The organism is Nostoc sp. (assembly GCF_036917635.1).
Classification (GTDB): domain Bacteria; phylum Cyanobacteriota; class Cyanobacteriia; order Cyanobacteriales; family Nostocaceae; genus Nostoc.
Genome location: NZ_JBALCW010000008.1, coordinates 57,672 through 173,014 on the forward strand (window position 1 = coordinate 57,672; position 115,343 = coordinate 173,014).

Sequence of the window (115,343 nt, forward strand, 5' to 3'; positions counted from 1 at the left end):
ACCTAGAGTAAATAGACTATTAACTATATATGTAATTTTAATTCTAATCTTGGTTTTTAAACTCTTCCTTTAGGTTGTTTTTAAATTCATCCTTAAGTTTAACTAAACCTATATAAATTAACTAAAATTTTGAAAGCAAATGCGTTAAATACAGATGATTTGTAGTGGCGCATATATGTGCGTTTATGCATTTAGCAGGTGCGTTAAATTGCGTTAACGCACCTAGTATTTAAGACAATTTAGCAACGCTAGACTTTTCTAGAGTCGCTACTAATTTCACTCCAAATTCTTCCTCAAATACTCCTTTTTTATAATCTAAGCTCCAAAGTTCTAAAGCACAATCATCATCAGGTTTAGATGGAAAAATCAGTAAATTCACCTGCTGAAATTGTGGATAATACTCACATTGGACTTGAGCGATCGCACCAATTTGTCGCCTATCTAATGCCACTGCCAATCTCAGAATTGCACTCAATTGACCGATCATTTGTCGCTGGTGTTTAGTCAGTAAACTCTGATAATTTTCATGTTTTTTCTTGGGCGGCGATTTGCGATGATAACGCGCTAAATTAGCAATGATTTCAATCTCGGTTTCTGTATAACCGAGTAATTCTCCATTGCAAATTAGATAGTAAGAGTGCTTGTGGTGAGACGAATGGCTGACATAATGACCGCAATTGTGTAATATTGCAGCTGCCCACAACAATTGTCGCTCATCAGATCCCCAGTGGTGTAAAGTACCTTGAGTTTGGTCAAATAAACTCTCGGCAAATTTTGCCACGCGATCGCTATATTCTAAATTGACGTGGTATTTATTAGCGAGTTTGAGTATATTGCGTTCCCGAACTGAACTTTGGTAGCGCAGCTTATCTTCAATTAAACCGTGGGTTAGCATCCAGTCTACAATTACGCCTTCCCGCAGTGAACGCTCACAAACTGTAACTGATTCACTACCCAAAAGCATCATTGCTTCCTGTAATATTACTGCACCAGCGAGTATAACTTCAGCCCGCTTCTCTGGCATACCGGGAATCGCAGCCCTTTCTGAATTATTCAGTTTCCGCAAGCGATTTACCAACTCTTGCAAGTCTTTAAGACTGTACTCGTAGCCATTGAGAATCGAAGGAATAACACCCGATTTTTCTCGTGCATGAATCATCGCCAGCGTTTCAATTGTGCCAGCAGTACCCACCAAACGCGGAGATTCCCCAAACTCTAGGTTTGCTAGTATCTCATCCACAGAACGTTCTAACATCCCGCGTGCATAAGCTTGCAGGTATTGAAATTCAGTGTTACTGATCGGATCGGTGGTAATTAACTCGCTAGTGAGTCGCACTGCACCAACTTTGGTACTGGTGAGAGTGCGCGCTTGGTGACTATCACCCAAAATTAACTCTGTGGAACCACCGCCAATATCAATAATGGTATGGGGCTGGTTGTTAAATTCCATCCCCGACAGCACGCCAAGGTAGATTCGTCGCGCTTCTTCTTGACCAGAAATCAAGTCAACGCTTAAACCCAACTCTGTTTTTACTCTCTGCAAAAAATCTTTACCATTGGGGGCTTCTCGCACAGCGCTAGTTGCTACAGCAATGATTGTTTCAGCATTGATAGTTTTGGCAACTTCTTGGAAGCGTCCTAAAGCAGCGATCGCCTTTTCAATTATCTCTGGTTTAAGTTCCCCAGTCTTAAGATTGCGATCGCCTAGTCTGACAGTTTCTTTTTCTCTAGCGATAATGCTAAAAGCTGGTAATGTGGGATCAATCTTGACTACTACCATGTGTAGAGAATTTGTTCCCAGGTCAATGGCAGCAATAATCCGATGTTGCTTAGGTGGTTGAGTTGGAACACTCTCCCAGCTAGAAGCTAAATTCAGCATCTAGTTTTCTCTCTTTATAAGAAATGATGGCAAACGGTGGTATGTCGGGCTAGCTGGCACTGATATTTGTTGCAACTTACTCAAACTGAGTAGTAAGTACTCAGCACTAGACCTATTGCAAAAGTCCCTAACACCCCACCCCCAACCCCTAAGAGCTTTTCGGGAGGGAAGACAAAGCTACGCTTTGTCTCTTTGGGGTTCTTGTTTTTGATTTAGGGACTTCCAAATAAAAAAATACTCAACTATTTCTTGTGGGGTGGGCATCTTGCCCGCCCATATACAAGGGCGGGCGAGACGCCCACCCCACAAGATTGGGTAATTTATTTGTTGGAAGTCCCTTATGCAAAAGGTCTACTGAGGAAATTAAAAAATACTCAGCACTCTTCATCTTTGGTCGAGGGTAACTCAGCTAAGTATATTCGTCTTACTGCTTCTAACCGCACTAACTATTTAAAGATATTTTAAAGTTGCCACTTGAGGTTATGCTTTTACAAATAACAAATAACGTTATTCTATAAATGTAAAGATGTGTAAATTAGAGAATAGGAACTAGAGAAAAGTTTTCTTAATACGCAATCCTAAATATACAATACCCTGTCCCCATCCCCATACCCCACTCCCCACTCCCCACTCTTATGTTAAGGACGCCAGAACGCCCCCAGCAACCAGTTTGGCTTGTAATTATCAAGCTTTTACGCTGGCATAAACCAGAAGGACGGTTAATTTTAATGATCCCTGCTCTTTGGGCTGTATTTTTGGCAGCTTCTGGGAAACCGCCTTTACCTCTGGTTGCTGTGATTATATTAGGTACTCTGGCTACGAGTGCCGCCGGATGTGTAGTCAATGATTTGTGGGATCGGGATATTGATCCAGAAGTAGAGAGAACACGCTCACGCCCCCTTGCATCTCGCGCTTTGTCTGTGAAAGTTGGGATTGTAGTTGCGATCGCCTCCCTAGCATGTGCAGCTATTTTGGCATTTTATCTTAACCCCCTGAGTTTCTGGTTATGCGTGGCAGCAGTGCCTGTAATTTTGCTTTATCCAGGTGCAAAGCGGGTGTTTCCTGTACCGCAACTGGTGCTTTCCATCGCTTGGGGTTTCGGCGTGTTGATTAGCTGGAGTGCAGTCACACAAAACATCTCCCAACCAACTTGGTTACTTTGGGGCGCGACTGTACTGTGGACATTGGGATTTGATACAGTTTACGCCATGAGCGACAAGGAAGACGATCGCCGCATTGGGATTAATTCTAGCGCTCTATTTTTTGGAAATTATGCCCCTGTAGCTATAGCAATTTTCTATGCTGGCACAATCTTGTTATTGGCTTGGTTAGGTATACTCATACATCTACACTTAGCCTTCTTCCTTAGCCTTGCAGTTGCTACTATCGGATGGATTTGGCAGTCTGTGCGATTAAGACAGCAAGACTTACCTAATCCTGTTTATGGTCAGATGTTCCGGCAAAACGTCTGGATTGGTTTTATTTTACTTGCTGGGATGATTGCTGGATCTTTTTAAATTGAAGTTTACTTTTAAGTCGAAGCGAATGCGCCTCTATAGATAAAACAAAAAATATTTATGGGTTTTTGTATGCGTACATTCTTTGATTGGTTTAGTCCCTTATTTCAATATCTACGTACTTGGACAGCAATAGGTCTGCTAATTTTGGTTTTTACCTGGTCATTTCCTGCACAAGCTGCTAGCCGCATTGATCCGCAGTTGGAACAGCAAGTATTACAAATTATCCGCGAACATCCTGAGGCAATTATCGAATCTGTTCAAGCATATCAGCAGCAACAACAACAGAAAGTCAAGCAAGCACAACAAACATTTTTACAGGATTTAAAGGCGAATCCTCAAACAGTGATTGGTGACTCTCCCACCACAGGTTCAACTCAATCAAAAACTCTGCTAATAGAATTTTCCGATTTTCAATGTCCCTATTGTGCTGAGGCGCATAAAACATTGAAACAATTGTTAGCAAAATATCCTGATAAACTAAGATTAGTTTACAAGAATTTACCGTTGTCTTCAATTCATGCTGAAGCATTGCCAGCTGCAACAGCAGCTTGGGCGGCATATCAGCAGCGCAAATTTTGGGAATATCATGATGCACTATTTACTAATCAAAAGCAACTAGGTCAGCCGTTATATTTAGATATTGCTAAAAAACTGAAGCTAGATTTGGGTAAATTTAAACGTGACCTGACTCTTGCTACTCCCGCAATTACAAAAGATATTCAACTAGCTGAAAAATTGGCTGTTTCTGGCACACCTTTTTTTGTAATTAATAGTCCAACTTTTTCAGGAGTGGTGCAGCTAGCAGATATCGAAAGTATATTGACTAAAGCTAAGTAAATTACTCTGTTTGAAAATAACCTCTCACTGTTTAAGTAGCTAGGCGTAAATATCGCGGTTTTCAGTTGAGTAGGTACAGAACCCCTCCCCGCTCTTTGAGAGCTTGCTCTGATATAGATATAGGACTCTGATTTGATTTGTGAAAACATACTGAGACTGAAAAGCTCATTTTATCAGGGTTTTATCTAAAATCTTGTTCAGAAATCAGATATGAGTCCCAATACTGCTCGGATAAGACTAAAAACCTTGTGTAGAGACGCGAAATTTCGCGTCTCTACAGGTCTAAAACACTATCGAAAAATCTTTAACCGAGCAGTATTGATATGAGTCCTATATAACTAATTTGATTAGGAAAAGCTATAAATTAAAGTTTGTAGTAAAGTTAAAGCAAAAAATCTTAGAAGATTTGCTTAGTTTAATATATTAAAAAACACCCTAGTAAAACAGAAAATACTTAAATAATTACAATATTAAAAATAGAAAAACCGTAAATTGACTAATTTACAAGCCAGAAACAGAATGAATAAGATAGTTGCAGGTAATTATTATATATGACTATCTAAATTAATTAGTAAGTCATAAGCTAGATAATCATCAAAAAGGGGATAGGAATTATCAATCGATATTGATGAATTCATCCCTAAAATTCGCATTCTGAATTTAACAGATTTTGAACAAAATGGGCAAACAAGAACAATAAGAGAAATTATTCGGTAAGTATTTGCCAGAGGTTACTTCTCTTATAAGGGAGAGCCAAAACATTAAATGTGCAATTAGTTGGTATACCAACTGGATAAACAAGCTGGTTATTTATCTATTATCTATCTTTAGGAGCATCAAAATGAAGTCAATTCTTGAGTTGATCGAAAAAAAGAATCAGGAATATGCACAGTTGCCGTTTTTTAAGTATATGGAAGACGAGACAATTGACCCACGGCAGAGGTTGGCATTTTCCCCTGTGATTGCTCCGCTTGCAATGGAGTTCAGTGAATTGTGCAAAAGAATTCTTAGAGATGAGCCAACGACTAATTACATTCAGGAGATGGTCAATGTGCATACGCACGAAGAACATTTCCACTGGCAATGGTTACTGGAAGATATGGAGAAGATGGGAATTGACTATCCTATGCGTTTCAGTGATGCAGTTCGATTTCTGTGGAGTGACCATACCAAGGTTTCCCGTTCCATGTTACCTCTGTTCGAGCGGTATGCTCGTGGAGCGCATCCAATTATCAGATTAGTTGCCATTGAAGTCTCTGAAGTGACAGCGAATGTCTTTTTCCGTTCAACTATGTCTGCGGCACTCCAACTACAAGAGATGACTAATACAGAGTTCCGTTATTATGGAATGCGGCATAACCATATAGAAAATACTCATACTCTTCATACTCCTGCTTCTATGCAAGTAATGAAAGAGATTGAAGTGCCAGAGGAGATTCATGAAAAAATACTGGAATTTATTGATGTGGCGTTCCAGTATTTTACAGACTTGATCAATGAGTTTCATGCGTATATTCTGACCCATTCTTATGAAGTACCCTTTGCTAGAGTTTATCAATCAGAGCAGTTGCTAAGTTCTGTGTAAGTAAGTGGGCGCAAATAATCATCACTGGCTGGTAGTTACGCTAAAGCGCAAGAGGGCGCAACTACGAGCCAAATACAGAGATTTTACTTTTCGTTACATAGTTTGATTTTATCTTACCTACCTACTTAAGAGGGTACCATTACTTATTTAACGGTAATTGCTACTGCATAAACAGCATTGCGTTCTTCCTGAATCGGTTGAATTGCTTTATTACAGTCAGTGGCTCGACTCATCAAGTTATATTTTCCTGGGGTTGGTGGAGTCCATTGAAATGTGAATCTTTGCCAAGCATATTGCAACCGTGCTTCAACTTCGGCAGATTGCCAAGTAATGCCGCCATCCGTACTGACATCAACTGACCAGATGCCACTGGATGCCCAAGCCCAGCCCCAAAGTGTTTGAGGTTGAAGATTTAGTACCTGATTTTGGTGAGGATGAACAATCACAGACTCTGGTGCAACTTCCCAAACGGGTTTTAAAGTTGCAGCATCCTCTCCAACTCGATCATTATAGAAGGTTGTTGTAAAAGTTCCTGGCGATCGCTTATCTGTGACATAAATATCCGACAGCCATTTCACCGAATTTGTGCCATAGTAACCTGGAACAACAAGCCGCAACGGGAAACCTCTCTCTATCGATAGGGGTTTCCCGTTTAGCTTATACGCCAGTAGCACATCCTTCTCTAATGCTTTTTCTATAGGAATATCTTTAATATAAGAATCACTAGAAACTCCCTCATAAACACCGTGGTCAGACCCGATAAACCAGACATAACGTGCAAGAGATTTAACTTGCAATTGATTAAGAATTGCTCTAAAAGAAACTCCTCCCCATATAACATTACTGATAGTTCTTGCCGGAACTTTAGGTTGGAGGGGATTACCGGAACATTGGTGAAAAACGGTTAACTCACGATACTCCAAACTTAGTAACTTCTCATATGACAACTCAATAGTTTGCTCTACTAATCCCGAAATTTTCAACCTCCATTGATTAATGTCAATATTTGGAATTCCCATGTGGCTGAGAACGAACAATTGGTTTTCAGGAGTAATAAAAGACTCAAGATCGTGAACACCTAGTGGAAATTTTGTAATCATTCCCACATAGCTCATGCTCTTGTTTTTTAAAATATTATCGAACTCATTCATTTAAGTAACCCGGCAAAAAGTAAGTTTTAATATTTTCATACCAATTCTCTATGAATATGCACATAATAAAAAAAATGTCAACTCCATCTATGCAGGCTCACATAAATTTGGTATCATAGTGAACATTACAATGTGACTATGGCTTAATTATTAGCTACTTTCAATCAGACTCCGATACATAATTCAACAAATTTTTTGCCAGAAATATTGGATAAATTGTGATCCAGCTGATGAATTAGGGAAAACTACACTCAGATTATTTATCTAGTCATAACTTTTATGGTAAACAATCGAGTGGAGATTCCTGGTTATCGAATTGGTGAAATGATTTATACTAGTACTCGCACCCTGGTTTACCGAGGTTGGCGAGAATCGGATCAAACCCCAATTGTGATTAAACTCCTTAAAAGTGTCTATCCCACCCCTATTGAATTGGCTGAATTCAGGAATCAGTACGCAATTACAAATATTTTAAATGTCTCCGGTGTGGTTCGGATATATAGCCTAGAGACTTTTCAAAATCGGCTTGCCCTGATTTTGGAGGACTTTGGGGGAATTTCTTTGAAGGAGTACACTGCTTTTAGAAGGAAAGCACTCAATCAAACAGATAATCAAGAAAATTCCTTATCTGTAGATCCTGATTTATTGACTGAGTTTTTAGAGATAGCGATCGCACTTGCCGATATCCTTGGGGATCTCTACCATCATCAAATCATCCACAAGGACATCAAGTCTGCTAATATCCTGATTAATCCCACTACAAAGCAAGTCAAACTCATCGACTTTAGCATTGCTTCGCTACTAACCAGAGAAACCCAACTTTCAACCAGCCCGAATGTCTTAGAAGGAACTCTTGCCTATCTCTCCCCCGAACAAACTGGGCGAATGAATCGAGGGATTGATTACCGCACTGACTTCTATTCCCTGGGAATCACCTTTTATGAACTATTGACGGGGCAATTGCCATTTCAATCTAATGATTTGATGGAATTAGTGCATTGCCATATAGCAAAACAACCAATGGCTGTTGATCATCTCAATCCTGCTATTCCTCACCAACTGTCAGAAATTATCAATAAATTGATGGCGAAGAATGCTGAAGATCGCTATCAGAGTGCATTAGGGCTAAAGCACGATCTAGAAACTTGTTTGTGTAAATTAAAAGAAAGTGGCAATATTCTAGAGTTCAAATTAGGTCAAAAAGATGTTTGCGATCGCTTTGTAATTCCTGAAAAACTTTATGGCCGTGAAGTAGAAGTCGCAAAACTGCTAGCAAGTTTTGAGCGAGTGCGCCAGGGAACTTCTGAATTGATGCTGATAGCAGGTTCCTCTGGCATTGGTAAAACGGCAATTGTCAACGAAGTTCACAAACCCATTACCCGTCAGAGGGGATATTTTATTAAGGGCAAATTTGAGCAATTTAATCGTAATATTCCTTTTTTAGCTTTAGTTCAAGCGTTTCGAGACTTAATGACCCAATTACTCACAGAAAGTGATGCTCAAATTGAACAGTGGAAGACCAAAATTTTAACCACATTGGGTGAGAATGGTCAAGTAATTATCGAGGTGATTCCAGAACTCGAACGCATTATTGGTAAACAGCCTTCTGTCCCGGAATTATCCGGCAGTGCTGTTCAAAGCCGCTTCAATCTCTTATTTCAGAAATTCATTCAAGTATTTACAACTCAAGAGCATCCCCTAGTAATTTTCCTTGATGACTTACAGTGGGCAGATTCCGCTTCTTTCAAACTGATGTATCTGTTGATGAGTGAAGCAAGCAACTCTTATTTATTAGTGATTGGAGCATATCGAGATAATGAGGTTTCATCTGTACATCCCCTAATGTTGACCATTGAGGAGATGCGCCAAGAGGCGATTGTAGTTAATAACATTGTTCTTTCTTTGCTTACTCAGACTCAACTCAATGAGATGATTGCGGATACACTTAAATATTCAGCAGAACAAGCACTGCCGATTACCAATCTGGTATATCAAAAAACCAAAGGAAATCCATTTTTTACTAACCAATTTCTCAAATCACTGCATGAAGATGGGCTGATAACGTTTACTACTAAAACAGGAAATTGGCAGTGTGATATTACGCAAATTAGGATGCTTTGTTTTACAGAAGATGTTGTGGAGTTTGTGACACTGCAACTCCAAAAGTTACCACCGCAGACTCAGAATATTCTGAAATTGGCTGCGTGTGTTGGGAATCAATTTGATTTAGAAACCCTGTCTGTGGTGTATGAAAAATCTCCAGCAGAGACTGCATTGGCTCTTTGGCCAGCCCTTAAGGATGAATTAATATTATCTAACGGGGAAGGGTATAAATTTTTTCAGCATGAGTCAGCCATCAAGACTAGTTCCTTATCCTGTCAAAACAATCTGCAAATCACAAATGGTACAGAATCAATAAATATCAGTTACAAATTTCTCCACGATCGCATCCAACAAGCTGCTTATTCATTAATTCCGGCAAATCAGAAATCAGCAACACACCTCAAAGTTGGTCAACGGCTGTTGAGAAATACCCCAGAAACTAAGCTAGAAGAAGTCATTTTTGAAATTGTCAACCAACTCAATATCGGGGTAGAACTAATCATAGACCAAGGCGATCGCGATCGCTTGGCACAACTCAACCTACTGGCAGGACGGAAAGCCAAGTCTTCTACAGCTTACTCAGTAGCAATTGAGTATTTGACCAGCGCGATTAGTTTATTGAGAGCCAACTGTTGGCAAAGCCAGTATGATTTAGCTTTGGCATTGCACGAATCAGCTGCTGATGCTGCTTACCTTGGCGGTACGTATGCACAGATGGAAAAATTGGCTCAAACAGTCATGCAGCAAGCGAAAACTCCACTGGATCAAGTTAGCATTTACGAAACCAAAATCCAGGCATATACAGCTCAAAATGATGTGCTGGGAGCAATTGCGATCGCTAGGCAAGGAATGAGTCAGTTCGGCTTGGTTTTCCCAGAAATACCCACCACCCAAGATATTCAGCAAGCCCTTACGGAAACTGCTGTCTTGATTGCCGGACATGATATTGCCCAATTGGTAGACTTACCCTTCATGACAGCAAAAGACAAGCTAGCAGTTACCCGAATAGCAGCTAACGTGGCTCCAGCTGTTTACATTGCCGAGCCAAATCTGTTTCCCCTAATCATCTTGTCCCAAATCAAAGCATCAATTCAGTATGGCAATGCTCCATTTTCTGCTTTTTGTTATGCCTGTTATGGCATTCTGTTAAACGGAATTCTTCAGGATATTGAAACAGCCGATCGAGTTGGCAACCTTGCTTTGGCACTAACAGATAAATTTAATATTAGCGACATCAAACCCACAGTATTTTATGTGGTCGGTGCTTTTATCACCTATTTAAAATCTCCTCTGCAAAAATCCTTACAATTGATGCTGGAAGGTTACAAGATTGCCTTGGAAACCGGGAACGTATACTACGTAGGTTTCAATACGAAAGACATCTGCCAGTATTCCTATTTCCAGGGTCGAGAGTTGAACTTGTTAGAGCAAGAAATGCGGGCTTATGGTCATGTTTTGGAAAATTTTAAGCAAGGCACAATCCTCAACTACTGTCGGATCTTCTGGCAAACAGTTTTGAATTTGCTTGGCAAAGCTGAAAACGTCTGTAATCTTACAGGTGAGGCAGTGAACGAAGCAGAATTTGTGACTCAATTTATTAATGCCAAAGAGTTTACCGGGCTGCACTATTTCTCGTTGCACAAGTTGATTCTCTGTTATCTATTTGAAAACCTTTCTCAAGCAGTAGAAACTGCTGCTCAAGCTAGAGAATATCTAATTGCAGGCACGGGTTATGCCACTGTGCCGATATTTTATTTCTATGATTCACTGACAGCTTTAGCGGAATATTCAAAAGCTACAGTTTTTGAACACAAAAAGCTGCTGGAACGAGTCACAGAAAATCAGAGCAAAATGCAGATTTGGGCGCACCATGCACCGATGAATTATTTGCACAAATTTGAATTAGTAGAAGCCGAACAATGTCGGGTTTTGAGAAAAATGGGGCAGGCTGTGGATCTCTACGATCGTGCAATTACTGGATCAAAACTAAATGGCTACATTCAGGAAGAAGCCCTAGCCAATGAACTGGCCGCTCGATTTTATCTAGAATGGAACAAGGATCTGCTCGCTCAAATGTATCTAGCAAATGCCTATTACTGTTACCTCAACTGGGGAGCAGTAGCTAAAGTCAAGCATTTGGAACACCAATATCCTCAATTGTTGGCTGCGATTCTTCAGCAACAGGAAACTAGTTCTTCAACTCTCAACGGAATTACGACAATTGGATTGACACACAGCAGTTCTAGTATGACTGAAGCTTTAGATTTAGCAACAGTCATCAAAGCCTCTCATGCACTGGCTGGAGAAATTGAATTAGAAAAGCTGTTGGCGACCTTAATGCAGGTTGTAATCGAAAATGCTGGGGCTGAAAAATCCGTACTCTTGCTGCTTCAAGAAGAGAATTGGGTGGTTGCGGCTCAGAAAAGCAGTAAAGCAACCACAGAAATGAGTATTGCAAATCAAAGTCTCCACCCAGACGAGCAATTGAGTAAAAACCTTGATGTAATCAACTTGCACTCTTTTCCTCTTTCGGCCAGTCAAGATATTCCAAAAGCGGTTGTCAACTATGTCTCTCGTACCTGCGAAACCCTTGTACTAGATGATGCTCGGACAAAAATCCATTTTGCCAATGATCCCTACATCATTCAATGGCAACCGAAAAGCTTGCTATGTACACCTATTCACAATCGTGGCAAGCTTATTGGCATCTTATACCTGGAAAACAATTTAATGACTGGAGCCTTTACCCAAAAACGTCTTGAGGTTTTGCATCTGCTCACTGCACAAGCTGCCATCTCGCTGCAAAATGCCATACTTTATAACAATCTAGCTTTGGCAAAATCCCAAGTTGAAGAGTATAGCCATAGCTTAGAGCATAAGGTACAGCAGAGAACTCAAGAGTTGAATCAGAAAAATCAACATCTGTCGGAAACTTTAGAAAAACTTCAGCAAACGCAAACCCAACTGATTCAAACTGAAAAAATGTCTTCACTCGGGCAAATGGTGGCAGGTGTTGCCCATGAAATTAACAACCCTATTAATTTTATCTATGGCAACCTCACCCATGCCAATGAGTATTTTCAACAGATGTTGCACATAGTTGAGCTATATCATCACTACTATCCTCAACCGTTTCCTGAGATAGAGGAAGAACTAGAACTAATAGATTTAGGCTTCCTCAAATCAGACTTACAAAAATTGCTGGAATCAATGAAAGTAGGAGCAGTTCGCATTCGTCAGATTGTCCTTTCTCTCCGTAATTTTGCCCGTTTGGATGAGGCTGAAATGAAACCTGTCAACCTTCACGAAGGAATTGACAGCGCTTTGCTAATTTTGCATCATCGTCTAGAAGAAAAACCATATCGTTCAATGATTAATGTGATTAAAGAATATGCAAAATTACCAGAAGTCAATTGCTACGCCAGTCAGATAAATCAAGTGTTTATGAATATTCTCAGCAATGCTATTGATGCTCTAGATTCGTCATTTACCAGAAATGAAGGAGCAATTACTAATGAAGGTCAACAAACAAAAATTCCCACAATTCAAATCTGCACTAAAATGGTTAATTCTAATACAGTAAGCATTGACATTTTAGATAATGGAATTGGGATGTCTGATGAGGTTAAACAGCGTTTATTTGACCCATTCTTTACAACAAAAGCTGTTGGTGCTGGAACGGGCTTAGGATTATCGATTAGCTATTCTATTATGGAAAAACATCAGGGACGACTAAGTGTAATATCGGAACTAGGGCAAGGGACAGAGTTTTCACTTTTACTTCCCTTAAATTAGTTTTTTATTACCCAATCATCTTTGTGCAAGTAATATCATGTCCGCATAAATAGTTATGCTAACCATAGTCATTAGACCCCACACGCCAGATGCTCCACTTGGGGAGACCCCAAGAGACCGCACTGACTCCCCTTAATCCCCTCCCCGCTTTTCGGGAGGGGAGACAAAGCATAGCTTTGGCTCTTTGGGGTTCTTTGGGTTTAAGAAGCAATCAAGCGGACATGATATAAGTCGGCGTAAATAATCATCACTGGCTCGTAGTTGCGCTTTAGCGCAAGATAGCGTAACTACGAGCCAAATACAGAGATTTTACTTTTCGTTACATAGTTTGGTTTTATCTTGCCTACCTACTTATCTAATTTGGGAAGCGACTCCAGAAAATTAGTACCACAAAATTTATTAGAGGAACTGTCCGTTAATGGCGGCTATAAAACGACACTTGCCATTATCCTAACCCCATTGATTAAAACGCTTATATAGGACTCGTATCAATACTGCGTAGGTTTTGCCTGAAAAATTACTCTGGAGTAGGTTGGGGAGCCACTCCTTATACTGAAATAGTTAAAATCTACTCGATTAATTGAGAATTAACATCTTTATCCAGATAATTTAGCGATATACAACGCGAATACGCTGGACGTTTGCTCACGCTTACAAGTAAAATACGGTAAGCGCATCGCTTTACCGGCTTTTACATGTAAAACCACAAAAAAACCAGTTAGAAGTTGAGTTTAGGAGAGCAACTGACCCATAAGCAGTTATCACAGCCTGTTTCAGCTAAATGCCAGTTGTCATGCTACCAAAAACTTCCAGACAGGTTTTAAGTTGTCCACCAATTCTCTCTGCCCTAACTTTTAGCTGGATAACCTTTGTGTCACTCATCCGTTGAGAAACACAATAACTTGGCATCACTAGCTCTGTCTATGACTGGGCTATAGTTTGGCACAATTGTTGCTTTCTAGTAGTGAAGCTTTAGCTGACTTTCAGTTATAGCTGCTCGTAGTTAAGTCAGTGAACAGTTATCAAGGCTTCGTTTGAAGATTTAAACCTTAACCTATGTTGCTCACTTAATAGAAGTGGGAGACTCAACAGGACTTTGATAACTAATAACTGATTGTTGAAACCCCTAAAGAGTATGGAATATTTATTACTACCGTTCTTAAGCTTTTTTGTTGGCATTATCGTTGGTTTAACGGGAATTGGTGGAGCCTCTCTCATCACCCCAATGTTAATTTTTGTCTTTCAGGTTCCGCCTTCCATCGCTGTGAGTTCTGATGTTGTGGCTGCTACATTAATGAAAATTGTTGGTAGCGTCAAGCATTGGGAACAGAAAACCCTTGACACAGAAGTTATCAAATGGCTGGCATTTGGGAGTGTTCCCGGCTCACTATTCGGGGTGGGGATTTTGCACCTGATTAAACCTACAGGTGAGTATAACTTAGATAAAATTTTGCTCCGTTTGCTTGGCGGAATGATTTTGCTAGTCACAGTATTAGCACTAGTGCAATTGCTGCTATTAACTTTTTTCCCCAAATTTAATTTACCCGAACTGCCAAAATTAGACCTAGAAACTAACGTTGGCCGCTTCATAACAATCAGTTTTGGAGCAATTTTAGGCTGTTTGGTTGGTTTGACTAGCGTCTCATCAGGTTCAATGTTTGCCCTAGTGCTGATTGGGTTTTTCCGGCTTGATGCACGAAAGTTAGTGGGTACAGATATTTCACACGCAGCAATTTTACTGCTGTTTACAGCCCTTGGTCATCTCAGCCTGGGAACAGTTGATTGGAGTCTGGTAGTACCTATATGGCTAGGTTCTGTTCCAGGGGTGTTAGTAGGTGCTAAAATCTGCCAGGTAGCTCCGCAACGTCCACTAAGATTTATTATTTATACTATCTTAATGATGGTGAGTTGGAAATTAGTTCATCAAGTATGAGCAATTTGAGATTTTAAATTCTAAATCCAACATTGATTAACTTCTCACCCAAGGTAGTAGAGTGAATGTACCTCGCTCATACATAATGAACAGGCCCAAGCCAATTAGCACAAAAGGTACGACAGCTTGACCGTAGCGACTTAAAATATTAGCAATGGTAGGTTGACGGCTTAAAAAATAAGCGATCGCACACCAAAGCCCAACCATGACAAAAAATATACTTAGAATCACTCCCAAGCTGGTAAGATCGTGACCAGCGAATAAAGGGATATATATACTAATATTGTCACCACCATTAGCGATCGTTACTGCCGCTACTTTATAGGTTTGGGGGTGTAAAATACTCAAAATAAAAGACAATACGGGGTTAGTAGGTGTAGATTGCCTAAAATCACTACTTACTGTCTGAACTGTTATAGTGTCTTCTTCTCTGTATACTAAGTGGTGAATACCAATTGCTATTGGTAGCAGTCCTAGCAATCCTATCCATTCTCGTTGTACAACCAATCCACCAAAAAATCCTGGTAAGCTAGCGATGATAATGGCTATAAAACCCAGATATTGACCAAATAATATATGCCGCCGTCGAAAATTAACATCTACCTGTGAAAAAAATATTAACAAAATAATGATGTCATCTATGTTAGTGGCTATGAAGGCAATTATCCCTTCACTGAAGACCGTCCCTAGCTTACTCATGCTGGATTTTTAAAACCTATGATTTATCACCATACCAAATTAACCTTTTGGTACAACTAAGCTTTAAAATAGACGAAGTAATTATTTAATAAATTTCAACGATTCACGAGATTTGTTGCAACAAATCAAATTTCGTGTTTGCCATTGCAGATAAACACAGATAATTTAGGGGTGTGTATCTGTTGCTGAATTTTTTTGCATTCTTCTGTTTGCAACGCTTCTCTATAAGAGGCTTTGCCAATGCAAACGTAAACGCGATAGCTTGTTGCAAGATAAAAGCATGTCTATGTTTATCTTAAAATATGAACGAGTTTTTTACTGCAATTAATACAGGGGCGATCGCATTCATTGCCACCAACATTGATGATATTGTTATTTTATTATTGTTTTTTTCTCAAATAAATGCTAGCTTTCGCCGCAAGCATATAGTTGCTGGTCAGTTTCTCGGTTTTACGGTTCTGTTAATTCTTAGTCTTCCTGGTTTATTTGGTGGGTTAGTTTTCTCAAAAAGCTGGATTGGATTACTTGGTTTAGTACCAATTTCCATCGGTATCAGTAGTTTAGTGAATCGGGAAGCAGATTCATCAAAAGAAGTTGTAGCTGCAATACAAGAAGCTGAAGCCTCAACAATTACTAGTTTTTTTTCTCCCCAAGCTTATAGTGTGGCAGCCGTTACAATTGCCAATGGTAGCGATAATATTAGTGTCTATGTGCCGTTATTTGCTAGCTCTAACTTCAAGACTTTTTTGGTAACTATCGGATTATTTTTTCTATTATTAGGAGTTTGGTGCTACGCTGCATACAAATTAACTAACAACAAAGTCATAGCTGATATATTAACCCGCTACGTTAATAATCTTGTGCCTTTTGTACTAATAGGATTAGGCGCTTTGATCGTACTAAAAAGTGAAGCTTTAAGTTTTATTAAGCTAGCTGCTAGTTGTTTCTGTTTGATGATTTTGGTGAAAAATAATGAAAGTGCCGAGGAAATTGGCGAAAATTCTCAGAGAGAACCAAGCCAATTTTAGATTTTCATTTAGATGAAAAATCCCAAATTTCAAATTGGGATGCAGAATCAAACTTTACTCAACCACTCATTTTCTTCTGGATCTTTGAATAGTGAGGTGCTGAGGTAGCGTTCGCCGAAACTAGGCTGGATCATGACGATTAGGCAACCGGCATTTTCTGGACGTTGTGCCACTTGAATAGCGGCGGATAAAGCAGCACCAGTAGAAATCCCTGATAGCAATCCTTCTTCTTTTGCTAGCCGACGACTATAAGCGATCGCCTCCTCATCTGCTACCTGAATCACTTCATCCACCAGTTCTGCACGGTAAATTGCTGGGACAAATCCCGCGCCGATACCCTGAATTTTGTGAGGCCCTGATTTACCGCCTGCTAATACTGGGCTGTTGCTTGGTTCAACTGCGATCGCTTGAAAACTTGGCTTCCGTTTTTTAATAACTTCTGAAACTCCGGTAATCGTCCCACCAGTACCCACTCCCGCTACGAGAATATCCACCTTTCCATCGGTATCATTCCAAATTTCTTCGGCTGTGGTTAGGGCGTGAACTTTCGGGTTAGCGGGGTTGCGGAACTGCTGCAACATATAAGCATTGGGCGTTTTAGCTACAATCTCCTCTGCATGAGCGATCGCTCCTCGCATCCCTTCTACCCCTGGCGTTAACTCTAGTTGAGCGCCATAAGCTTTGAGCATCAATCGTCTTTCGTGGCTCATTGTGTCAGGCATCGCTAGAATAAGATGGTAACCCTTGGCGGCTGCTACCATCGCCAGCGCAATTCCTGTATTTCCAGAAGTCGGCTCTACTAAAACGGTTTTTCCAGGGTGAATTAAGCCTGCTTTTTCTGCCGCTTCCACCATACTCGCACCAATCCTGTCTTTGACAGAAGATGCTGGATTCATGCTTTCTAGCTTCACCACAATCTGAGCAACCGCTCCTGAAGCTTGGGGAATCTTATTTAATTGAACTAAAGGAGTTCGGCCGATTAACTCTGTGATATCTTTGGCTATCCGCATCTGGGTACTCCGTCGTGTCTAAATATAATACATCGGACTTTGCTGGGCGCGAGTTTCTCTTTCCTGGCACAAGTCTTGGAGTGTATAACGACCCAAAACTTCAATTGAGGCAGCGTTAGCTTGCTCCCAAACTTCATAAACCAGAGTCTTTTCTAGAGTCAAAGAGTCAGAGGTATCTTTCTCTTTGCGCTCGCCTTCTACCAAAGTGACAATTTCAAGTATTGTAATCTGCCAAGGTTCACGAGCTAAAACGAAACCTCCTTTAGAGCCGCGTTGACTCTGCACCACACCAGCACGCCGGAGGTTGGTCAAAATTTGTTCCAGATAGCGTTCAGGTATGGGTTGCTTGGCAGTGATCTCGCTCATGGTTAGAGGAAGTTTTTTCCCGTGGTGGCTTGCCAGTTCTAATAGTGCCAGCAATGCATATTCCACTTTGGAAGAGAGATCCAAGAGAGCGTAGTTTTGGCTATTCAAGACTGTACTCAACATACTACGGTGAATTGGAGGACTTATCGCAGTTTAGGCGAAATTAATTTTTTTCAAGTGTGGAATGTGATAGCATCCCACTTAACTACCCGCAAAAACACTCTATCCTATCGGCTTACCGTAGATTATTATCCTACACAATTCCCATAAATAACCTGATCTTTTAGTGGGAATTATCCTGAGTTTCTGTTTTCAGAGCCTCACTTACCAACGAAAATCTTAACAGAGTATGCTACTAACTGATTTGCGAACCATTTTTGAGCGTGACCCAGCAGCCCGTAACTGGCTAGAAGTATTGTTCTGTTACCCTGGACTCCAAGCTTTAGTGTTTCATCGATTAGCCCACTGGCTGTATAAAATTGGAATACCCTTTATACCAAGGCTTATCTCTCATATTAGTAGGTTTTTAACCGGAATTGAAATTCATCCTGGAGCATTAATTGGCCAGGGAGTGTTTATAGACCACGGGATGGGAGTAGTGATTGGGGAGACTGCGATCGTAGGCGATCACGCCCTAATTTATCAAGGTGTCACCCTTGGCGGGACTGGGAAAGAAACCGGCAAACGCCATCCAACTTTAGGCTCTCATGTAGTTGTGGGAGCGGGTGCAAAGGTATTGGGAAATATTCAAATTGGCGATCGCGTCCGTATTGGAGCCGGTTCTGTGGTGCTACGAGATGTCCCCAGTAACACTACCGTAGTGGGGATTCCAGGGCGCGTGACTCGTCAGAACAACTCGGGGAGCAATCTTCTAGATCATGATAAAGTCCGCGACGTAGAAGCTGAAGTCATCCGCGCTTTATTTGAACGTGTCAAGGCTCTAGAGAAACAGTTTGAGGAATTGCAAAAATCAAGTTTGTCCCCAACAGACCTTGACGAGGAACCAACCGACAACCCTAAGAGCAAAAATTCTGATGGAATGATTGAAGATTTTCTTGATGGTGCGGGAATTTAATTTTGGGCATGGGGCATTGGGCATTGGGCATTGGGCATTGAGCATTGGTTATTAATTTCTCTCCCCCTGCCTCCTCTGCTCCCCCTGCTCCCCCTACTCCCCACTCCCTACTCCCCTCTTTAAAATATTCATAGCCTCTCATAACCTGATATAAATGTAATACTACGGTTAATTTATCGGAGAATAGTTTTATATAGTATGGTGGCTTTGTACACAACTTTATCTACCTCAACAAGTAATAATACTAGAGAAGTTTTTGCCCGTAGGTCATTTCTGGCAGAGCATCAAAACGGACTTTGGAAGATTGAAACGGGTTTTATCAGGACTTTTACCTATCTGGAAGATGGTACAACCGTCGCTCTGGGATTGTGGGGGCCTGGAGATGTCGTTGGTAAGGCTTTGTCAAAATTAGATCCTTACCAAATGGAATGCCTAACTAAAGTAGAGGCCACGGTTTTATCTCTAGAGGAATGCACTCAACTCACAGAAACTCTACTTATCCATATCCAACAGGCTCAAGAATTGATGGTTATTCGTAGCCATAAAAAAGTTGAAACTATGCTGATCAAGCTGTTGGCATGGTTATCTAAAAAATTTGGTTCGGAAGTTGAAAAAGGACGTTTAATAGATATGCGTCTGACTCACGAAGACCTAGCGGAAATGCTTGGTTCAACTCGTGTGACTATCACTCGTATTCTTGGGCAGTTTGAGCAAGAAGGACTGATTGCTCGTCTTTCCTTGCATCGAATTGTACTGCGAGAAGAAGAAATTTGGTACTACGAAATTTAGATTATTTCAGCAAAACCAGCCATCGCCGTCAGCATTCGGCTTACCTACAATTCTGAGATTTAGGGATTCCAGGTAAGCCAGGCCGCGACAGATTTGTGGCACTGTTCCCCGCAGTTCAATGTCAAAGTATGCTTCTTGATCTGTATTTGGTTGTAGCATAGCCTTGGTAATATTAACTACCAAGCCGTAAGCAGAAATTAACTGCGAAATCACAGGTATTTGCAGATAGCATTTAAGAATATATATCCGCAGACGAATTTGGGTGACTTGGCTTTTTGTGTAAACTGACGAAACCAGTGATAATCTGGTTTGGGAATTGGTTTGATAGTTATTTAATGCTGCCATTGGATAGTGATTATTTTATAAATTAGCGACACCGAATAGCCCGTCGTAGACATCGCTATAAACGCTAGACAAATCCAACCAAATTGGTAGCCCCAGTTTTTCTAAATAACTCAGGCTAGAGTAGAGTTGCTTTGTTCTCCCCCACAAATCCAAATCAAACCAGCCCTCATCTTCTGTATCGGGTTGAAGTCTAGCACTGGTGATATTGACTGTTAGTCCATAACGAGAAACTAACTCCGAAATCACTGGTTCCTCGTAATAAGATTTTAATACGCACAGTTCCAAAATCGACTGGTTTGACCGAGAGAAATCCATTGCTGGAATTGTTCTTGCCATTGATTTTTTAGCCATGCAGAGTTTTTGGGACTCATGCTAGCTGGATCTGGGAAAATTAAAGAGGGCTGGTTGGGTTGAATTTGGGTAGCGATGTCTACGACGGGCTATTCGGTGTCGCTAATTCCAGCAAATTCACCCCCAATCCTTGCAAGTAAGATAGGCTATTTGTCAGTTTTTTGGGATTTCCCGAAAGTTCCAAGTCAAAGCAGCCATCGCTGTCCAGGGCGGCCGCATCATGTCAATAAGTAAAACATATTCTCAATGGGATGAGAATTTATGTCATTAACTCTTGCTTATTGCGAAAATTTTAGGCGATCGCTTTGGGGCTTAAAAAATAATCAAACGCGAAATCCTAATTTTTTCGTTGCTTCTTACCCTTCGTTGCGATCAAGAGTAATTTAGATGCGTTTGCCCTGATACGGGAAGGGGAGAAATTCAAAGTCTCTCTCCTTAAAGGAAGAGAGAAATAGAAGTGAGGTTTATATTTAGGTATGAGGACGTGTATAACCCTTACCAATCAGTTGCTTTAGTGTCATCCCAGACTTGCAATTCCAAGTCGCGGAGATAGGTTAACCCGCTTTGAATTTGTGCATCTGTTCCTTGTAATTCCAGGTCAAACCAACCATCACCGACAGCATTCGCTCCCAAAATCGCTGCCGTGATATTCACAGTCAGTCCGTAGTCAGATACCAGGCGAGAGATTACAGGTTCCTGGTGATAGTCTTTGGGAATTCTTAGTCGAATCCGTTTATTGGTAAGTGTATTATCAGTAGCCATATCTGAATTATTTCAATCCCTGATCGGGATTGGTACATAACTACTCTTAACCCTAACGGTAATTTCCTGATAGGTACTAAGTAGATCGTACCATGTCCCATGATTTGCTTGTATCCTATTCAAAGGATAACTATAATCTCTTGATTTTTCTATTCAACATCTTTAATGCTGGTTTTCCGTTCCAGAATCTCCTTCAGCACTAAAGTTACTACTGCTAGCAACCCTAACAGTACAGCCGCTGAGAAGGCAGCTTCGGTTTCATATTGTTTGTAAGCGTCTTCTACAAACAGTGGTAGACTCTGGGTTTGGTCAGCAATGTTGCCAGATACCACCGAAACCGCCCCAAATTCACCCATTGCTCTAGCATTGGTCAAAATTAACCCGTAGAGTAAGCCCCAACGGATACTAGGCAAGGTGACGCGCCAAAATATCTGCCAATCTTTCGCACCTAAAGTTCTAGCAGCTTCTTCTTGATCCTTACCAAATTCTTCTAAAACAGGAATTACTTCCCGCGCCACAAAGGGCATACTCACGAAGGCTGTAGCCAGCACCATACCTGGAAAGGCAAAGACAATCTTGATATCATGTGCCTGGAGCCAAGGGCCAAACCACCCATTGCGTCCGTAAAGTAGCACAATCATCAATCCTGCGACTACGGGTGAGATGGAAAAGGGTAAGTCAATAATGCTCAAAACTACGGCGCGTCCAGGGAATTTATGACGTGCGATCGCCCAAGCTGCACATAAACCAAATACTGTATTTAAAGGTAGAGAAATCACAGCTAATAACAGTGTTAACCAAGCTGCATGGAGAAAAGCTGGTCGCGTCAGGTTAGACAGAAACGGCCCAGTTCCTTTGCTAAAGGCTTGGACAAAAACGTTAATTGCTGGGATATATTGAACTAAGGCTAAATAAGCGATCGCTATCCCAATTAAAAGTATTGGCACCCAACTCTTTTGCTCTTTAACCTTGGGTGTATGTGTATCAGATGCGGATGAGTGAAAACTTGGCTTATCTACTGTCATATCGCCTTGCCCATGCTTGTAAGAAATTAATTGCCAATAGTAGTACCAACGAAATTGAGAGTAAAACTATGCCAATTACTGTTGCACCAGAATAGTCATACTGCTCTAACCGTTGGAAAATCAGCACCGGTGCGATCAAATCTTGATAGGGCGTATTTGAAGAAATAATCACAGTCGAACCATATTCCCCAACTGCACGAGAGAAACCCAAGGCAACACCAGTTAAAATTGTCGGAAATAAAGGTGGCAAAATCACTTTCCAGAAGGTCTGCCATTGAGAAGCGCCCAGACACCAAGCGGCTTCTTCAATTTCATGTTCCATTTCCTGAAGCACGGGTTGCACAGTTCTCACGATAAAAGGCAGTGAGATAAATATCATTGCTACCGCTACTCCCGTGCGGGTAAAAGCTACCTTAATTCCTAGTGGTGCTAGTAGCGAACCGATCCAACCCTTATCGCTATAAACTGTTGCCAAGGTTAACCCTGCTACCGAAGTTGGTAGTGCAAAGGGTAAATCTACTGTGGCATCAATCAAGCGTTTGAAGGGAAAGTCGTAGCGAACTAGAACCCAGGCAATTAGAGTACCAAATACGCCATTGAGCAAGGCTGCAAATATTGCTGTAACAAAAGTGACATTATAAGTGGCTAGTGCAATATCACTGGTTGCGATCGCCCAAAATCTCGCCGGAGGTTCTGTACTTGCTTTCAGGAACATGGCAGCTATAGGGATAAACAACATCACTGTCAGGTATCCTATAGTGATTCGCCAAGTCCAGGGAACCCGCCCCAATTTCTTCCAGAATGGTGTTTTGCGTTCAACTTCCATAGAAGGATATATAGTAGTCATAGTCAAAAATTCAAAATTGAAATTTCACAAAAAGTTTTGGCATTGCTGATTGCGGTATGAAAAATAATTTTGCGTAATTTAAAAATCCTTGTAGAGACGTAGCACTGCTACGTCTCTACATTCATTTTCGGAGATGTCTATTAGTCGGTCTTTTTGTTCACTGACCATTGACTAATGACTAATAACTAATTACTTTTTCTTGGCTTGAATTTGGTCAAAAATAGCTCCATCTGCGAAGAATTTCTTATTGATTCCATCCCAACCACCGAAGTCTGCAACTGTACCCAAAGTTTTCACCTTAGGAAATTTGTCTGCCACTTCCTTAGTTAGAGTTAAACTATCATCCACTGGTCGGAATCCCAATCTTGCAAACTCCTGTTGAGCCTCTGGAGTATATAGATATTTGACAAAACCTTCAGCAACTTCACGGGTACCGTGCTTATCAACATTTTTGTCTACCACTGCGATGGGATTATCGATAGATATATTGACATCAGGGATAATCGCAGTCAACTTTTCACCCTTTTGTTCTGCCAAGATAATCTCATTTTCATAGTTAATCAGGGCATCACCTTGACCCTGTTTGAAAAAGGCATCAGTAGCTTCACGAGCATCTTTAGTTAATAAAGGTACGTTTTTGTACACTTTACTAACAAACTCAGTTGCTTTGGCATCATCTCCACCAGTTTTAATCACTGAATTCCAAAGAGCTAAAAAATTCCAGCGAGCAACTCCTGATGTTTTCGGATCGGCAGTAATTAGTTTGATACCGTCTTTAGATAAATCTTCCCAAATCTTAATGTTTTTCGGATTTCCTGGACGGGTGACTAATGCTGCCACCGATTTCGAGACAATACCATTATTAGGAACTTCTTTTTCCCATCCTGGTTGAATTAATCCAGCCTTTTCAATCTTTGAAGTGTCTCCAGCTAGTGCCAAGTGGACAACATCTGCCTCCAAACCATCAATAACGGCGCGAGTTTGGGAACCAGATCCGCCATAGCTTTGTTTGAAGACGACAGTTTGATTATGATCTTTCTTCCACTGTTCGACAAATTTAGGAATAATTGCTTCGTGAGCCGCTTTGGTAACTGCAAAGGATACAAGAGTTAGTTCAACATTATCCTTGGTTGCAGCAACAGGAGTAGCACTAGGGTTTTGGGAGGAAGAATTATTCGCTGTTCCACCAGAGCAGGCGGCAAGCGCCACACTCAATAGAGTCCCTACTAAAAAGAGTGATACAAAGCCTTTGAGCGAATTTAGTCTGAACCGATACGTTCTATTGAACGCGTAGGCGTAGCCCGCCTTCGGCATCGCTTGTAACCTTTTGAGTGGGCGTTGCCACAAACTCATTCTATTTCCTCCGCTAAATCTACAGATAACTGATGGGAATACAGTTATATAGTGTTTATAATACTGGATGATTACATGTATCTAGTTGCAAACACCACAAAACCTCACATTCTTTATCAAGAATATGGTGATTTTACCAGTTCTGTGAAAAATTAGAAATGTTTTTGTTTTCAAGTATCAAATATGTCATCACAATTAGTTGTTCGGGTATCAAGCAACTTGCTAGGGAATGGTTAACTTCCTAGAGTTTACTGTTGTGGTTTGAACAACCTAGTTTAGGTTATTAAGCACATAAGTTAAGATTACTGGTCATAAGCCAGTACTAGTAAGGAATTGAGCTACTTGAAAACTTAAGGGCAAGCCAAGTGCTAAGCTGTTGTGTATACAACTTGCACAATCAGAGCGGGCAAGATGCCCACCCCACAACCATGTTGAAAAAATATTAGTGCAAATTAAAGGCGCAACAGCTTAGTGCTTAAGTTCGGAAAAATTGCCTTAAGTTCGGAAAAATCTTTCAAGCTTGCGATCGCTCACAGCAACAAACAACTCAACCTTGACCACGGAAGCGATCGCTGACGCTATTGTATTTGAAAACTTAGATTGTGATAAAATCGGCTTGCCAAGATTTGACTACCATAAATAATCAGCGTGTTGCTGCCACTTGAACTAATCGTCAGTTGTCCAAAGCTCAGTCCACCAGTTTAACTAATTTTGTCAGTGCGATCGCTAAAGTCATCGAGGCTTTTGGTGTGACGCATGGCTGATTTTTGCTACATTGGCGATCGCCCTTTTTAACTGGCGTTGGATTGGGGCAGTCCAAAATGTAGCGCGATGGTGATGGTGAAAAAATGAGGTGTTGCCTTGTCTAGGCACTCATCAACATTACAAGGTTGGTCATCAACATTACAAGGTTGGTCATCAACATTACAAGGTTGGTCATCAACATTACAAGGTTGGTCATCAACTTTACAAAGTTGGTCATCAACTTTACAAAGTTGGTCATCAACATTACAAGGTTGGTCATCAACATTACAAAGTTGGTCATCAACTTTACAAAGTTGGTCATCAACGTTGAAGCGAGCGCAAAAATATAGCAGTCTTAAATCATTCGTGAAAAATTAGATCCCCGACTTCTTAGAGAAGTCGGGGATCTGGACACCGCAGCAGCAGCTTTTCTAAGACTTCAACATATTTCTTTTATTAAATCAGCATTTAGTGATTAAATTCAGAGATATCACTGATATTACATGAAAAATTCTCAGTAAAAATTGTGAATTATGCTGAACCGGAATCTTACTTGATTGAGGCAAGCTAGTTCTATAACCTGATTATAGGAGTAAATTTATGCCTCGTAGAAAACGCATATCGCGGATTCTCGAAAAAGCCGAATTGAGAACGGCTGCACTCAAAGCAGTTGATGCAACTATGGATTTTGGCGATCATTGCGATTTGCAAAACCTGACTCAATCAATTGAGCAGTTACGCAGTATGCTTGATACTTATAATAGCGCTCTTGCTGTGGTTGACTCTCACAAAAATAAGATTGATGAGATGGAACAAAGCTTGAACAATCTTTCAGACAAATTGCTGAGGGGAGTTGCTTTCAAGTACGGCAAGAACAGCAACGAATATGAGATAGCGGGTGGTGTTCGTGACAGCGAACGTGTACGCAAAGGCAGGTTGACTCGCTTGAAAGCTAGTGCAGGGCAAGCATTAGATGAGGATGGCAAAACAAAGAATTTAATAAATAGTGACCATCAGTAGCACTTGCAAGGGTTTTAGCCATTTGAGAACTTAAGTAGTTGCTGGAGCGATCGCTTAAGTTCGGAAAAGTTGCTTTATCTTTGGAAAAATCTTTCAAGAGGCGCTACTGCTCACAGCAACGAACAACTCAAGCTTGACCACAAAAGCGATCGCGCTTTGCAATTGTATTTGAAAACTTAGATAGTGACAAAATCGGCAGAGGTAATCAGGCTGGAGTTGACACCTGTTAGCGTTGCCAAGGTTGAATTGTTGAGATTATAACTAATCAGCGTGTTGCTGCCACTGGAACTAATCGTCAGTTGTCCAAAGCTCACTTTACTACCGAAAAGCCCAGTTACGCTAATCTTGTCGGTGCCATCCTCAAAGTCAGTAATTGTGTTAGAGGTGTTTGTAAAAAATACGCCCACGCCAAACACGTCAGCTCCATCTCCACCGGAAAGGATGTTATTGCCGGATTCGCCATAGAGAATATCATTGTCTGACCCACCATAGAGAGTATCATTACCAGACCCACCATATAGAGTATCCTTAAATTTACCTCTGATTTTGTGAGTGGTTTAACGCCAACCAAAGACAAGCGACGTTGGTGAGCTACACCTTGCACTCAATCTTGCTAGGCTGTTGATTGAACAACTAAAAATACGTTTAATGTGAATTAAGCGTTGAAACCCTTGTAATTTCGTTGATAATTTCAAAAGCATGATTTTGGGCAATTCTCAAAACCCTTACGGGATAAGAGACGTTTTTAATTCACATTAAGCGTAAAATAGTATTAAGCTGTTCCACAAATAAACTTGCATATACTGGGCGGGCAGGATGCCCACCCCACAAGAGTTATATTTAACAAGGGTTATGCAAGTTAGATGTTTTTTAGCTTATTCAGTGTTCTGCTTAAAACAAAAGAGTGATGCAATGAATTCTTCAGCCTTGCTTGAACTGAATGCAGTGTGAATAGAAGCTAACAGAAGATATACAAATCAATTAATGACAGTGGCGTTAACTTTTGAACTGCTCATCGCTCGGTTTGGTTGCTTTCGATTCCAATACACTTACTGTAAGCAAAGATTTTGTGTCTGTCGTTACCTAAAAGTTCTTGTCATTTGAGTGAAAATAAGTTAAAAGTTCCAGAATGTTCCATAATGTTTTAATAACAGGGATCAAACTCAAAAAAACGCTCATTGTGGAACCAGAACAGTTACTGGCTATCGGAAATGCAGTCATCCTAGCTCACAGAGGGAGACATCTAAGCGATTTGGAAACCACGATTTTGCTGGGCGCGATCGCTAATAAAACCTATGAAGAGATTGCCGAACAGGCTGGATACTCGATTAGCCATGTCAAGCGCAATATTGGCCCCAAGCTTTGGCAGTTGCTGTCGCTTGGGCTGAATGAGAGCGTGAGTAAGACCAATTTCCGCAATGCGCTGATGCGGCGAGCCAGCGACATTGAAACTGGGGGACAACCACCGAGTTCGCTCGTCACTCAACCCGTGAGGCAAGCAACGGCAGTCACAACAGCCGCAGCCATACAGCAGATTCCCCAACCAGCCCGACCAGCTTCCCACTCTCCCTCCCCGCAAATTGACTGGGGCGAAGCCGTCAGCGTTGCTGGCTTTTGTGGTCGCACCGCAGAATTGACCGCCCTGTGTGGCTGGATCATTGGAGAACGCTGTCGGGTGGTGGCGCTGTTGGGTATGGGCGGTATCGGCAAAACAACCCTCTCGGTGAAGCTAGCGAATCAACTGGTCATGTCTACTGGCTTGCAGTCGCACCACGAGTTTGAGTTCGTGATTTGGCGCAGTTTACGAAATGCACCGCTCCTGGAAACGCTGCTGGCAGACCTTGTGTCGTTTTTCTCGAACCAGCAAGACATCAAAGCAGAATTCGGGCGGTTAATCCATTGGCTGCGATCGCATCGCTGTTTAATCGTCCTCGATAACGTGGAGACAATTTTTCAAGCAGGCAAGCAGGCTGGACAATATCGCTCAGGTTACGAATCCTACGGTGAATTATTCAAGCTGCTGTGTGAGGCGCAACACCAGAGTTGTGTAGTGCTCACCAGCCGTGAGAAACCCTCTGAAATTGCGGTATTGGAAGGAACAGGGGCGGTGCGATCGCTGCTTCTCAGTGGTTCACCTCAAACTGCTCAAGCGTTGATTGCCGCAAAAGGTTTGATTGGCTCTGAGACAAACAAACGCATCTTAGCCGAGCAATACGGCTACAATCCTTTAGCGATAAAAATTGTCGCTAGCTCGATTCAAGATGTGTTTGATGGCGATATTGAGCAGTTTTTGCAGCAGAACACTGTTCTGTTTAATGGTGCTCGACGATTGCTAGAGCAGCAGTTTCAGCGGCTGTCAAACATCGAACAAAACATCATGTATTGGTTAGCGATCAATCGAGAATGGACGACGATCGCACAGTTGAGTGAAGATATAGTACCGACCGTGCCGCGAGCCAAATTGCTCGAAGCACTAGAGTCATTGAGTTGGCGAAATTTGATTGAGCGCAGACAAGGCAGCTACACGCAGCAGCCCGTGGTAATGGAATACTGTACTGATGTGTTGGTCGAGCAGATCGCCAATGAGTTGGTCAACCAAGATATCGATTTATTGAGTAGCCATGCATTACTCAAGATGACCGTTAAAGAATACATTAGAGAAACTCAGCAACGGTTGATTCTGGCAGGAGTAATCACACAGCTACAAACGGTACTGAGAACTCCAGCACAAATTGAAGCACGGTTGCAGAACATCCTCAAGCTGCTGCAAAGCGGGTCTGATTCTGTGTATGCGGCTGGAAATTTAATCAACCTTTGCTGCTACTTACAGATCGATCTCACAGGCTACGACTTTTCCAAGCTCACCCTTTGTCATGCGAATCTCTCAGCAGTTAACTTACACCGGGTCAACTTCACTGGCTGCAAGTTCGTGCAATCAACCTTTTGCCAAACTTTTGGCGGTATCCTAGCAGTCGCCTTTAGTCCAGATAGTAAAATGCTCGCTCTAGCAGACACCGATAGCACTGTGCGTCTGTGGCAAACAATTAGCGATAATGAATCGGGTGTAGAACAGCTGCTTTCAAGCTTGAGTGGTCATCAAAGCTGGGTTTTAGCCGTCGCTTGGCATCCCAACAAGCCGAGGCTAATCAGCGGCAGCGAAGACTGTACGATTAAAATTTGGGATGTGGAAACAGGGCAATGTTTGCACACGCTTCGAGATCACCACAAGGGAGTTTGGAGTTTAACTTGGAGTCCAGACGGCAGCAGGTTTGCCAGCAGTAGCGGCGATCGCACGATTAAGATTTGGGATGCAAAGACCGGAGCTTGCCTTTGCACCTTGCACGGGCATCAAAATTTGATCTGGAGTGTGGCTTGGCATCCCAATAGAAAGATTCTCGCCAGTGGCAGTGACGATCAAACGATTCGACTGTGGGATATCCAGACGGGTGATTGCCTCAAAACGTTGCCCGTTGACGGATACCGGGTCGGTTGCGTTGCCTGGAGTCCCGATGGAAAAATACTTGCTAGCGCCGGTGCAGACTTGTTGATTCGGCTATGGGACGAGCAAACCGGACAGCAGATTCGCAGTATGTCCGGGCATACCACGTGGATCTACTCGTTGGCGTGGAGTCCCGATGGCACAATGCTAGCGAGTTGTAGCGGCGATCGCACCGTCAGGCTCTGGAACCCGATCGCCGGAACCTGCTTGAAAACGATGCAAGGACATCTTGAACCGATTTGGAGCGTAAGCTGGAGCAGTGATGGAAAAGCGATCGCCAGTGGCAGCCTTGACCAGATGGTACGGCTTTGGAACCCTCAGATGGGTCAGTGTCGTCACACACTCAACGGGTACACAAACTGGATTCGCACTGTAGTGTGGAGTCCCGATAGCAAATGCTTAGTTAGTTCCAGCACAGATAATACCGTCAGAGTCTGGGAGGTGGAGACTGGACAATGCCTGAAAACGTTAACGGGGCATCATGGGTGGGTACTTTCGGCAGCATGGAATCCTTACGCTTGTGTTGATGCTCAGAATGCAGCAGGACTGCTCGCCAGCAGTGGTCGAGACAGTACAATCAAGATTTGGGACGTGCAGACAGGGCGATGCTTAAGAACGTTAACGGATGATTCGGGTTGGGTGTGGTCGGTTGCCTGGAGTCCGAGCGCAGTGATTTTGCCAACAAGTACCGGACAATTGCTGGCGACTGCAAGCGGTATGAATGACCCAACTATCAGATTATGGAATCCCGAAACTGGCGAATGCCTCAGAGTCTTATCCGGGCATCAAAGTTGGATTTGGTGGGTGATTTGGAGTCCTGATGTCAAGCGGTTGGCAACCGCGAGTGACGATCGGCAGATCAAGCTGTGGGATGTGCAAACCGGCGAGTGTGTGCAGACCTTGCACGACGAACGCTTGATGGGCGTTGCGATCGCCTGGAGTCCAGACGGCAACTGGTTGGCAACCAGCAGTACCGATCAAACCGTGCGGCTCTGGAATCTTCAGACGAGTGCATTTGAGCGAGAACTCGTGGGGCATCAGGCATGGATTTGGGCGCTTGCCTGGAGTCCAAACGGTCGTTGGTTAGCCAGTGGCAGCGATGATTGCACGATAAAACTGTGGAATCTGGAAACCAATGAATGCAATTTCACCCTACACGGACACCAGAGCCGAATTTTTTATGTATCTTGGAATCCAAGTGGCTCATATCTTGCAAGCAGCAGTTCGGACGGAACCATCCGGCTGTGGTCGGTGCAAACGGGTGAATGTCTCAAAACGCTGAGAGCCAATCGCCCCTACGAAGGCATGAACATCACGGGCGTGACCGGGATTACCGAAGCACAGAAAACTACGCTCAAAGGGTTGGGAGCGATCAAAGCAAGCTCTCTAAGTGTAGGCGATCGCTTTGTTCATTCGGGAATCTGATATAGGCGGGAGATACAAGAGAATCCTTATAACTAGAATTTAAACTAGTACACGGTTCAATACTCAATTGCAACATTACACGGACGGTAATTAATGAAGTGCTTTCTGTAATGACACTTATGACACTTGTTAGAAAGGAAAACCCATCTAGAAAATATCTAAATGGGAATCTGGTTAATTTTTAAATTCACCCACAACATCAGATTCTTAATTTCAACCATATTTCAGGGGCAGCCCGTCCTGAAAAACTAATAACTCTCCCGGTTGGATTTGTGTCCAAACTTCGTTGTCAGTCAGGGGTGTAGTAGCAATGACAGCGACGCGATCGCGTTCTGTAGTCACCTCCCGAAAATCTACCGTCATGTCTTGATCAATTAAATGGGCAGCTGCAAAGGGCGCTTGGCGGACAATGTAGCTAAGTTTAGTTGAACAATAAGCAAAAAAGTGGGTTCCATCTGATAATAAGTAATTAAATATACCCAATTTTGCAATTACATCTGTAATTTTTTGCAGCACAGGGTACAGTTCCTTTATGTCAGGCTTACCCCCAGGAAAGCGCGATCGCAGTGTTTCTAGCATCATACAGAATGCTTTTTCACTATCGGTATCACCTACGGCTTGATAAAAGCCCAAATTTTCTGGTTCAAAATCTGGCAAATTACCGTTGTGGGCAAACACCCAATATTGACCCCACAATTCTCTACGGAAAGGATGGCAGTTGTGTAAGGCAACTTCACCCTGAGTAGCTTTGCGGATATGGGCTATGACATGGGTTGAGTGGATGGGATAACTCCGCACAAACTCGGCTACTGGAGAAGCAACAGAAGGTTGGGCATCTAAAAACATTCGACATCCTTTCCCTTCAAAGAAAGCAATGCCCCAACCATCGCTATGATCGTCCGTTTTTCCTCCCCGTGCAGAAAACCCTTCAAAAGAAAAGCAAATATCCGTTGGAACATTGCAATTCATTCCGAGCAATTGACACATGGATGTTGTCGCTCTCAATTTTTGACTACGGCCTCAAAATCAAGATACTTCAGAATGCTGCCTTGATTCTGGAGCGATCGCTTCAATCTTAGAATTTAAAGCTGAGATATTCCAAATGATCCTTAGCAATATGACATTATGCCAAAAGATGGTATCGGCGGATATCGGGTGCAGTAGTCACTAAACCTTCTAGTTTGGCTGCTGCTGCTTGGAAATGTGGTGAATCTAGATGAGTATTTAGGACTTCATCAGAAGTCCACTCCTCTATAAAAGTAAAGTCTGTTGGATCGTCTTGGTTTTGCAAAAGTTTATACTCGATCGCACCCGCTTCCTGACGGGTTGGCTCAATGAGTTCTAACAGTACAGCTTTTAGTTCTTCTACTTTGTTAGGCAAAGCAATAATACGGGCAACAATGCGAATAGTTTGGTTAGTCATTTGTCATTTTTTATGGGGTATTGGGCATTGGGGAAATACTTTCTGCTTCCCTGCTGCTCTGGGATTAATTTTTATTAAAACATCTGTTGTAAATATTGTTCATAGCCTAATTCTTCTAGTTTTGCTTGCTTTGCAATTACTGATTCACATAAAGTTTTGCGATATTGCTGCACTTTTTCTAGCAATTCTGGTTGATGAGTTGCGAGAATTTGTACTGCTAAAAGTCCGGCATTTTTGGCATTACCGATCGCTACTGTTGCTACAGGAATCCCCGCAGGCATTTGTAAAATAGAATACAAAGAATCAACACCCTGTAAGTTACGGGTGGGTATAGGAACACCAATAACCGGAAGTGGAGTTAAAGACGCTACCATTCCCGGCAGATGGGCAGCACCACCGGCACCAGCAATAATTACCTTAATACCGCGTTGGTGTGCAAATTGAGCATATTGTACCATCCGTTCTGGGGTACGATGAGCAGAAACGATCCCCACTTCACTTTCAACGCCAAATTCTTCACAAACTGCGATCGCGTCTTTCATGGTGGGCAAATCGGAATCGCTGCCCATGATAATAGCAACTAAGGGAGTCATAGAATTTTGGATTTTGGATTTTGGATTTTGGATTTTGGATTAATTACTGATTGTTGCATCTAAAATCGGGTCAGGTTTAATTATTCCCTAGCCAGTGTGATGAGCCAAGCAAGACAAAATCCTGTAGATATTATCAATGCTAGAGTGCCTGGTTACAAAGATTTGCAGATGCTCTTGGTTAATCAAGAGGGCATAATTGAGCAAATCTTGCCAATGGGTACGGTAGAGATGCACAGATGTACGTCTCTACTAGATGTAGCAGGTGACTGGATTTCTCTCGGCGGCGTTGATTTGCAAATTAACGGTGCGTTGGGTTTGGCATTTCCCGAATTGACGACCGAAAATGCTCATATACTTCAGAAAATCTCACAATTTTTGTGGAATGTTGGGGTAGATGGATTTTTACCGACACTTGTGACAACTTCAGTCGAAAATATTCAGCGATCGCTTGCTATTATTGCTGAAGTTATCCCCACTCAACAAGCTGGTGCCAAGATTCTGGGAGTACATTTAGAAGGCCCATTTTTGAATTTCCAAAAGCGCGGCGCACACCCAGCAGAGTATTTGTTACCTCTAACAATTGATCGGGTAAAGCGGGTTTTGGGTAATTATGCAATGCTCGTGAAACTTATCACCTTAGCACCAGAGTTAGATTTAACTGGTGAAGTAATTCCATATTTGCGTTCTCTAGGAATTACTGTCAGTTTAGGACATTCTCAAGCAACAGCCGCCCAAGCGCAACGTGCCTTTGATGAGGGTGCAACGATGGTAACTCATGCTTTCAACGCTATGCCAGCATTACATCACCGCGAACCAGGATTATTAGGGGCAGCAATTACTCATCCTGATGTCATCTGTGGTTTTATTGCTGATGGTGAACACGTTTCGCCTACGATGCTACAAATTTTACTTCGCGCTAGCAATTACGAAAAAGGGCTGTTCCTCGTCAGCGATGCCCTCGCACCTCTGGGGCTACCCGATGGGGTGTATCCTTGGGATACTCGGCAAATTGAAGTTAAAAACGGTACGGCACGACTGCCGGATGGCACTTTGTCGGGGACGACTTTACCCTTATTGGTGGGAGTACAGAATTTGGTGAAGTGGGGAATTTGTGATGTAGAAAGTGCCATTTTACTAGCTACTAATGCACCTAGAAAAGCGATTGGTTTACCACGAATTGTCAAGAGTCAACCCGCTAATTTATTACGCTGGCATTGGGATGATAGTACAAAAGAATTAACTTGGCAACGTGTTCTCACCGCAGAGATGGTGAAGAAGGCAGGAAGTTGGAATTTATCTGTTGCTCTTAACCCCATCTAATTCCAAAGTAGGCAAAAGGGAAAGGTTTTATGATCCCTTTCACTTTAACCGTAGTAGGGGCAATTCATGAATTGCCCCAGAGCGCGTGTACTTTTGCCTAAGTCCTATTTAATTACGAATTACGAATTACGAATTACGAATTAGTAATTATTATGCAGGGTTAGGTTGGGTTCGGCTTTGAAGTAGCTGGATAATAGCAGCTTTTTCTAAGATTCCAACTAGGACACCATTCTTACGAATCACGGGAAGCACAGATAGCTTTTGTTGTTCGAGTAGCTGCATGACTTCCAAAAGAGGTTGATCGGATTGAACTGTAGTAGATTCGGTAATTGGTCGCATGACTTGTTTTACTTGAGTTTCTGACCACAGTGCTGTAGGGACGGTTCGTAAATTATCAATAGACATCGCACCTACTAATTGTCCATCATCATCAGTCACTAAGAACCGATGCCAGTTTTGCCCACTTATGACTCGCTCATCGGCAAATTCTCTCAGGGTAAGATTAGCAGATACAATCGGGCTATCATGGGTTACAGCATCTTCGGCTGTCAAACCTGTGAGTTTTTCTTGCACTCTGGCAAATTGAGCCGCATTACCAGCATTTCGCAACAAGAAGAAGCCAATTAACAAGTTCCAGAAGTTACTGGCGCTGCCAAATAATACTAGGGGAAGTACACCTGAAAGAATTGCTACCCAACCAAAGATTTGCCCAACTCGACTAGCAAAGGTCACACCTTTATAAGGATTGCCTGTGATTTTCCACACGATAGCTTTCAGTATATTTCCGCCATCTAAGGGCAAGCCAGGAATCAGGTTAAACAGGGCTAATGCCAAGTTAACAGAAGCTAAAACACCAATAATTGCAGCTAAGGGCCCTGATGCAGCAGTAGTAATACCAATAGCTGTAACGATACCGCATAGTAGTAGGCTAACTATTGGCCCTGCGATCGCAACCCAAAAAGCTTCACCTGGGGTTTTCGACTCTTTTTCTAAGCTAGCTAAACCGCCAAATATAAACAGTGTAATAGATTTGACATCAATACCCTGACGAATCGCAACAAAACTGTGGCCTAATTCATGGGCGACGACAGAGGCAAATAACATCAGCGCAGTCATCAATCCTAGTAACAAAGCTAATCCCGCAGACAATTGGGGAAATTGTGCCGCCAGTCCACTACTATAGCTCCAAGTTATTAAACCCAGAACTAAAAACCATGACGGATGGATATAGAAGGGAATTCCGAAGAGATTTCCAACGCGAATTGTGCCATTCATGTCCTTCACCTTTGATATCAGCTTCGAGAGGTTTATTTTCTTCCTTCTCGATGTCTTTAGTGTAACGAAAGGTTAAGAGATTTTAATCTTGATGGCGGTAGTGGCGTCCGTCTGTAAAGGTGCGGTTATTGGCAATGAGGAGCTAATGGAGTTAGGGGGATCTTGGCGTGATGTGACTCAAACTTTAGATCCCCCAACCCCCGATAAATTGGGTGCTAAGAGACTTCCAAATAAAAAAATATACCATCGCTATAGAGGCAGGGAGCAGCAAAGTCGTGGTGAAGTCCAGAAATTGGATAGTTTATTTCTTAGAGTTCCCTAAGAAAAAGTTACGACGTTTTGTATCAAATAGGACTTACGCCAAATATCTCTCTAACTCTGATTTCTCCGTGTTCTCTGTGCCTCTGCGGTTCGTTATTCCGTAACTCGTGCGTAAGTCCTATCAAAATTAAAATCATTTTCTCGCTTAAACATCTACCTATGCTGCAATTGTCACCATCTGCTGAGAACTTTTCTGCAACATCGGGGCAATTATATCAGCAGGGACAGGACGACTGAAGTAGTAACCCTGACCTTCCTCACATCCCTGCATTTTCAGGTAGTCAAGCTGTTCTTGGGTTTCTATACCCTCTGCTGTGATAGTCAACCGGAGGCTCTTTGCGAGGGCAATAATGGCATTGGTGACGGTAGCGCTATCAGAATTGGACATGACATCATGCACAAATGACTGATCAATCTTCAGTATATTTACAGGAAAGCGCTTCAAGTAGCTCAGGGAGGAATAACCGGTGCCGAAATCGTCTAGAGCCAACAATATACCCAGTTCTCGTAATTGTTTTAAGGTTTTAATCGATCGCTCAATGTTACCCATCAAGAAGCTTTCTGTTACTTCTAGTTCGAGATCAGATGCTTGGAGTTCAGTCTCCTCAAGAATTTGGTTGATTACCTCAACCAGATACGGTTGTTCAAACTGTCGAGCTGACAGATTTACAGACATCCGAATTGGGGTAAATCCAGCAAGTTGCCAAGCACGGGTTTGAGCGCAAGCAGTTCGCAACACCCATTCGCCAATTGGTACGATCGCACCATTGGCTTCTGCAATGGGAATAAACTTTGCTGGAGAAATCATCCCTAAAGTGGGATGCTGCCAGCGAATCAACGCTTCCACAGCTGTAATTTGTCCGCTATGTAAATCAACTAGAGGTTGATAATAAACCAGCATTTCGTTGCGCTCAAGCGCCCCATGTAATTCATTTTCTAATGTCAGTCGTTCCTGCAACTGAGCATTAATTTCTGGCGAATAGAATTGGTATTGGCTACGCCCTTGCTGCTTTGCTTGGTAAAGGGCTATGTGAGCCTGTTGCAAGAGTTGATCTACGCTATTGCGATCGTTTATGCCATTAATTGTCATCCCAATGCTGGCGGTGATACGAATTGAGTTACCCTCAACAGAAAAGGTTTTACTCAGGGTACTTAAGAGCAGCTGAGATAGCTTAATTACACTTTCAAGAGAATGAATCTCTGTTCGGACAAGAGCAAATTCATCTCTACTCAAATGGGCAAGAATATCTGTTTGTGCTATGCAGGTTGATAACCTCTGGGCAACTGCTCTTAACAACAAATTTGTTGTCTCATGCTCCAACCCATGACTTATACCAGTGAAATCATCAATACTCAGCAAAAAGACAGCTACAAGGCGCTGGTTATTTTCAGGTTTGGATAGAATTTCATGGAGGCGATCGCAGAATAAATCACGATTGGGCAATCCTGTCAAGTCATCATAATTACTGATGTAGTGAATTAACTCATCTAATTTGTGAAGAGTTTGTGAGGTATCTGCCATCAATGTACCCGCTTCATCAGCAAATTCTGTGGGCAATTCAGGTAAGGTTTTGGTATTCAGATAATTTTGCAATGTAGCGGATGTCAAAATAACCGGTTTGAGGAGATGGTTTAGCGCATAGAGGGTGACGGCTGTACCCGCTAACGTCGCCAACAGAGCAATTATCATAACTCGCGCCGCCATCTCCAAAGAATAGGAGTTTGAGACCAGGAAACTCAATAGTAAAGTCAAAAGTGGTACGTGAGTACCCAAAAATGCCACCAACATGATTTTAGCGGTGTAACTTTTCTTGAGCCATCCGAAATTAGCTAAGAATGAGTAAAGGTAGAGGTTGTGATTGAGTTTCATAAATGATCTTTGATAGTTGGCCAATTAGTTCCGAGCTATTCTGGCAAAAAAGTATTTTTCGTTCACGATCTAGTGCAATAAGCTCTCATGGAACCCAACCCTAATAAGGTTATATATTATGCTTCCCAATTTTTTTTCTATTTAATATCTATAACAATAAAGTTTGTGTAAAACTTGTTCTACAAACAATTTCATAATTAAAATCAACTTGTATTGATTATTACACTGTCAGTATTTATGGGACTTCCAAATAAAAAAATACTCAACTACTTCTTGTGGGGTGGGCATCTTGCCCGCCCTTGTATATGGGCGGGCAAGATGCCCACCCCACAAGATTGGGTAATTTATTTCTTGGAAGTCCCTATTACTTTGTTTTGATGTGATATCAAGGCTTCTGAAAACTTTTGGGACAGACTACTAGCTTGACTACACGAGACGAAATCTGCCTCCGCAGGTTAGCAAACCTTTGATTTTCTCTTAGTTTGCAGCGGACGAAAGTTTGTCTAGTAGCGACTTCTAATCGCCTAATTATTGCCAGAAAAGAGCCGATTTGTAACTTGCTCTAAAACCTTTAATGCTGTTAATGAACCTCGAATCAGCCGAGTCGCTGCAAGGGGTTGTCGAAGCATTGCGATCGCTAACGGAAAAGGCTTTAATGAGCCATCATTAATTGCTGGTGTCAGATCGGGGATATTATGCTGACAATCGTCGCTGACTACTCGCAGCATTGCCACCTCCACCCCAGCTGCATTGAAAAACTCTAGGGCGGTAAACCCTTCCATATCAACAACATCAGCCTTGAATGTCTCACCTAAACGGCGTTTTTCGGCAGCAGACCAAATCAGGCGATCGCTTGTCAGACACTTGACTAATGAAGCTTTTTGTGATATGGCAGAGTTTAATTGTGTTGTGAAAGGGCGATCGCATTCTTGTAGTTTTCCAGGGTAAATACAATCTTGATATAACACAATATCACCAACTGTATAGCGATCGCTCAAGCTGCCACAGATACCCATAATTAGCACCCTGGATGGAGCTAAAAATTGTCCTTGTTGTAGGTATTTAAGTAAAGGCTTCATCCCAACAGGTATGGCTACTACCGTTGGGATCGAACCAGTAACGCCACGTAATCCGCGACAGACAGCTTTATATTCTGCTCCCTGAGGTACCAGAATTGTGTTGATGGGCAAAAAATTAGGCACTAGTCTCGACAGTTTCAAGTTTGCGTTTGGGTAGAAGTAGGCGAGCTTGGCAAAATTTTCTCTACCTTAAAGAGCAATGTCTACGATGGTCACTGAGCTTGTCGAAGTGCGGGCTATTCGGCGTCGCAGTTTGTAAAGCTCCGACAGAATAATTCCTGATGCTCGACAAAACCAAGTTTCAATTCTGTATTAAAAATTTTGCCACATCTGGGTGACAATAACTAATATTGCCGTTTTGTGACCATCAAAACTCGCAAACCGAAGGTGATTGCTGTAGCATGACTAAATAATTGTGTCACCCACACGATAATTTTCCAAGATGGTAAAGCTTCATAACTCCAAATCCGCACGAGAACTCTTCAATATTTCCAAATTGGCAATTCAATTTTCGTGGCTGACGGTGAGTTTTTGGATTGCCGTAACGGTAGCTGGTGTTCTGGCTTTCAGTTCCCTCAAATATGCCTTGTTTCCAGATATTACCTTTCCAGTGGTGGTTGTGAATGCTACAGCCCCCCTGACAACTGCCCTGGATACCGAGGCGAAGCTTACTAAACCTTTAGAAGAACGCCTCCGCTCCCTAAAAGGATTGGAGAATATCCGCTCATCCACTTATCCTAGTCAAACAGCCGTTAGCCTTGCTTTTGCCGTTGGGACGAATTTAGAAACATCGACCAAACAAGTCGAAACTGCCCTTAAGCAGTTGACTCTACCTCAAGGAGGGACTTCTAAGATTATTCCCCTGAATTTAAACGAGTCAGCCGCCATTAGCTATGCCATAGAGAGTTCCACACGGAATCTTACAGATTTGACAAAGTTGGCAAAAGACGAGATTGTGAGTGCGATCGCTAAACTTCCCGGAGTCCTGAAAGTCTCACTGTTGGGTGGTGCTACTGCAACTCCTCCCTTAAATCCATCTAATATAAGTGCAGCTATCCCTCAAGCAGGGGCAACATTAGTCCGGTTTAATGGGCAAGATGCACTCGCATTTCAGGTAATCAAACGCGGTAGTGCTAACACCTTAGAAGTAGTGAGTCGAGTTGAAAAAGAAGTCCAAAGACTGCGGTCTAGTCTGAAGGATGTCAAACTCAGTTTAGCTGCCACTCAAGCCGAATATATCCGTCGAGCCACACAGTCAACAATTGATGCGCTGATGGAAGCAGTATTGTTATCCATCGTAGTAATTTTTCCTTTTTTATGGAATTGGCGAGCCACCCTAATTTCTGCCTTAGCGATTCCTACGTCATTGTTGGCGACGTTTATCGTTATGGCGATTTTCGGCTTTAACCTGGAAACAATTACCCTGCTGGCTTTAGCTTTGGTGATTGGTAGTATTGTTGATGATGCGATCGTAGATGTGGAAAACATCATGCGACATGTAGAAGATGGAGAAACTCCTCGCCAAGCCGCGCTTTTAGCTACAAATGAGATTGGGTTGACAGTCACCGCCGCCACCTTGACAGCAGTAGCGGTTTTTCTGCCAATAGGTTTGATGGGTGGGGTAATCGGTCAGTTCTTCAAGCCTTTTGGCATTACAGTTTCAGCCGCGATGCTTGCTTCTATGCTAGTTGCTCGGACTTTATCTCCAGTTCTGGCTATTTACTGGCTCAAACCTAAATCCTCACTCTCAGAGCATCAAGAAGCAAAAATCTGGGTAGCGTTTACCCAATCTTACAGAAACTTGCTGAGTTGGTCTTTGAATCACCGCAAGATAGTTATCGGGTTAGCTGTCTTCAGCTTCATTGTAGGTATAGCACTAATTCCACTAATTCCCAAAGGCTTTATTCCCAAACTCGATCGCGGCGAATTTAATATTGCTTATACCGCTCCTTTACCGAGTATCCCCGATTTAGGAAGTAGGGGAGATAAGCAAGCAGGGGGAGATGAGGAAGTAAGGGGAGATGAGGAAGTAGGGGGAGATGAGGGAGTAATGGAAGCAACATCCCCCTCACCAATCCCCAATCCCTTGACCGATTCTCTTGAGGTTGCAAAAAAACTAGAAGAGGTTGTAAGAAAATCACCGGCAGTTGAAACGGTATTTACCACTGTTGGTTCTCGTGAAGGTGAGCCGAACAAAGGGATATTATATATAAAATTAAAGCGCGATCGCTCAATCACCACTGCCGAACTACAAGACCAATTCCGCTCCTCATTACCTGCTCTTTCTGGAGTAACTACCAGTGTCGAAGATATTCAATTTGTCGATTCTGGCGGTCAAAAACCCCTCCAGATAGCTTTAGGCGGTAACGATCTCCAAGCCTTGAGCAAAGCAGTCAAGACAATTAAAGAAAAAATTCAGAGATTACCCGGATTCGCCGATGTCACAGTTACAGGTGAAACAAATCCACAGGGTACGGTTTTTCAAATCGAGCATCTAAATAATCAGCGTGTGGCATACATCAGTGCTAATCTTGGCAAGGATCTATCCTTGGGTGATGCTACTGACAAAGTGGTAGCTGAAGCTAAGGCGGTGTTACCCCCTAATGTTTCTTTAAATTTAGGAGGAGACTCTGCTAGCCAAGGTGAGGTTTTTAGCAGTTTTGGCAGTACTTTAGCTCTATCTGCCCTGTGTATTGTCATAGTACTAATTTTGCTGTTCAAAAGCTGGGTAGACCCTCTGGTGATTGGTTTCTCTTTGCCTTTAGCACTAGTGGGGGCAATGTTGGCACTACTAATTACCAAGAGTGACTTTGGCATGATTTCACTGATCGGTTTCGTCTTTTTGCTCGGACTGGCAAATAAAAATGCTATTTTGCTGGTGGATTACATCAATCAGTTACGCAACGCTGGCTTAGACCGTACCGATGCAATCCTGAACACCGGACTAGTGCGCCTCAGACCAATTATGATGACCACCGCCGCCACTATTTTAGGGATGCTACCGATCGCTTTAGGTTTAGGCGCTGGTTCAGAATTGCGATCGCCGATGGCTGTTGCGATCGCAGGTGGACTCGTAACTTCAACTATCCTCAGTTTGATTGTTGTGCCGGTATTATACACCATTCTGGATGATTGGTTTCCTCGATTTAAGAAGAAGGGGACAGCTTAATGCAGGTTTTTGTCACAGGGGGTACGGGTTTTATTGGTGCCCACTTGGTACGGTTGTTACTCCAACAGGGATATGATGTCAAAGCCCTGGTACGCTCAAGCAGCAATCTGGAGAATCTCCGCGGTTTGGAGGTGGAAATTGTCAAAGGCGATTTGAACTCACCAAATCTGTGCCAACAAATGAGAGATTGTCAATATTTATTTCATGTGGCAGCCCATTATTCCCTCTGGCAAACAGACCGGGAGTTGCTTCACCAGAACAATGTCCTGGGTACGCGCAATGTATTGGCAGCAGCCCGCAAAGCTGGCATTGAGCGCACCGTTTATACTAGTTCAGTAGCGGCAATTGGGGTAGGATCGTCTGGGGAAGTTGTGGATGAAACACATCAGAGTCCCTTAGAAAAGTTGGTTGGTGACTACAAAAAGTCTAAGTTTTTGGCTGAACAAGAAGCCATGCAAGCCGTTACTAAAGGTCAAGAAGTAGTTATAGTCAATCCCAGCAGCCCAATTGGCTCGTTGGATATCAAACCTACCCCAACAGGTGATATAATACTGCGATTTTTGCGGCGGCAAATGCCCTTTTACTTAGATACTGGTTTGAATTTTATCGATGTGCGGGATGTGGCATGGGGACATTTACTGGCTTTGCAACGGGGTAAATCAGGCGATCGCTATATCTTAGGTAATCAAAATCTCAGCCTTAAGGAACTACTCGAACAACTCGCCGATATCACAGGTTTAACCGCACCTCAACGAACAGTACCGACTTGGTTGCCCCTTAGTGTTGCCTGGGTTGATGAAAAGATTCTCGCACCCTTGGGGAAATCGCCCTCAGTGCCGTTAGATGGCGTTCGGATGGCGAAACAACCTATGTATTACAATGCCGCTAAGGCTGTACGAGAGTTGGATCTACCTCAATCTCCCCTAAAAGCGGCACTCAAGGATGCTGTAGATTGGTTTGTTGCTCAGGGGTATGTTAAATGAGAAATCTAGCAGTCAGGGCGGTTAGAAACCACATATATACAGGCAAAACCCACCTCCGTGGGTTAAAAAACCTTAATTTTCTGTTAGCCCACGGAGGTGGGCTTTTCCAGTGGTGTATTTATATCTAAAAGAGGAGCGATCGCAACAATGGCAGTTAATCTAGAACAAGCTATGGATATTGGGAAGTATCTTGTTACCCAGCGTTTGAAAGGACGTAAACGCTTCCCCTTAGTATTGATGTTGGAACCTCTTTTTCGGTGTAATTTAGCCTGTACTGGTTGTGGTAAGATACAACATCCAAAGGAAATTTTAAAGCAAAATCTCACCCCACAACAGTGCTTTGCCGCAGTAGAAGAGTGTGGGGCACCGGTTGTCTCAATTCCTGGGGGAGAACCGCTTCTACATCCCCAAATTGATGAGATTGTTCAGGGATTAATTGAGCGCAAGAAATATATTTACTTGTGTACCAATGGCTTGTTGTTAGAAAAGAGCCTAGATAAGTTTCAACCTTCTCCTTACCTAACTTTTAGTGTGCATTTAGATGGGATGCGGGAGTTGCACGATCAATGTGTCGATCGCAAAGGTGTTTTTGATATTGCTGTCAAAGCGATTCGCGCCGCTAAAGCTAAAGGCTTCCGTGTTACCACTAACACTACTATCTTTGAAGGTACTCAACCTAAAGATATGCAAGAGTTCTTCGACTTTTTGGACACACTTAATACAGACGGGATGATGATTTCTCCCGGCTACAGTTACGAGTGGGCACCAGATCAAGATCATTTTCTCCACAGAGAACAAACACGCACCCTCTTTCGGCAAATTCTCGCTCCATACAAAGCTGGTGAAAAAAATTGGAACTTCAATCACAATCCACTGTTCTTAGATTTTCTCACTGGTGAAAAGGACTACGAATGTACGCCTTGGGGTAGCCCTAGTTATAGCGTTCTCGGCTGGCAAAAACCTTGCTATCTGCTCAACGAAGGTTATTACTCTACCTTCAAGGAATTACTAGCACAAACTGACTGGAGCCAATACGGCCAGAAGAGTGGTAATCCCAAATGTGCCGATTGTATGGTTCACTGCGGCTACGAACCTACCGCCGCAATGGATGCAATGCAGCCACAAAATATGGCGCGTGCCATTGGGAGTCTGTTTGGCAGGGGCTAGTACTGTGTAAAGCGACGTTGGAAGGCTAAAGGAACGAACCGCAAAGCGTGGGCGGGTTTCCCGACTTAAGGAAAGTGTCCGTCACAAAGGAAGAAGGAAAAGAGAAAAATAAAAAGTTCATTTACCAAGCATTGTTGGGTTGATGGAGTACTACTAGTAGTCTGGCAACTTAATGCTTCGTTCGTAGTGAGCGCTAAAGCGCTCAAATCAACGACTAAAGTCCTTACCCAACGGGTTCGTTAGTCGCTCAGAGGGGTTTTCCCCATGAGCAACTAACTCACTACGAACTTATTCATCCATAAAAGTTGCTCTGGTGGACTAATAGTACTCTGTCAAGTCAACAATGCTTAGAGTATTCCAAATTTTAGAATCTTTCTCTCTATGTTCTCTGTGGTTCGTTATTTAATCCAAGCATTGTTAGCTTGACACCGTACTAATAATGGACTGACAAATAAAAAAATGTTCCAAAACTGACGCAAAAACTCTCTCTATTTCTTCTCTCTGCGTTCTCTGTGCGGCAGTCGCTCATGGGGGAAACCCCCAAGACCGCGCTGCCTTGTCTGAAGTGGTTCGTTTATTGGAATAATTTATTTCTTGTCAGTCCCTAAGTAATAAATACTACTACACAAAATAACAGTGCGATGCCTCCGGCGGGCTACGCTGAAGCACTATTAAACGGATTTCCCAGAGATGAATTATCCCATCTTTTAGCTTAGAGAATGTAAAGTTATGTAAATGAAATTAACAAACATAACAATAATTTGTAATAAATAATGACGCGACAGCATTGTATAAAGATAACTTAGAAGGAAAAAACAACATCTTAATCAGGTTTTTCAGTCGTTCACAGAAGTTTGAAGTTTTTTAACAAAAGTTTTAATCTGAAAGCCTAGAGATTGTAAACTTATTCCGTAGATGTCTGTTTTAAACCTTTCGTAACTCGTCAGGCAGTGCTGACATCAAAAATAAACTGAACCATTCAGTTTTGAGTTCAATTATCCTTAACCAAGCAAACTAGGAGACAAAAGCAATGGTTTTAGATGCATTTGCAAAAGTAATCACCCAAGCTGATGCACGCGGTGAGTATCTCAGCGCTGCTCAGTTAGACGCCCTAAGCGCCCTCGTGAAAGATGGCAACAAACGTGCAGATACCGTAAACCGGATTACCAGCAACTCCTCAGCAATTGTTGCCAATGCAGCTCGCGCTTTGTTCGCAGAACAACCTCAGTTGATTGCTCCTGGTGGTAATGCTTACACAAGCCGCCGAAATGCTGCTTGCTTGCGCGACATGGAAATCATCCTCCGCTATGTCACCTATGCAATCTTTGCAGGTGATGCAAGTGTGTTAGATGACCGTTGTCTAAACGGTCTACGCGAAACCTACTTGGCTCTAGGAACTCCTGGTGCTTCAGTAGCAGTTGGCGTGCAAAAAATGAAGGATGCAGCTCTTGCTCTTGCTGGCGACACCAACGGTATCACCAGAGGCGATTGCAGCGCAATATTATCTGAAGTTGCTAGCTACTTTGATCGTGCAGCCGCAGCAGTAGGCTAAAACCGCTTTAAGACTATTCACTGACAACTGTCAGTTAGACAAAAGAAATTTCAACAAGATTGTAAATAGGGAGATACCAAACCGATGAAGACACCTCTTACCGAAGCAGTTGCAGCAGCAGATTCTCAAGGTCGCTTTCTTTCCAGCACAGAAATTCAAACCGCTTTTGGTCGTTTCCGCCAAGCTCCAGCTAGCTTAGAAGCAGCAAAAGCTTTGAGCGGCAATGCCCAACGTTTGACAGAAGGCGCAGCTCAAGCGGTGTACAACAAGTTCCCCTACACCACTCAACAACAAGGCCCTAACTTCGCTTCTACCAACACTGGTAAAGAAAAGTGTGCGCGTGACATCGGCTACTACCTGCGGATTGTTACCTATTCCTTAGTTGTGGGTGGTACAGGCCCCTTGGATGACTTCTTGATTTCTGGTTTAGCTGAAATCAACCGCACCTTTGATCTATCTCCCAGCTGGTACGTTGAAGCTCTCAAGTACATCAAGGCTAACCACGGTCTAAGTGGCGACCCTGCTGTAGAAGCTAATTCCTACATCGACTATGCAATTAACGCTCTAAGCTAAAGAGTGTATTTAGCCCGGAAAGGAAAACAAGCTCTGTTAGCAAATTGCTAGGAGTTGGTTTACCTTTCTGGGCAGTTTTATTTTCAAAAGACTGTTAACAGAAGAATGCAGAATTAAAAACGCAGAATTCAGACTTTGAGTGTGGGATGCAGACCCGCCACTACTAAACTTGTCCACTAATGCATATTTAGTGTGGTGTTTCACGGTTGATTCAGACGTTTTTGAACTCATTTGCACTGCGTTATCTACCCTTCGGGTGACGCTACGCTAACGGCAGTTGCTACCCCTGCCCCTGCCGGAACCCTAATAGCAAACAAGTCTCTTAACTGCAAGGGCGCAGTGGCTCATCAGCACCATAGAATTAAAATCTGAATTCTGGCAACTGATGCATGTATTCTTTCTTGTTAAAAGACTAGAAAAAAATTTTCTAAAAAGTTTTCAGTTTTCCAGTTAAAACTGAGGAGGTTTAAAGATGGCATTGGGACAAGCCGCAAGGCTAGGAATTGGAGCCTTTGAAAACTCAGGACTGGCAGAACTACGTCTTGATAGAACAGAACCGGATGTAGAAGTGATTATCCGGGCAGCTTACCGTCAGGTTTTGGGTAATGAATACCTAATGGAATCAGAGCGTCTTGTCAGTGCTGAATCACTGTTACACCAAGGTGCGATTTCAGTTAGGGGTTTTGTGCTAGCCATTGCTCAGTCGGAACTCTATCGGGAAAAGTTTTTCCATTCCAACTCGCAAATTCGGTTTATCGAGTTGAATTATAAGCATTTATTGGGTCGCGCCCCAGAAGATGAGTCAGAGATTTCGTACCATGTTGAGCTTTACAACTCACAAGGTTATGAAGCTGAGATTAACTCATACATTGACTCATTAGAATATCAAGAAAGCTTTGGCGAAAACATAGTACCATACTATCGTGGCTTTAATAGCCCAGTAGGGCAGAAAAACGTTGGCTATAGCCGACTTTTCCAACTGTATCGGGGTTATGCCAATAGCGATCGCGCTCAAGGGCAAAAACAAGGACGCCTAACTTGGGAAATAGCTAAGAATCTGGCTTCACCCATCTACCCAGTCTCTACAGGAGCCTTAACGGGCCTCTCATCAGGTGGCAGAGGAGAAACATACCGAATTAGGGTACTACAAGCAGCTTCTCCAAACTCATCTGTAGTGCGACGAAGTACTGCAGAATCGGTCGTACCCTACGAACAACTTTCTAGCAAATTGCAGCAGCTTAATCGTAAGGGCAGCAAGGTGATTAGCATCACACCTGTATAAATTAGGGAATCGGGAATTAAGTGAGAAGTTAAGAGTTAGGAGTTAGGAGTGAGGAGTTAGGAATTCCTAATACCCGTACTTTTAACTCTTAACTACTAACTCCTCACTTTTCCCTACCAATTACAAAAGGAAAATTACCAATGGCTATTACAACAGCAGCATCCCGTTTGGGAACAGAAGCTTTTACTGATAATGCTCCTGTAGAATTGCGCCCAAATGCAACTAAAGAAGACATACAGCAGGTAATTACTGCCGTCTATCGTCAGTTGTTGGGCAACGATTACTTAATGAAATCTGAGCGTCTCACAAGTGCTGAATCTATTCTGCGCGATGGGAAAACTACAGTACAAGAGTTTGTGCGTCAAGTAGCTAAATCAGAGCTATACAAATCCAAATTTTTCTACAACAGTTTTCAAACTCGTGTCATTGAACTAAACTATAAACATTTGTTGGGTCGCGCTCCCTATGATGAGTCTGAGGTGATTTATCACTTAGACTTATATCAAACCAAGGGATATGAAGCCGATATTGATTCTTATATTGATTCGGCAGAGTATCAAAGTAGCTTTGGTGAAAATATTGTGCCTTTCTATCGCGGCTTTGAAACCCAAACAGGTCAGAAAACTGTCGGATTTAGCCGGATATTCCAACTTTATCGCGGCTATGCCAGTAGCGATACCTCCCAACTTAAAGGTAATTCCTCTCGCCTTGCCGTTGAACTAGGTCGCAACAGTGCATCTGTTGTTGTTCCTCCATCTGGTGGCCCTTCCGGCTTTTCTTACGTTGCTCCTGAAAAAGGCGTTACCCCCAACAGTACTTTCGGTGGCGCAGGAACTTTTGGTCAAGAAGGCAGACTGTACCGCATTGAAGTGGCAGGCGTTTTTGGAGCTGGTTATCCTAGCACACGCCGAGTCAATCAAGCTGTTATTATACCCTATGAAGGACTATCTGCTTACTTCCAGAGAGTGGTAAAACAAGGTGGTAAAATCGCCAGTGTGAAGCCACTTTAGTGTTATTGGTCATTAGTCATTAGTCATTAATTTCAGACCAACGACTAATGACAACTTCAATTTATAAATTTGGAATTGATTTATGCTCGGATTAATTAATGGTACAAATAGTAACCGCTCCTTCCGCTATGAAGTAGTCGGTCTGCGCCAAAGCGAAGAAACAGAAAAAGTAAACTATCCGATTCGTTCTAGTGCCAGTGTATTTATCACGGTGCCTGAGAACCGGATGAATCAGGAAATGCAGCGCATTACTCGCTTGGGTGGCAAAATAGTCAGCATTCAGCCATTGAACGCTGAGACAACACATAGCGAACACAACCATGAATCCCAGTCTGGAGAACATTAAAGATTTATCACTGACAGTTGACAATGCCGACGGTGGATCTTTATCTGTAGAGCAGGCTCTAGCTAATCTGGAAAGTGCAGATTTAGGTCTGCGATTTTATGCTGCCTGGTGGTTGGGTAGGTTTCGCATAAATGAACCAGCTGCGGTTACAGCACTGATCAAAGCCTTAGAGGATGAAGCCGACAGGACACCAGAAGGCGGATATCCTCTACGACGGAACGCAGCTAGGGCTTTAGGGAAACTTGGCGATCGCCAGGCAGTATCACCTTTAATTGGGTGTTTAGACTGCTCAGATTTTTATGTACGGGAAGCGGCGGCACAATCCTTAGAGATGCTAGGCGATCCGGTTTGTATTCCGGCGCTAATCAAGCTATTAGCAGTAGGTTTGCAGGGACAGCTGATATCACAGCCTGATTTATCTCAACCCTACGACGCTCTTTTAGAAGCCTTGGGAACTTTGAGGGCGAATGAGTTTGCCCCTTTGATAAAGGCATTCTTAGAGCATCCAATCGAATTGGTGCAATATTCTGCCGCCCGAGCCATGTATCAATTAACCCAAGAACCAGTTTATGGAGAAAGGTTGGTACAAGCTCTGGCGGGAGAGAAATTGCAATTGCGTCGAGCAGTGTTGGCAGATTTGGGAGCGATTGGATATCTACCCGCAGCAGATGCGATCGCACAGACTCTTGCTGAAAATAGCCTGAAGCTAATTTCTCTTAAAGGATTACTAGAACATCAAGTCAATCACATAACACCAAGCACTTTCTCAGAAGGTGCGATTAAAGTGATGAATTTGATGGACTCGCTGTTGTAGTCATAAATTCTAGATAATCAGTTCTTATTAATACGTTACAATCAAATTTTTACCACACATAAACCCCCTAGCTAACTGTAAAATAACCGCTAGGGGGTTTATGTATGATGTCAACTACGGATAGCTTAAGCTACAATTGGCTGACGACAAATTACTCATGAAAAATGATTATGAATAACAGCGATTTAGCCCAAATATTGATCCGTGCTGTAGAAGAAGCAGATTCCTCGGATCGCTTATTAGACGCAGTTCAGGAGTTAGCAGCAGCCAGTATAGAAGAAGCTGTTCCTACACTAATTGCAGCTTTGGGCTACAACAATCCAGGGGCGGCGGTGGCGGCGGTGGATGGGCTGATTGCCATCGGGGAAGCCGCAGTGCAGCCACTATTACAACTACTTGATGACTACAACTATGGTGCTAGAGCCTGGGCTATTCGTGCCTTAGCGGGAATTGGCGATGTCCGGGTCCTGGATACCTTGTTAGAGGCAGCAAAGACCGATTTTTCTCTGAGTGTGCGGCGGGCAGCTGCCAGGGGATTAGGGACTTTGCGTTGGCAGCAAGTACCGACTGAGAAACTAGAATCTATTCAAACTCAGGTATTAGAGGCGCTATTACTAATTTCTCAAGATCCAGAATGGGTAGTGCGATATGCAGCAGTGACGAGTTTAGAAACACTAGCGATCGCCATAGCAGTCACTTTACCCGATCAAGCGTCACGGATTACAAATCAACTTCAGCAAATGCTCGATACAGATGTTGATCTCGGAGTTCGCACCCGTGTCAAGTTTGCACAGGAAAAAATTCAGCCGCAACAGCCGCAACAACATCAAGAAGTCTTTGCACCAAAAAGAAAGCTACAAGACGCTGATGTATCTGAAGTGCCTCATCGTGGTGGTGGCAGACGTTAAGTAAGGAACTTCCAAATAAAAAAATATCCCATCGTTTTGGAGGCAGGGGGCAGGGGAAAAGCTACAAACCTTGCCCCTTGTGGGTAAAAGCCCCTCTACTCTCAATACGGGTCGGATAAGATCCCCCCGCCTGTGGCGACCTCCGATAAATTGGGGGTTGGGGGGATCTTCGATGAATAAATACGTTAGGGACTTCTAAGAAATAAATTACTGAAATAAACGAACCACAGAGACACAGAGAACACAGAGGAATAAGGAGGAGAAAGTTTTTTGGGTATTTTTTTCTTTGGAAGTTCCTTAACCGAACCGTATTGCCTTTGCTCTGTGTCCTAACCCTCGCGCAACTCAACTTATAGGATTCTGGTGCTTAACAGGTTTGGGCTTAGGAATCGGTTTAGTGTTTGTAGGAAGTATCAAGTTTTCAACGGCTTGGGCAATTGCCTGTACTTGCATTGGTGTTAAACAATCAGGAGAAGTATTTATCATCTGTAGCAGTGCAGGGATACCTTGTAAAACTGGAACTGAGCAATCATTTGCTCCTATCCATTTAGCAATGGGGAAGACTACTGGAGCCGCAACAAATCCATTAGGAAGGTTAGGCATTAATGAAGTAATCCACTGACTAAACATTTTTTGATGGTAAATACTTTGAGAAGTCGGACTATTGTCAACTGCTACCCAGTTGTTTCCTTCGCGTCGTTTCCATTTATCTTTGTAAGCGCTAAATGACCCTTTCCAGGTTTTGACCTCTACTAAAAAAACACCACCTTCACCGATAATTAGATGGTCTATTTCCGTTAGAGAGCCTGAGTTAGTGAGGATTAAAGCATTATTAAATATCACCCATGTATCGGGGAAAGATTGCAAAAGTCGTGATACTCCCCATTCCCCCATATTGCCTTTTAATTTATTTGTTGCTTGGTTAACTTCAAACATGAATGAACCCAATCCACCTAAAAAGCCATCACCTAATGTTTCATGAATTTCTTGGTGTTTTGTAGATTTTTTGGTGTCGATTTTTTCTTTGAATACTGCCCTAAGTGAGGGTGATTGTTGAAGAGTTCTCATCAAAGTTTTGGTAATATTTATCAGTAACCGCCATTTTTAGGGTTCCCATAATTGGAGGGCAATCACTCTCTCCAATGGCTATCAATACCCCCAAGCCAAACAGTTAATTACCAAATTCCTTCATGTCAAACATTTTTGGGTAGTCGCAACTGCTACATCATAACCAAGGGCAATAAAACTAACCAGACAATAAAGACTGAATTTCTCCTTGGATATTCCCACGGGCAGATGGTTCGGCGAACTCTGACATTAAAGGCGTAAAGTAGATATGCGATCGCTCTAAAAATTGTTCTAAAACCTGCTGACGACCTGTGATATAATCCGCCTCTGCCATCCAGCCATATTCCTGGCGAATGGCATAGGCATATTCTCTATACTCCACTTGGTTAGTAGCCAAAATCGCTAAATCGGCATCAAGTAGAACTTGGCTATCATAGTCATCCACCGCAGCTTGGTGGTCTTTAGTGTTCATAATGATACGGGTAACAGTAGCTATAGTACTTTCTGGAATACCCAAATTACTCAGGAATTCAAAAGCATAGTCTGCACTTCGTTGTTCATTATCTTGAGCTTGAGTGTCATATACTACATCGTGAAACCAAGCAGCTAGTCGAACAGCAGCTAGATTGTTGGTGTAGCCTTGCAAAATCCCAATTGTGCTGAAGACGCGATCGATGTGTTTGAGTGTATGGTAGTAGCGACCAGGGGTAGAGTAAGCTGCAACCAAATCATTAAAAGCTTTCTCAGCCGCTATTTGGTCAACACCAAAGCCTTGGAGTGTGTGTTGCCAGTTAGAAAATAAGATATCCATAAAGTTTTTTGTAGGCATAGAGGCAGTATTATCTGAATAGAAATACTCCAACCCCACATCGATACTGATTTCAGATGTAGTTAATGATGCCGAAAGTTAGATTAAAGAGTCAACTTACCAGTTTGCAACATTTGAAGTGCTAAAGCACGACAACTAGAGCAGTCACAGCCAAACTTGGCGATCGCTACATCCCCAACTGTATCACCATTTGCATCTAGGGAAAAAACTCGTGGATTCACTTGTAAACCTCATCTAAGTTGAGAACCGTAGTTTTTGCCCTCACCCTAAATCCCTCTCCCAGATATGGGAGAGGGACTTTGAAATTCTGGCTCCCCGAATCCCTCTCTCTGGGATTCGGGGTTGGGGAATGAGGGCAAATTCTTTTCATCATCGAAGAACTACAGGTTTCAAGATAGACGCGGTTTATAACCAAAGTTTCAGTGGTTTGTGTAGCAGAACTCTTTGTTGGGGAAGCAACAGTACCAGCAACTTGATGCGCTGGGGCGCTGGTAATTGTCGCTACCGAAGGTTTACCTTCTGCAACAGCGGCATGGCTCATCAAGACAAACAAGTACAAAACACAAGAGCTACTAAGCAGTGTGAATATTGTTTGATTCATGGCAAAAATCTCATGTTGTAATTGCTCAAGATAGAGTTTAGCATTACTATACGCATCTGCTATGACTAAATGTCAAGTGTTTAGTTAAAATAGCGACAACTAAGGAATAAATACACACGATGAATTCAAAAATTTTAATGCTGCTTGGCTGCTCTAGCTCTCTAGCTACAACAATCCTAGCTCCTCACTCTGTCCAGGCTCTGATGCCAAATAATATACCAGGAGCAAATGTATCTGTTCCAAGTGTGAATGTCACTCGTACTTCCTCACAGTCAGATTTTTCACAAGAATCAGGAATGTCAGAGAGCATGGTTAAACAGTATGCTCAGACAAAGTTTGGCTGCACCTGTGCCAGTTGTATGAACTTGGCACGTCAAATGCTCCAGCAAGGCGGCTCTGCCCCGACTAGCCCTGTGGGATTTTGAATTGCCCAAAAGATAACCAAATTCTTAGGCACTTACCAGTAATAAAATGCCTCGCTATCTCGGCACACCCGCCACGGCTTTCATCGCCAAAGATATAGTCGTGTAGCCAAAATATCCTTAATCCGGTGAGTCCTCTGAAAGTACTGCTTTTCTACAGGACGTTCCGCGATCGCAAAATCCGTTTGCCGTCACTTGCTAAAAGCAAGCGGTAGCGTAGCGTGTCCGTCAGGAGAAGAGTAGGGGAGGCGCGTTTCCCGCGCTCTCAAAACTTACCTTAGCGACTGTGCGTAGCGTCACCTGGAGGGCGGGGCATTTTATTTCTTGGATCTCCCTTAAGCTAGTATTTTGGTCTTCGTCAATGATTGTTGAGCAGAAAATCATTGATCATTTAGGCTCTTGTATCGACCAAGACAGCGATGCCCAACCTAGTCATTGCCTACGCTAACTATTATTATTTAGGCTTAAACTCCGTATACTTGCCTCCTAAACCTTCCACAATCGTGCGTGTATTGGCAATCAGCATTCCTTGGTAAGTTTCGCCCTCTGTCCCCTTTTCTCCCAAGCCATCAGCAAACAATTCTCGGTCTGAAACCTTAACTTTTGCCTCTTTTGCTACCGCCTGAATTAGTTTAGGGTTAATCGTCGTCTCTGCAAAAATCGTCGGTACACCCTCTTTTTTTATATCTTTTGATAATGCACCTACCCGCGCAGCTGTGGGCGCTTCTTCTGTACTAATGCCCCCTAGTGCCCCTTCAATGGGAATTCCATAGGCTTTAGAATAGTAACCAAAAGCATCATGGGTGGTGACTAATTTACGTTGCTTGGGTGGAATTGTGGCTATTTCTGATTTAATCCAGGTGTCTATCTGACTGATTTCATTTGTGAGTTTTTGCGTGTTGCTGGTATAAGTTGCAGCATTATTGGGGGCTGTTTTTGCTAACTGTTGAGAAATCACCTGTGCGATCGCTATCCCATTCTGAGCATTGTGCCATACATGGGGGTCGGTAACAGTTTTACCATCCTCTTCAAATTGCTGGGGTTTGGGGACTGCAACTTCATCTACAGCTACCTTGGGAGCAGAATTTGAAGTAGCTTTAATTAATTTGATTAAACCAGGTTCAAAATTGTAGCCACCATAGAGAATTAACTTAGCCTGCTCAATTGCTTTGCTATCCTCCGGCTTTGGTTGGTATACGTGCGGATCTGAACCGGGATCGATTAAGCATTTAAGGTCAATTGTATCGCCTGCGATTTCTTTAGTTAAGCCACAAGCAACAGTGTTGGTAGCGACTACTAACGGGCTTTTAGCACTAACTTCTGCAACAGGTGAACTACCTGTTTGGGGAGCCGCCACATTATTAGCAGGTGCGAGAGTCGATTGGCTGGTTTCTGATGTCGGACTACATCCGAATACTCCGCATGTTAGGGCAACAGCTGCTAAGGATTTCAATCGTAGTTTGTAAGATATCATAAATCTGATTGCTTTAGTTATATTGATTATCATTATCATACAAATGGTAGATTTATGTTAGAAGTTAAACATTTAGCTGTAAATTACCGAGGAGTGACGGCGGTTGAGGATGTCAGTTTCCGCTCCTTACCAGGACAAATTGTGGGTGTAATTGGCCCAAATGGTGCTGGTAAAAGCACAATGGTGAAGGCAATTTTGGGCTTAGTACCAACGGCGAGTGGAGTTGTCAAGTTTGGATCTCGCGCTTTAAAACAACAATTAAGTTCTGTTGCGTATGTACCGCAGCGATCGCAAATAGACTGGGATTACCCGATCACAGTTTGGAATGTGGTGCTGATGGCGCGGACTGTGCATACTGGCTGGTTTCGCACACCTTCACGATCATCTCAAGAAATAGTTAAAGATGCTTTGGCAAGGGTGGGGATGTTAGAGTTGCGATCGCGTCAAATTGGAGAATTATCAGGCGGACAGCAGCAGCGAGTATTTTTAGCAAGAGCTTTAGCACAACAAGCCGAATTATTATTTTTCGATGAGCCATTTGTCGGAGTTGATAAAAAGACTGAAGCCATCATGTTTGATGTGTTTGAAGAACTAAAATCTCAAGGCAAGATTTTACTGATAATTACTCATGATTTGGGAACAGCTTTGACAAAATGTGACCAATTACTGTTATTAAATAAACAAATAATTGCTAACGGTTCTATGAAAGAAGTAATGACAGCAGAGAATATTAAACGCGCTTATGGAGATAGTCTATTTATATTTAACAGGGAAGTAGTTTAATGTTAAATTGGCTAATTGAACCCTTAAGCTTTGAGTTCATGCGCGGAGCGCTCACTACGGCAATTCTACTAGGAATTCTTTGCGCTGTTGTCGGTAATTATCTCATTGTTCAACGCATGGGAATACTGGGAGATGTAATTGCTCATGCAGTTTTACCAGGACTGGCTATAGCTTTTTTCTTAGGGATTGATATTTTCTTAGGTGCTTTTATCTGCGGAACTTTCAGCACCTTTGTAATTGCTTGGATTCAATCTCAATCCCGCATTAAAGTTGATGTAGCAATGGCGTTAGTTTTTTCTGGTTTTTTAGCTTTTGGTATCATGTTGATTACCCTATTGAAAAGCAAATTAGACCTTCATGAATTTTTATTTGGCGATATTTTGAGCGTAACCACAGATGATGTGAAGCGGACTGTAATTATCACAGTTTTTGTCTTGGTTTTAATTAAACTATTTTACAAAGAATTGTTATTTTACACCTTTGACCCACTTGGCGCTCAAGCGAGTGGTTTACCGATTAATTTAATTCATTTTGCTTTAAATGGTGCTATTACTTTGACAATTGTTGCCAGTATGCAAACCGTGGGTGTAGTTTTAGTTGTTTCCCTGCTGATTGGGCCAGGAATTACAGCTTATTTATTAGTGAAAGAGTTACATCAAATGATGCAGTTAGGCGCGGTTATTGGTGTAATTAGCAGCGTAACTGGGATGTATATTAGTTATTATTTAAATGTCCCATCTGGTGCTGCGATCGTTTTAGTTGTTTCCGTCCTATTTTTATTAGCATTATTTTTTAGCCCTACCCAAGGACTTTTGACCAGACCAGAAATGGCCGATAGAAGAGCTAGGTTTCTTAGCCAGTTCAAATTTCAAAAGACGAAGTGAGCTAGTGCGTTTTTGAGCCACCCCGTGCGGGAGTTCCCCCGTTAATGGGACGATAGTAGAGCAGGCGCGTAAATCCAGCTGCCATTTCAATTAACAAGACTTGGGGCAAAATCCCCTTGTTGAAGGTAGGCAAACTTCCGCCACAGTGTACTAGATGTGGTGACAGCTAAATGAAAGCGTCAAAATAGAAGACACAGGCTTTGTACAAAAAGCCTTGCCTTGATTAACGGAGTTTATTAACAGTGGTCTTACAAGTACAGACAAGCACCTACGAAGCTAAAACCCAAGAAATTGCTAAACAACTTCTAGCAGCAACCTCCGAAAATCGTTCATTTTTGTCTTCCCTGCGGGATCAAATGCGCTGGGATGATAAATTACTAGCTTGGGCGATGAGTAATCCTGGGTTGCGGGTGCAACTATTTCGGTTTATAGATACGCTACCTGCTTTGCATAGTAAATCAGAAATTGCCTCTCATTTACAAGAATATTTAGGCGATGAGTCTGTAGAATTACCGCCAGCTTTAAAGGGAATGCTAAACTTTGCTAATCCCGACTCGATGCCGGGACAAGTTGCTGCTACAACCGTTGGTACAGCCGTTGAAACTCTTGCTCATAAATATATTTCTGGGGAAAATATTAAACAAGTCATCAAAACTGTTGAACGACTAAGAAAAGAGAAAATGGCTTTCACCATCGATTTACTTGGTGAAGCAGTAATTACCGAAGCCGAAGCACAGTTTTATCTAGAACGCTATCTAGAATTAATGCAACAATTGGTAGAAGCATCAAAGAATTGGTCAGCTATCCCGGCTATTGATGAGGCTGATGGCGAAGCAATCCCAAAAGTTCAGGTTTCTGTGAAGTTAACGGCGTTTTATTCGCAATTTGACCCATTAGATGCTAAAGGTAGTGAGGAGCGAGTTAGCGATCGCATTCGTATTCTCTTACGTCGTGCTAAAGAATTAGGTGCAGCTGTCCATTTTGATATGGAACAGTATGCCTATAAAGACATAACTCTCAGCATCCTGAAAAAACTGCTCTTAGAAGAAGAGTTTCGGCAACGCAGAGATATTGGCATAACTATTCAAGCATATCTGCGTGATAGCGAGCAAGATACTAAAGATGTAATTTCCTGGTTGAAAGAACGTGGTTATCCCCTGACAATCCGCTTGGTGAAAGGCGCATATTGGGATCAAGAAACTATCAAAGCAGCCCAGAAGCATTGGAAACAGCCAGTTTACAACGATAAACCAGCAACTGATGCTAACTTTGAAACCATCACTCAGTTATTGCTAGAAAATCATCAATATGTGTATTCTGCCATTGGTAGCCATAATGTGCGATCGCACTCTCGCGCCATTGCCATAGCTGAAAGTTTAAATGTCCCCCGCCGTCGCCTTGAATTACAAGTCCTCTACGGTATGGGTGATAAAGTTGCCAAGGCTTTGGTTGACAGGGGTTATCGAGTCAGAGTTTACTGCCCCTACGGTGAATTATTACCGGGAATGGCGTATTTAATTCGCCGATTGTTAGAAAATACTGCTAATAGTTCTTTTTTACGACAAAATCTCGAAAATCGACCAATTGAAGAATTATTAGCACCGCCGATTGTCAAAGATGAAAAGAACTCTTCAACTCCTAACTCCTCACTCCCAACTCCTAACTCTCATTTCCTCGGTGCTGCTGATACCGATTACGCCGAGGAAGAGGTGAGAACGAAAGCCGCGCAAGCTTTCCAAAGCGTTCGCCAACAGTTGGGTAAAACTTATTTACCGCTAATTAATGGCGAATATGTTAATCCGCCGGAATTTGTTGATTCTCTCAATCCTTCTAATTTCAGCGAGATAGTTGGTAAAGTTGGGTTGATTAGCATTGAACAAGCAGAACAGGCGATGCAAGCTGCTAAAGCTGCGTTTCCTGGGTGGAAAAAAACACCAGCTAAACAACGCGCTGATATTTTGCGGAAAGCGGGTGATTTGATGGAACTCCGCCGCGCTGAACTTTCAGTTTGGATAGTTTTGGAAGTTGGAAAACCAGTTAAGGAAGCTGATGGAGAGGTTTCGGAAGCGATAGATTTCTGTCGATACTACGCTGATGAGATAGAACGGTTAGATAAAGGTGTGAATTATGACATACCTGGTGAAACTAATCATTATATTTACCAGCCACGCGGTATTGCTGTAGTGATTTCTCCTTGGAATTTTCCGCTAGCGATCGCTTGTGGAATGACTGTCGCAGCTTTGGTTTCAGGCAATTGTACTCTCCTCAAACCTGCGGAAACATCTTCTGTGATTGCAGCGAAACTCACAGAAATCTTGGTAGATGCTGGTTTTCCCAAAGGCGTATTTCAATACGTACCTGGTAAGGGTTCCCAAGTCGGCGCTTATTTGGTAAATCATTCAGATACTCATGTAATTGCTTTTACGGGTTCCCAAGAAGTCGGCTGTAGAATTTACGCAGAGGCGGCAATCTTGAAACCCGGACAAAAGCACATGAAACGGGTGATTGCGGAAATGGGTGGCAAGAATGCCATTATTGTCGATGAAAGTGCTGATTTAGACCAAGCAGTTGTGGGGATAGTGCAGTCAGCATTTGGTTACAGTGGACAAAAATGTTCTGCTGCTTCCAGGGTGATTGTGCTGCAACCGATTTATGATGCCTTTGTGCAACGATTGGTAGAAGCGACAAAATCTTTGAATATTGGGGAAGCAGAGTTACCGAGTACACAAGTTGGACCAGTAATTGATGCTAATGCCCGCAATCGCATCCGCGAGTATATTGAGAAGGGTAAGGCAGAAGCACAATTAGCTTTGGAATTACCAGCACCCGAACAAGGATATTTTATCGGCCCTGTAATATTTAGTGAAGTCTCGCCAAATGCGGTAATTTCCCAAGAAGAAATTTTTGGCCCTGTGCTGGCGGTAATTCGGGTGAAAGATTTCCAAGAAGCCTTAGCAGTCGCCAACGGGACAAACTTCGCCTTAACTGGAGGACTTTATTCTCGAACACCTTCGCACATTCAACAAGCCCAGACAGAATTTGAAGTCGGGAATTTATACATTAACCGCAATATTACCGGAGCGATCGTTGGGCGGCAACCCTTTGGTGGATTCAAACTTTCTGGAGTCGGTTCTAAAGCCGGCGGTCCTGATTACCTCTTGCAATTTTTGGAACCACGCGCGGTAACAGAAAATATTCAGCGCCAAGGTTTTGCACCAATTGAAGGTGCTGATTAAAGTTTGTAGGGTGGGCAATGCCCACCTTTTTTTATATACTAAATACAGAAAGAGTTTGATGAGTAATTTAGTCATAAAAGTTGCTGATTTACCTGAAGAATTTCCAGCGATCGCAGCAATTAGAAAAGCAGTTTTTCAGGAAGAACAAGGGGTAAATCCGGCTTTAGATTTTGATGGCAAAGATGAAATATCTCAGCATTTGATTGCTTATTTAGCTCAAAAAGCTGTGGGTACTACCAGAATTAGATATTTAGATCATAAAACTGCCAAAATAGAAAGACTTGCTGTTTTGTCTACAGCTAGAGGACAGGGTATTGGTAAAAAAATTATGATTAAGGCACTAGAGATTATAGCTAATAAAAATATTCCAGAAGTTGTGATTTACGCCCAAGAGTATATAAAAGTTTTATACCAAAAATTGGACTTTGTAGAAGAAGGACAAATATTTGAAGAAGCTGGGATTACCCATGTGATAATGAGAAAAATTTCCACTTATAGGAGGATGAATTGATTTCTTAAAAAGCTCGCCCTCAACTCGATAAGGATTATTCTGTATTCCCCACTCCCCGCCTATTATTTTCATTTTACAATATCTTTTTGTGGCGAAAAATATGAATGCGATCGCTCCGGTCTAAATTGGTTTTTCATTAATCTGAAAATCGCTATAATTCAAATATCGTGTCAATATTGACTCTAATTGAACTACCCGAATGGGTTTGAGAAGATAGTCGTTACCACCAGCTTGCAGAATAGAAAGCTTCTCCTCTGGAAGTTCACTATAGCCCATCATTACCACCTGCAAATCTGGGAAATAAGGCTCTTGTTTGAGAACATTTAGCAAACCACAGCCACTAGCATCACCTACTAACTGGACATCCAATAAAATTAAATTTGGCTGGAGGTTTCGCACTTGTTCTAAAAAGTTATTTACACTGTCTATCCACTTAACTTTATAGCCAATTGTCTGGAGATAATCTTGCAATACTATAGCAGTATTTTCTTCTTCTTCCACAAGTAAAATGATTTCATTGTGGGGGGTAGCTGGAGAGGAGGTTAATGCTGTGTCTTGCTGAGATCCTTCATTTTGCTCTGTTTGCATATTCACTGAATTTGGTAGAATTGGTAGAAATATAGTGAACTGACTACCTTTTCCCAAAGTGGATATAACAGTTACGTCTCCACCATGCAAACGCGCTAATTTGCGTGTTAAAGCTAAACCCAAACCAGTGCCTTCATACTGACGATTTAAGCGGCTGTCAAGCTGTTTAAACGGTTCAAATAGAAATTCAAACTGATTTGAGTCTATACCAATTCCAGTATCTGAAACTGTAAAAGTTATCCCTTGCGGGACTTTTTTGGCTACCAGCGATACCTGACCAGCTGGGGTGAATTTAATCGCATTGGTGAGCAGGTTGAGTAGCATTTGCTTAATGCGCCGTTCATCACCAATACAAATATCCTCTTCTATGTCAATTTGACAGGTGAGTTGTAATCCCTTTTCTGCGGCGCGATCGCGCACTGTCCATATAGCATAATTACATAAATCTGACACTGGCAAAGGTGAAAATGACAGTTCCTCTTTCTCTGCTTCTACCTTAGATAAATCAAGGATATCGTTAATCAGCGCCAGCAGATGTTCACCACTACTATATATACAACTTACATATTCGTTCTGCTTTTCATTGAGAGAGCCAACTATTTCTTCTTGCAACAACTGCGACAAACCCATAATTGCATTGAGAGGTGTCCGCAACTCATGGCTCATGGTTGCTAAAAATTCACTTTTTGCCCGATTGGCAGCTTCTGCGGCTTCTTGAGAAGCACGAAGTTTCAACTCTGTTTCTTTACGCTCAGTAATGTCCTCAATCATCGCTAGAAAAAACTCAGGTTCACCATTGCTGCTTGGTATAACAGAAACAGAGATATGAGTCCAAATTAAGCTACCGTTTTGATGCAGGCAGCGTTTTTCCATCTCAATCCGATGTCTTTCGACAAACTGTTCCTGATGTTTAGAGGGTTGAAAGCCTACCCTCGAAGTTCTCTTCAAGTTTGTATTCATTCCTGACATTAGTTGTTTGTAAAGTTTTAAATCCCCCCTTTGTGTGGAAATGTAATCTGTAAAGTGCTTGCCGTATAACTCTTCTCGGCTATATCCTAAAATCTCGCACAGTGCCAGATTAGTATCGACTATCTGCGCTTTCATATCTATAAGTCCAATACCGATAGAAGAATGCTCAAAAATCGCTCGAAATTGCGCCTCGCTATGTCGCAATGCTTCTTGTGCGAAGTTTCGCTCCTTCGCTTCTATAGCCAGCGTCACGAAATCTGCAATCGAGCCAGCAAAAGTCTCTTCCTCCAAAGTCCATTGGCGTTCCTCGCCTATGTGTTCGTGACACACTACGCCTACCAAACGACCCTCTAGCCAAATCGGTGCATCCAGTAGGGATGTGATGCCCAAAACTGAAAGATAGGACTCGGATAATTCTTGGGTTCTGCTATCCTTTATGGCATCATCTGCGGCAATGGTACGTTCTTCTTCTAAAGCCTGGAAATAAGCTGGATAATTTTTTCCTGAAAGCGAGTTACCAAAGCTATGCGTCTTGGTGCTTACATCATATAAATCGATGCATTCAATTTTGGAACGTTCTTGATTATATAACCATACACTAACTCGCCTGACTAAAAGCGTCCGAGCCGCAGCCTCTGTGATTTCCTTTAAAGCCCCATTGAGATCACCTTGCTGAAATCTCTTGCTTCTTGCCAGCTGCACCAACGTCTGACTTTGTTTTCGGCGACGATTTTCTTTGATTTGTAAAGCGTTTTGGGACTGGTTGCGCTGTGTAATATGTCTAGCTGACACCACCTGCATGAGTTTACCTCAAGAATAAATAATTTTGCTTTGGAGTTTTATCGAAAAAATAGAACTGTCTTTGTATAACTACAACTACTCGATCTGGTTTTTCATAAACGAATGTATATTTTTTCTAATTAAAATTTATGAATCTGGATCGCAAGTTAAAGTTAATATTTTTCTCATCGCTTCTATTACTTCATAATAGTGATTTTTGCCAGGGGATAATTAGCATTTCAAAGAATTAGACTATTAAGTAATTCTACTATTAATTAGTATAGTATTTTCAATTTGGGTCTAAGCACTAGGCTCTGTAACTGATAATAATTATGTATGAAAATCCGTCAAAGTATATAAAAAACTAACCGCAAAGAACGCATAGACACGTACCCCTACGGGAAAGCAAGCTACGCTTTGCGTCTGGTAGAGAAGTGGTTTCCCATAGGGTAGGACACAAAGAAAGAAAAAATAAAAAACCAAGAAAATTTGGCGTAGCCTCATAAAGAAATGGCAGGAGGACTGGAAAGACTCTTCCCAATACTGAGTTTAATTTATTGCTGAGTGTTGACTACTAAAATACGCTTAATTCTCCTAGAGAAAGATGTCTAATGACTCAAATTTTGCGAAAATTGAAGTAACGGCAGGTTTTGTGGAGGTGGAGCGATGACGGATAGTAATGTGAGAATTGTTTCCCTAATTCCGGGTGGAACAGAGATTTTAGCGGCAGTAGGCTTGGTTGATGCTATTGTGGGGCGATCGCACGAATGTGATTACCCTCCAGAAATCCTCGATCGCCCCATTTGTACTGAAGCACGCTTAAACTCCAATGCCTCTAGCAGCCAAATTCATGATCAAGTAAGCAATTTATTGCAATCTGCTCTTAGTATTTACCAAATCAAAACAGATGTTTTAGAGAAATTGCAGCCTACTCACATTCTCACTCAAGACCAGTGCGATGTTTGTGCTGTGACCTTACACGATGTTGAAAAGGCAGTTGCTACACTCATTGAGAGTAAACCGCAGATTATTTCTTTACAACCCAATCTTCTCCAAGATATTTGGGCTGACATTGAGCGAGTCGGCAACACCTTTGGCGTAGACTCGGTTAAAGTCATAGAAAACTTAGAAGCTCGCGTCAAAATTTGTCAGCATAAAATCCAGGGACTTTCGTTAAATGAACAGCCTACTGTCGCCTGTATCGAGTGGACTGATCCTTTGATGGTAGCCGCCAATTGGATTCCTGAATTAGTTAACTTAGCAGGAGGACATTCTCTATTTTGCGCTACAGGTCAGCCTTCTGCTATTTTGCCGTGGGAAACACTATTAACAACCGATCCTGATGTAATTGTTTTTATGCCTTGTGGCTTTGATTTAAATCGCACTCGCCAAGAAGCCGATTTATTAACTCAACATTCAGACTGGGAAAAACTGCACGCTACCAAATCTGGTAGAGTCTACATCACTGATGGCAATTCTTACTTCAATCGTCCAGGGCCACGACTGGTAGATTCTCTAGAAATTTTGGCAGAAATTTTGCATCCAGAAATTTTTCAATACGGCTACAAAGGAACCGGTTGGGAAACGTTGTAAAGAAGAATTCACAACTCAAAAGCAAAGCCAAAGACGCTTTGCCGAGGCGTCAGAATTCACTATGAATTCGAGTCTGGCTGAGTGATAATAATGTACTTTTAATTTGCATAACCAGGGCGGGCAAGATGCCCACCCCACAATAGTTTTACTCCCAGGTAATATGCAAGTTAAATGTCCAACAGCTTATTTATTAAACGTGGAGAACCCCACCCCGCCCAGGGCTATTTCGTTCTAGACATAAACCGCCCAGAACTAAAGTTCCAGGCTAACAGCCCAACTCCACTAAAGTGGACTAAAAACCTTTATTAGTCGTCTTTAGACGAATGAGTGCTATTAGCCTCAGAATTTATTCTAAGGCGGGCTAGATGAGAATGAAATAGCCCTGCACCCCGCCAAAGCTGTGCTTTGTCTCCCCTAAGAGCCTGCGAGAAGTGGGTTCTTTTATTATGGGTAATTCGGATATAATATGATATTAAACCGCGTCTATCTTGAAACCTGTAGTTCTTCGATGATGAAAAGAATTTGCCCTCATTCCCCAACCCCGAATCCCAGAGAGAGGGATTCGGGGAGCCAGAATTTCAAAGTCCCTCTCCCATATCTGGGAGAGGGATTTAGGGTGAGGGCAAAAACTACGGTTCTCAACTTAGATGAGGTTTAGTTTAAAACCTTGGCGGGTTCTAATCCCCCACGAAGAGTAATTCTGATTCCTAGATTCTGAATTCTTTTTTAAGGTGTTTGTTCAGAATCTGTCGATGGTTCATTGTTAAATAACAGCAGACGTGCAGCGAGGATGGCAAATCCCACAGCAGCGATCGCTTTTAACAAGCGTGTAGGTAATAATTCTGCTACTGCACCTCCTGCTAATGCTCCCAACAGACTTGTCAACAGTAATGCACCTGCTGCACCCAAAAATACTGCACGCCCAGAATTATAACGTCCTGAAAGTGCGATCGCGGCTAGCTGACTTTTGTCACCCAATTCTGATAAAAAAACTGTAATAAAGCTCAGTCCTAAAAGATGCCAATTCATATTATTAAGGGGGAGTGGGGAGTGGGGAGATGGGGAGATGGGGATGGGGAGTGGGGAGATGAGGGAGAATAACTACTAACTTCTAACTTCTAACTTCTAACTCCTAACTCCTAACTCCTAACCTGTAATTAACCTTGAAATACATCCCAAAAGAGCATTAGGGAAATTACTAACAACATTACGCCTGCTGATTTTTCTACAGTTTTTGGGCTGAGTCGGGTGGCTATCCAACTACCTAAAAGCACGCCTAATAAGCTGGTGGTTATCAGCGCAGCCGCAGATCCCATAAATACCACCCACGGCGAATGAGATTCTGCACTCATTAAGAGGGTGGATAACTGAGTCTTATCTCCAATTTCTGCTAGAAAAATGGTTACAAAAGTCGTACCAAAAACTACTAGCACTGATTGCTGCTTTTGAGGACTATCGGCAACTACAGCCTGAACTGACGGAGCGATCGCAGGAGTTAAGTTAAAATCATTGCTGTCTTTGGGTTCTAGGTCGCTCTCAGTTTGAGATATGCCAGAAATGTCCAAAGGAGCAGAGTCAAGTTTCACAAGCAATACTTTTGTTGCGAGGTTGTTTTCATATTTCTATCATATTCTCAGATTGTTGTAATAAATTGCAACTCCAGATACTAAAACGAACAATGGGAGTGTTACAGCCCAACAGCTTTATTGAAGCGTAGTATTTCCAGACTGCGATCGCCGTATACTCCTTCTATTTGCTGGCGACAGCAGTCAATAGCAAAATCGTTAACTTCTTCTGGTTCAACGCCATACATATCTTGAAACACTTCTGATTCGACACGGCAGAAGCGCGGACGATCTGAGTAGATGCGACATTCTCGCGTGGTATGGTCGAAGTTAACGCACCATCCATCTTCGCCTACCATGCTGAGGTAGAGTTCTAGTTCTGGTGGAGAGAGATACTCATCCAAATCGGGACGTTCTGCTGGATTGAGATTACAGCAGGCTCCACATTCTTTTACACATTGCCAAGTTGCCATTTTGGATTGGGGGTTGGGGATTGGGAATTGGGGATTGGGAACACTCTTCCCCAGTCCCCAGTCCCCCTATTTTACGTTTTTATGTCTTTTGTTATAATTTTGTTAAGTAAATTAAATCTAATAGGCCATAGTCATATATGATCAATTGCGGGTTTTGTAATTAAGTTATTGAATTTTTTAAGGCAATTGAGAGGAGAAAAAGAAAAATGTTTGACTCTTTGTTTAACGCTTTTACCAGTATCAATTGGGAAGTTATTTTCCAATTACTGTCCGTGGCGCTAATTGTGATTGCTGGGCCAGTGGTAATCTTTTTGCTGGCTTTTCGCAACGGCAATCTATAATAAGAGTTCTGAGTGCTGATTGAGAGTTAGGAGTCAGGAGTTAGGAGTGAAAAATTAAATTTTATTCTCAACTCATAACTCATAAATCATAAATCAGTACTCACAGTGTCACTGTCACAAGTGATAAGGAACAAGAATTAAATAACATACAATTTATGTCCCTAGCTTACCTCACCCTCAATCCCTCTCCGATATATTGGAGAGGGATCGTGATAATTGATGAAGTTTTGCATTTTATTTAATCCACGTTCCTAAGTTAATTAAAAACTCCTAACTTATAACTCCTAACTTATAACTCCTAACTTATAACTCCTAACTTTTAACTGATAACGCCTGAAGGGCAGCTTGGATAATACTGTCATACTGCGGCTGAGAGATATCAACTTCTTTGGCGTTTTGACGATTAGTGCCGAGTAAACCGATTATATGTCCTGGCTGCATGGCTAAGACTTTACCTTCAGTATTTTTAATTCTTAATTCTGCTTCAATACCGTTTTTATAGAAACCACAAGTATACTGTCGCTGATTGTACTCAAAGGTGGTAATTGACGGGGTAGGTGGCGAAGTAAAAAATTGTTGAAGCTGAATTGGCAATCTGACTCCTATTAATTCTAGCTCGATGGTGGTGTTACCGTTAAAGTAATTTTCTCGTAGTTTGTAAGCAACATCGACTCGCTGCGGTAGGCGGAAATAGTCGCCCCAACGCCAAGCGATCGCTTTGATTTTATACTCATGATTATCAACAGTTTGGGCAATTGTCAGTTTAATGTGACCCTTACCGACGATTTTTTGCTCAACCACTTGAACATTAGGTGTCCAGAAAACTGGATCGGGGTTGTCCATACCGCAGGGGTGTAGAGCATTAAGCTGTTGATAAAGCTGTTGATTGATGTGATTGAGGTTGACTTCGGCATCAATTTTGAGCAGAGGCTTGAGATGCTGCGGTTCAAGGCACTGGTTAGCAAACTCAATCAAACGCGATCGCACCCTCTGTAAATTCTCTGCTGGAAAAGAGAATCCCCCAGCTGCTTTGTGTCCGCCAAATTTCCCTAGTAAATCGTGACAATATTCCAAAGCTTCAAACACATGAAACTCTGGAATTGAGCGTGCAGAACCGCGTATATGTCCCTCATCCTCATAAGTACCGATGAACACGGGAACGCCGTAGCGTTCTACCAAGCGGGAGGCGACAATCCCAATAACGCCATGATGCCAATTGGGTTGAACAACAATTAATACACGATCTTGCTGTAGAGACGCGATATATTGCGTCTCTACATAAGCGATCGCTTCTTCTTCAATTTGCTGACACATCTCCTGGCGACTGGCGTTGACTTGTTCGCACTGCATTGCAAGTTCCAGCGCCACCCCCATATCATCTGTAGTCAGCAATTCAATCACAGTTTGGGGATTACCAATCCGACCAATAGCATTAATTCGTGGCCCCAAGCGAAACCCGATATCTTCAGGCTTGAGCGATTTTGGATTTTGGATTTTGGATTTTGGATTTTCTCCCCTACTCCCCTGCTCCCCTGCTTCCCCTGCTCCCTCTCCCCTCGCCTGTACGCCGCCTACCTGAATTAACGCCTGTACTCCAGCTAAGTTGGATTTGGGTAAATGCTGTAAACCACGTTTCACCCAACGGCGATTTACGCCAGTTAACGGGGCTAAATCTGCGATCGTTCCCAGCGTAAATAGTGCTAGCATCGGTTGAATCAAGCCCTTAGTCTCCCCTAGCTGTTGTGCTAGACACACTGCCAATATGTAGGCAACACCAACACCAGCAACACCCCGATAAGGTGAGGATTCGGCTATTAGTTTGGGGTTGAGAATAGCATTAGCTGGGGGTAATTTTTGGGGGATATCGTGGTGATCGGTGATAATAACTGCAACACCAAGTTCTCTAGCTCTAGCAACTGGTTCAAATGCAGAGATGCCATTATCTACAGTCAGAATTAATCCTACACCTTCGCTGTGGAATTCTTCAACTATGCGTTTATTGATCCCGTAACCTTCGTGCATCCGGCTGGGAATAGCATAATCTACCTGTGCGCCTAAAGTGCGGAGACTACGCAAAAGTAGAGCAGTGCTGGTCATCCCATCAGCATCGTAATCACCGCAAATAGCAATTTTTGTTTGAGAAGCGATCGCATTTTGCAACAATTCCAAACTAATCGCCAAATCTGGGAAATCTTCCAACGGCGAAGGTAAGACTAAAGACTCTGGATTTAAAAATGCTTGTACTTGTTCTGGTGTTTCCATACCCCGATTAATCAACAACTGGCTGATAATCGGTGAAATATTTGTCAAAGCTGCCAGATTTTGGGCAAATTCTGGTTTTTGTGGATAAATTTGCCAGCGCTGATCAAGTAAGCGCCTGTGAGGGTTTGAGAGTTCAGATACAGGTCGGTCTAGCACAATATAAGTTAGGAGTTAGAAGTTATAAATTAGGAGTTTTTAATTAAAAGTTATTTCTTAATTCGTAACTCCTAACATTTCTGTTAAAACACGTTGATTCTACCATCATCCATAATATACAACGAGCGATCGCCAGGAGAGCGCAAAGTCGGACGGAGTTCGAGCCGCAATGTACCAAAGTTGGGTTTCGAGACAATTGCTTGTAGTGATAAACCCTTTTCGCTCCAAAATATCAAAGATGTATTTGGTTCTGTACCCTCTATTTGTTCTAGATTTAATTTCTGTCCTGGACTCAAGGATATTGCATCAGTCCCAGAGGGTTTTTGGATTTTAATCAGGTTGGGTGTGCTATTTCTAACTTCAACCCGGATGTGTTGCCCAGGTGTAAACTGAATTGGGTGTGAACCACACTTAGAGGCACAAGTTCGAGCTAAAGTAGCACTGGGATTATTGATTGATGCAACTATAACGGTAGCTGCAATTAAAGCAAATGACAGAGGCTTAAACATAATACACAGTATAAGTACTAAAGTTAAATGTTACTTTAATTTAGTACTATTAAGCCTCAGCATATTTTCCCGAATTAACGTAAATTCGACGAAGCAATAATTTGTTTTTCAGGAATCTTTATATAGACATCTAAAAGTGCCAGAAATCCTCCATAAAAGACCTTTATACCTTCAACATTGAAGACGCTATTAAGTAAGTGGGCGCAAATAATCATCACTGGTTCGTAGTTGCGCTTTAGCGAAGACAGCGCAACTACAAGCTAAATACAGAGATTTTACTTTTCGTTACATAGTTTGGTTTTATCTTGCCTACCTACTTATCTTGGTCGTGTGTGTACATGGTAGCCGAGTCAAAGAGGGAGAGGTTCATTGAAATTACTTAACATTAGTTGAATTGGTGGCTTAGGGACTTCCAGGAAATAAATTATCCAATCTTGTGGGGTGGGCAACATGAGCGCCTTTGACTATGGGCGGGCGAGACGCCCACCCTACAATAAATAGTTGTATATTTTTTTATTTGGAAGTCCCTTAGGCAATTTTGAAAAATCGATATAATTCGTAAGACAGGTATAAGTATCTTCACTAGCTATTACCTCGTCTACTCTACTCGTATTGTTACAACCCGCTTAGGATATACTAAAAGCACTTTTTGTAAACAATGAGCATTTTCAACAAGCAGGTTTTCAAGCATTACTGCGAGAAAATTTGCCTTAAATATTGGGAATTGGTTATTAATTCTTCTCCCTCATCTTCCCCTACTCCCCACACCTTATTATTTCGTTACAATCAGCATGTGCATTAGGCATTCAAGAGTTATCAGCCATGAAATTGATTTCCGATCCACCGATTCCTGTAAAAATTCAAAAGATGAAGGAACGGGTACGGTGGATGCATCCAAGTTTTGTACAACGGGGAATTGACCAAACCAGCATACTTATTGACGATCGCAAGCAGGATAGTCCAGAATTTTCCTTTATGGTAATCGGTGATTCCGGCACCAAATCTCATTCTCGACAACATCCCCAACGAAAAGTCGCCGAACTAATGCTGACTCACCGCGATGATTGCAGTTTTGTGTTGCACACAGGCGATGTCATCTATGTGGTGGGTTCCCAAGAGTATTATTCAACAAACTTTATTCAGCCTTACCGGGAATTTATTGTCGGTGGCGATAACCCAAAAGACATTCCTTACGATCGCATGGTGTTTAATCTGCCATTCTTGCCAGTACCAGGTAATCATGATTACTACGATGTTCCGTTGATGTATCGTTTATTAACTGGAACAACATCTTCATTACGTCGCCTGTTGCGCTACAAAGATATCGAAATTGGTTGGCATGGATCGTATCAAGGTAATGCTTATGCACGAGCATTTATGGACTATACAGGGGCGATGTCTTCCCCAGAATTAGAACGTCATTTAGATCGACACTATACTGCTAAAACCGATACAGGGCGCTGTTTGCGTTACGAACCTGGACAGTTTACCCGCTTACCCAATCGCTATTACACCTTTCGTTACGGCGGGATTGATTTTTTCGCTTTAGATTCCAACACCTTTAATACACCATCACCCTTACCTGTAACTAAAGAAGGGGAAATTTACCGCCGGGAATTGCAAAAGCGTCGTCAGGAAATTGATCGAGAAGAATTGCAGATATTGGGAATATGCGATAGTCTTAACCCCGATAAACCCACTGAAGCTGAACAACTTGATGAACTTAGCGCCAAATTAGATCAAATAAACGAGATTAAAATCGACATTGAAAAACAATTGGCATCTGATAAAATGCCTGCGATCGACTTTGAACAACTTGAATGGTTGCGTAGCAGGCTAATCGAATCTTGGAACAACTCCGAAGTGCGCGGACGTGTAATTTTTTTCCACCATCCACCCTATGTCACCGAAGCTACTAAATGGAATCAAGCCCAAACCCTGGCGGTTCGCCACCGCTTGCGCTGGGTATTTGAACAAGTCGCAGAAACTCTTGGTTCTTTAATTAAAGAACGTCCCATAGTCGATTTGATTTTAAATGGTCACGCTCACTGTTTAGAGCATCTTTGCACAACTGATACCGGATTTGCTGACTCTGGCATTAACTGCATTATCTCTGGTGGTAGTGGTCATCGTCCCCGCTATCAACGCCAAGAGGGGACTGAATTGATGGAGACTTTTACCGAAATTGCAGGTAAACCGACTCGCAAAGTTGCCGATTCAACGCTTTTTGTGGGCCGTCATGATTACAATTTCCAGAACCGCCTGCCTTACTCATGTGTGCGGATTGATGTTTTGGATGGTAGCCCACCTAAGTTTATCATCAGACCTCTGATTACTGAACGGGTTGAAGATGAGTGGTGTAACCGCGAACTTGAACCTTTTGTGATTTAAACAAAAAACCTCACCCTGGTTATGCTACGCTTTCACCTGTCCCTCTCCAAAGCATTGGAGAGGGATGTCCGCCAGGACAGGGTGAGGTTTTTCAAGGATTTTGGGTAATCGGATCGCTTGTGTGTACAGCGTAGACAACACTGTTATAAATGCGATTGTAACCAGGAAATATCGGACGCAATACTGCTCGGTTTTTGGATTTTTCGATAGTGTTTTAGACCTGTAGAGACGCGAAATTTCGCGTCTCTACACAAGGTTTTTAGTCTTATCCGAGTAGTATTGATATCGGACGCGATCGCCCAGATTTAGCTTGTCGGTGCGAATAAATCGCAATATGTTTAGTAATGTAAAATTATTGTAATCTGATTTCGTAGTAAGGACTTCAGTCCTTACTACAAACCTTTAACTATTTACGCCGTTTTACTTAAAGTTGTGGTTATTGCAAGCGTTTATATCTTAATCTTAAATAGAGTTTTGATAATTTCAGATTATGGCAGGACATAGTAAATGGGCAAATATTAAGCGCCAAAAAGCGGTAGTAGATGCAAAAAGGGGAAAAACCTTCACTCAGTTATCTAGGGCGATTATCGTTGCAGCTAGAAGTGGCGTAGCAGATCCGGCGCTGAATTTTCAACTTCGCACGGCAATTGACAAGGCAAAGGCAGCGAGTATTCCCAATGATAATATTGAACGAGCGATCGCTAAAGGTGCAGGTACTTTGGGCGGGGATAATGCTACTTTTGAAGCGATTCGCTATGAAGGTTATGGCCCTTGTGGTGTAGCGATTTTAATCGAAGCCCTCACAGATAATCGCAATCGTACTGCTGCTGACTTGCGTGTAGCTTTTAGTAAAAATGGTGGCAATCTTGGCGAAACAGGTTGCGTTAGCTGGATGTTTGATCAAAAAGGCGTTTGTGTAGTGCAGGGTGTGGTTGACGAAGAACAGGTTTTAGAAGCATCTCTCGAAGGCGGTGCCCAGTCTTATGAGATGACTGAAGATGAGATGGCTGAGGTATTTACTGACATTGGCAATTTAGAAACCCTTAGCCAGACACTCAAGGATCGAGGCTTTAAGGTAACTGATGCCGAATTCCGCTGGATTCCCACTAATAGTGTAGAAGTTACCGATCCAGATCAGGCGCGATCGCTTTTCAAGTTAATTGATACTCTAGAAGGCTTGGATGACGTGCAAAATGTCACAGCTAACTTTGATATAGCAGAAGAATTGATGGCTCTGAGCATTTCTTAATTAAAATTCACACAGACATCATAGCCAAATAACACTTCTTTGGATAATGTCCAAAATTTTACATTGTAATTGGAAATGCAGCAAATATTCCACGTAAGTCTTATATTTTACGGATGTAAAAATAGACATGAAAGATTCATATCAATTACAAACTTATGACATACGCCTATTGGATAGTTGAATTGTTGATTACCTGATGAGGATTTTCAAGTGAATAAGTTCGCTAAAGCTTTACTTTTGGCTCTAGTCTTTGCAGCACCTATAACCGTTTTTGCATCTCAAGCTCAAGCAGCTGTACATACTGCTAGGGTAAAAGGTGCTAAAGTTCATCACAGACATCACAGACATCATGTTAAAAATGTAGCTCCTAAACACTAATAAATAGTTATTATTAGTTGTAAAAGTTTCTAGTCGCTTTGTAATAAAGTTTAGTGTTGGTTTCTTTGAAAGTATAATTGTATTATTTTACCCTGCTGGAATCCCTACCAATCAGCAGGGTTTTTTATTAACTTGCTCATGAGGGCGCGATCGCGTCAAAATAAGATTAAGACGCTGTAACCTAACTTAACAATGACCTTAACGCAGCTTGAGCAAATTTCCCCTCAACCAACGCCGCCAGACTTGCGGGGATATGAATATGATTTGGTAATTGTCGGCGGTGGGATTATTGGGTTAACTCTAGCCTCTGCTTTAAAAGATTCTGGCTTGAGTGTCTTGCTGATTGAAGCGAAAGTGGCATCAGCAGCTGTAGCTAAAGGGCAAGCCTATGCAGTTCATCAGCTTTCGTCGCTAATTTACCAAGGAATTGGAGTTTGGGACAAAATGTTGCCTCAAATAGCCAAATATTGCCGAATTCGTCTTTCTGATGCCGATTATCCCAATGTGGTGGAATTTACCACAGATGATAAAAATACAGCATTGGGTTATGTGGCGGAACACCAAGCGCTATTGCAGCCTTTGCAAAAGTTTGTCCAAGATTGTGCAAATGTGACTTATCTGTGTCCGGCTGAAGTAGTAAATACACAATACCAGAAAGATATAGTAGCGATAGATATTAAAGTTGCCGATCAGTTATACTCAGTTCGCAGCAAATTAGTGATAGCAGCAGATGGGGCGCGATCGCCAATTCGTCAAGCTGCTGGTATCAAAACCTCTGGCTGGAAATATTGGCAGTCTTGCATCGTAGCATTTGTCAAACCAGAAAAACCGCACAATAACACCGCTTACGAAAGATTTTGGTCTAGCGGCCCCTTTGCGATTTTACCTTTACCGGGGAACCGCTGCCGCATTGTCTGGACAGCCCCCCATGAAGAAGCAAAAGCTTTGTGTGCCTTGGATGATGAGCAATTTTTAACAGAACTTACCCGTCGTTACGGCGATCAGATGGGCAAATTGGAATTACTAGGCGATCGCTTTGTATTCCAGGTACAACTCATGCAAAGCGATCGCTATGTTCTCCCCCGACTGGCATTAATTGGTGATGCGGCGCACAATTGCCATCCTGTGGGCGGACAAGGTTTAAATCTGGGAATTCGAGATGCAGCAGCTTTGGCGCAAGTAATCCAAACAGCGCACCAAGCGGGTAAAGATATTGGCGATATTCAGATTCTTAAAGGTTATGAACGCTGGCGCAAGCTAGAGAACCTGACGATTTTAGGTTTTACCGATTTGTTAGATCGGATGTTTTCTAATAACTTCTTACCTGTGGTAGTGGTGCGTCGCCTGGGTTTATGGTTTTTGCAGCGAGTCCCTGTATTAAAAGTGTTTATGCTGAAGTTGATGATCGGTTTGAAAGGGCGGACTCCAGAATTAGCAAAACTATCAGGTTTAAAGGCTATACCACAGCAGCTTGAAAAATCTGGTTTGGGGTGAGATTCAATTCGGGAAAAGTTTGGGAAATAATGCGATCGCTATCTCGAAACTTACTTATCTGATATTCGCCATCAACCAAGTTACAAACGGTGATTGTCGCTTCTTTGGGATTGCCGATAAAATTACGTCCACCCAAAGCAGCATAATCGACAATCCAGTATTCCGGGATACCAATCTCTTCATACTCAGCATATTTTAAGTAGTAATCGTCCCGCCAGTTGGTTGATACAACCTCAATTGCCAAAGGTATTGATGCACCCAAACTAACGATAGATTGTTTTTTCCATAATGGTTCGTTTTCCAGATTTGCACGGTTTAGCACCAACACATCTGGGAGATAACCAGAATCTTTTTCAGGAGGTCTAATTATAACTTGGTTGGGCATGAAGTAGGGGAGGTCTAATCGGTCAAATTCAACTGTTACTTTTCTTGCTAAAAAACCTTTTACTTCCTCATGTTCCCCTACTGGTTGTGCCATCTCAACAATTTCTCCTTTATGTAGTTCGTAGCGGACTCGTCGATTGTCGGGTAGCCAATCGACAAATTCCTCGAAGGTTACTAGCTTGGGTATGGCTTGAGTCATAGATGATAGAGAATTACTGAATCATAGAAATATTATCTCTAATTCAGCGATCGCATTGCTTGCAAATTAGTCTAACCTTTTACAGTGCGATCGCTCGCCATACTTTTGGGTGATGCGTTACGCGATTGCTAACGCATCCTACATCGAGCGATCGCTGCTAAAAGATAATACTAAAGATAGATGCAATAATATTTAATATGTGTTAATTACTCATTACTGCCAATAGTAGGATTGAAAATTAGTATTTTTCTACATAAAATTAAAAATCTAAAATAAAAAATTGGTAACACTGATGGTTAAGAGTGTTAAAGTTTCAAGAAATTCATCGGAACTTTTCAGCGGGTATTCATGCTGAAGAAACTACAGAAAAAGCAAATTTCGATAATTGTGGGTGCGGCACTGTTTGCCTTTTTAGCTGGGGCAATGGTATCAGCACCTCAGATTGGCAAGTCACTGGGTAAATGGCTCAAACTGAGTCAGAATCAAACAGAGCAAACATCAGAGGGTAGCATTGCTCAATCAGCCGTCTTTCCACTGGTATCACAATCTCTGCCAGAACGGGCGGCAAAACTAGCAGAAATTGCCGGACAGTCGCCTTCGCCAGACCGAAATCGCGCTCGTTATCTTTTGGCGAGTGATTACATTGAAAGAACCCAAGCGCAAAAAGCGCTGGTTTTACTAGACGGGCTAGATAAAGACTATCGGCTCCTCGCGCCCTATATTTTACTGAAACAGGCGCAGGCACAGGATATGCTGGGGAAAGACGGCAAAGCCTCGGATCTGAGGCAAAGTGTGCTGAAACTGTATCCCAAAGAAGCGGCCACAGTCAAAGCACTATATTTGATTGCCCAACCGAAGCAACAAGAAATAGCGATCGCTCAATTTCCTTCCAACCCTCTAACTTGGGAAATTATTCGTAAACGCTTGCAAGAAAATCCCAATCAGCCACAATTACAATTGATTTTGGCTAAATATGCCTATGACCAACCTGGCATAGTCGGCGTTTTGGATCAGCTAGTAAAACAGCCTAGCCTAAAACCCGAAGACTGGGAACTCATTGGTACAAGCTATTGGGAAAATAGTCAATTTCTCAAAGCCGCGAATGCTTATGTCAATGCACCCAAAACATCGCGTAACCTCTACCGTACCGCACGGGGGTTACAGATAGGGGGCAAAGATAAAGAAAAGGCGATGCCTGCGGCGGGCTACGCCTACGCCATTTATAAACAACTAGTACAGCAATTTCCTAATACCGAAGAAACTGGAACTGCACTACTACGGTTAGCAGAAACCGCAAAAACACCTAAAGACGGCTTAGCTTATCTTGAGCAGGTAATTAGTAAATTTCCCAAACAAGCTGGTACTGCACTTGTACAAAAAGCTAAAACTCTGCAATCTCTCAACGATCAAAAGTCAGTTAGCCAGACTTGGCAATTACTCATAGCCAAATACGGCAATTCTGACGAAGCGGCAGAGTATCGTTGGAAAATTGCCCAAGGTAAAGCCAATGCCAAAGATTATGTCGGTGCTTGGCAATGGGCAGAACCAATTGTCAACAACAACCCTAACAGTATTTTGGCTCCAAGAGCAGGTTTTTGGGTAGGGAAATGGGCAGCTTCACTAGGCAAACAGCAAGAATCTCAAACTGCTTATAAGTATGTGATTAGCCAGTTTCCATACTCATACTATGCATGGCGAGCCGCAACGATGCTGGGGTTGAATGTTGGCAACTTTGACAACGTGCGCGTGATGAACCCGGAAGTAATCACACAAGAGCGTCCAGTACCGCCTGCTGGTTCTGAGACTTTCAAAGAATTGTATCTGCTAGGTCTTGACCGCGATGCCTGGTTACAATGGCAGACAGAATTTCAAAATAAAATTCAGCCAACTGTAGCAGAGCAATTTACTGAAGGGTTGGTGCGGCAGGCAAAGGGAGAAAATCTCATCGGAATTGATAAAATTTCTAAATTGGAAGACCGGGAAATACCAGCAGAAGTTGCCCAATATCAGGCTCTGAGTAAACAGATTAGCTATTGGCAAGCGCGTTATCCATTTCCCTATCTGCGAGAAATTCAAAAATGGTCTATTGAGCGTAAACTTAATCCTCTGCTAGTAACTGCTCTGATGCGTCAAGAGTCACGGTTTGAACCAAAAATCAAATCCGTCGCTGATGCTACTGGTTTAATGCAGGTGTTGCCGAGTACAGCTAAATGGATCGCTCCACAAATCAAGGTGGATTTCAAAACCATAAACCTAGAAAATCCCAACGATAACATCATGCTGGGTACATGGTATTTGGGTCATACCCACGATCAATATAACAATAACTCGCTGTTAGCGATCGCCAGTTACAATGCTGGCCCCGGTAATGTCTCCAAATGGCTGCAAACTCTAACTACAAAAGATCCAGATGAGTTTGTTGAACAAATTCCCTTTGATGAAACCAAAAATTATGTGCGGCAAGTATTTGGCAACTACTGGAATTATTTGAGACTTTACAACCCGGAAATTTCTGGAGTCGTAGCAAAGTACTCAACTACACACCCAAAATTGCCGACGCAGTGATTTCGCCCAATCAAATTGTTGGTGTGTAGAGACGTTGCTTTTCTTCGTCTCTACAAGCGTTATCGATAGACAAATTGTCTTATCCGAACCGTATTGCCTTATCTGTGGCTCAAATGCAAAATTTTACCCGATAGTTAAGTGAGGCGATGGCTACGCTGTTTTTTCTGTTGAGAGGGTCGGGAGCATCCCCTCAGGTGCAAAAACAAAAACCTTGATAGCCCTCATCCCCTAACCCCGAATCCCATCATTTGGGAGAGGGAGAACTAGAATTATGTCTCCCCTCTCCCAAAAATGGGAGAGGGGTTGGGGGTGAGGGAAAAGATTTAAGCCAAAATTGGGATGCTCGCAGAGGGTCAGGCGATCGCCTATTTCACTCTTATCAGCTTAAGGTAAGCTGATAGTGTCAAAATGTTAAGTGTATAGTTTATTTGCAAACACACTTATGCCGAAAGCAATTTGGAATGGCGCAGTTTTAGCTGAAAGCGATAATACCGTAGTTGTGGAAAACAACCATTATTTCCCTGCTGACACCATTAACAAGCAATACTTCACAGACAGTAATACCCACAGTACTTGTCCTTGGAAAGGTGTCGCTAGCTACTACAGTATCGACGTTGATGGACAAATTAATAAAGATGCTGCTTGGTACTATCCCACCGCCAAGGAGAAGGCTAAAAATATTGAGGGTTATGTGGCTTTTTGGAAAGGTGTAAAAGTTGAGGCTTGATAAAGGTTCCAGAAATATTTTATTTCTAGAAAATTGATTCAGGATTTACACCAATCATCAGACTAAATTTTGTGGAGGTTGGCTTGTGTCAGCCTCCACAGTTTTAAAGTATTTGCTGATTTATGCCTTCGCCTTGTGAAATGCTGCAAAATTTCTCTTCGCCAGCCAAGCCAGACTACAAGCAAGGATACTACCAGCGATCGCGCTAGGTTCGGGTACTGGTTTCGATATAATAAAACCATTAGGGGCTGAGATAGTTATGTTACCTCCTAGTCCTGAATTATTGCTATCATCAGCGATCGCGCTTGGTTTGCGGACTGGTTTCAATATAAGAAGGTCAGGGATTGTAAGAGTTATGTTACCTCCTCTTATTGAATTAATGTTACCACCAGCGATCGCACCTGGTTCGGGTACTGGTTTCGATATAAAACTACCGGGGTTCAATATAAGAGTAGTGGCTGTAATACTTATTTCGCCTCCTGCTCCTGAATGATTGCTACCACCAGCGATCGCGCTTAGTTCGGGTACTCTTGTCGGTAAAACATCACTCCCTGTAATAGTTATAGCGTCACTAGCTGTAACAGTTATACTGCCTCCTGCTCCTGAATTATTGTTATCACCAGCATTAATTTGCCCGTCATTATTTAAGCCAAGATTAGCAGTAGAGATACTTAAAGTACCGTTGTTGGTGATGCCGTTGTGAGTCCCGATGTTACTATGATCTTGGATAATCAGTTTACTAGCATTAATCTCAGTATTGTTGCTGCTAACGAGTTGACTATGATCAGTGAGCGTCACATCATTAGCATTAATCTTAATATTGTCGCTGCTAACTAGTTGACTATTATCAGTGAGCGTTACATCATTAGCATTAATCTCAATATTGTTGCTGCTGATAGTGCTATTGATAAGTCTTAAGTTACTATCTATCTTAAAATTGTCGCCGCTAACAGTGCTATTGATAAAGGCTAGGTTACTAGAATTGTCAGCATTGAAATTACCAGCGATCGCTAGCCCAGAAAATGTAACATTGGCGGCGCTAATGTCAAACACCGGGAAGTGATTATTGCTGCTGATGGTAAGTAAGTTAGCACCTGGGCCATTAATAGTTAGATTTTTAGCGTAGGCGTAGCCCGTCGCAGGTATGGCAAGTGCGCCACTTGTCAGGTTAATTGTACTGGGATGACTTCCCAATAAGAATACCACGTCATTGCTAGTTGCCATGTTAATAGTGTCTCGCAACGAGCCAACGCCACTATCATTAAGATTGTTAACCGTTAAGGTAGCAGCTTGTGCTGATTCCACTTGCATTATTACCCAACCCAAAGCAACAGCTGTGGAAATAGCTTGAGAGACAGTCTTTTTTCTATTGTTTTTTGTCATCTAAAACTCCTTGGATTAATTTGTCAAAATTAAAAAATTCTGAGATATTAGTCTTATCTTATGTCGGGTTGATTACTTATTAAACCCGGAGAAGCCCACCCCTCCAAAACTCTGCTTTGTCTCCCCTCCTCGCTTGCGGGGAGGGGTTGGGGGTGGGGTTCTTTATTATGGCTAATTTAGCAAACACGATCTTACATTTTCTAACTTAATATTAATCATCTTTATGTACTAATTTTCGTTTGTTTCAGCCATGCAAAAACCTGTGTAACTGTTAAATTAAGTTGCAAAAATTCAGGTACAGGTAATACTTCATCCCCAGTTATCTCTATAGGTTGCTGTCCTGGCAAAAATACTAATACTAAGCGTTGATCTGGATCGATTAACTATCCTAATCGAGTGCCATGTTTTAGACAGTGAAGAATATTTATAATTACCTTGGTTGTATTCTGTTCTGGTGAAAGAATTTCAATTGTCCAATCAGGATAAATACCAAAGGTATTTTCAATTTCCCCATTTGCATCAAAAGGAATCCGTTCCCAAGCAAATACACTCACGTCTAACCGTCGAATTCATGTTCAATTAGACGCGCCCTTTTCTGCTACATTACGAATTATTTCCTCCAGAGTTTGGAGTAATTCTTGCTCGTTATAAGGTTTAGAAAAGTAAGCCCGCGCCCCTAATTGCATCGCCAATTGCCGATGTTTATTGCTACTACGAGAAGTCAGCATCGCAACTGGAATATTTTTTGTATCAACATCTGAATTTATCTTACCTAAAAAACCATAACCATCAAGGCGAGGCATTTCGATATCACAAATTACTGCCTCAACTTTCAATCCACTATAAAGTTTTTCTAAGGCATCTTGACCGTCTTTAGCTTGCTCTACTTGATACCCTCCTTTTTCCAGGGTCAGCGCTAAAAAGCGGCGAACATTAATCGAATCATCTACAATCAAAATTGTGCCTTTCTGTTTAACAGAAGCTGCTGATATTTTGTCTTCATCAAATATCAGGAACGGTGTTTTTAACCTTGCTGATGGTAATTGAGTACCTTTATGAGTCTGGCGATTTGTAGCAATCCAATACAGCAACTCATTAATATTAACTAGTGGCACTACTCGACCATCACCGAGAATTGTGCAGTTGCTAAAGCCTTCAGGTAAAGCTATATTTCCCTCCACTTGGCGAATAGCAACTTCCTGTTCACCCCAGCAACGGTCTATTTGAATTGCTACTGGCTGATTATTACCTTTAACGACTAAGACGCTATTAGCATTAATTGCTGCCGGAGCTTCTAATTCTGAGCGCTCGTAGCGCAGGCAATTAAACTCTAAATATTGAGTCAGGCGAATCAGTGGTAGCATGTTTCCTTGCCAATTTAGAACTTCGCTACCTGCCATTTGGAAAACTTGCTCGTCTTGGAGTAAGGATATTTCTGAAATGACATCTGTAGGAAATGCCAATAGCATTTTGTTGATTTCTACCAGCAGAACTCGCGCCACGGAAAGGGTAAATGGTACTGATAAGGTGAAGGTAGTACCAACTCCTGGTTCCGTATCAACTTTCACATCTCCTCGAATCAGTTTAAGGTTGTTACGAACCACATCCATACCGACACCGCGACCAGATAATGCTGTCACTTGTTCGGAGGTGGTAAAACCTGGTTCAAAAATTAGTGATAATAGTTCTTCATCACTAGCATTAGCGAGTAGAGAAGCATCCAATCCCATAGCTAAGGCGCGGATGCGAATTTTCTCCAGAGAAATGCCCCAACCATCGTCTCGGATAGTAATCAGGGTGCGATTGCTGCGGTGAGTAGCTGTAATTTCAATCAATCCTTGTTCTGGTTTATCCAGAAGGCGGCGGGTGGTAGAGTCTTCAATACCATGATCGAAAGCGTTTCTTACCAGATGCATCAAAGGTTCGTTTAATGCTTCTAAAATGCTCCGTTCAATTAAAGTATTGCCACCTTGAATTTTTAACTGGACATTTTTCCCATATTCTACATTTAAATCGCGCAAGGCTCTAGGAAAACGCTCAATTAAATCGGACAAAGGCCGCATTCGGATGTGATTTAGCTTTGTTTGTAACTGTTTGGATGTTTTGTTTAGTTTCCGAGCAATTTGGTCTGTATCATCTACACTGAGTTGCACATCAGTTGTAACTTCCTGTACTTGAACAATGGTTTCCATAACTTCCTGCGATCGCAGGTTTAAATCGTTATAGCGATCCATTTCTAAAGTATCAAATTCTCTCTCTATACCTTGTGTTTGTTGGCTATTTTCAACTTGCACCACAGCTTGAGTAGAAATTTTGTCATAGACTATACGTAATTCCTGGTTTTCGCGGTCGAGAACTTGGACTCGCTGGTTTAAGTTCCGAACAAGTTTGCGTAATCTTTCTAATTGCGAGTTTAAACCATTTCGCTGAACAATCAACTCGCCAAATAAATCATTAATTTGCTCTAGTTGTTTGCTGGGGACTCGGACACTATTTTCATGAGTTTCTCGCTCTTTAGCAACCCCATTTTGCTCCCCTTTACCTTCGCCAAATTTAGCATCTGGAGAATTATTTTCTCGAGAAAATATTGTATTATGTTCAGTGACATTGACAGCATTAACATCATTGGCAAATTCTACATCTACAAATGTAAAATTAGCAGCGATACCTGCGCCAGGCTGCGCCAACGCTTCATCATTAGTCCAATTTTCTCTAATGTTTTCTGGTTGCCAAACAGATGTTGACACTACTTCTGTGTCTGTGGCAATATGTGGTATTATTTCTGCTGGTAATAGTGGCTGGGATTGCGTATAACTACTATTGAAGTCAAGTTCTGTAGGCAAATTATCTAATTGATTTGTCAGCACCAAAGCTTGCGATCGCCGCCATGCAAGCAATGCTAACCGAGCAATTTCAGGAATGCGCGAACTACTAACAGTTTCTAATTGCTGCGTTACTGACTCACAAAGCTTGGTAAAATCAGCCAACTGGAGCATTTCACCCAAACCGCCCAATTCAGCCGCCATGATCACAACTTCTTCATGCAATCCGGGCTGTTCGCTATCTGCCAATATAAATTCTAGACGCTGTAAACACTCTTGTACTTCTGTGCCAAACAGCAAAGGGATAACATCTTGGCCATCTTCTGGGGATAGCATGGTTGAAGCATCCTCAGGGGTGGGGTCACCCAAGCGATCGTGCAACTCATCAAAAATTGGGTAACAAAAGGTTGCCAACCACTGATCTTCGACAACGTTTCCTTCTGCAAGCAATTCTACAATCTGACGCAACCAGTCAACTCCAGATAGCAATAAACTTTGCAACTGAGTATCAATTTCGAGAGAATTTTTTTTAGTTTTTAAAACTTTAAAGGAATCCTCCAAACGATGAGCTAAATGACTTAACGATTTAAATCCCATCATCCCCGCGCCACCTTTGATAGAATGAGCAGCCCGGAGTGCAGCATTGATTTTATCTAAATCGATGCGGTTACTAGTATCGATTTCTAGTAATACCCCTTCTAAGGTATTTAAGTAATCAGTTGCTTCTTCCAGAAACTGCATCTGGATTTCTAATTCTTTGTCTTGTAACATGGTTTTTGTCCTTAGTCATTGGTCATTGATCATTAGTCATTGGTCATTAGTCATTAGTCATTGGTCATTAGTAATTGGACTTTGGACTTTGGACAACGGACAAAGAATAAAAGTCATTGGTCACTAGCAAATGACAAATGACAAATGAAAAATAACAAATGACAATTAACTAACTTTAAAAGCCTCGACAGTCTCTTGCAACTGATGGGAAATCTCCACAGTTTGTTGCAGAGATTCGGAGACTTGACGAGAAGAATCGCTGGTGCGTTGTGATACAGCAGCGATATCTTTCATCAATTGGCTAACACTTTGCGATGTTTCAACCTGAGATGCAGTTGCAGTGGAAATCGACTGCACTAAGGAGTCAATTTCACGCGATACATCCAAAATTTCACTCAGACTTTGTTTCGCCTCCTCCACAATTCGAGTTCCTTCTACCACTTGATTAGTGCCTATTTCCATCGCTTGTACCACTTCACTGGTTTCTCGTTGAATATTTTCAACAATTTGTTCAATTTCTTGGGTTGCTGCGGCACTTCTAACTGCTAGTTCGCCAACTTCTTCAGCCACTACGGCAAAACCTTGACCTTCTTCACCCGCACGCGCTGCTTCAATACCTGCGTTAATGGCAAGCAAATTAGTTTGAATAGCGATTTGGTTAATTAAGGAAACCACGCGAGAAATTTGTTGCGAAGATTCTCCCAAACGTTTCACTTTCTTAGCAGTTTCACCCACAGTTTTCCGCAAAGACAGGATGTTTTGTACTGTTAAATCCATCGCATGTCCACTCTTAGTAGCGGTGTGAGCCGCATGATTGGCAACGAAAGCAGCTTTTTCGGCGCTTTCGGCTACCGCTTGCATGGATTGGGTCATTTGGTCAACAGCATCGAGGGTGCGGTTGATTTCGGCAGCTTGGGTGAGTGCTTCCTCTGCTAAGTGGCGAATGGCTCCTTCGTTAGAGCCAATGGCACTATTAACGTGGGTGGCAGCTTGTTGAACTTGGGTAACAATATCCCGGAGGCTTTCTACAATGGAGTTGAAAAAGTCGGCAACAGTGCCTATTTCCCCAGCCGTTACGTCTGCACGTACTGTCAAGTCGCCTCTGGCTGCACCTTCTACGTTGTTGAGTAGTTCTAAAAGTTGCTGTTGCAGTGTTTCTTTTTGATGCCGTTCTTCGTCAGAACCGATTACTGTAACATTCCTAGATTGGATCTCTTCTAATAACTTGGCTTGTTCTAAGGCATAGCCGATTTGAGTTGCTATCTGTTGAAACAAGTCAATTTCCGGCTGTTTCCAAACACGAGGAGTTTCGCACTGATGAGCAATTAATAAGGATAAAAGCTGTCCTTGGGCAAGAATTGGTACGATCAAATTACCTTTGACAGCAAATTTTTCTAAAAGTTGCATGTAACCGGTGGCATTTTTCAAGCTTTGGTCTTGATGAATGTTTGTAATTGCTTGCACCTGTCCATACTGATTGGTTTCTACATAACGTTCCCGAAAATAAGGATCGTCAATTTTCACTCCGAGCATTTCCGGCCAATTATCAGTTACCGATTCAGCAACGACAACGCCATTGCCAGTATTTTGATTTAGACTATAAATGATTACCCTGTCTGTTTTTAGCGATCGCTGAACTTCTTTTACTGCTACGTGATAAATATCTTCAGTTTTGAGGCTTCTCCGAATTCGTAGGGTAATATTTGTTAGTAATTTTGCCCCTTCAACGTCTAGTTCTTGTTCCTTAACTAAGACCTGCAATTGTTCGGCCATCTGGTTGATATTTGCACTCAATAGCCCTAATTCGTCTTCTCTTTCGATTTCCAGACGGGTATTAAATTTACCTTGACCAAGCTTTGCTAAGGCCGTAGTCGCATTTAAAATTGGTTGTGTAGTAAGTTTAGCTAACCGAGATGCGATCGCACCTACAATTAATGCTGTAACTGCTGTGCCAATAGTTATAATCCACAACAATTGTCTTTGTGGCTCAAATACAATTGCTGTGTCTGTGGATAAAAGTACTTGCCAGTTTAAATCTGATAAGCCATCTAACTTACTGGCTGGTACGTAGCTGACTAGTTCTTCTTTTTTGTAAGTTTTAGGAACTTCTATAAAACTATCTACCTTATTGGCTGCTACCAGTTTAGGTAAACTAGAATACTCTCCTTTTGCCTCTTTTCCTAATAATTCCTTTTGTGGACTCAAGAAAACTTTTCCTGAAGCATCGAGCAAATGGTATTGTTGTCCATTTGCTACGTAGTTTTTGATGACTTCCTCTAAAGATTTTACGGGCATCCGCGCCCTTACCACACCAATGGTTTGGCCTGTCCTTGTCTCTTTCACAGGTGCAGCTATATAAATACTTACTACACCAGTATTCTTTGCTGCTTCAGGTTTACTGATGACAGGAGTATCTTTTTGTAAAGCCTCTTGAAAGTAAGTGCGGTCTTTTTGGTTCTCCAGGGGTTCGCCTGTGGATTGGACAATCAAGTTACCTTGGCGATTAAAAACAGCAACGCTGTCGTAAACTTTGTAGGCTTCGACAACTCGATCTAGGACTGCTTGTTTATCTTCAGTAGTAATACTTAGACTGGCTTGTGGACTTGTCAAAAAAAGCAAACTTGATATTATCTGAATATCGCCGTATCGCCCCAACATGAAACGGTTAACTTTATCACTTAAACCAATCGCTTCAGCTTGTTGAGATTGGGTAATTTGCTTAGTAATCGATTTGTTGGCAAAGCTAAAAGCGATCGCGCCGATGCCCAATACTGGTATTATACCGATTGCGATCGCTAAAATAGTCGCTTTTTTAGCCAATCCGAGTTTTGTAAAAGAGGTAATAGCCTGATTTTGCAAAGAATTATTAGCCGTTTCACTAGTAGTTTTAGCTGGTAGCTTTATGCCACTACCACTTATTTTTTGGGATGAAATCAGTGATGCTCTATTTTGAGCGCCACTACCTTGATTCGCATTGGTTTTATTAAACATAAAAGTAATTCTCCTAACTATGTGAATAAGAACACTAAAAATCTTTTTTAGTAATACACCCTAATCACTGCGGAGAATAGAAGACTGCACAATTGCCTGAGCATCTAATACTAGTAAGATTTCTTCTTGTTGCACAACGCACCCAGATAAATAAGGAACTAAACTAGATGCCACTTGTCCTATAGGAGAATGAATATCATCAGAGATAAACTTAATCGTACCTTTTATTTCTTGCACAACTAAACCTAACACCAATGATTCCACTTGGATAACGATCGCACTGTATTGTCGCAGTCGATAATCTAAGGATTCTAAATTGAGCATTCTTGGCAAATCAACAACCCAAATTATTCGACTCCGCCAATTCATTAATCCTAATATACAGGAGGGCATATTAGGCATTGAGGTTACAGATTCAATCGGTACAAGAATTGCTTCTTGCGTATGTTTCATTGATAAAACAGCAGCAGTCTGTTGATTTAGCTGAAACTTCAGATAACCGTCTGCTAAATTATTTTGGGTTTCTTTTGAAGGAAGTGTAATGTTTATACTAGTCATTGGTTCAAATTACCACTGATTTAATAGTACGTAGCAGATGTTCGCGGGTGTAAGGCTTAGTTATGTAGGCATCTGCACCTTGTCTCATCGCCCATAAACGGTCAATTTCTTGATTTTTGGAACTACAAACTACAATTGGCACTTTTGCAGTAATCGGATTTCTTCTGAGATAACGACACAATTCAAATCCGCTCATTTCTGGCATTACTACATCAGTAACGATCGCATCTGGTTTTTCTAACACAGCTTTTTCTAAACCTTCTTTTGCACCACTTGCTTTAATTACGTTGTAACCACTTTCTTTCAGATAATGGCTCATCAATTCCAATTCACTGGGAGAATCTTCTACAATCAGAATTGTGCCAAGTAAAGTCAGACTCACTATATAAATCTCCTAAAAAAATAAATTAAACATATTAGCATTTTTTATTAGATAGCATTCAGGAGTCAGGAGTCAGAATTAAGAATTTAATTAGCATAGCTTGTTAATAGCTTCCTAATTCGTAACTCATAAATTAACCAAGATGTTTAAAAACCATTTTTAGCAATTCTGATTGTGTAAAAGGCTTAGTCAAATAGCCTGATGACCTAACCATCTTCGCCTTTGCCCTGTCTATAAATCCCGTTCTCCCAGTCACCATAATAATAGGTGTATGTTTAAAAGCTGAATGTTTTCGTAATAAAGAACATAGCTCATAGCCATCTAAACTTGGCATTTCAACATCTAGCAAAATCAGATCGGGTTTGCTCCGAAGAATTTGCATTAAAGCCTTCACAGGATCGTTAACCATCACAACTGAAAATGTGTTTTCATCCAAAAAGTGTTTGATGGAATTCAAAACTGTTTGGCTGTCATCAATGCAGGCAATTGTATATAGTTTTTTGCCAACAATTGGCTGAGTAGTTTTATGATTTTCAGCAATATCAAAATTGATTGGAATCGGTAACTTCTGCCCAAGTTTTATTTGCAGTTGTGGCTGAGTTTGAGACGGTTGTATTCTAGACAAAACTTGGGAACCCCCACCAGCCGGAATTGATGACTGAATATTTTGCCGATTTCGTAACTGCTTTTGACAGTGTTCAACAAGTAACCGCAAATCTAGGCGACAGAACTTTGGTAGTTCATCTAAAGAGCTTTCTGGGCTAAATTCATAGCTACCTTCTTTTAAACACAGAAATGATTCCAGTACTTCTTTTGCTAATTCGTCTATCAGGCTTGCTGCTTGCACAGAAGTAATATAATCCTGATTCACCAACCAACAAATAGCTTGGTAATCTGCATTGGGTATTGATTGCTGTTCATTTTTTGTCTCAAACATCAGCCGCATCTGCACACGAGTGGCGCTGTTGAGAGCAGGAATTTGCTGGCTCAAGCGTCGCAAGTGACTGTCAAGCCGCTCAAACAGTTTATCTGAATAGGAGGCATAAGTAAGTTTGCCGTCCTCTAGATAAATTGACCAAGAAACTATTCCAGTAAATATATTTAAGCACCCTGTAGCACGCCGACTGGTTAATTGTGCCAACAGAGATAGCGGATGTAGTTTCTGGAACAACTTGTAGCTACCTATAGGAGTTGTACTCATTTTGCTTTTACTTCAGCTAAATTCGATACGTGTAAACTAAATTCGTATAGAGTTATTCCACAATTGACATCGAGTAAAAAGCATCAATTTTTTGTATTTTTAAGTACATCAGCTTATTTCTAGACTTTGTGGTGAAACTCAACGAAAACAGCGTTATTTTCAAACGATCAAATCTCAGTAAATCGGTAAATTATGATTAATTTACTTTCTGTTACTGAGATTTACAGGCATTGTTGGAGAATAAGACATAAAAATGTCAAGACTAGATGAAGCCACTTTCCATTGAGTAACCCCAATCTGACCACAGGAATAATACTGATTTTGTAGATAGTGATATATTTGGATTTATGTATTTACACTGAAGTTAAATCTAGTTTTTAAGCAAGTAAAGGCTATATGAAGCCACTTTCCTTCTAGTAACTTCAACTTGACCACAGTAATAATACTGATTTATTGATAATAATAAATTTATTTTTTAATATTTACACTTAAAAACGTAGATAAAACAGAATACAAAACTTATCTTTTGTAGCGACAGCGTAACGCACCGAAACTACTCGGAATGGTGCGGTGCGTTACGTTCCTAACGCACTCTACCTACGAAAGAAAGTAGTAGGTTATTAAATCCACGTTTTTTATATTTGAAACGGATGCTGGCTGAAGATATTTTTAATCGGTATCCCGCCCAGAACTGAAGTTCTGGGCTAATAGCTCAAGTCCACTCAAGTGGACTAAAATTTTCACTGTTATTGAGTATCGCTATTTACATCGCTTAAAATCTTATATTTAGTCCTCTTGAGAGGACTTTAGCTATTAGCTTTGGAATTTATTCCAAGGCGGGATAGCAACGAAGCGAAGATTTATCAAGATATTGGCAGGATCTCTTATGCGTAAGTCCTATTTAGGCAATATTTAAATAGGCTGGTAACTATACCTGAACTTTTAACTCAAGTATCACTACCAGCCTAGATAAGAGAATTCAATTTATAAAAAGTGCGGATGAAAGGACTTGAACCTTCACTCCTTTCGGAACTAGAACCTAAATCTAGCGCGTCTGCCAATTCCGCCACATCCGCATCAGTTTACTATCATACCATAAGAAATTATTTTTGAGAATAGGGAATGGGGAGCAAGGGAGAAAAGTTTTCCCCTCTGCCTCTTTTCAATGTCCAATGCCCCATTACATAATCGCAACACGAGGCAGACGATGCTTAAACCCACAGAGAATTTCCCAAGAAATAGTGTTTAGTTGTTCTGCCCAATCGTCTGCTGAAATTTTTTCTTTTCCCTGTTCCCCTAGCAAGGTGACTACTTCTCCTTCTTGGATATTGGGTATAGCACTCACATCCAGCATCAACTGATCCATTGTAATTGTCCCGATTTGCGAAACTCGCTGACCGCGAATTAACACTTGCATTTTGTTGGAAAGATTACGAGGCACACCGTCAGCATAGCCAATTCCGACGACGGCGAGGCAAAGTTCACGCGGGGCAATAAATTTATGCCCGTAACTAACAGCTGTTCCTGCGGCAATTGTTTTAACTTGGGTGACTCTTGCTTTAAGTTGCAAAACCGGCTTGAGATCGATCGCATTTTGTAAATGGGTTGCTGGGTAGAGTCCGTAAACTGCTAAACCTACTCGCACAATGTCGTAGTGCAATGCCGGATTTGTCAGTGCAGCAGCTGAGTTTGCCAAATGTAAGCAGGGTGGCTCAATTCCCATTGCTTTTATTTGAGCGATCGCTTCCTCAAATCGTCTATGCTGTTCTTCCATTGCCGTAGTATCAGGATCATCTGCGGTTGCCAAATGAGAATAAATACTGGCAATAGATAGATGTGGTAAGCGCTGCACTAATTGCACAAATTCACCAGCTTGCTGCCAATTAGTACCCAGCCTAGACATTCCCGTGTCTAATTTGATGTGTACGGGGACTGGAAAACCATAATTCATCGATTCTAGAGTGTCGGAAAATACTAAAGCTTGTTTAGGGCTACAGAGTGTGGGCTGAAGTTTCCAATGTGCGATCGCATGAATCTGCTCTGGTGTATGAGTTGCTCCTAAAATCAAAATGGGCGCTTCAATCCCCCCTTCTCGCAATTGAATCGCTTCTGGAACTGTAGCTACTCCCAGCCAACTAGCTCCCGATTCGATTGCAGTTTGGGCGACTGTCACCGCTCCATGTCCATAGGCATCAGCTTTTACTACTGCCATCAACTCAGTATGCGGCGATAAAAACTCCACCAATTGCTGTACATTGTCCGACAACGCTCCTAAGTCAATTTCTACCCAAGCTCGTTGCGAAAACCACTCATAGGTGTCGCACTGCTGATTAGGAACTACACCAGGGGTTTGTTTGCGACTTAACATTTGTGCTGACTCCTATCCCACCACGGCTAAACTTCCAAGTTATCTATCCATGCTTACTAAAGCGAGATCAGATTAAATAGGAAGTGTAACCTTCATCTTAGAATTGATACAAGATATTACGGTAGTAAACTAAAAGTTAAGAATTATGAGTTGGCAGCACCAGAACCACTTCTGACTTTTAAAGTTCTAAATCATAACTTAATTGCCGAATTCTCTTGAAAGTATAATTTATTCTCATCTCTTAGCCGGGTGTATTTGTGTTAACATTTATGTAAAGCTAATACCCTGAGCGCAAGATAAATGGGGAAGGTTTTAGTCTTAAACGCCTCTTACGAACCTCTCAATATAACGAGTTGGCGTCGCGCTGTCGTTCTGTTAATCAAAGGCAAAGCAGAACGCGTGGAACACAACGGTAAATTCCTATACTCGGATTTTCCGTTGCCGACCGTGATCCGTTTGCGTCATTACGTGCGTGTTCCTTATAAAGAAATTCCTCTGACTCGCCGAAATATCTTGCACCGTGACGGTCATGCGTGTCAATACTGTAATTATACAGGGGATGAGTTGACCCTAGACCATGTAATACCGCGATCGCGCGGCGGAGGCGATAGCTGGGAGAACATTGTCACCGCTTGTGTGCGTTGCAATGTAAAAAAAGGCAGTCGCACTCCCCATGAAGCTCACATGCCTTTACGTCATCCTCCTCGCCAACCTTATAGCAGCCTCTATTTTGAGGTCAGCAAACATCTTAAGAGTGGACTGCATACAGAGTGGCAAAAGTATGTTATAGGTCTTTGAGCAAAAACCGGAGGAGCAAAGGAAATAAAAATACATTTTTGCTTTAAAACAGTGCCAATAACTTTAGTTATCAATTGTTGAAAAATTGGTGGCTATATTGGTTACAACAAATGCGATCGCCTCTCGGAAACAGGCGCAATGCCTCAAAGCTCAAGCCTCTACATTTGTGTATGGGGCTTGCCCTTTGCTCCCTGGCTTCTACCTAATTGCACTAGTACAGGGCAAAAATCAAGCTACCATTTTAAAACTTCCAAAAGCCTTGATATACAAAAGTTTTGACTTTTGATATCAAGTCTGGTGAATCACTTATGATTACCGGATCTGTGCAAAAATCGTAAAAGCCTCTTGCCCCACCAAGAACTGCGGTCTAAATGATGAGTCTTTAGCCGGACATGATATGACTTCCGCCCTGCTGTACTAGGCTTCGCTCTAAATTATCAAAATTTTCAAAGGGGACAAAAAACAGGCATTGTTCAATAGTCTCAATAATGAGATTATTAAGCATAAGAATATTTCAAATATCAAAGGACTAACCATAAAGTATAAAATAGAAAGTGTACCCTAAGTCAGATTAAAATCTTGCTAATTGAATTTAGGAAAGACAAAAAAAGCTCATCAAACAGACTTATGCTGTCAGATACAGCCCTGTATACTACACTTTCTTGTTTCCAGCACTTATACGCCGTCTAGTGGAATTTAGTTGATTGTTGACCATTGCTGAGTGCTGCTGTGACTGACAAAAATATACTCAGATGTATAGTGCAATGTCTTGATATTTTTGCGAAGATCAAAATAATGTGGCTAAATTCAGCGAATTTCTGATTATAGTATTTCTGAATTAAAGGAGCCTCACACTTAAAAAAAAGTTCCCTATGTACTTGAATTCTCCCGTTACTCAGTTTGAGAGTTTGTCATTGACCACAGAGCCAAACCCAGAGGAACCTGAAATAGAGAAAACGCCAGTGGAAGTTTCATTTAAAAGTCCGTCATTACCGCCATCGGTAGGTGAAGGAGCTATATATCTTAATCAGCGTGGTAATTCCCTGGCACAACAAAAGTCAGAAGAACTGCAAAGAACCCTTCTGGCACACCGACACGATCGCCAACTCGTAATTCTACAAGATTTTCCCGATCCTGATGCCCTTTCCTGTGCGTGGGCTTATCAGTTAATTGCCCAGCAATATGATATCAAATGTGAAATCATTTATGCTGGTGCATTAAGCCATCAAGAAAATATTGCTTTAGTCAGGTTGACTAATTTACCTATCCAACGATGGACGCCGCAAACCTTGAAAAGCAAGGATTTGTCATGTTATCAAGGTTTTGTATTAATTGATAACCAGGGAACCACTTCACAGCTACTGTCAGCAGTGCAGCAGGCTAGAATTCCCCTAGTAGTCTTGATCGACCATCACAGTATCCAAGGCGATCTGCAATCAGAGTTTGAGGATATCCGTCCTTATGTAAGAGCAACGGCAACAATTTTTACCCAATACCTCCAAACGGGATTATTGGCATTAGATAGCAGCATAAATCAACACGTCAAATGCGCTACTGCATTGATGCACGGCTTGCGATCGGATACAAATCGGTTAATGCAAGCGCAAGAAGAAGACTTTATGGCAGCTGCGTATTTAAGCCGATTTTATGACGCCCAACTGCTAAACGCCATTTTACAGGCGAACCGTTCCAAACGGGTAATGGATGTGATCGAGCGATCGCTAAAAAATCGCATCGTCCAAAATAACTTTTCCATCGCTGGTGTTGGTTACTTACGCTACGAAGACCGTGACGCCATCCCCCAAGCGGCTGATTTTCTCGTCACCGAAGAAAACGTTCACACCGCCGTAGTTTACGGCATTGTTCACGATGAAGACGAAGAACTAGAAATAGTCATCGGTTCCCTGAGAACCAGCAAACTAACCCTTGACCCCGATGAATTCATCAAAGAAGCCTTTGGACAAGATAGTGCAGGACGCTTTTTTGGCGGTGGAAGGACAAGCGCAGGCGGCTTTGAAATCCCAATGGGCTTCTTATCTGGCAGTAACGAAAATTCCGCCTATGCGAAAATGAAATGGGAAGTATTCGAGACTCAAATTAAGCAAAAACTGCTGAGGTTAGTTAATCCTAGAGACAACCCGATTCAGTCAGAGTAGAGCGAGATTAAGGAGATGTGGAAAACTCCTAACTCATGCAGCAGTTAAAGTATTGGGTCAGATAGCATCCCTAAGTCATTCGTGATAAACATACATATTTATTTCCCGACTTTTTAGAAAAGTCGGGAATTTTGATCTTTTGACATAGGCTGAACAGATTGAGAATGTAGTTTGTGCCTAATATTATTTGTAAAAGAAGAATTCTATGAAAATTATAGAACTGCAAATGTTACAAACTCTGTATGAGCAAGATTTTTGTGCTTGGGTAGAGCAGACAGCAGAGCTTTTGCGATGTCTACGACGGGCTACGCCGAAGCACCAGTGGGACACGCTGGATTTAGAAAACTTAATTGAGGAAGTGGTGGACTTGGGTAAGAGTCAACAACGGGCGTTGCAAAGTGCGTTGGCAAATCCTTACCTGGAACATCCGAAAAACTTATTTCATGGCAAGAGCTAACTGATCAGTTTGTCCAAGCACATAAGCTTCTTGAAAATGATCAAATACAGTCTGCTTTTCTTTCTCTATAGAGTATTTTTGAGGACGCTTTAAGAAAGCGAGCAATCGATGTATCAATTCCTATTGAACGTTTCCCAATTATACGATTAATAAAACATCTGTACTCTTTAGGAGAATTATCAATATCTCAATTTGACCTTACTCAAGCTTGTTTTAAAGTTAGTAATCGTCTTGCTCACGGATATATTGAAAACATAAATTTGCCATTTGTACATAATTTTGACAATTTTGTTGGTGAATTGTTAACTGGATGGAAAGTTGAATTCGATGTTAGTCACCTTTCATCAGAAGGTCTAGCTGATTTTCATACCTGGGTTGCGGAATTCTATACAGCATCCTTGGATAAAAAATTAGCATTAATGACAGATTTAACATAAAAAAGCCTTCTTTTCGTAGGACTAGAATCAAATGGAAATTTAATAAATGAGAAACTAAAGAAGGAATTAAATGAGAAACTAAAGAAGGAATTAAATGTAAACGACGAACAGGTTATAAATGTCGAATCGGAAGTTAGTCAACTTTCACCACAGAATCTCGCGGCTTTTCGTATCTGGTTTGCAAAATTCTATCCAGTAGCCTGGGATAAACAGATTGAAAAAGATGTGACTCAACAAGAAACCCTATTGTCTATTACTGACAGTAAAACCTTAGAACCTTTAACTGACCTTGACCCCTGGATTCAGAGTTTAATAGGTGTAATCCAGCTAGGAGAAGAAAATACGACAGAAAATTAAACCGCGTCTATCTTGAAACCTGTAGTTCTTCGGGGATGAAAAGGATTTGCCCTCATCCCCCAACCCCGAATCCCAATTTTCGGATTCGGGGAGCCCTCACCCTAAATCCCTCTCCCATATCTGGGAGAGGGATTTAGGGTGAGGGCAAAAACTACGGTTCTCAACTTAGATGAGGTTTATGTCGATTATTTAGAGGAGAAATACGGTTGAAACGGGTGTTGTTCGAGAGCGATGTGTTGATCGATATTTTGGCACAGCGTCAACCATTTATCGTAGCTTCTGCACGAGCATTAAATACAGTAATGCAGAATCAAGTACAAGGTTATGTTTCAGGTCATGCAGTAACCAATATTTTCTATATTCTGCGTCGTCAAGTTGGTAATGAAGTAGCGCGTGAACTATTAGCAAAGTTATTGCAGCACCTTCAAGTTGCCAGCGTAACAGATGAAGTTATTCGGCAAGCTTTGAATAGCTCAATTAAGGATTTTGAGGATGCGGTAACGAGTGCTGCGGCGCTTACGGCAGGTTTAGAAATAATTGTGACGCGAAACACACCCGATTTTGTGGCTTCTTTAGTTCCGGCAATGCTGCCAGATGAGTTTTTGACAACGCTAATTTGAGTGAGTTTATTTTTCTGAGAGGTATAAAAATGACACAGCAAGAATTGTTTAATGAGTTTTTATCCCTTCCTGCGGAAGCACAGCATCAAGTCATCGACTTTATTGCTTTTTTGCGACAAAAATATACAGTAGTTGAACCTGCATCTGAATCACCTGATATTGACTTGATAAATGATAACTTTATTGGGATGTGGAGCGATCGCCAAGATTTAGCTGATAGCACTGCTTGGGTGCGCGGTGTTCGAGAAAATGAGTATTCCTGATAGTCTCATTGCAGCTACAGCAATAGTGGGGAATTACCCGTTTATCACAAAAAACCAACGGGATTACAGATTTATTCAAGCTTTAAACCTGTTGCCATATCCGTAACATGTTAGAACACCTAACGCCGCGTTGCACCGGACAGATCGCATATCAACGAATACGTAATAATAATTAAGATTAGGATAGGTTAATCAACACCAGACGTAAATCCTAACTAAGTAGGGGCTACGCCCGTCTACGCTAATAAAATTCAAAGTATGGAACTATATTTAATTCGTCATGGCATCGCCGAAGACAAGGGATTAGGCATCAAGGATGAGGAACGCAGCCTGACCAAAGAAGGAAGGCAAAAAACTGAGAAAGTTGCTCAGAAACTTGTTAAATTGGGTTTAAGCTTTGATTTAATTCTCACCAGCCCTTTAGTGCGGGCCCGCCAAACGGCTGAAATCCTTATAGCAGCTAAACTAAGCTCCAAATTAGAGGAATCTAGCCACCTCGCCCACGATGGTCAAATTTCTAGTTGGTTAAAAGAGTGGTTAGAGCCAAGAAATTATTCCCAAAATACCCAACTGGCAGTGGTTGGACACGAACCTGATTTGACCAATTGGGCAGAAATTGTTCTATGGGGGGAAGTCAAAGGAAGCTTAGTCTTGAAAAAAGCAGGTATGATTGGGATAAAACTACCAGAAACAGGTTCTCCTTTGGGTCGTAGTCAGATGTTTTGGTTGACACCACCCAAGTACCTGCTATAACAGTTTTTCAACATTCCCAATTGTTGTTAGAAGGGCTACTGTTATGGCGACAATAATTTCTGGTAAGTTAGCTTGATCAGATATTTCATAAAGCAAATGGTGGTGCCATGATGGTGTGCGAATACAAGCCTGGTTTAGAAGGCATTCCCGCCGCCCAATCAAGTATCAGCTATGTTGATGGGCAAAAGGGAATATTAGAATATCGTGGCATCCGGATTGAAGAATTAGCAGAAAAAAGTACATTCTTGGAAACTGCTTATCTCTTAATCTGGGGCGAACTGCCAAGCAAGGAAGAACTGAAAACATTTGAGCATGAAGTTCGTTACCACCGGCGGATAAAATACCGCATTCGGGACATGATGAAATGCTTTCCAGAAAGCGGTCACCCAATGGATGCCTTGCAAGCCTCTGCTGCTGCTTTAGGCTTGTTTTATTCGCTCCGGGATTTACATAATCCTGCCTACATTCGGGATTCAGTGGTGCGCCTGATAGCTACGATTCCCACGATGGTAGCAGCTTTCCAACTGATGCGAAAAGGCAATGACCCAATACGTCCCCGTGATGACTTAGACTACTCCGCCAACTTTCTGTACATGCTCGATGAGAAAGAACCCGATCCTCTGATGGCGCGGATTTTTGATATCTGCTTGATACTTCAAGTTGAGCATACAATGAATGCTTCCACCTTCAGTGCCAGGGTTACAGCTTCCACCTTAACTGATCCTTACGCTGTGGTTGCTAGTGCTGTGGGAACTTTAGGTGGGCCACTGCATGGTGGAGCCAATGAAGAAGTAATTCAGATGTTGGAAAAAATTGGCTCTATAGAAAATGTCCGTCCCTATATAGAGCATTGTCTGGAAACTAAATCTAAGATTATGGGCTTTGGACATCGTGTCTATAAAGTAAAAGACCCACGAGCCACAATCTTACAAGGTTTAGCAGAACAACTGTTTGAAAAGTTTGGGCATGACAATTTCTATGATATTGCCCTAGAGATGGAACGTGTGGTAGAGGAAAAACTTGGTACCAAAGGGATTTATCCCAATATTGACTTTTACTCCGGTTTGGTGTATAGGAAGATGGGGATTCCCACAGACTTGTTTACGCCAATATTTGCGATCGCTCGCGTTGCCGGTTGGTTAGCCCACTGGAAAGAACAACTAGCAGAAAACCGGATTTTTCGACCTACCCAGGTTTACAACGGTCGGCACGAAGTTACTTATACCCCCATTGAGCAACGGTAATTAGTCTGGGGGCAAGGGGCATGGGGCAGAGGGGAAAACTCTTCTCTGTTATCTCCCCCTGCTCCCTCATCCCCTCATCCCCTCAATAGCAATCTCAATGCCAACCATAAGTAGAAGTTCTCATCTCGCTTCAGAGGGCTAAAACCATCCAACGATATACTAGGCATGGGCATTAGCAACAAATCTTCAATCAAGCATCATCTGGGCAAAAATTAAAAATAGGTGAATTTACAGGTATTAATTCAACTAATAGTTGTAATTCACTATGACTCGATGTCTTAAAGAGTGGAAACATGAACTCAGGAATTGACCTCCAAGGAACTTTTATTGAATCCCTCCGGGATTTAGGTTTACCAGCAGGAACAGCCAAAGCGATTTGGATGCCACTGCCAATGATACTGATGCTGATTGGGGCAACAGTGGGGGTATTAGTTGCTACTTGGCTAGAACGAAAAATTTCCGCCGCCGCACAGCAGCGAATCGGGCCAGAATTCCAGGGGCCTTTTGGGTTACTGGTACCTGTAGCGGATGGTTTGAAGTTGGTATTTAAAGAAGATATAGTACCAGCCAAATCTGACCCTTGGCTGTTTACCCTTGGCCCAATTATTGTTGTGATTCCGGTGTTTCTGTCATTCCTGATTGTCCCCTTTGGGCAGAACATCGTAATTACCAATGTGGGCATGGGCGTATTCTTGTGGATTGCCTTGTCAAGCATTCAACCCATTGGTTTGTTAATGGCTGGCTACGCATCTAATAATAAATACTCCCTCTTAGGGGGGTTGCGAGCAGCAGCGCAATCTATAAGTTATGAAATTCCTTTGTCGCTGGCGGTGTTAGCGATCGCTATGATGTCTAATAGCCTCGACACTGTTGATATTGTCAATCAACAGTCTGGCTACGGCATTCTGGGCTGGAATATTTGGCGACAACCAATCGGTTTTCTGATCTTTTGGATAGCCGCCCTAGCTGAATGCGAACGATTACCCTTTGACTTACCCGAAGCAGAAGAAGAAATCGTCGCAGGCTATCAGACTGAATACTCAGGTATGAAATTCGGTCTTTTCTACCTGGGTTCTTACGTGAACTTGATCCTTTCTTCCCTACTAGTAGCAATTCTCTACCTGGGCGGTTGGGATTTTCCCATTCCCCTCAATCTCATCGCTGGTTGGCTGGGAGTCAGTGAACTAAATCCTGTCTTCCAGATAGTAACTGCTGCTTTGGGGATCACCATGACCGTGTTCAAAGCCTATTTACTAGTATTTGTCGCCATCCTGTTGCGCTGGACAGTGCCACGGGTACGGATTGACCAACTGTTAGATTTAGGATGGAAGTTTTTGTTGCCAGTTGGTTTGGTTAATCTGCTATTAACCGCCGCCCTGAAACTAGCCTTTCCCTTCGCTTTTGGTGGTTAGTCATTAGTCATTAGTCGTTAGTTATTTGTACTAATGACTAATGACCAAGGACGAAGGACAAGGGACAAATAACGCTGATAGCTTAAAAAGAGAGAGTGAAACACAATGCTAAAGTTCCTGAAACAAGTTGGTGATTACGCCAAAGAAACGGTACAAGCTGCGCGTTACATTGGTCAGGGGCTTTCTGTCACCTTCGACCACATGCGGCGGCGTCCGATTACCGTACAGTACCCTTACGAAAAACTGATTCCTGGCGAACGCTTTCGCGGTAGAATTCACTTTGAATTTGATAAGTGCATCGCCTGCGAAGTCTGTGTTCGCGTTTGTCCAATTAACCTGCCTGTAGTAGATTGGGAATACGACAAAGCCAGCAAAAAGAAAAAACTCAACCACTACAGCATTGACTTTGGAGTTTGTATCTTTTGCGGTAATTGTGTCGAATTTTGCCCAACTAACTGTCTATCCATGACAGAAGAGTATGAGCTTGCCACTTACGATCGCCATGAATTGAATTATGACAGCGTAGCACTAGGTCGTCTGCCCTACAAGGTAACAGATGATCCAATGGTTACACCACTGCGCGAACTAGTTTACCTACCCAAGGGCGTCCTCGAACCACATGGACTACCCGCAGATGCGCCGCGTGCTGGTGCGCGTCCAGAAGACCTAGTAGAACAAACAGAAAAATAAATGTAATTTGTCATTTGTCCATTGTCATTTGTCCTTTGTTATTTGACCAATGACCAATGACCAATGACCAATGACTAATGACCAATGACCAGTGACCAATGACCAATGACCAATGACCAATGACTAAGGACAAAAAACAGTGAATCTAGCGGAAGGAGTACAGTTTGTATCGCTTGGCATACTAGGCGTGATGATGATTGGGGCGGCCATTGGTGTAGTGCTGTTCTCCAACATAGTCTATTCTGCCTTTTTGCTGGGGGGTGTGTTCATTAGCATAGCGGGAATCTACCTGTTGCTAAATGCTGATTTTGTTGCAGCTGCACAAATACTGATTTACGTTGGGGCGGTTAACGTGTTGATTTTGTTTGCCATTATGTTGGTGAACAAGCGCGAGGATTTTGTACCATTTCCCAACTCTTGGGTGCGGAAAGTACTAACAGGTATAGTCAGTGTAGGATTGTTCGGTCTTTTAAGTACGATGGTGCTGGCTACTCCTTGGGCTTACTCAGCTGCTCCTGTGGCGGGTGGTGAAAGTTCTATAGTTTTAATTGGAGAACATTTCTTCACAGACTTTTTACTGCCTTTTGAACTAGCTTCTATTTTGCTGCTGATAGCAATGGTAGGAGCAATTATTTTGGCCCGCCGCGAGTATTTGCCAGACCTGTTGACACCATCCAAACTGGGGCAAACTGTTTTTACTTTGCAAGAACGCCCCAGAGAACTAGTTTCAACAACCAGCGAAATAAAAGAGTAATATTTGCGACTTCATTCGTAGATAAACAGCCAGATTTTTTCAGGAGGGATACTCAGATTCATGCAACTCCAGTACTTTTTATTACTAGCAGCAGCTTTATTCTGCATCGGCATCTACGGTTTAATTACCAGCCGCAACGCTGTGCGGGTGCTAATGTCAATTGAGTTACTGCTCAACGCTGTTAATCTGAATTTAATGGCATTTTCCAACTTCCTCGACTCAACATTAATTAAGGGTCAGGTTTTCACAGTATTTGTGATTACCGTGGCCGCAGCCGAGGCGGCGGTGGGTTTAGCGATCGTGCTTGCCATTTATCGCAACCGCGATACCGTCGATATGGAGCAGTTTAATCTCCTGAAATGGTAATTGTGCGTGCAACTCAAGCAGGTAATCATTGCTTATAAAGCGCGGGATGCCCGGAGTAAAGAATGGGCAGAAATCTGTGCTAAACAACTAGAAAGTCGTGAGTGCCAGGTGTTGATGGGGCCAAGCGGGCCGAAAGACAACCCCTATCCTGTCTTTTTGGCTTCGGCGGCTCAACCAATCGATCTCGCCTTGGTACTCGGTGGCGATGGTACTGTTTTAACTGGTGCCAGACATTTAGCCCCAGCTGGTATCCCGATTCTGGGAGTGAATGTGGGAGGCCATCTGGGGTTTTTAACTGAGTCGGTGGAAGAGTTTCAGGATACTGAAAAAGTTTGGGATCGGCTGTTTGAGGATCGCTATGCTATCCAACGACGGATGATGTTACAAGCTGCGGTGTATGAGGGTCACGGGTCTAATTTAGAACCAGTGAGTGAGCATTATCTGGCTTTGAATGAATTTTGTGTCAAACCCGCCTCTGCCGATCGAATGATTACCTCAATTCTGGAAATGGAAATTGACGGTGAGGTAGTCGATCAGTATGTGGGGGACGGGTTGATTATTTCTACCCCCACAGGTTCCACTGGTTACACTGTTTCTGCTAATGGGCCAATTATGCATGATGGTATGGAGGCGATTACCATCACTCCTATTTGTGCAATGAGCCTTTCTAGTCGCCCCCTGGTTTTACCCCCTGGTTCTGTAGTGAGTATTTGGCCTTTGGGGGATTACGATTTGAGTACCAAGTTGTGGACAGATGGGGTTTTGGGGACTTCAATTTGGCCGGGAAACCGCGTTGATGTGCGGATGGCAGATTGTCGGGCTAAATTTATTATTTTGCGCGAGAACAATTCCTACTATCAAACGCTGCGGGATAAGTTGCTTTGGGCAGGTACAAGGGTTCACTACAGCAATAATCACCGTAATTAATTAAGTATTTTAGAGTGCATTTACCGCAGATTGCGATCGCCTACGCCTACGCAACCAAAATTATCCAAGCCCCTGGATTTATCCGGGGGCTTTCTGCCTGATTTTGATTCTTTTAACTAGTTTGCATTTATAGCCTATACCAAAGGAAAATTTTGTATCTTATTGCCAGATTTTTTCGGAATTAATCTTCATAATAAAAGTACTCTACCTCTAATCCAAGAGAGTAAAAAAGCTCTCTAGAGGTTATTTTATCAAAAACCGTCTCAGTCACACTTCGACACATTAATGCATAATGTGAGCTATTTGTGTAGTACCTAAATACTAGTAAAATATTTTCGCAAATCTAAGTAGGAAGATAGATGGAAGTTTCTGGACGCAACATCAATTACCCACTGAATCCTCCTCCCACTCTCGAAGATTTTCCCGTCCTTCAAACTGAAAAATATACCCTACGGCTAGCGTCAACTGAAGAAGAATTAGAATCAATTTTTCGGTTGCGCTTTGAAGTTTTTAATCTTGAACTAGGCTTGGGATTTTCTGCTTCTAACTTTACCCAGATGGATATAGATAAGTTTGATCCGGTTTGCCATCATTTAATCATGATCTGCAAACAAACGGGTAAAACTATTGGAACTTATCGGATGCAAACCTATGCAATGGCTTCTCAAAGATTAGGCTTTGATGCTGCCGATATATTTAATCTTAATGCGATTCCCAATTCTGTGCTTCAGGCATCAGTTGAAGTTGGACGTGCATGTATAGCTAAAGAATACCGCAATATTCAAGCACTTTTACTATTATGGAAAGGACTAGCAAATTATCTCATCTGGAGTAGAAATCAATATTTCTTTGGCTGTGCATCATTACTAACACAATGTCCTTTAAAAGCTACTTGCACTTATGATTATTTTCAGCAGAATGGCTTGATGCATCCAAGTATTTTGGTTTATCCAAATTCACAATTTTGTCTAAAAACGTCTCATAGATGCCTAGATTCATCCAATGTTGAAATACCTAAAATTGTGCAAGCATATTTAAATATTGGAGCTAAAATATGCAGTATTCCAGCTATTGACCGACACTTTAAGACTATTGATTTTTTAACTATATCTAATACCAACGACTTTGGTAGATGGCGTTAGGAAATGTTGTAAAAACTTTCTTTTGTCTTAACGACACTCAGTCGCAACTACAGCAATAAAACTAGTCTATTGCGCTATTTTTAGCGCACCACACGGGCTGTAAAAATAGGAATATTTATGATATTTTATTTCTTATCTGCATGTCGGCTGTAAAACGAAAGTCAGTTTTGCCGTATTGGATACAACCTTGTGCTATTGTTTTCAGAGTTAATAGAAGAGAGATATTTATTGTGAATATTTCAAATCAGATGAGCGCTCAAAGTGTGTTGGCGAGAAAGATGAGCAGGTTCAGATATAATAACTAGCGATGTTTACAACAGGCGTAGCTGTGGCACTTCATCCAGTGCGCCTGCCTGACTGGATTATTTTAGACAAATTATTGGGAAAAATTACTTATGCGCCATCTCAAATTTGCTCCGAGTTGGTTGCGATTTTTAACTGTTTTCTTATTATCGATGGGTGTATTGTTTCGCTTTTTTAACCTTGATAGTAAAATTTACTCGCATGATGAAACTTATACCTCATTGCGGATTTCTGGTTACAGAATAACTGAAGTAAAACAACAAATTTTTAATAATCGTGTCATTGCTTACGAAAGCTTTGCCCAGTTTAAAGGTGCAAATCAACAAAAAAGCTTAAATGACACAATCATGAATTTGGCAAAAGAAGATCCTTACCATCCACCGCTTTATTACATAATAGCCAGATTGTGGATGGAAATCTTTGGTAATTCGGTGACGGCGATTAGAAGTTTATCTGCTTGCATTAGTTTGCTGGTTTTTCCTTGTGTTTATTGGCTATGCCGAGAATTATTTAATGTACCATTATCGGTTCCTGGTGTAGCGATCGCACTTATGGCAATTTCTCCAATTCAACTAGTTTATGCTCAAGAAGCACAAGAATATATTCTCTGGTTAGTCACCATATTACTATCTAGTGCGTCTCTATTACGAGCAATGCGGCTGGAATCAGAAGATAAAGATGAGCCAGTAGAAGAACGACAACGACCAGATTTATTTGCTATTTGGAGCATTTATGCAATAACTTTAGCCATCAGTCTTTATACATGTCTTTGGAGTGCATTTGTAGCACTTGCTCACGGAATTTATGTAACAAGCGCTGCAAAATTTAATTTGAATGAAACTGTCAGAACTTATCTATTAGTATCACTGGTAGGTTTTTTAGCTTTCATGCCTTGGATAACAATTGTGATAGGCGACTTTTTTCAATTTTTGATTTCAGCAGATAAAACTAAAGTCCAGGCATTTTCGATGCCTATATTTCCATTTTTGCTGATGCAGTTAAGCCGGATTTTTTTTGATATAGACCTTAGCCAAGATAATCCTCTCAACTCTTTAATTACACCCATATTTTTAATTGTGGTAGGATATTCAATTTGTTTTCTTTGTCTAACAACTAACTATAAAGTCTGGTTTTTTCTGATCGCATTGATTGTAGTCCCAGCCCTACCTATAATACTCTCAAGTGCTGGTGGCATACAATTATCTACCGAACCATATTTCATGCCATCTTATTTAGGAATCCAAATAACTGTTGCTTACCTACTAGCTACGCAAATATATAATGAGAGCGGATCACGCCGGAGCTTATGGCAGATAATTATAGCATTAGTGATTATTTGTGGACTGATTTCTTCTAAGGTGAGTTCACAGGCAGAAACTTGGTGGAATAAGGGTATGAGTTATAGCAATCCCCAAGTTGCCCAAATCATCAATCAGACGAGTAGTCCACTTTTGGTTAGTGATGCTTTGGGCAATAATTATGGGAATGTTTTTTCTCTAAGCTATCTTTTGGAACCAAAAGTGCGATTTTTGTTGGTGAATAACCAAAAAATTCCCAATATCCCTGATGGTTTTGCTGATGTATTTTTACTTAATCCTTCAGACACTTGGCGCGAAACAATCGAAAAAAAGTATAAAGTAAAGACAGATATTGTTTACAGCGATCAATATTATTCGGTCTGGAAATTGGCTAAATCTCCTAAGTTGCACCGACGTAATATCCCACCTAATAATAAGTTATCTAGCAGTTTATAGCGTAATAATTTATTTCTTGCAAGTCCCTTAAGCCTAAAAAATAACTCCAATGTAGGTTGGTTTGAGGAACGTAGACGCGTTCGCAAAGCGAATAATGCAAGATTGTCTACAAGCGATCGCAAATTATTTTGAGTTGATCCAAAGTCTTAATTGGCTCTCGCGGTGCTGGTAATTCAGTATTAGGCCAGTTAGGTAAATCATTGCAGGGGCATAACAACGCTGGCATCCCCACGTTTCGCGCGGCTACTGGCATACTGCAACGGCTGCAAGGTAGCATCTCCCAGGCTGGTGTCAAAAGTTCAGCAATGGTTTCGTGTGTACCTTCTAGGTAACAATCACCCGATTCCGGTGAGAGAATTTTTTGCCAGCACTCTTCAAATTCTTTACTATAGCGATCGCCATTTAGCACCGATTGCGGCAAAAAGCTTGCCTTACCGTTGCTCGTAATCACTTTCTTACCCAACTGAAACCAGTAGGCAAGGTATCCTCTAACTTCTTGTTTGGTTGCCATATTACAATTTTAGATTTTAGATTTTCGATTAATTTGAATCAATAGTTAAGAATCTTGACTCCTGAATGTTCCAGCCCCTTTATTTGGCAATGGATAACCAAGGATGCTGAGATTGAGAACATGACCACCAGTAACTAAATAAACAGTATTGCTGAGTACACCTAGCTGGCGCACTAAAGAACCCAGGCGATCGCGGAACGCCCTCCCAAGGGGATAAGCTGGTATCACACCCCAACCTACCTCTTCTGCTACAAACAGTATATCAGCAGCCACCAGATCCACCGTCTCTAATAACTCTGCAACGATATTTTCCCAGGTAGATTCGTCCTCTTCTAAGAGATTAGCAACCCAAGTTCCTAAAGAATCAACTAAAAGACAGGTATAGGGTTTAGCATCGGCGAGGGTAGCAGACAGTTCCACAGGTACAGATAAAGTTAGCCAGTCTTGGGGACGACGTTGTTGATGTTCTAAAATGCGTTGATGCCATTCTTGGTCATCTGGGTTATCGGTGGCTGTTGCTACGTAAACAACTGCTTTTTTTGATTGCATAGCCAGAGTTTCTGCCCATTCACTTTTACCAGATCGTGCTGGTCCTGTTACTAAAATGATTTTACCCAAAGTTGTTTTCTGAATATTTTAACAAGAGAGGCAGGAGGAATATTGCTTTTTGCCTCCTGCGACTATTATTGCAAGTGAGCTTGTGGTTTAAGAGGATGTTTTAAAAGTTATAAACCACGTCTATCTTAAAATCTATAGTTCTTCCATGATGAAAAGGATTTGCCCTCATCCCCCAACCCCGAATCCCTCTCTCTGGGATTCGGGGAGCCAGAATTTCAAACTCCCTCTCCCAGAGAGAGGGAGAGGGATTTAGGGAGAGGGTGAAAACTACGGTTCTCAACTTAGGGACTGACAAATAAAAAAATGTTCCAAAACTGACGCAAAAACTCTCTCTATTTCTTCTCTCTGCGTTCTCTGTGCGGCAGTCGCTCATGGGGGAAACCCCCAAGACCGCGCTGCCTTGTCTCTGTGGTTCGTTTATTGGAATAATTTATTTCTTGTCAGTCCCTTAGATAAGGTTTACAAGGTATAATTTGCTGTTCTGCACTGGGTTAAGTAAGGTTTTAGCCATGTACTGAGATGGTTCGGTGTGCTAAATATAAGAGCAAAATACCTTTTTAAACATCCTCTTAGAAGCCGTCAATTACTGTTAAATTACCGTCGTAATTTGCTATTTCATCATCCAATGTTATAGAAGAATATGGCCAAGAACCTCCGCCATCTCCTGCCTCGCAATGCAAAACTGTAACATTTGTAACATTTATGCCACAATTTCTAACAGAATTTGCAAAACCACCGTTTTTTTGCCATGCTAAAGTTCCATGGTTATTTGTTATATGAGCATTTAAATCTACGAAATTTATCGAACCGCTGTGAATCTGTCCTGTGGTGGTATAGCAGTCTGCTTCTAAAGGAGAAAAACCCCCATGGCCAATAAAATAATCAAACTGAATGTTATGACATGATCCTGTAAATCCACCACCTGCTAACGCTATATTTTGTTTGAAAAGGATTGGTGTAGCGATTAGTGAAACAATACAAATGTACTTGCTGAATTTAAACATCTGAGAGACTCCTTATTTGTGGCTATAACAGCAAAACTTTCTTTGGAGGACATAAGCCCTCTTTTTTTATATTGGTTTGATGGGAATAAATTTATTCAAGCGAATTAGTGGAACTTAAACTTAATTTGCCAACACGCTCACCCACATTGGCCGCAGTCACCAACCGCAGTTTTTTACTTTATCGACAAAATTTTTAGTTTCAAATAACTTTTAAGGGATAAAATTAGCACCAGCATCATTGATGTCACAACTGGCAAAAGCCAAAAATCCCAACAACCCCATTCTTAATTATTCAATACCATCGGGGACAGCAAACTTTAGGATGTCTTTATGAACGCAGGCTTAAAACGCATAGAAGCAACTCTACATGATTTAGGGCGCGGCACTGCCTCTGCCGCCGAAGCTGGTGATTCGACGACAAAACGGCCTTTTTCCTTTAGAATTAGTGTCGGAGCCAACGAACCCACAGAAAGTAGACAAACTCCATCCTCTCAGGAAGAACAAACAGTTGATACTGAGAGTGATTATCCTTCGGAAGAAAATTTCTTTCCTCCCCATGACTCTGTGCAGACCTTTCAAGCAGAAGAGGATGGTAGCAAAACACCCAGCCTACCCAAGTTGAAAACTCCAACCTTTAGTAGCCATCGCCACGCAGCAAATCCAGGATTGGCGATGAATCTATTGCAAGAAATTCAGGAAACCGTCGCAGGTTGGCAAATAGAACTGCAAAATATTTTAAAGCAAATTCAGGATATTTACTTAGAAGGGCCAATTGTCAATGGCTGGTTAGAATCTAATCCCAAAGAACCAGAAGCAGGAGGAACTGCAACACTGCGTCATGCAGAAGTTGACCGCCTGATGAACTACGTAGAAGAAATTTGTGCCACTGGTGGGAAAGTGTCTAATCAATCATCTATTACTGGCTATCGGCTCTGTGGTATAGACGATACTGGTAAAGTCTGGTCGCGCCCATGTCCAGCAGATCAAATTCCGAATGTTAGCATGGCGATCGCTCGTTACCAAAAGTTACGTCAACTCTTAGGACGCAAGCAATCTTTGGAAACCCGCCTGAGTCAACTGGCTCAAACACTTGTAGTTTTACACGGTCATATTCAACAAACGTAAAGTTTTAAAAATTATTTCCGAAGAAACTCGGTTGGTGGGTCGGTAATTTTTAGTTTAGATTAACTCTCAGCAGGTGTGCGTTGGATTTAAGATTTTAATCTAAAATCGTTCGACTGAGCGTAGCCGTACTCCTTCAAAGAAGCAAGCTACGCGTAGCGTTCCGCAAGAAAGTCCCAAATCTAAAATCCAAAATAAAATCTATGCCAGACACCCAAATCTCTGCCATTATCTGTACCCACAATCGAGATACCTATTTAGGGACTGCAATTGATAGTCTTTTAGCACAGGATTTTGCTGCTGACTTTGAAATTGTAGTAGTTGATAATGGATCTAGCGATCGCACCCGTGAGGTTGTAGAACAAAGAGTCCACAATCCGCGCCTGAAGTATGTATTTGAACCCACCATTGGTTTATCTGTCGCCCGCAACACGGGTGCAAAAGTAGCTAGTGGTGATATTCTTGCTTATCTAGATGACGATGCCGTTGCCAGCAAAGACTGGCTACAAGTTTTATATTTTGCCTATTACAATAATTCTAAACTAGCGATCGCAGGTGGCAAAGTCACTCTCATCTGGCCTCCAGGAATTCAACAACCACGGTGGCTATCTCCAGGGCTAGCTGCAAATCTGGGTGCATACGATTTGGGTGACAATATCATCTATATCGAGCAACCTGGCTTAACACCCAGAGGCTTAAATTACTCCATCCGCCGCAGTTTTCTAGAAGAAATTGGCGGTTTTGATCCTCATCTCGGTCGAGTGGGGAAAAATCTATTATCAAACGAAGAACTGCAAATGACCGAATTTGCCCTACAGCGTAATTGGCAAGTCGCTTATCTTCCCAAAGCGTTAGTTGCTCACAATATTGCTCCAGAACGCCTCCAACGCTCCTGGTTTTTAAACCGGGGCTGGTGGCAAGGTATCAGTGAATGCTATCGAGAACAACTCGCTGGTAAAGCTGGAATCGCTCAATTGCAACGAGGTAGTGAACGGTTTGTGCGCGGCTTATATAAGGCATTGCAATATTTTTCTGATCCAGCAGAACGGTTTGACAAACTTGTATATGCTTACGGTCAGATTGGTTATTTAAATGCTGCTATTCAAGGTCTTTTATTCAGATCAAATAACAAATAAAGAAGCATGGAAAATTCCGAATGCTTTTCTCTTGAATCTACAATCCGCAATCATATTCAAGTCCATTCTAACTCCTAACTCCTAACTCCTAACTCCTAACTCCTAACTCCTAAATATATGTCATCTAAAATCCCAGTTTCTGTATTAATTCCAGCAAAAAACGAACAAGCAAACTTGCCTGCTTGCCTTGCTAGCCTCAGCAGAGCAGATGAAATATTTGTAGTAGATTCTCAAAGTAGTGATAATAGCATTGAAATTGCTAACAGCCACGGTGTAAATGTCGTACAATTCAACTTCAATGGCCGCTGGCCTAAAAAGAAAAATTGGTCTTTAGATAATCTCCCTTTTCGTAACGAATGGGTATTAATTGTAGATTGCGATGAGCGCATTCCTCCCGAACTTTGGGAAGAAATTGATCGAGCAATTCAAAACAATGAATATACAGGTTATTATCTCAATCGCCGCGTATTTTTCTTAGGAAAATGGATTCGTTATGGTGGCAAATATCCTGATTGGAATTTACGTTTATTTCAACATAAAAAAGGTCGTTACGAAAATCTAAATACAGAAGATATTCCCAATACTGGTGATAACGAAGTTCACGAACATGTGATTTTGCAGGGCAAAGTTGGGTATCTCAAAAATGATATGCTCCACGAGGACTTCCGCGACCTTTATCACTGGTTAGAACGACACAACCGTTATTCTAACTGGGAAGCCAGCGTTTATTTTAATATTCTCACAGGTAAAGATGATAGCGGCACTATCGGCGCGAATCTATTTGGTGATGCAGTCCAACGCAAGCGCTTTTTGAAAAAAGTCTGGGTACACCTGCCATTTAAACCCATTTTACGGTTTATTTTATTTTATATTATTCAACGCGGTTTTTTGGATGGCAAAGCCGGATATATCTATGCCCGCTTGCTGAGTCAATATGAATATCAAATTGGCGTTAAACTCTACGAATTACGCAACTGTGGTGGTCACTTAAATACTGCAACTACCGCCAAAGAAGGAACTCTTGAGCAGGGGAGTAGGGGAGCAGAGGGAGAGCTATTGACCATTGACTCCTAACTCTGCCAATTTTAGATTTTAAATTTTTCCTTCAATCCAAAATTTAAAATCTAAAATCTAAAATCCAAAATTGAATGACTAATGACTAATGACCCTTTCGTAGATTTACGCAAATACGACCAATCTTGGTTTGATCGGGGGCGTCCAGCTTGGTATATTTTATTATGGTGGCTTGTACAAGCGATCGCCTTTCCCCTGACTCCTCAACCGTTAAATATTCTGCGTTGTGCTTTGCTACGACTATTTGGCGCTCGTATCGGCGAAGGCGTATTAATTCGACCCACCGCCCGCTTTACCTACCCTTGGAAAGTTACCATTGGCAACTACAGTTGGATTGGAGATAACGTAGTTTTATATAGCCTCGATCAAATCCACATCGGTGAACACTGCGTAATTTCGCAAAAAAGTTACCTGTGTACTGGTAGTCATGATATCCAAGACCCTGCCTTTGGGTTGAAAACAGCGAGTATCACCATTGACAATGGTGCATGGGTAGCAGCAGATTGTTTCGTTGGACCGGGAGTGCAAATCGGCGCTAATGCTGTGATTGGCGCTCGTAGTAGTGTTTTTACTAATATGCCTTCTGGGCAGGTTTGTTGGGGAAGCCCCTGTCGTCCTAAGACGGTTCGGATAAAATTTGATTCCCCCACAAACCCTGATTTGAGTGCGTAAATGAGCAATCGGACAAAAAGTTCCGCCCTTGGCTAAAAACTTTACTAAGCCGACCTACTTATTTGCAACCTACAACAATAAGTGGCTTTTTTATCCTTTTGGCAAAAAACTGTTTTGAGTATTAATCAATAATTAATTTTTTAAGACAAAATAAATCGTTATTTATAGCTTGAAATAACTCTCTAAAAATTTAATTAATCCATAACCAAAATTTAATCAAAATCTAACTCACACTTGTTTAATTTTATGATGAACTATAGAGCGTAGGTAGAATTGCAGTTTTAAATTTCTTACCAAGAATACTGTAGTTCCCTATTATAGCAACTGATGCTAAGTTAAAAAACATTTAATTTGCATAATCGAATTAAACATAACTCTTGTGGGGTAGGCCGAAAAGCCCGCCCAAGATATGCAAGTTTATTTGTGGGACAGCTTAATACTGGCATTTGTAGGGCAGATGTATTGGGAATCTTTTTAGAGCTTTAGAGGTTTCAATAACCAGATAATTACCATGACTCTTTACGGCTCTTAACACCTTCTTACATGTTTAAAGTTTTGCCTTGAATTTGCTATAACTCTATATTTTTAAGCGTTTTGTGCAAAGTTTTGATTTATCAATAACCTTTATTCATGCCAGTTTTTTGAGGTTAAATAAGGTTATTTATAATCATCAATTTGACACTTGATTTGGATTTGATATGCTGTTGAACCGAAGATTAATTTTAAGGAGCAAGACATGGGTTTATATACCGTTCGCTTGAATAATTTGACAAGTTCAATTTCTGTACTTGCCATCACAATCGGTTTAATAGTAGGCCAATCGGCTACTCAGAAATCTTTAGCTCAGACAGTAGGTAATGGTGTAGGTGCAAGCACTGTAAATCCTTTGTTTGTAGGTCTAAAAACAGTCGCTCCCGGCTTCACATTCACATATTCTCCAGTTGGTAGTGGCAAAGGGTTAAAAGCTTTTTTCACTCAAACCCCACCAGCAGGTACTCCTGGCCCAATCACTTTTGCCGCTATGACGACCCCGTAGCAGGAACAGAAACAGTTACTGGCGGTCGTGGTTACATCCAAGTGCCTGTGGTAGGTGTCGGAATCACATTAGCTTATAACCCTACTGGTCTGACTGTACCAAAAGGTGGAATTAAGCTTTCACGAGCTAGTTACTGTGGTATTTTGAACGGTAGCATCACAAATTGGAGCAATAAGAGCATTAGTGCAGATAACGGTGGCCAAATAGCACTCAATTTACCCATCAAAGTTGTAGTTCGTAGTGACTCAAGTGGTAGCACTTTTGTTTTAAGCAGTCATCTGAATATTGCATGTAAGGCTGCTGCGACTCCAGGTATTCCATCAGCTTATGTATGGAATAGAGGAGTGGGTAAAACTGTTAGTTGGCCAAGCAGTTTCATTGCTGCTACTGGTGTACCCAAGGCGATCGCAACTACTAAAGGTGCAATTGGTTATGTGGATAGTGCTACCCGTTTAGCTAATAAGCTACCTGCTGCACTCTTACGTAACAAGGCAGGTAATTACACTGCTCCCTCAACAGACGCAATTACAGAGGCTTTACTAGGTGGAACTGTTGTAAAATATGGTACTAATCCCAATAACAGGCTGATTAGAATCGATAATTTGAACGATCCAAGCCGTCCAAATGCTTATCCGATTTCTACAGCAACTTATTTCCTGTTTTATGACATATACTCAGATGCTACGATAATAAATGGGATTAAAACATTGACCACCTTGGCTTCGGAACCAGTTGCGGCTGATTTCGTTGCATCTCTCGGATATGCTCCTCTTCCCGCTTCCATTAAAACTGTGTCTACAGGTGTTGTGAATACTTGCGTAAATACTGTTTTAGGCCCTTCTCCTTGCAATTAAGTTAGAAATTGACCTAGCACCCTGTCGGACAATAGCTGTTAATTCTGTTTGCAGACTTTAACAGCTATCGGCGGCGTTGCTGAACTTACAGCATTTTTCAGGTATTTAGACCACAGATGAGACGGGGAGTAGGGAGTGGTGTAGTTCAATTACTTGAAAAGGGCTGTAAATAAGACTTATGCACTCAAGCCTGAAAACCTAGATCCCTTTTTAGGACTTACGCAAAAAGGCACTGAAAGCCTTAATTTCTCATAGAGGCAATTCATGAATTGCCCTTACATTTCGTACTTGATGCGTAAGTCCTACTTTTAATAAAAAGGGGGGAACTCTAAAGCGCCATTTTGGCGATCGTAGTACCGTTTTTACTAATATACTTTCTGTCCAGGTTTGTTGGGGAAGTCTCTGTTGTCCCAAGATGACTCCGATAAAACTTGATTCCCCGAAAAACCCGTAATTTTATAGATAAACATAAAATCAAAGTTTCCTCAAGCAAGATGGTAAGCAGCAATGATAGTATATTTTTACGGCTGCTCTAATCCTTGCTATTGATGAACAAACTATTGGATGAAACGCTGTCAATCAAAATTGCTGAACAGATAAACAGCAGAGCTAGCACTCCGTTTGATAATGCTTACAAAGCAGCATTATCCACTGAGGGAGCAAGATATATTCAGGGATTTTTAACTTTTGCTGGGAAACCATACAGACCGATTGAACACGGTTGGATTGAGATAGGCGACGCTTCCGATGTCCGCATTGTCGATCCCACATTACCGCACCTAAAGAAAAATCCCCAAGAACTCTGGTATTTTGCAGCACAAAGGCTGACCGTTAAAAAACTGAAAGCCATCATTGAAGAGTCAAAAGAAGATTATCCAGAAGATAATCCATTACCAATCTATGGTGATCCACCTTATGAATATTACGGTGATGTTATGTTAGGTGGTCAAGACTACTTAGCAGCATATCAAGCCGCAGAGGCTAAATGTAGAGAAATCAGCGAACTCAAACCTGAGAGTAACTAAGAAGAATGTATTAAATAATTCGGAATTACGAATTACGAATTACGAATTACGAATTATTTAATATGATTTACCATCACTGCCAAAGTATTCCCTATAGCTGCAAATTTTGTCTCCACGCACATCAA

Annotated in this window: 102 protein-coding genes, 1 tRNA gene and 1 pseudogene (1 of these 104 only partly in view); 58 read left to right on the top strand and 46 right to left on the bottom strand. The window is 41.9% G+C overall.

Going from position 1 to position 115,343, the window contains the following annotated elements:
* Positions 1-229 precede the first annotated feature (229 nt).
* A complete protein-coding gene (locus V7K32_RS01235; RefSeq protein ID WP_334989589.1) occupies positions 230-1,879 on the bottom strand; it encodes a Ppx/GppA phosphatase family protein in 1,650 nt (549 codons plus the stop codon).
* 635 nt (positions 1,880-2,514) lie between these two features.
* Here V7K32_RS01235 and V7K32_RS01240 point away from each other — a divergent pair.
* From V7K32_RS01240 to V7K32_RS01250, 3 genes are all read left to right on the top strand, one after another.
* Entirely contained in the window at positions 2,515-3,396 is an 882-nt protein-coding gene (locus V7K32_RS01240; protein WP_334989591.1) for a 4-hydroxybenzoate solanesyltransferase, read from the top strand.
* Positions 3,397-3,468: 72 nt separating this feature from the next.
* On the top strand, positions 3,469-4,236 hold the full coding sequence (locus tag V7K32_RS01245; RefSeq protein ID WP_334989593.1) for a DsbA family protein: 768 nt from the start codon (positions 3,469-3,471) through the stop codon (positions 4,234-4,236).
* 910 nt (positions 4,237-5,146) lie between these two features.
* The gene (locus V7K32_RS01250; protein WP_334989595.1) at positions 5,147-5,821 is read left to right on the top strand and encodes a hypothetical protein; all 675 of its coding nucleotides are present in this window, start codon (positions 5,147-5,149) and stop codon (positions 5,819-5,821) included.
* A gap of 143 nt (positions 5,822-5,964) precedes the next feature.
* Here the strand turns inward: V7K32_RS01250 and V7K32_RS01255 are convergent, their stop codons facing one another.
* Positions 5,965-6,921: a molybdopterin-dependent oxidoreductase gene (locus V7K32_RS01255; RefSeq protein ID WP_334989597.1), complete on the bottom strand. Its 957-nt coding sequence runs from the start codon at positions 6,919-6,921 to the stop codon at positions 5,965-5,967.
* Between the two features lie 330 nt (positions 6,922-7,251).
* Here V7K32_RS01255 and V7K32_RS01260 point away from each other — a divergent pair, with 330 nt between their 5' ends.
* Positions 7,252-12,870, top strand: a complete 5,619-nt coding sequence (locus V7K32_RS01260; protein WP_334989599.1) for a trifunctional serine/threonine-protein kinase/ATP-binding protein/sensor histidine kinase — start codon at positions 7,252-7,254, stop codon at positions 12,868-12,870.
* 777 nt (positions 12,871-13,647) lie between these two features.
* Here the strand turns inward: V7K32_RS01260 and V7K32_RS01265 are convergent.
* A complete protein-coding gene (locus V7K32_RS01265) occupies positions 13,648-13,779 on the bottom strand; it encodes a hypothetical protein (protein WP_334989601.1) in 132 nt (43 codons plus the stop codon).
* 226 nt (positions 13,780-14,005) lie between these two features.
* Between V7K32_RS01265 and V7K32_RS01270 the strand changes: the two genes are divergently transcribed.
* A complete protein-coding gene (locus V7K32_RS01270) occupies positions 14,006-14,803 on the top strand; it encodes a sulfite exporter TauE/SafE family protein (RefSeq protein WP_334989603.1) in 798 nt (265 codons plus the stop codon).
* A gap of 36 nt (positions 14,804-14,839) precedes the next feature.
* Here V7K32_RS01270 and V7K32_RS01275 read toward each other — a convergent pair whose 3' ends face one another.
* A complete protein-coding gene (locus V7K32_RS01275) occupies positions 14,840-15,502 on the bottom strand; it encodes a cadmium resistance transporter (RefSeq protein ID WP_334989605.1) in 663 nt (220 codons plus the stop codon).
* A 302-nt stretch (positions 15,503-15,804) separates the two neighbouring features.
* Between V7K32_RS01275 and V7K32_RS01280 the strand changes: the two genes are divergently transcribed.
* Positions 15,805-16,530 carry a cadmium resistance transporter gene (locus V7K32_RS01280; protein ID WP_334989607.1) on the top strand — a complete coding sequence of 242 codons (726 nt, stop codon included), beginning with the start codon at positions 15,805-15,807 and terminating at the stop codon, positions 16,528-16,530.
* 47 nt (positions 16,531-16,577) lie between these two features.
* Here V7K32_RS01280 and cysK read toward each other — a convergent pair whose 3' ends face one another.
* On the bottom strand, positions 16,578-17,540 hold the full coding sequence (gene cysK, locus V7K32_RS01285; RefSeq protein WP_334989609.1) for a cysteine synthase A: 963 nt from the start codon (positions 17,538-17,540) through the stop codon (positions 16,578-16,580).
* An 18-nt stretch (positions 17,541-17,558) separates the two neighbouring features.
* A complete protein-coding gene (locus tag V7K32_RS01290; protein WP_196523857.1) occupies positions 17,559-18,029 on the bottom strand; it encodes an RrF2 family transcriptional regulator in 471 nt (156 codons plus the stop codon).
* 226 nt (positions 18,030-18,255) lie between these two features.
* Between V7K32_RS01290 and cysE the strand changes: the two genes are divergently transcribed.
* Both cysE and V7K32_RS01300 read left to right on the top strand, forming a co-directional pair.
* Complete coding sequence (gene cysE, locus V7K32_RS01295; RefSeq protein WP_334989611.1) at positions 18,256-18,981, top strand: serine O-acetyltransferase; 726 nt, start codon at positions 18,256-18,258, stop codon at positions 18,979-18,981.
* 198 nt (positions 18,982-19,179) lie between these two features.
* Positions 19,180-19,770 (top strand): Crp/Fnr family transcriptional regulator, encoded by a 591-nt coding sequence (locus tag V7K32_RS01300; protein WP_334989612.1) that lies wholly within the window; start codon positions 19,180-19,182, stop codon positions 19,768-19,770.
* A gap of 6 nt (positions 19,771-19,776) precedes the next feature.
* Here the strand turns inward: V7K32_RS01300 and V7K32_RS01305 are convergent, their stop codons facing one another.
* The 7 genes from V7K32_RS01305 to V7K32_RS01335 all read right to left on the bottom strand — a co-directional run bounded on the left by V7K32_RS01305 (position 19,777) and on the right by V7K32_RS01335 (position 25,273).
* On the bottom strand, positions 19,777-20,115 hold the full coding sequence (locus tag V7K32_RS01305; protein WP_334989614.1) for an NIL domain-containing protein: 339 nt from the start codon (positions 20,113-20,115) through the stop codon (positions 19,777-19,779).
* Positions 20,116-20,130: 15 nt separating this feature from the next.
* The gene (locus V7K32_RS01310) at positions 20,131-20,466 is read right to left on the bottom strand and encodes an NIL domain-containing protein (RefSeq protein ID WP_334989616.1); all 336 of its coding nucleotides are present in this window, start codon (positions 20,464-20,466) and stop codon (positions 20,131-20,133) included.
* Positions 20,467-20,961: 495 nt separating this feature from the next.
* Positions 20,962-21,228, bottom strand: a complete 267-nt coding sequence (locus tag V7K32_RS01315; protein ID WP_334989618.1) for an NIL domain-containing protein — start codon at positions 21,226-21,228, stop codon at positions 20,962-20,964.
* 149 nt (positions 21,229-21,377) lie between these two features.
* Positions 21,378-22,253 (bottom strand): sulfate ABC transporter permease subunit CysW, encoded by an 876-nt coding sequence (gene cysW, locus V7K32_RS01320; RefSeq protein WP_334989620.1) that lies wholly within the window; start codon positions 22,251-22,253, stop codon positions 21,378-21,380.
* Positions 22,240-23,100: a sulfate ABC transporter permease subunit CysT gene (cysT, locus tag V7K32_RS01325; protein WP_442938673.1), complete on the bottom strand. Its 861-nt coding sequence runs from the start codon at positions 23,098-23,100 to the stop codon at positions 22,240-22,242. The genes cysW and cysT overlap by 14 nt, the downstream gene beginning before the upstream one ends.
* A gap of 189 nt (positions 23,101-23,289) precedes the next feature.
* The gene (locus tag V7K32_RS01330) at positions 23,290-24,453 is read right to left on the bottom strand and encodes a sulfate ABC transporter substrate-binding protein (protein ID WP_334989622.1); all 1,164 of its coding nucleotides are present in this window, start codon (positions 24,451-24,453) and stop codon (positions 23,290-23,292) included.
* 688 nt (positions 24,454-25,141) lie between these two features.
* Positions 25,142-25,273 (bottom strand): hypothetical protein, encoded by a 132-nt coding sequence (locus V7K32_RS01335; protein WP_334989624.1) that lies wholly within the window; start codon positions 25,271-25,273, stop codon positions 25,142-25,144.
* Between the two features lie 33 nt (positions 25,274-25,306).
* Here V7K32_RS01335 and V7K32_RS01340 point away from each other — a divergent pair, with 33 nt between their 5' ends.
* A complete protein-coding gene (locus tag V7K32_RS01340; RefSeq protein ID WP_334989626.1) occupies positions 25,307-25,528 on the top strand; it encodes a hypothetical protein in 222 nt (73 codons plus the stop codon).
* A gap of 269 nt (positions 25,529-25,797) precedes the next feature.
* Positions 25,798-26,217, top strand: coding sequence for a hypothetical protein (locus tag V7K32_RS01345; RefSeq protein WP_334989628.1), 420 nt, complete (start codon positions 25,798-25,800; stop codon positions 26,215-26,217).
* Between the two features lie 176 nt (positions 26,218-26,393).
* Here the strand turns inward: V7K32_RS01345 and V7K32_RS28645 are convergent, their stop codons facing one another.
* Positions 26,394-26,762 carry a M10 family metallopeptidase C-terminal domain-containing protein gene (locus tag V7K32_RS28645; RefSeq protein WP_442938682.1) on the bottom strand — a complete coding sequence of 123 codons (369 nt, stop codon included), beginning with the start codon at positions 26,760-26,762 and terminating at the stop codon, positions 26,394-26,396.
* Positions 26,763-27,346: 584 nt separating this feature from the next.
* On the opposite strand from V7K32_RS28645, the gene V7K32_RS01355 reads away from it, so the two are divergent.
* Positions 27,347-31,141, top strand: coding sequence for an NACHT and WD40 repeat domain-containing protein (locus V7K32_RS01355; RefSeq protein ID WP_334989631.1), 3,795 nt, complete (start codon positions 27,347-27,349; stop codon positions 31,139-31,141).
* Between the two features lie 213 nt (positions 31,142-31,354).
* Here V7K32_RS01355 and V7K32_RS01360 read toward each other — a convergent pair whose 3' ends face one another.
* The 3 genes from V7K32_RS01360 to purE form a co-directional block, all read right to left on the bottom strand.
* Positions 31,355-32,128, bottom strand: coding sequence for a class II glutamine amidotransferase (locus V7K32_RS01360; protein WP_334989633.1), 774 nt, complete (start codon positions 32,126-32,128; stop codon positions 31,355-31,357).
* Between the two features lie 136 nt (positions 32,129-32,264).
* The gene (locus V7K32_RS01365; RefSeq protein WP_334989635.1) at positions 32,265-32,564 is read right to left on the bottom strand and encodes a putative quinol monooxygenase; all 300 of its coding nucleotides are present in this window, start codon (positions 32,562-32,564) and stop codon (positions 32,265-32,267) included.
* 74 nt (positions 32,565-32,638) lie between these two features.
* The gene (gene purE / locus V7K32_RS01370; RefSeq protein ID WP_334989637.1) at positions 32,639-33,157 is read right to left on the bottom strand and encodes a 5-(carboxyamino)imidazole ribonucleotide mutase; all 519 of its coding nucleotides are present in this window, start codon (positions 33,155-33,157) and stop codon (positions 32,639-32,641) included.
* A 99-nt stretch (positions 33,158-33,256) separates the two neighbouring features.
* On the opposite strand from purE, the gene nagA reads away from it, so the two are divergent.
* On the top strand, positions 33,257-34,477 hold the full coding sequence (gene nagA / locus V7K32_RS01375) for an N-acetylglucosamine-6-phosphate deacetylase (RefSeq protein ID WP_334989639.1): 1,221 nt from the start codon (positions 33,257-33,259) through the stop codon (positions 34,475-34,477).
* Positions 34,478-34,627: 150 nt separating this feature from the next.
* Here nagA and V7K32_RS01380 read toward each other — a convergent pair whose 3' ends face one another.
* The 4 genes from V7K32_RS01380 to V7K32_RS01395 all read right to left on the bottom strand — a co-directional run bounded on the left by V7K32_RS01380 (position 34,628) and on the right by V7K32_RS01395 (position 39,495).
* Positions 34,628-35,752 (bottom strand): site-2 protease family protein, encoded by a 1,125-nt coding sequence (locus tag V7K32_RS01380; protein ID WP_334989641.1) that lies wholly within the window; start codon positions 35,750-35,752, stop codon positions 34,628-34,630.
* 478 nt (positions 35,753-36,230) lie between these two features.
* Complete coding sequence (locus V7K32_RS01385) at positions 36,231-37,943, bottom strand: putative bifunctional diguanylate cyclase/phosphodiesterase (RefSeq protein WP_334989643.1); 1,713 nt, start codon at positions 37,941-37,943, stop codon at positions 36,231-36,233.
* Between the two features lie 524 nt (positions 37,944-38,467).
* Positions 38,468-39,145, bottom strand: coding sequence for a 5'-methylthioadenosine/S-adenosylhomocysteine nucleosidase family protein (locus V7K32_RS01390; RefSeq protein WP_334989645.1), 678 nt, complete (start codon positions 39,143-39,145; stop codon positions 38,468-38,470).
* 221 nt (positions 39,146-39,366) lie between these two features.
* Positions 39,367-39,495, bottom strand: a complete 129-nt coding sequence (locus V7K32_RS01395) for a hypothetical protein (protein ID WP_334879432.1) — start codon at positions 39,493-39,495, stop codon at positions 39,367-39,369.
* On the opposite strand from V7K32_RS01395, the gene V7K32_RS01400 reads away from it, so the two are divergent.
* The 10 genes and pseudogenes from V7K32_RS01400 (at position 39,465) to V7K32_RS01445 (ending at position 50,826) form a co-directional block, all read left to right on the top strand.
* The gene (locus V7K32_RS01400) at positions 39,465-42,191 is read left to right on the top strand and encodes an efflux RND transporter permease subunit (protein ID WP_334989647.1); all 2,727 of its coding nucleotides are present in this window, start codon (positions 39,465-39,467) and stop codon (positions 42,189-42,191) included. The genes V7K32_RS01395 and V7K32_RS01400 overlap by 31 nt on opposite strands.
* Positions 42,191-43,174: a hopanoid-associated sugar epimerase gene (hpnA, locus tag V7K32_RS01405; RefSeq protein WP_334989649.1), complete on the top strand. Its 984-nt coding sequence runs from the start codon at positions 42,191-42,193 to the stop codon at positions 43,172-43,174. Before V7K32_RS01400 ends, hpnA begins: the two co-directional genes overlap by 1 nt.
* Positions 43,175-43,321: 147 nt before the next feature.
* A complete protein-coding gene (hpnH, locus tag V7K32_RS01410) occupies positions 43,322-44,341 on the top strand; it encodes an adenosyl-hopene transferase HpnH (protein ID WP_334989882.1) in 1,020 nt (339 codons plus the stop codon).
* A 1,030-nt stretch (positions 44,342-45,371) separates the two neighbouring features.
* Positions 45,372-45,893, top strand: a complete 522-nt coding sequence (locus tag V7K32_RS01415; protein WP_334879409.1) for a phycocyanin subunit beta — start codon at positions 45,372-45,374, stop codon at positions 45,891-45,893.
* Positions 45,894-45,977: 84 nt separating this feature from the next.
* Positions 45,978-46,466: a phycocyanin subunit alpha gene (cpcA, locus tag V7K32_RS01420; RefSeq protein WP_334879411.1), complete on the top strand. Its 489-nt coding sequence runs from the start codon at positions 45,978-45,980 to the stop codon at positions 46,464-46,466.
* Positions 46,467-46,938: 472 nt separating this feature from the next.
* A complete protein-coding gene (locus V7K32_RS01425) occupies positions 46,939-47,748 on the top strand; it encodes a phycobilisome linker polypeptide (protein WP_334989651.1) in 810 nt (269 codons plus the stop codon).
* A 140-nt stretch (positions 47,749-47,888) separates the two neighbouring features.
* Positions 47,889-48,758, top strand: a complete 870-nt coding sequence (locus tag V7K32_RS01430; protein ID WP_334989653.1) for a phycobilisome linker polypeptide — start codon at positions 47,889-47,891, stop codon at positions 48,756-48,758.
* Between the two features lie 82 nt (positions 48,759-48,840).
* Positions 48,841-49,053: pseudogene (locus V7K32_RS01435) on the top strand (phycobilisome linker polypeptide); the annotation flags it as partial.
* Between the two features lie 25 nt (positions 49,054-49,078).
* Positions 49,079-49,918 carry a HEAT repeat domain-containing protein gene (locus tag V7K32_RS01440; RefSeq protein WP_334989655.1) on the top strand — a complete coding sequence of 280 codons (840 nt, stop codon included), beginning with the start codon at positions 49,079-49,081 and terminating at the stop codon, positions 49,916-49,918.
* Between the two features lie 170 nt (positions 49,919-50,088).
* The gene (locus V7K32_RS01445; protein ID WP_334989657.1) at positions 50,089-50,826 is read left to right on the top strand and encodes a HEAT repeat domain-containing protein; all 738 of its coding nucleotides are present in this window, start codon (positions 50,089-50,091) and stop codon (positions 50,824-50,826) included.
* 345 nt (positions 50,827-51,171) lie between these two features.
* Here V7K32_RS01445 and V7K32_RS01450 read toward each other — a convergent pair whose 3' ends face one another.
* The 4 genes from V7K32_RS01450 to V7K32_RS01465 form a co-directional block, all read right to left on the bottom strand.
* A complete protein-coding gene (locus tag V7K32_RS01450; RefSeq protein WP_334989659.1) occupies positions 51,172-51,894 on the bottom strand; it encodes a nuclease-related domain-containing protein in 723 nt (240 codons plus the stop codon).
* Between the two features lie 178 nt (positions 51,895-52,072).
* Positions 52,073-52,723, bottom strand: coding sequence for an HD domain-containing protein (locus tag V7K32_RS01455; protein WP_334989661.1), 651 nt, complete (start codon positions 52,721-52,723; stop codon positions 52,073-52,075).
* 83 nt (positions 52,724-52,806) lie between these two features.
* A complete protein-coding gene (locus V7K32_RS01460) occupies positions 52,807-52,944 on the bottom strand; it encodes a hypothetical protein (protein ID WP_334989663.1) in 138 nt (45 codons plus the stop codon).
* Positions 52,941-53,324, bottom strand: a complete 384-nt coding sequence (locus V7K32_RS01465) for a hypothetical protein (RefSeq protein WP_334989666.1) — start codon at positions 53,322-53,324, stop codon at positions 52,941-52,943. The genes V7K32_RS01460 and V7K32_RS01465 overlap by 4 nt, the downstream gene beginning before the upstream one ends.
* Positions 53,325-53,443: 119 nt before the next feature.
* Here V7K32_RS01465 and V7K32_RS01470 point away from each other — a divergent pair, with 119 nt between their 5' ends.
* A complete protein-coding gene (locus V7K32_RS01470; protein WP_334989668.1) occupies positions 53,444-53,749 on the top strand; it encodes a hypothetical protein in 306 nt (101 codons plus the stop codon).
* Positions 53,750-54,200: 451 nt separating this feature from the next.
* Here V7K32_RS01470 and V7K32_RS01475 read toward each other — a convergent pair whose 3' ends face one another.
* On the bottom strand, positions 54,201-55,220 hold the full coding sequence (locus V7K32_RS01475; RefSeq protein ID WP_334989670.1) for a metal ABC transporter solute-binding protein, Zn/Mn family: 1,020 nt from the start codon (positions 55,218-55,220) through the stop codon (positions 54,201-54,203).
* A gap of 54 nt (positions 55,221-55,274) precedes the next feature.
* Between V7K32_RS01475 and V7K32_RS01480 the strand changes: the two genes are divergently transcribed.
* From V7K32_RS01480 to V7K32_RS01495, 4 genes are all read left to right on the top strand, one after another.
* Positions 55,275-56,003, top strand: coding sequence for a metal ABC transporter ATP-binding protein (locus tag V7K32_RS01480; protein WP_334989672.1), 729 nt, complete (start codon positions 55,275-55,277; stop codon positions 56,001-56,003).
* Positions 56,003-56,887 (top strand): metal ABC transporter permease, encoded by an 885-nt coding sequence (locus V7K32_RS01485; protein WP_334989674.1) that lies wholly within the window; start codon positions 56,003-56,005, stop codon positions 56,885-56,887. The genes V7K32_RS01480 and V7K32_RS01485 overlap by 1 nt, the downstream gene beginning before the upstream one ends.
* A 242-nt stretch (positions 56,888-57,129) precedes the next feature.
* Entirely contained in the window at positions 57,130-60,123 is a 2,994-nt protein-coding gene (pruA, locus tag V7K32_RS01490) for an L-glutamate gamma-semialdehyde dehydrogenase (RefSeq protein WP_334989676.1), read from the top strand.
* Positions 60,124-60,181: 58 nt separating this feature from the next.
* Positions 60,182-60,634, top strand: a complete 453-nt coding sequence (locus V7K32_RS01495) for a GNAT family N-acetyltransferase (RefSeq protein ID WP_334989678.1) — start codon at positions 60,182-60,184, stop codon at positions 60,632-60,634.
* Positions 60,635-60,754: 120 nt separating this feature from the next.
* Here V7K32_RS01495 and V7K32_RS01500 read toward each other — a convergent pair whose 3' ends face one another.
* A complete protein-coding gene (locus tag V7K32_RS01500) occupies positions 60,755-62,992 on the bottom strand; it encodes an ATP-binding protein (RefSeq protein WP_334989680.1) in 2,238 nt (745 codons plus the stop codon).
* A 645-nt stretch (positions 62,993-63,637) separates the two neighbouring features.
* Between V7K32_RS01500 and V7K32_RS01505 the strand changes: the two genes are divergently transcribed.
* On the top strand, positions 63,638-64,564 hold the full coding sequence (locus tag V7K32_RS01505; RefSeq protein WP_334989682.1) for a cobalamin-binding protein: 927 nt from the start codon (positions 63,638-63,640) through the stop codon (positions 64,562-64,564).
* 726 nt (positions 64,565-65,290) lie between these two features.
* Here V7K32_RS01505 and V7K32_RS01510 read toward each other — a convergent pair.
* The 3 genes from V7K32_RS01510 to V7K32_RS01520 all read right to left on the bottom strand — a co-directional run bounded on the left by V7K32_RS01510 (position 65,291) and on the right by V7K32_RS01520 (position 66,602).
* Complete coding sequence (locus V7K32_RS01510) at positions 65,291-65,593, bottom strand: TMEM165/GDT1 family protein (protein WP_334989684.1); 303 nt, start codon at positions 65,591-65,593, stop codon at positions 65,291-65,293.
* A 128-nt stretch (positions 65,594-65,721) separates the two neighbouring features.
* On the bottom strand, positions 65,722-66,150 hold the full coding sequence (locus V7K32_RS01515; protein WP_334989688.1) for a TMEM165/GDT1 family protein: 429 nt from the start codon (positions 66,148-66,150) through the stop codon (positions 65,722-65,724).
* Positions 66,151-66,251: 101 nt separating this feature from the next.
* Positions 66,252-66,602, bottom strand: a complete 351-nt coding sequence (locus V7K32_RS01520; RefSeq protein ID WP_334989690.1) for a YkgJ family cysteine cluster protein — start codon at positions 66,600-66,602, stop codon at positions 66,252-66,254.
* A gap of 206 nt (positions 66,603-66,808) precedes the next feature.
* Here V7K32_RS01520 and psb30 point away from each other — a divergent pair, with 206 nt between their 5' ends.
* Positions 66,809-66,943, top strand: coding sequence for a photosystem II reaction center protein Ycf12/Psb30 (psb30, locus tag V7K32_RS01525; protein ID WP_199784655.1), 135 nt, complete (start codon positions 66,809-66,811; stop codon positions 66,941-66,943).
* Positions 66,944-67,255: 312 nt separating this feature from the next.
* Here psb30 and V7K32_RS01530 read toward each other — a convergent pair whose 3' ends face one another.
* Positions 67,256-69,361 carry a single-stranded-DNA-specific exonuclease RecJ gene (locus V7K32_RS01530; protein ID WP_334989691.1) on the bottom strand — a complete coding sequence of 702 codons (2,106 nt, stop codon included), beginning with the start codon at positions 69,359-69,361 and terminating at the stop codon, positions 67,256-67,258.
* A gap of 83 nt (positions 69,362-69,444) precedes the next feature.
* Positions 69,445-69,870: a hypothetical protein gene (locus tag V7K32_RS01535; protein ID WP_334989693.1), complete on the bottom strand. Its 426-nt coding sequence runs from the start codon at positions 69,868-69,870 to the stop codon at positions 69,445-69,447.
* A gap of 822 nt (positions 69,871-70,692) precedes the next feature.
* Here V7K32_RS01535 and V7K32_RS01540 point away from each other — a divergent pair.
* The 4 genes from V7K32_RS01540 to V7K32_RS01555 all read left to right on the top strand — a co-directional run bounded on the left by V7K32_RS01540 (position 70,693) and on the right by V7K32_RS01555 (position 75,382).
* Positions 70,693-72,261, top strand: coding sequence for a metallophosphoesterase family protein (locus tag V7K32_RS01540; RefSeq protein ID WP_334989695.1), 1,569 nt, complete (start codon positions 70,693-70,695; stop codon positions 72,259-72,261).
* 490 nt (positions 72,262-72,751) lie between these two features.
* A complete protein-coding gene (locus V7K32_RS01545) occupies positions 72,752-73,510 on the top strand; it encodes a YebC/PmpR family DNA-binding transcriptional regulator (protein ID WP_334989697.1) in 759 nt (252 codons plus the stop codon).
* A gap of 210 nt (positions 73,511-73,720) precedes the next feature.
* Positions 73,721-73,888 carry a hypothetical protein gene (locus V7K32_RS01550; protein ID WP_334989699.1) on the top strand — a complete coding sequence of 56 codons (168 nt, stop codon included), beginning with the start codon at positions 73,721-73,723 and terminating at the stop codon, positions 73,886-73,888.
* A 192-nt stretch (positions 73,889-74,080) separates the two neighbouring features.
* Positions 74,081-75,382, top strand: coding sequence for an FAD-dependent hydroxylase (locus V7K32_RS01555; RefSeq protein WP_334989701.1), 1,302 nt, complete (start codon positions 74,081-74,083; stop codon positions 75,380-75,382).
* On the opposite strand, the gene V7K32_RS01560 is transcribed toward V7K32_RS01555, so the two are convergent.
* On the bottom strand, positions 75,345-75,965 hold the full coding sequence (locus V7K32_RS01560) for a Uma2 family endonuclease (RefSeq protein ID WP_334989703.1): 621 nt from the start codon (positions 75,963-75,965) through the stop codon (positions 75,345-75,347). The genes V7K32_RS01555 and V7K32_RS01560 overlap by 38 nt on opposite strands.
* A gap of 348 nt (positions 75,966-76,313) precedes the next feature.
* On the opposite strand from V7K32_RS01560, the gene V7K32_RS01565 reads away from it, so the two are divergent.
* Positions 76,314-78,530, top strand: a complete 2,217-nt coding sequence (locus tag V7K32_RS01565) for a lytic transglycosylase domain-containing protein (RefSeq protein WP_334989705.1) — start codon at positions 76,314-76,316, stop codon at positions 78,528-78,530.
* Positions 78,531-78,972: 442 nt separating this feature from the next.
* A complete protein-coding gene (locus V7K32_RS01570; protein WP_334989707.1) occupies positions 78,973-79,257 on the top strand; it encodes a DUF427 domain-containing protein in 285 nt (94 codons plus the stop codon).
* Between the two features lie 120 nt (positions 79,258-79,377).
* Here the strand turns inward: V7K32_RS01570 and V7K32_RS01575 are convergent, their stop codons facing one another.
* The 9 genes from V7K32_RS01575 to alr all read right to left on the bottom strand — a co-directional run bounded on the left by V7K32_RS01575 (position 79,378) and on the right by alr (position 91,733).
* Positions 79,378-80,640, bottom strand: coding sequence for a hypothetical protein (locus tag V7K32_RS01575; protein ID WP_334989709.1), 1,263 nt, complete (start codon positions 80,638-80,640; stop codon positions 79,378-79,380).
* Positions 80,641-81,023: 383 nt separating this feature from the next.
* Entirely contained in the window at positions 81,024-81,194 is a 171-nt protein-coding gene (locus tag V7K32_RS01580; RefSeq protein WP_334989711.1) for a Uma2 family endonuclease, read from the bottom strand.
* 21 nt (positions 81,195-81,215) lie between these two features.
* On the bottom strand, positions 81,216-84,233 hold the full coding sequence (locus tag V7K32_RS01585) for a hybrid sensor histidine kinase/response regulator (RefSeq protein ID WP_334989713.1): 3,018 nt from the start codon (positions 84,231-84,233) through the stop codon (positions 81,216-81,218).
* 165 nt (positions 84,234-84,398) lie between these two features.
* Entirely contained in the window at positions 84,399-87,224 is a 2,826-nt protein-coding gene (locus V7K32_RS01590; RefSeq protein ID WP_334989715.1) for a methyl-accepting chemotaxis protein, read from the bottom strand.
* Between the two features lie 60 nt (positions 87,225-87,284).
* Positions 87,285-87,782 carry a chemotaxis protein CheW gene (locus tag V7K32_RS01595; protein WP_334989717.1) on the bottom strand — a complete coding sequence of 166 codons (498 nt, stop codon included), beginning with the start codon at positions 87,780-87,782 and terminating at the stop codon, positions 87,285-87,287.
* 4 nt (positions 87,783-87,786) lie between these two features.
* A complete protein-coding gene (locus tag V7K32_RS01600; protein WP_190890190.1) occupies positions 87,787-88,164 on the bottom strand; it encodes a response regulator transcription factor in 378 nt (125 codons plus the stop codon).
* 133 nt (positions 88,165-88,297) lie between these two features.
* On the bottom strand, positions 88,298-89,365 hold the full coding sequence (locus tag V7K32_RS01605; RefSeq protein WP_334989719.1) for a response regulator: 1,068 nt from the start codon (positions 89,363-89,365) through the stop codon (positions 88,298-88,300).
* 994 nt (positions 89,366-90,359) lie between these two features.
* A tRNA-Leu gene (locus V7K32_RS01610) sits at positions 90,360-90,441 on the bottom strand.
* A 104-nt stretch (positions 90,442-90,545) separates the two neighbouring features.
* Positions 90,546-91,733, bottom strand: a complete 1,188-nt coding sequence (gene alr / locus V7K32_RS01615) for an alanine racemase (protein WP_334989721.1) — start codon at positions 91,731-91,733, stop codon at positions 90,546-90,548.
* Positions 91,734-92,033: 300 nt separating this feature from the next.
* On the opposite strand from alr, the gene V7K32_RS01620 reads away from it, so the two are divergent.
* The 16 genes from V7K32_RS01620 to V7K32_RS01695 all read left to right on the top strand — a co-directional run bounded on the left by V7K32_RS01620 (position 92,034) and on the right by V7K32_RS01695 (position 106,166).
* On the top strand, positions 92,034-92,531 hold the full coding sequence (locus V7K32_RS01620; protein ID WP_334876376.1) for an HNH endonuclease: 498 nt from the start codon (positions 92,034-92,036) through the stop codon (positions 92,529-92,531).
* Between the two features lie 88 nt (positions 92,532-92,619).
* A complete protein-coding gene (locus tag V7K32_RS01625; RefSeq protein WP_334989723.1) occupies positions 92,620-92,817 on the top strand; it encodes a hypothetical protein in 198 nt (65 codons plus the stop codon).
* Positions 92,818-93,403: 586 nt separating this feature from the next.
* Positions 93,404-94,687, top strand: coding sequence for a DHH family phosphoesterase (locus V7K32_RS01630; RefSeq protein ID WP_334989725.1), 1,284 nt, complete (start codon positions 93,404-93,406; stop codon positions 94,685-94,687).
* A gap of 205 nt (positions 94,688-94,892) precedes the next feature.
* Positions 94,893-95,144, top strand: coding sequence for a DUF29 family protein (locus V7K32_RS01635; RefSeq protein WP_334989727.1), 252 nt, complete (start codon positions 94,893-94,895; stop codon positions 95,142-95,144).
* 662 nt (positions 95,145-95,806) lie between these two features.
* Complete coding sequence (locus tag V7K32_RS01640; RefSeq protein WP_334989729.1) at positions 95,807-95,938, top strand: hypothetical protein; 132 nt, start codon at positions 95,807-95,809, stop codon at positions 95,936-95,938.
* A gap of 215 nt (positions 95,939-96,153) precedes the next feature.
* Complete coding sequence (locus V7K32_RS01645) at positions 96,154-96,558, top strand: PIN domain-containing protein (protein WP_334989884.1); 405 nt, start codon at positions 96,154-96,156, stop codon at positions 96,556-96,558.
* A gap of 29 nt (positions 96,559-96,587) precedes the next feature.
* Complete coding sequence (locus V7K32_RS01650) at positions 96,588-96,821, top strand: hypothetical protein (RefSeq protein WP_334989730.1); 234 nt, start codon at positions 96,588-96,590, stop codon at positions 96,819-96,821.
* A gap of 258 nt (positions 96,822-97,079) precedes the next feature.
* Complete coding sequence (gene sixA, locus V7K32_RS01655; protein ID WP_334989732.1) at positions 97,080-97,574, top strand: phosphohistidine phosphatase SixA; 495 nt, start codon at positions 97,080-97,082, stop codon at positions 97,572-97,574.
* A 107-nt stretch (positions 97,575-97,681) separates the two neighbouring features.
* Positions 97,682-98,818: a citrate synthase gene (locus V7K32_RS01660; RefSeq protein ID WP_334989733.1), complete on the top strand. Its 1,137-nt coding sequence runs from the start codon at positions 97,682-97,684 to the stop codon at positions 98,816-98,818.
* 293 nt (positions 98,819-99,111) lie between these two features.
* Positions 99,112-100,230, top strand: coding sequence for an NADH-quinone oxidoreductase subunit NuoH (nuoH, locus tag V7K32_RS01665; protein WP_334989735.1), 1,119 nt, complete (start codon positions 99,112-99,114; stop codon positions 100,228-100,230).
* A gap of 105 nt (positions 100,231-100,335) precedes the next feature.
* On the top strand, positions 100,336-100,920 hold the full coding sequence (ndhI, locus tag V7K32_RS01670) for an NAD(P)H-quinone oxidoreductase subunit I (RefSeq protein WP_099102630.1): 585 nt from the start codon (positions 100,336-100,338) through the stop codon (positions 100,918-100,920).
* Between the two features lie 139 nt (positions 100,921-101,059).
* Positions 101,060-101,674, top strand: coding sequence for an NADH-quinone oxidoreductase subunit J (locus V7K32_RS01675; RefSeq protein WP_334989737.1), 615 nt, complete (start codon positions 101,060-101,062; stop codon positions 101,672-101,674).
* A 60-nt stretch (positions 101,675-101,734) separates the two neighbouring features.
* Positions 101,735-102,040, top strand: coding sequence for an NADH-quinone oxidoreductase subunit NuoK (nuoK, locus tag V7K32_RS01680; protein WP_006199065.1), 306 nt, complete (start codon positions 101,735-101,737; stop codon positions 102,038-102,040).
* Positions 102,041-102,046: 6 nt separating this feature from the next.
* Entirely contained in the window at positions 102,047-102,967 is a 921-nt protein-coding gene (locus tag V7K32_RS01685; protein ID WP_334989739.1) for an NAD(+) kinase, read from the top strand.
* 359 nt (positions 102,968-103,326) lie between these two features.
* Positions 103,327-104,109, top strand: a complete 783-nt coding sequence (locus tag V7K32_RS01690) for a GNAT family N-acetyltransferase (RefSeq protein ID WP_334989741.1) — start codon at positions 103,327-103,329, stop codon at positions 104,107-104,109.
* Positions 104,110-104,504: 395 nt separating this feature from the next.
* Positions 104,505-106,166, top strand: a complete 1,662-nt coding sequence (locus V7K32_RS01695) for a glycosyltransferase family 39 protein (protein ID WP_334989743.1) — start codon at positions 104,505-104,507, stop codon at positions 106,164-106,166.
* A 106-nt stretch (positions 106,167-106,272) separates the two neighbouring features.
* On the opposite strand, the gene V7K32_RS01700 is transcribed toward V7K32_RS01695, so the two are convergent.
* The 3 genes from V7K32_RS01700 to V7K32_RS01710 all read right to left on the bottom strand — a co-directional run bounded on the left by V7K32_RS01700 (position 106,273) and on the right by V7K32_RS01710 (position 108,299).
* Positions 106,273-106,677, bottom strand: coding sequence for a hypothetical protein (locus V7K32_RS01700; RefSeq protein WP_334989745.1), 405 nt, complete (start codon positions 106,675-106,677; stop codon positions 106,273-106,275).
* Between the two features lie 45 nt (positions 106,678-106,722).
* Complete coding sequence (gene cobU / locus V7K32_RS01705) at positions 106,723-107,295, bottom strand: bifunctional adenosylcobinamide kinase/adenosylcobinamide-phosphate guanylyltransferase (protein WP_334989747.1); 573 nt, start codon at positions 107,293-107,295, stop codon at positions 106,723-106,725.
* A gap of 569 nt (positions 107,296-107,864) precedes the next feature.
* A complete protein-coding gene (locus V7K32_RS01710) occupies positions 107,865-108,299 on the bottom strand; it encodes a CVNH domain-containing protein (RefSeq protein WP_334989749.1) in 435 nt (144 codons plus the stop codon).
* Positions 108,300-108,629: 330 nt separating this feature from the next.
* Here V7K32_RS01710 and V7K32_RS01715 point away from each other — a divergent pair, with 330 nt between their 5' ends.
* From V7K32_RS01715 to V7K32_RS01745, 7 genes are all read left to right on the top strand, one after another.
* Positions 108,630-109,424, top strand: coding sequence for a hypothetical protein (locus V7K32_RS01715; RefSeq protein ID WP_334989751.1), 795 nt, complete (start codon positions 108,630-108,632; stop codon positions 109,422-109,424).
* A gap of 200 nt (positions 109,425-109,624) precedes the next feature.
* Positions 109,625-110,557, top strand: a complete 933-nt coding sequence (locus tag V7K32_RS01720; protein WP_334989753.1) for a glycosyltransferase — start codon at positions 109,625-109,627, stop codon at positions 110,555-110,557.
* A gap of 117 nt (positions 110,558-110,674) precedes the next feature.
* A complete protein-coding gene (locus tag V7K32_RS01725) occupies positions 110,675-111,631 on the top strand; it encodes a glycosyltransferase family 2 protein (protein WP_334989755.1) in 957 nt (318 codons plus the stop codon).
* 81 nt (positions 111,632-111,712) lie between these two features.
* Positions 111,713-112,303 carry a hormogonium polysaccharide biosynthesis acetyltransferase HpsU gene (gene hpsU, locus V7K32_RS01730; RefSeq protein ID WP_334989757.1) on the top strand — a complete coding sequence of 197 codons (591 nt, stop codon included), beginning with the start codon at positions 111,713-111,715 and terminating at the stop codon, positions 112,301-112,303.
* Positions 112,304-113,039: 736 nt separating this feature from the next.
* Positions 113,040-113,339, top strand: a complete 300-nt coding sequence (locus V7K32_RS01735; RefSeq protein WP_334989759.1) for a hypothetical protein — start codon at positions 113,040-113,042, stop codon at positions 113,337-113,339.
* Positions 113,340-113,380: 41 nt separating this feature from the next.
* Positions 113,381-114,193: a PstS family phosphate ABC transporter substrate-binding protein gene (locus V7K32_RS01740; protein WP_442938677.1), complete on the top strand. Its 813-nt coding sequence runs from the start codon at positions 113,381-113,383 to the stop codon at positions 114,191-114,193.
* A 548-nt stretch (positions 114,194-114,741) separates the two neighbouring features.
* Entirely contained in the window at positions 114,742-115,218 is a 477-nt protein-coding gene (locus V7K32_RS01745; protein WP_334989761.1) for a hypothetical protein, read from the top strand.
* Positions 115,219-115,275: 57 nt separating this feature from the next.
* Here the strand turns inward: V7K32_RS01745 and V7K32_RS01750 are convergent, their stop codons facing one another.
* Positions 115,276-115,343, bottom strand: the 3' end of a protein-coding gene (locus tag V7K32_RS01750; protein WP_334989763.1) for a nuclear transport factor 2 family protein. It continues 331 nt past the right edge of the window; only the last 68 of its 399 coding nucleotides appear in the window; the start codon falls outside the window, past its right edge; its stop codon occupies positions 115,276-115,278.

Coding starts and splice junctions, on each gene's coding strand:
- V7K32_RS01565 (WP_334989705.1), top strand. CDS start 76,314: ATGCTGAAGAAACTACAGAAAAAGCAAATTTCGATAATTGTGGGTGCG.
- cysT (WP_442938673.1), bottom strand. CDS start 23,100: ATGACTACTATATATCCTTCTATGGAAGTTGAACGCAAAACACCATTC.
- V7K32_RS01715 (WP_334989751.1), top strand. CDS start 108,630: ATGAACGCAGGCTTAAAACGCATAGAAGCAACTCTACATGATTTAGGG.
- V7K32_RS01660 (WP_334989733.1), top strand. CDS start 97,682: ATGATGGTGTGCGAATACAAGCCTGGTTTAGAAGGCATTCCCGCCGCC.
- sixA (WP_334989732.1), top strand. CDS start 97,080: ATGGAACTATATTTAATTCGTCATGGCATCGCCGAAGACAAGGGATTA.
- V7K32_RS01605 (WP_334989719.1), bottom strand. CDS start 89,365: ATGAGTACAACTCCTATAGGTAGCTACAAGTTGTTCCAGAAACTACAT.
- V7K32_RS01265 (WP_334989601.1), bottom strand. CDS start 13,779: ATGCCAAGTTATTGTGTTTCTCAACGGATGAGTGACACAAAGGTTATC.
- V7K32_RS01690 (WP_334989741.1), top strand. CDS start 103,327: ATGGAAGTTTCTGGACGCAACATCAATTACCCACTGAATCCTCCTCCC.
- V7K32_RS01235 (WP_334989589.1), bottom strand. CDS start 1,879: ATGCTGAATTTAGCTTCTAGCTGGGAGAGTGTTCCAACTCAACCACCT.
- hpsU (WP_334989757.1), top strand. CDS start 111,713: ATGACTAATGACCCTTTCGTAGATTTACGCAAATACGACCAATCTTGG.
- V7K32_RS01700 (WP_334989745.1), bottom strand. CDS start 106,677: ATGGCAACCAAACAAGAAGTTAGAGGATACCTTGCCTACTGGTTTCAG.
- V7K32_RS01255 (WP_334989597.1), bottom strand. CDS start 6,921: ATGATTACAAAATTTCCACTAGGTGTTCACGATCTTGAGTCTTTTATT.
- nuoK (WP_006199065.1), top strand. CDS start 101,735: ATGCAACTCCAGTACTTTTTATTACTAGCAGCAGCTTTATTCTGCATC.
- V7K32_RS01500 (WP_334989680.1), bottom strand. CDS start 62,992: ATGCAGGTGGTGTCAGCTAGACATATTACACAGCGCAACCAGTCCCAA.
- V7K32_RS01385 (WP_334989643.1), bottom strand. CDS start 37,943: ATGAAACTCAATCACAACCTCTACCTTTACTCATTCTTAGCTAATTTC.
- V7K32_RS01650 (WP_334989730.1), top strand. CDS start 96,588: ATGACACAGCAAGAATTGTTTAATGAGTTTTTATCCCTTCCTGCGGAA.
- V7K32_RS01365 (WP_334989635.1), bottom strand. CDS start 32,564: ATGACTAACCAAACTATTCGCATTGTTGCCCGTATTATTGCTTTGCCT.
- V7K32_RS01595 (WP_334989717.1), bottom strand. CDS start 87,782: ATGACTAGTATAAACATTACACTTCCTTCAAAAGAAACCCAAAATAAT.
- V7K32_RS01445 (WP_334989657.1), top strand. CDS start 50,089: ATGAATAACAGCGATTTAGCCCAAATATTGATCCGTGCTGTAGAAGAA.
- V7K32_RS01425 (WP_334989651.1), top strand. CDS start 46,939: ATGGCATTGGGACAAGCCGCAAGGCTAGGAATTGGAGCCTTTGAAAAC.
- V7K32_RS01345 (WP_334989628.1), top strand. CDS start 25,798: ATGCCTCGTAGAAAACGCATATCGCGGATTCTCGAAAAAGCCGAATTG.
- V7K32_RS01575 (WP_334989709.1), bottom strand. CDS start 80,640: ATGACAAAAAACAATAGAAAAAAGACTGTCTCTCAAGCTATTTCCACA.
- V7K32_RS01485 (WP_334989674.1), top strand. CDS start 56,003: ATGTTAAATTGGCTAATTGAACCCTTAAGCTTTGAGTTCATGCGCGGA.
- V7K32_RS01505 (WP_334989682.1), top strand. CDS start 63,638: ATGACGGATAGTAATGTGAGAATTGTTTCCCTAATTCCGGGTGGAACA.
- V7K32_RS01260 (WP_334989599.1), top strand. CDS start 7,252: ATGGTAAACAATCGAGTGGAGATTCCTGGTTATCGAATTGGTGAAATG.
- V7K32_RS01535 (WP_334989693.1), bottom strand. CDS start 69,870: ATGTTTAAGCCTCTGTCATTTGCTTTAATTGCAGCTACCGTTATAGTT.
- V7K32_RS01440 (WP_334989655.1), top strand. CDS start 49,079: ATGAATCCCAGTCTGGAGAACATTAAAGATTTATCACTGACAGTTGAC.
- V7K32_RS01465 (WP_334989666.1), bottom strand. CDS start 53,324: ATGAATCAAACAATATTCACACTGCTTAGTAGCTCTTGTGTTTTGTAC.
- V7K32_RS01315 (WP_334989618.1), bottom strand. CDS start 21,228: ATGGCTACTGATAATACACTTACCAATAAACGGATTCGACTAAGAATT.
- V7K32_RS01275 (WP_334989605.1), bottom strand. CDS start 15,502: ATGAGTAAGCTAGGGACGGTCTTCAGTGAAGGGATAATTGCCTTCATA.
- V7K32_RS01635 (WP_334989727.1), top strand. CDS start 94,893: ATGAAAATTATAGAACTGCAAATGTTACAAACTCTGTATGAGCAAGAT.
- V7K32_RS01695 (WP_334989743.1), top strand. CDS start 104,505: ATGCGCCATCTCAAATTTGCTCCGAGTTGGTTGCGATTTTTAACTGTT.
- V7K32_RS01430 (WP_334989653.1), top strand. CDS start 47,889: ATGGCTATTACAACAGCAGCATCCCGTTTGGGAACAGAAGCTTTTACT.
- V7K32_RS01330 (WP_334989622.1), bottom strand. CDS start 24,453: ATGAGTTTGTGGCAACGCCCACTCAAAAGGTTACAAGCGATGCCGAAG.
- cysE (WP_334989611.1), top strand. CDS start 18,256: ATGCTACTAACTGATTTGCGAACCATTTTTGAGCGTGACCCAGCAGCC.
- ndhI (WP_099102630.1), top strand. CDS start 100,336: ATGCTAAAGTTCCTGAAACAAGTTGGTGATTACGCCAAAGAAACGGTA.
- V7K32_RS01710 (WP_334989749.1), bottom strand. CDS start 108,299: ATGTTTAAATTCAGCAAGTACATTTGTATTGTTTCACTAATCGCTACA.
- V7K32_RS01475 (WP_334989670.1), bottom strand. CDS start 55,220: ATGATATCTTACAAACTACGATTGAAATCCTTAGCAGCTGTTGCCCTA.
- V7K32_RS01290 (WP_196523857.1), bottom strand. CDS start 18,029: ATGTTGAGTACAGTCTTGAATAGCCAAAACTACGCTCTCTTGGATCTC.
- V7K32_RS01560 (WP_334989703.1), bottom strand. CDS start 75,965: ATGACTCAAGCCATACCCAAGCTAGTAACCTTCGAGGAATTTGTCGAT.
- cysK (WP_334989609.1), bottom strand. CDS start 17,540: ATGCGGATAGCCAAAGATATCACAGAGTTAATCGGCCGAACTCCTTTA.
- V7K32_RS01570 (WP_334989707.1), top strand. CDS start 78,973: ATGCCGAAAGCAATTTGGAATGGCGCAGTTTTAGCTGAAAGCGATAAT.
- V7K32_RS01495 (WP_334989678.1), top strand. CDS start 60,182: ATGAGTAATTTAGTCATAAAAGTTGCTGATTTACCTGAAGAATTTCCA.
- V7K32_RS01360 (WP_334989633.1), bottom strand. CDS start 32,128: ATGTGTCAATTGCTCGGAATGAATTGCAATGTTCCAACGGATATTTGC.
- V7K32_RS01300 (WP_334989612.1), top strand. CDS start 19,180: ATGGTGGCTTTGTACACAACTTTATCTACCTCAACAAGTAATAATACT.
- V7K32_RS01280 (WP_334989607.1), top strand. CDS start 15,805: ATGAACGAGTTTTTTACTGCAATTAATACAGGGGCGATCGCATTCATT.
- V7K32_RS01270 (WP_334989603.1), top strand. CDS start 14,006: ATGGAATATTTATTACTACCGTTCTTAAGCTTTTTTGTTGGCATTATC.
- V7K32_RS01725 (WP_334989755.1), top strand. CDS start 110,675: ATGTCATCTAAAATCCCAGTTTCTGTATTAATTCCAGCAAAAAACGAA.
- V7K32_RS01540 (WP_334989695.1), top strand. CDS start 70,693: ATGAAATTGATTTCCGATCCACCGATTCCTGTAAAAATTCAAAAGATG.
- V7K32_RS01400 (WP_334989647.1), top strand. CDS start 39,465: ATGGTAAAGCTTCATAACTCCAAATCCGCACGAGAACTCTTCAATATT.
- V7K32_RS01240 (WP_334989591.1), top strand. CDS start 2,515: ATGTTAAGGACGCCAGAACGCCCCCAGCAACCAGTTTGGCTTGTAATT.
- V7K32_RS01545 (WP_334989697.1), top strand. CDS start 72,752: ATGGCAGGACATAGTAAATGGGCAAATATTAAGCGCCAAAAAGCGGTA.
- purE (WP_334989637.1), bottom strand. CDS start 33,157: ATGACTCCCTTAGTTGCTATTATCATGGGCAGCGATTCCGATTTGCCC.
- V7K32_RS01555 (WP_334989701.1), top strand. CDS start 74,081: ATGACCTTAACGCAGCTTGAGCAAATTTCCCCTCAACCAACGCCGCCA.
- V7K32_RS01310 (WP_334989616.1), bottom strand. CDS start 20,466: ATGGCTAAAAAATCAATGGCAAGAACAATTCCAGCAATGGATTTCTCT.
- nagA (WP_334989639.1), top strand. CDS start 33,257: ATGAGCCAAGCAAGACAAAATCCTGTAGATATTATCAATGCTAGAGTG.
- V7K32_RS01355 (WP_334989631.1), top strand. CDS start 27,347: ATGTTCCATAATGTTTTAATAACAGGGATCAAACTCAAAAAAACGCTC.
- V7K32_RS01585 (WP_334989713.1), bottom strand. CDS start 84,233: ATGTTACAAGACAAAGAATTAGAAATCCAGATGCAGTTTCTGGAAGAA.
- V7K32_RS01305 (WP_334989614.1), bottom strand. CDS start 20,115: ATGGCAGCATTAAATAACTATCAAACCAATTCCCAAACCAGATTATCA.
- V7K32_RS01590 (WP_334989715.1), bottom strand. CDS start 87,224: ATGTTTAATAAAACCAATGCGAATCAAGGTAGTGGCGCTCAAAATAGA.
- nuoH (WP_334989735.1), top strand. CDS start 99,112: ATGAACTCAGGAATTGACCTCCAAGGAACTTTTATTGAATCCCTCCGG.
- V7K32_RS01520 (WP_334989690.1), bottom strand. CDS start 66,602: ATGGCAACTTGGCAATGTGTAAAAGAATGTGGAGCCTGCTGTAATCTC.
- V7K32_RS01250 (WP_334989595.1), top strand. CDS start 5,147: ATGGAAGACGAGACAATTGACCCACGGCAGAGGTTGGCATTTTCCCCT.
- V7K32_RS01380 (WP_334989641.1), bottom strand. CDS start 35,752: ATGAATGGCACAATTCGCGTTGGAAATCTCTTCGGAATTCCCTTCTAT.
- V7K32_RS01455 (WP_334989661.1), bottom strand. CDS start 52,723: ATGCCTACAAAAAACTTTATGGATATCTTATTTTCTAACTGGCAACAC.
- V7K32_RS01245 (WP_334989593.1), top strand. CDS start 3,469: ATGCGTACATTCTTTGATTGGTTTAGTCCCTTATTTCAATATCTACGT.
- V7K32_RS01450 (WP_334989659.1), bottom strand. CDS start 51,894: ATGAGAACTCTTCAACAATCACCCTCACTTAGGGCAGTATTCAAAGAA.
- V7K32_RS01415 (WP_334879409.1), top strand. CDS start 45,372: ATGGTTTTAGATGCATTTGCAAAAGTAATCACCCAAGCTGATGCACGC.
- V7K32_RS01470 (WP_334989668.1), top strand. CDS start 53,444: ATGAATTCAAAAATTTTAATGCTGCTTGGCTGCTCTAGCTCTCTAGCT.
- hpnA (WP_334989649.1), top strand. CDS start 42,191: ATGCAGGTTTTTGTCACAGGGGGTACGGGTTTTATTGGTGCCCACTTG.
- V7K32_RS01510 (WP_334989684.1), bottom strand. CDS start 65,593: ATGAATTGGCATCTTTTAGGACTGAGCTTTATTACAGTTTTTTTATCA.
- V7K32_RS01620 (WP_334876376.1), top strand. CDS start 92,034: ATGGGGAAGGTTTTAGTCTTAAACGCCTCTTACGAACCTCTCAATATA.
- V7K32_RS01630 (WP_334989725.1), top strand. CDS start 93,404: ATGTACTTGAATTCTCCCGTTACTCAGTTTGAGAGTTTGTCATTGACC.
- cysW (WP_334989620.1), bottom strand. CDS start 22,253: ATGACAGTAGATAAGCCAAGTTTTCACTCATCCGCATCTGATACACAT.
- alr (WP_334989721.1), bottom strand. CDS start 91,733: ATGTTAAGTCGCAAACAAACCCCTGGTGTAGTTCCTAATCAGCAGTGC.
- psb30 (WP_199784655.1), top strand. CDS start 66,809: ATGTTTGACTCTTTGTTTAACGCTTTTACCAGTATCAATTGGGAAGTT.
- V7K32_RS01720 (WP_334989753.1), top strand. CDS start 109,625: ATGCCAGACACCCAAATCTCTGCCATTATCTGTACCCACAATCGAGAT.
- V7K32_RS01735 (WP_334989759.1), top strand. CDS start 113,040: ATGGGTTTATATACCGTTCGCTTGAATAATTTGACAAGTTCAATTTCT.
- V7K32_RS01745 (WP_334989761.1), top strand. CDS start 114,742: ATGAACAAACTATTGGATGAAACGCTGTCAATCAAAATTGCTGAACAG.
- V7K32_RS01480 (WP_334989672.1), top strand. CDS start 55,275: ATGTTAGAAGTTAAACATTTAGCTGTAAATTACCGAGGAGTGACGGCG.
- cpcA (WP_334879411.1), top strand. CDS start 45,978: ATGAAGACACCTCTTACCGAAGCAGTTGCAGCAGCAGATTCTCAAGGT.
- hpnH (WP_334989882.1), top strand. CDS start 43,322: ATGGCAGTTAATCTAGAACAAGCTATGGATATTGGGAAGTATCTTGTT.